The following is a 115343-nucleotide window of genomic DNA, read 5'->3' on the forward strand; positions in this document are numbered from 1 at the left end:
TACTCTTTACATCAAGAAGAGTTTTCAAAAGACTTAAAGGCGATTGCAAGAGCTGGCGCTGGTGTAAATAATATTCCTGTCGAGAGATGTACAGAAAAAGGAATTGTAGTATTTAACACGCCGGGGGCAAATGCAAACGCTGTAAAGGAACTCATTATTGCCAGTCTTATTATGTCTTCACGTAACATTATTAATGGTGTAAGTTGGACGAAAAACTTAGAGGGTGAAGAAGTACCACAGCTTGTTGAATCAGGAAAAAAACAATTTGTTGGATCAGAAATTGCAGGGAAACGTCTAGGTGTTATCGGACTTGGCGCAATCGGTGCTTTAGTTGCGAACGATGCGTTAGCGTTAGGGATGGACGTTATTGGATATGATCCTTATATTTCAGTTGAAACAGCTTGGCGTCTTTCTACACATGTGCAAAGAGCATTTAGCCTTGATGAAATTTTTGCAACGTGTGATTATATTACCCTTCATATTCCTCTTACAAATCAAACGAGGGGAATTATTGGGGAACACGCTATAGAGAAGATGAAAAAAGGTATGCGTTTATTCAATTTCTCAAGAGGAGAACTTGTAGATGAAAAGGTTCTTCAAAAAGCGTTAGAAGAAGATGTTATTACGCATTACGTAACAGACTTCCCGAATGAAAATGTGATAAAGATGAAAAATGTAACAGCGACGCCTCACCTTGGTGCATCTACGTCCGAATCAGAAGAAAACTGTGCATTCATGGCAGCGCGCCAATTACGTGAATATTTAGAGACAGGAAATATTCGTAATTCAGTAAATTATCCAAACGTAGAATTGCCGTATATCGGAAAGAAACGAATTACAATTATGCATCAAAACGTCCCGAATATGGTAGGGCAAATTACAGGATGCTTAGCGGAACATCATATTAATATTGCCGATATGATTAATCGTAGTAAACATTCTTGGGCGTACACAATGATTGATATCGATAACGGAATTGATGATATAATAAAAGAGAATATTGTAGAAAATATAAGCAAAATTACAGGTGTTGTAGCCGTTCGAATGATTGTGTAAAGGAGAGAGGAATGTGGCAAAAATACGACCGTTTCGGGCCATTCGTCCAGTAGAGGAAAAAGCGGCACAAGTGGCAGCTTTACCGTATGACGTATTAAATAGTGAAGAGGCAAGGGAAGTTGTAAAAGGGAATCCATATTCTTTCTTGCATGTTGATAAAGCAGAAATTGATTTAGACCCGGCACTTTCACCGTACGATGATCGTGTATATGAAAAAGCGGGTGAAAATTTAAATCGATTTATACGAGAAGAAGTGTTCATTCAAGACGAAGAGCCAGCGTTATACATTTATGAACTGACGATGCAGGGAAGAACGCAGTCAGGCCTTGTCGTTTGTACATCTATTGATGAGTATGAAGATGATACAATTAAAAAACATGAGAGAACGCGTCATGAAAAAGAGCTAGATCGTATTCGTCACGTAGATGTGTGTGATGCAAATACGGGTCCTATCTTTTTAACGTATCGTACAAAAGAAGAGATAAAGCATTTCATTGCCAGCTGGAAAGAAGAACATGCGCCAATCTATACATTTACAGCAGAAGACGGCGTTAGGCACGTTGCTTGGAAAATAGCTGATGAAGAAGTAATTGCAAGTTTAGTAAACTTATTTGAAGATATTCCTAACCTGTACATTGCAGATGGACATCACCGCTCTGCATCAGCTGCAAAAGTAGGGATCATGCGAAGAGAACAATATCCGAATTACACAGGAGAAGAAGAGTTTAATTTCTTCCTATCTGTATTATTCCCTCAGGATGAATTATCGATTTGGGACTATAACCGAGTTGTGAAAGATTTAAATGGCTTATCAGAGGAACAGTTTTTAAATCAAATTACGCAGTACTTTTATGTAGAAGAAGCACCTGTTTCTCCGTATAAACCAAATGAGCCAAAAACATTTGGTATGTATGTAAATGAGAAGTGGTATAAGCTTACTGTGAAAGAAGAAACATTTGATGCGAATGATCTTGTTAGAGGTTTAGATGTATCTATCCTGCAAGATCATTTATTAAGTCAAGTACTTGAAATACATGATCCGCGTTCTGATTCACGCATCGATTTTGTCGGAGGAATCCGCGGATTAGAAGAACTAGAACACCTTGTAAAGAGCGGTGAATATAAAGCAGCATTCGCATTATATCCGACATCAATGGAAGCTTTATTAGCAATCGCAGACGCTGGAGAAGTTATGCCGCCAAAATCAACGTGGTTTGAACCGAAACTGCGCAGCGGGTTGTTTGTACATTCATTAAAATAAATAGACTTCTTTAGATTGAAAAACCGAAATGATTTGAGTTTCGGTTTTTCTTATTTTGGCTCAGTTAACGTTTAATGTTGATTTTCATGTTAAGATTGAAATATGTAACAGCAGGTCGCTACAAAAAAATGGAGGAAATACGATGAAAATGCATCTTCAAAAAAGTTTTTATGTTGAATTGAAAAATGCAATTCGTTGTCATTATAACGAACTTTTAACTAGGTGCGGTGTTGACACAATATATGGGTACTCCATATTAACAGACGATTGTGTCAATAGCATTGGACCAGTGGCTAATGAAGAAAGACTAATCAAAGTTAATAAATCGGACCCTTTATACAATTATTATAGATACGGAGCTGTTGAGTGGAGCGAATGGGACGATTTTGGAATGTTTGATGAAGTGAAAAAAATTATTAAGAAATATCATAATATTGTCGAAGATGACTTTAACATACGAGTAAATACACTGTTGAAAGAAACATTAAATGTGTTAATGGAACTTGAATCAGAAGGATTGTTTGGAGATAGAGATGATAATCGATTTATTGTCATTTGTGTAACTGATTCTTCGAACGAAATCATGATTGAATCAGCTCGATTGCTTAATACATTAAAGACATACGAAGAATATGCTTCAGAATTTGCATAAGAATAAATATAAGTAAAACTGCTCTCTATAAGAGGCGATTTTCATTTGATCGAAAGTCACCAATTAATAGTAACTATTCGTTGTGACGTAACAATTGAACAATTAGAACCTGATGAAAAAAACGTACAAAGATAATTGCGATGTTTACATGTGTGAATCAAGTTGGAAAAGAAGTTATGAAGGGAAGTTTTTCGGGGATTATTCTTTAATAGGAGAAGTAATGAATAAGTGGGTTCTCCATGCCTCTCAGGCTTAGCGTTTTAATTCCCCCATAACGTATATTCTGTTCTTTTCTTAACTATTAGAAAATAGTTGAATAAGCTCGTCAACAAAAAGGACATTCCGAGTATTACAAGAAATGTCCTTTCTGCTAAAATGTAAGGTATTTTGCTAAAATTCAAACTCTAAAATCAGTTTACTAGTTTGACCTGTAAACTGATAATTATAGGACCCTCTCAGATTTTCTAAGTTACCGGTAGCTTTAATAATTGTTCCTGGGGAATCTAAATTTCCTTTATCAAATATTCCTTGCTCTATAGCTGTGAATGTCCCTTGTTGCCCCTTATAAATTCCTTCAAAGTGTAAAAATCCAGAAATTTTAGCCGTAGCCAAGTGACCATCATTTATATTTGAGTCTACATAATATAATAAGTATTCAACAAAAGCTTTTCCTTTTAATTCTCCATCAATATCATATTCAACATGGGCAATATTAATAGGGAAATCTTTTCTAGTATCATCAATTAGTTTTTCATCCCATTTACTTACTGTAAATGTTACTTCCATACACGTAAATCCCCCTTTATCATTAGATAAGTAATCTTCATATCATTTGAAAAGTACCAATTCACAGTCATATCTTATAGAAGTGTTTTTTATTTATTTGAGTCCTGTCATATCGTTATCTGCTCCTCCCCACGAAGGACTTACTGTCGCCACGGTATCTCCTGGCTGTAATCTCTTTGGTTTTTTTAACATGTTAACTCCGCTCCTACATAATGTAATGGACTACGATTATACAAACTGTATCATTGAAAAACATGATGTATGACATTAGTTTCTTCATCATTAATCCGTTTACCTGCTGGGATTCAAGAATTCAGTCTTAGTGTTGAATATAGGAATAACCGATTTATATTTGAAAATTACAGTATGCAACATTGCATGAGGAAAACGGTTGTTATTTTCACAACCTGTAACTATAATGATTACAGGTTGGTCGATACCAATCAAACAAATACAATCATCATGAATGGAGATGTTTCATAATGGGTATGAAAAAAATAATTTTAGCAGGTGCTTTAGGGATCGCAGCATTATCAGGAACAAATTTACCAGGACTAGAAGTAACAAAAGCGAGTGCAGCTTCTATTGAATCGAACTTCTCGACGTTAGAAGGACGAGTAGTAGAAGTAGATAACGGTGTAATTGTCGTAAAATCTAAGCAATACGAAGAACCTGTTAGTGTGTATATTGATTCATTTTCAAATGTGAAAGTAGGAGATGAAGTAAAAGCTACTGGATCTATGATGCGTAATTTTACAGAATATATGGTTGCAACTGCAGTTGAAAATACAACAAACAAGTTAGGTATGCACATGAAAGAAGATGGCTCACCTAATTATGTAATTGGAGAAGTATCAAAAGTAGGAACGATGGAAGATGAGGGAGACGGTGCTACTAAATATGTTGTAGTTGAGTATCCATCGCTAAATGGGAAGAAAGATATTATTGATGTTTTCTTAACAAAGGGACAAGTATTTAATGTGGGTGAGAAAGTGAAAATTGATATGAAGTATGTAGGCTGGGGTGGAAGTTCTATTAACTGGAACACAACGGATAACATTGAAAAAGTTCATGAGGTAAAGAGCAACGTTGAAAATAATGATGATGTTTGGGTTTGGTCTTAATAAGGCGAGTATAAGTCGTTATTTGCAATTTTCTCCAAACAATACATGTAAAAACTAAATGTATCATGCAGTACCCATCTAATTCTCATTGCGTATGACAATTAGATGGGTACTTTTTTATTTGAAATTTGTGCAAGTCAATGTTTAGCATTTCTTTTTAAGAGTAAATTACGGTTGAAATCAAAACTTTATTTGCAGTACATAATAAATAATGTTGATTTTTTATCTTATATTAAAATAAAAACAAACCACTGTTCGATTTGAATATTCCACGATATAATAGTGAGAGTTTATGGCAGAATAAATATTTACATAAGAAGTGAGGTACTGTATGAAAAAAAGAACGACAGACATTATTTTTATTATTATCGGTGCATTTCTTTTTGCGTTAGGTGTTAATTTGTTTGTTATCCCGAACGAGTTTGGTGAGGGTGGGGTAACAGGTATCACGATTATTACGTACTATTTATTTGAATGGTCACCGGGCTTAGTTAACTTAATTTTAAATGCGATTTTGTTAATAGCCGGTTATAAGTTTTTAAATAAGATTACAACAATTTATACGATTATCGCTGTAGTTACGAACTCGCTATTTCTTCATTTGACAGAAGGCTGGACGATTGCTTCGGATGAAATGCTTGTAAATGCCATTTTCGGAGGAATATTTATTGGGTGCGGGATTGGTCTTATTATTCGCGTTGGTGGAACAACTGCAGGTACTACGATTTTAGCAAGGATGACGCATAAATATTTAGGCTGGAGCATTAGCTACGGTCTACTGTTCTTCGATTTAATTGTTGCGTTTTCATCTTATTTCATCATTGGTGCAGAAAAACTGATGATAACAATTATTATGCTATATGTAGCAACGAAAGTGATGGAGTTTGTAATTGAAGGTTTAAATCCGAAGAAAGCCATTACGATTATTTCTGATAACCCGAATGAAATAGCTGGGAAGGTAACTACCTTAATGGGCAGAGGGGTTACTGTGTACTCAGGTCATGGCTATTACACGAAAACTCCAAAGGAAATTCTTTATGTTGTTATTAATAAGCAAGAAGTAGTGAAGCTAAAGCGGATTGTTCAAACTACGGATCCGGCGGCGTTCATCGCTATACACGATGTTCGTGATGTGTTCGGAGAAGGATTTGTTGATATTTCGAAGGCTTAGAAATTATTTTTGATTAAAATAATCTTAATACTAAAACGTAAGAATCTATTTTGAATAATCTTTTTTCAAAATAGATTCTTTTCTAATGGATCTATATTTATAATTAACCCCCATGCACTTTAAGCTCAATCTTTTACGTTCTAAAGAAAACTGCCGATAAAGCCCTCCAGTCTTTTCTTTAATTTTGAAATGTGAGAGTTGAATTACAATGAACTATATGTGATTGTTTAATCTATTCCCCATGAGTTTTGCCATTTGTTTCGCATCTGGATTTCCTTCATCGTACAATTTATCAATAATATTACTATAATCCCTCTCATTCCGATTTTGACTTAATTTATATGCAGCCTGGATGTCTCCTACTTTAATTTTAAACCCAACTATCCCTTTCAGTTCATTTTCTAAGAGAGTTGGGGAAAGTTTATCCCATAATATTGGATTTTCACGATGTTCTTCATATTTTTTCAACATTGTTGTTAATTCATCTATTAATTCCTGTTTATCTAAAATACTTGCTTTACCATATATATGAACGGCTTGATAATTCCATGTTGGAACTTCTTCATTTTCATACCAAGAAGAAGAGATGTAAGAGTGCGGTCCCTGAAACATTACAAGAACATCTTCGCAGGTTTCAAATGTTCTCCACTGGGGGTTCCCATAAGCCATATGTCCAGTAATAAAATAGTCATCACCTTGTTTAGTTAATCCAAAGGGCAAATGAGTTGCGATTGATTTCTCTTTTTTAGTTGTGACGATTGTTCCAAAAGAGTTTTTTTGAACAAAATCCCAAATTTCATCAACATTTGTGACTTTAAAATACTTTGGAATATACATAATAGCCCACCTTTCAAAAAAAGTTATATGAGTGTTTTGATCATTATAAGGTCAACTTGTTCGTCATCGCCCATATAAAAGGAATGAGAGCCAGCTTGTACAAAACCTAATTTCTTATAAAAAGCAATAGCATTTTCATTTTTCTCCCATACGCCTAGCCAAATATTCTTTTTATTATGTTCTATTGCAATTTCAATAGCATTATTTAGTAGATATTTACCAAGACCATGTTTTTGAAAGGAGCTCTTTATATAAATTCTCTCTACTTCAAGTGATTCATTTCCCATTTCTTCAGACTGAGCATCATCAATATTGACCTTTAAATATCCAGCAATTTCATCGTTAAAGTAGACAAAAAAGAATTGAGAAGAGATATTGGATAATTCTTTTTCTAATTGTTTTAAGTTAAATGCCTTTTCCAAATAGTGATTCATACTTTCGGGTGAATTCTGATGTTTAAAAGTCTCATTAAATGTTTCATAACTAATATCTTGAAGTCTGTGTATATCTTCAAGGGTGCACTTTTCTATATGTGTAGTCATTTGAATAGTTCGCTCCTTTATATAATCAATAATTTCTCTTATTTCCCTTTTTTACAAAATCCCAATCTTTTTCTATATTTTTTCTTACTCTTTGAAGAAGATTAGAAATAGTTTCCGCTTCTGTTTCCGAAAATCCCTCTAATGCAACAGTATTTGAATAATCGTTTTCTCTTTTAATAAAAGGATAGACATTTTTCCCTTTTTCTGTTGGGAAAAGTTTTTTGATTTTCTTGTTAGATTCATCTTCTTTCTTTTCGATAAATCCATTGATTTCAAGCTTTTTGATAGCACGGGCTGCAGTTGTACGATCTACTTTTATCATCTCAGATAGCTTTTCTTGAATGATTCCTGGGTTTTCACATATTCGCACAAGGTACAAATACTGACCTTTTGTAAGCTCATATTCTTTAAATTCTATATTACTAATAGAATCTAATGCTCTTGCAATCATGCCAATTTCACGAAGAATTTCTTTCATAATGAACTCCTTATCTTTTGTTTTTATTGCAAATGCAACAATTTGAAGTTACATTTAATATAAAATATTTTTATTGTAAATGCAACAAAAATGACGATGAAGAGGTTGATTAAAATGAAGTATGTTTTTTATGTATTAGGAATTTTAATATTAACCCTTGGTATTTCTGTCACAATACAATCAGATTTTGGCACTTCACCTTTTGATGCACTTTTAGTAGGACTTTCTTTAAATGTGGGGCTTACTGTGGGAAGCTGGGAAATAATAATAGCTTTATTATTAATATGTTGTAATTCGAAATTAAAAAGACAAAGACCAGAGGTACTAGGGTTGTTAACAGCATTCATAACGGGTATTGGTATTGATGTGTGGCTATTTTTATTACGCGATTTAATTACACCTGAAATATGGTACAGTAAAATGATTTATTTTGGAATCGGATTAGTTATTACAGGATTAGGAACTGCAATATATTTACAAACAAATTTTGCTCCCATTCCAATTGACCGATTAACTTTAATCATACAAGAATTAACTAGAACGAATATTTTTATAGCACGAACATTTATTTACCTTATATTCTTAATAATGGCAACGATTTTACATGGACCAATTGGTGTTGGAACTATATTAACTGTTTGTTTAGGTGGGTTATTACTGAATTTCTTTATACCACTTACTAAAAAAGTAATAGATCACTTATTCGTACACCAGAGTACGTCATCAAGTTATAAGAAAAATAAAGCAGCTGACCATAATGATAACAAAAGTATCTTCTAAGGAATCCTTTTCTTTAAATTACTTATACATTTGAAGACTGACTGTTTTTGAAACCTTCTTCAATCCACCAAGAACTTATAAATTCTGTTTTTCTTTTTCTTGCAAAAAATCCAATTGTTTCTTAAGGTAAGGATGTAGAAGGATGAACGAGAGAGGGTTTAATGAAGATGATACATATTTTATTAGCTGATGATGATAAACATATTAGAGAGTTATTGCATTATCATTTACAAAAAGAGGGGTTTAAAGTTTTTGAGGCTGAAGATGGAAAGATAGCGCAAGAAGTATTAGAGAAGGAAAATATTCATCTTGCGATTGTAGACATTATGATGCCGTTTGTTGATGGTTATACGTTATGTGAAGAAATTCGTAAGTATCATGATATTCCTGTTATTTTATTAACTGCGAAAGACCAGTTAGTGGATAAAGAAAAAGGATTCATTTCTGGTACAGACGATTATATCGTAAAACCATTTGAGCCAGCTGAAGTCATTTTCCGTATGAAAGCATTACTTCGTCGTTATCAAATGCTGAGTGCTGATATTATTACGTTGCACGGTACAACAATTGACCGAAAAGGCTTTGAAGTGAAGTGTAACGGACAAACGATTTTGCTTCCACTGAAGGAATTTGAATTGTTATCGCAACTGGCTAGTTATCCTGGAAGAACATTTTCAAGGGAAGAATTAATTGAATTAGTATGGGGAATGGATTTTGAAGGGGATGAACGAACGGTTGACGTTCATGTAAAGCGATTAAGAGATCGTTTTTCAAAACGAACGGATGATTTTCAAATTACAACGGTGCGCGGCCTCGGGTATAAGTTGGAGCTGAAATAAGATGAAATCACTATATTCTAGATTTGTATTTATGACGGTCGGCATTATGCTACTTAGTAGTATTATAGGCTTTTTATTAACGAACGTATATTATCAAGTGAAGTTAAAACCGTATAATAGTGAAAAGATTTTAAAGTATGCTGAAGAAGTAAAATCGTTATATGAAAAGCAAAGTGAAGAAAATCAAGAGGCATACTTACGGTCTATTGCGAAGCTAGGATATGAAATTTATATTGTCGATGATCAAAAGAATGGAAAGCGTATCGGAAATGCATTTCGTAAGACGACAATAAGTGATGATACCGTTCATAAAGTATTGCAGGGGGAGACATTTAATGGTGTTTCTACTTATCCAACGCGCCTTTTCATTACAGGATTTTTCGATAATGAATTAATTAATAGCGTCGGTGTCCCGGTAAAACACGGTGATAAACAGTACGCTTTATTCATTCGCCCTGACATTCAGCAACAATTTGGCGAGATGCGAATTTTCTTAGCGGTATTACTTGGGTTTATCGTTTTACTAACTATTATTTTTATAGCGATTGCAGCAGGTTACATCGTTCGTCCCATTCGTAAATTTACGAAGGCTACGCAAAAAATTGCGAGTGGGGAATATGAAATTGAATTAGACGTAAAACGAAAAGATGAAATAGGAACGTTATCTACAAGCTTCCAAAAGATGACGAAGAGTATTAAAGAACTAGATGAAATGAGACAAGAATTCGTTTCGAACGTTTCACATGAATTTCAGTCGCCACTTTCTTCCATACAAGGTTTTTCAAAGACGTTGCAAACAGAAAAGATGAGTGAGGAAGAAAGAAATCATTACTTACAAATTATTGAGGGTGAAAGTAAGCGAATGTCTAGTTTATGTAAACAGTTACTTACGCTCGCTTCATTAGATAAAGAGGAAAAGGTTCTACAAATAAGAGAATTCAATCTACAGAAGCAAATTAAAGACGTCATTTTTATGCTTGAGTGGAAATGGCGGGAAAAAGATATCGCCGTTGAATTTGATGTGCCAGATATCACTATAAAAGGTGATGAAAACTTACTTCATCAAGTATGGAGTAACATTTTCACGAATAGCATTAAGTTTTCAAACGATGGTGGGACGATTGAGTTTTTCGTCGAAGAGTTAGAGTCTAGTGTCATTATCTCTATATCTGATAACGGAATTGGTATGGAAAAAGAAGAGATGGACCGTATATTTGATCGTTTTTACAAAGTAGATACGGCAAGAGCGAGAAACGTAGAAGGTAGTGGTTTAGGATTATCGATTGTGCAGAAGATTGTGGAACTGCATAACGGAGACGTTTCAGTGTATAGCACGAAAGGGGAAGGGACTACTGTTCGGGTGGAGCTTCCGAAATAGATGGAAGAGGCTGTTTGGAAACGGCCTCTTCTTTTTTTGGGCGCTAGTATACGTGTAAAGTGAAAGAATGGGAGTCATTTTAATTACATAATTGGACCGATTTGTGGCATAAGATTAGCAGGAAGTTTATTTAAAAATGTAGAATCTCTACAGAGTTATAAGGATTGTATTAAAACTTGAACCGTGTAGGGAGGAAATTAATTTGAAACGAACTGACTTGTTATTAAACGCACTAGATTCAACATTCGATAAAGAGAGTTGGTATGCACCGTTTAAACATGCTATAGAAGGACTTACAGCCGAACAGGCTATGTGGAAACCATCTGGTGAGGAAACGAATACCATTTGGGAGAACGTTAATCATCTCATTTATTACAAAGAGAGGCTTGCTGCAAACTTGGAAGGTCATGGATGGGCACATAACCTTGACGGTAATGACACTTTTTATCTTACTAAGCAATCTAATGATGACACGGAATGGAAGGAAGTCGTTGAACGTTCTGAAAATGCTCAGCGTAATTTAAGACAGGTATTGAGCGTGATTTCTGAAAAAGAGCTTGAACAAAATTCACTTGAAGAGAAATTACTGGACATCATGCTTCATGATGCTTACCATACAGGCCAAATTATTCAATTAAGGAAAATGCAGGGGGCATGGCCAGCAAAGCGTTAACGGAACGTATTAGTTATTCCATTAAAGGGTGCTATTTTGCATCAAAAAGTAAACAAGCATAACTTCGTTCGAAATTTCGAATAGGGTTATGCTTGTTTGAGCTTTGTAACAGAAAGAAAATATTTTCTTTCTGTTACAAAGCAGTACCTTTCACCTGTTCTTCCTTAAACCGAAGCTCAAAAGTATCCGCCGTAATTTCATCAGCTTTCGGCAAAGCCCGTAATTTTGGATGAAGCAGCCATACGAGGGAGATGAATAAAATCCCGATGCTAGCGAGCGCAAAAATGATTTGGCTACTATATACATTCGCAGTGTATCCGCCAATTAAAGAACCGAACGGCATAGCAATTGTGCCCATACTCCGTGTGACTGAATTGATACGCCCAAGATATTGGTTTGGAATTACAATTTGACCAATAGTCGCAAATAATATGTTGGTCGCACCAATTGGTATCCAAGCTAAGCCGAATAAAAAAATAGATAACCATTGAAACGGTACAACCGTAGAGAGAAACCAAAAGAAAGCACCAGTGGCAAAGCTAATAATGGAGACACGGCCAACATTATATTTACCAACCGATGAACTGAATAGTGCTCCAATTAAACAACCGGCGGATATAGCGGCTAAAAAGAAACCATATAATTTCACACCGCCTAAAGAATCAGCGAAAGAAGGGAGTATTGCCATCGTCATACCGATTGAAAAATTAGTGACAACGGAACCGATTAAGAAGACACCCATCAATGAACGAAAGACGATTGAAAAGCCTTCTTTTAAATCAGAGAAATATTGCTTTGTTGAAAGTGTTGTGTCTGCTTCAGTTTGTTTTGGCATTTTTAATGAAAAGAACAAAAGGGCAGTAATCGCGAATGTAAAGGAGTCGATCACATATAAAGTAATTGCGCCAAATAGTGCTACTAATATTCCAGAAAGAGTCGTACAAATTAAATCAATGCCTTGATATGCAAATGAAAAGAGTGAGTTTCCTTTTAATAATTGTGTTTTATGCAGTAGAAGTGGTAAAGCTTTCGATTGTGCGGGATAGGCGAATTGTTCGATAAAAGCTACGATGGGCATGATGATGAGTAGTAGGTGGACTGTTAGTAGATCGAAGTAGTGTGTAATTGGAATGATTAAAATAAGAATGCATTGCAAAACTTGTGTGATGACGAGGGTGTTTTTTATTGACCATCTATCGACGAATGGACCAGTAAGAAATTGTAATGCAGAAGGTAATAACGTAAGGGAACCAGCCAATCCAGAATAAAAAGGATTACCACTTAATTTGTATACGAGCCACATTGCTGCTACATAATACAAGCTATCTCCTATGTTTGTAAAAATTCTCCCTAAAAATAATAAGAGGAAATTCCGGTTTTTTAATATGTCCACTTTATCTACTCCTTTATAATAATTTTATTCGGTAAAATAAAATTGACCGTCTCGGTAAAAAAAATCGTATTACGATTTTTCTTCTTTTTTAATAAATTGCTGCATTGTTCTCTCGGCGATTTGAAGTGCAGTAGTAGAAATATAATAAGGTTTGCTATTCGGATCTTTATCTGCACCTTTTGTGATTTCGTTTAATTCAGCCATTAATTCATAAAACTTTTTCACCCACACTTGAAATTGTTCTGGCGTAGCATCAAATTCCCAGCAGGATGAAACGTAATTCCACTTAGCTGGATCTTCACTTGCATTTTGTAATGTAAAAGCTTCTTCTGGTGCAGCAAGAATTTGGCTTTTCGTTCTTTCTATCATTTGTAAAAAGATTTGGCGACCTGATTCGCTTAATATTTCTAAATGAGGTAATAGATCTGCGGCAGGGGTGAAGCCTTTAGCGACAGATTGATAAAACTTTTGAACAATGCCATTCTTTTCTTCTGTATAAACAATCTCTATAAGACCATTCTTTTCTAATTCTTTTAAATGATAATGAATTTTCGCCCTTGAAATGCCGAATTTCTCAGATAGTAATTGTCCAGTATAAGGACGTTCGCATAGACGTATCATCATTTCGGCACGTAGTGGATCGCTTAATGCTTTTAGTTGGCTATAAGTGGTTAGTGTTAATACGGGCTTCAACATGATCAACTCCTTTAATAAAATTACTCGGTCAATATTATTTGACTGAATTGTATCAAGGATTCTATTTATTTTCAATACTTTCAGAAAATTTATTTTTTACTCTGTAATCTTCTGTTCATATTCCGTTCATATTTCTTTTTTATGATAAGTGCATAGAAAGAAAGAGGAAGGAGCGAGCATAATGTTTTTAGCTCTGCGTGAATTGAAACAATCAAAATTAAGATACGGATTAATTGGACTTATCATGGTTTTATTATCATTTTTAGTTCTTGTTATTTCAGGATTAGCAAATGGATTATCATATGATAATGCTTCATCGATTCAAAATATGGAGGCAAATAAGTTCGTTTTAGCAGATGATGCGGAAAATAAATTACTTCGTTCACAAATTAAGAAAGACGATGTAGATAACGTAGTAAATCAAGTGGACGAGAAAGAGGCAGTTCCATTTCGGGTGAAAGTTTCAACGTATGAAAAGAAAGATAGTTCGAAAAAGGTTGATATCGCTATTTTTTCAAGTGAACGTGATTCATTTTTAGAACCGAACATTGTAAAAGGTGAGAAATTAGGTACAGCAAATAATGAAATGGTTGCTGATGAATCAATTAAAGAAAAAGGAATCGATATTGGGGATACAATTATCGATCCTGTTTCAAAGAAAGAATTTACAATCGTTGGATTTACGAAAGATCAAATGTTTAGCCATACACCAGTCGTTTATGTAAATGAAGACGTATGGGGCGCTATTTCACAACCAAACCAAAAAGATTATAGTGCAATCGCACTTAATACAGATAAAGAAGTAAAAAATGCACACGTAATTGACAAAAAAGAAGTGCTGCAAAGTATTCCAGGGTTTAAAGAAGAGCAAGGAACATTAACAATGATCATTGCATTCTTACTTGTTATCGCTGCATTACTAATTGGTGTATTCTTCTACGTCATTACACTGCAAAAAACACAGCAATTAGGTGTATTAAAAGCAATCGGTACAAAGAACTCGTATTTAGCAAATAGCTTAGTCGTGCAGGCGTTATTCTTATCAGTCGTTGCGATGGTAATCAGTATCGTTCTTGTACAAGGGTTAGAACAAATTTTACCAGCAGGTATGCCGTTCTTATTAACAACACCGATGATTGCACAATATGCAGCAATCTTTATCGTAATTAGTATTTTAGGAACACTTATTTCGTTATACCAAGTATTAAAAGTTGATGCGCTAGAGGCAATTGGAGGCGGGATGTAATGACTTCATTATTAAAATTAGACAAAGTAAGTAAAGTGTACGGAGAAGGGAATACGGAAGTAACAGCCCTTCATCCGATATCGCTTGATGTGAAAGCCGGAGAATTTATCGGAATCGTCGGTCCTTCTGGATCAGGGAAAAGTACGTTATTATCAATCGCGGGTGCATTATTATCACCATCAAAAGGGGATATTTACATTCGTGAGCAAAATATTACACAGTTATCAGAAAAGGAAATGACAGACATTCGTTTGAAAAAAATCGGCTTCATTTTCCAGTTTGCAAATCTTGTTCCATATTTAAATGTGAAAGAACAATTGCTTTACATTGCAAAGCTGAAAAAAGAAAGTAAACAAGAATCGGAAAAGCGTGCAGATCATTTATTAGCGGCATTTGGATTAGGAGAAAGAAAGAATCATTATCCAAATCAACTATCTGGCGGGGAAAAACAAAGGGTAGCAATCGCTCGTGCGTTCATGAACAACCCAGATTTAATATTAGCGGATGAGCCAACGGCAAGCTTAGACTCAAAACGTGCACGTGAAGTTGTAGAAATGATGAAACGTGAAGTGAAAGAGAGCCAAAAAGCAGCAATTATGATTACACATGATGAAAGAATGCTTGATGTATGTGATCGTATATTGATGCTTCGAGATGGACAGTTAATATAAAAAAAGGAAACCCGTACATGTATGTGCGGGTTTCCTTTTTTTTAATGGATTTATTTAGAGAATAACGTTTTAATTTTATTACGAGTAAGTAATAAAACACCGCCTAATACAGATAGCATTCCTAGAGCCATATTGTTTGATTGCTCGCTACCAGCGTTAGGAAGTTCTTTAGCGTTATTGTTTTTAGTACCATTAGTTTGTTTAGCCTGTGATACTTCATTAATCTTATTATCAACATTTTGCTTCGTTGTATGTATCTCAGCTAATTTGTCATCAATTTTTTTCTCAGTGTGTTTAAAGTCGTTGATTTTAATATCTAAGTCTTGTTTTTTCTTTGATAAATCGTCTGAAACAGTTTGTTTTGATTGTTTAATTTCGTTAATTTTATTGATTAAATCTTGTCTAGCTTCTTGTAATGCAGCTAGTTTGTTTTTCACATCTTGTTTAGCTAGTTCTAAGTTAGCGGAAAGACTGTCTAAATTGCCTTTAATTTTCTTAAGTTCCTCTAACGTGTTACCAGTATTCGGCTTGTTTTCTTTTAACTCAGCAAGTTTGTCCTCAGCAGTTTGTTTCGCTTTCTTTAACTCAGCTAATTTTTCATCTACTTGTTTTTTTACTTCCTTAAGTTCATTAACCTTTTGATCGATGTTCTCTTTATGTTGCTTCATTTCATTCACTTTTTCATCGACAGTTTGTTTATGTTCTTTAATCTCATTCACTTTGTTATCGATATTTTGCTTATGCTCTTTTACTTCAGCAACTTTATCTTCTACTTGTTTTTTATGCTCTTTAATTTCAGCGATTTTATCTTCGGCGATTTGTTTGTCTTGCTGAAGTTTTGCATCTAACTCTTGTTTATGTTGTTTAATCTCGTTAATTTTTTCATCAGCAACTTGTTTACGTTCATGTAGTTCATTCACCTTCGTATCAACATTTTCCTTAACCTTGTTAAGTTCATTCAATGTTTGATCCACGTTTTCTTTGTGTTGCTGCAATTTCGCATCTAACTCTTGTTTATGTTGCTTAATTTCAGCTAATCGATCTCCCGTACTTTGCTGAGGAGTAGCATCATTTACTTCCGCATGAGCAGGGTTCGCGCCAGCAATCATTGCTAAAGCTAGTGTAGACGCAGCGATTGTTTGTTTTGTTTTCATATTTTTGTACCTCTTTTCTTTCATATGCATGAACTGTTTTGTGTAAAAATGAGCATATAGAAGTAGATTATCTTATTATTATATACTATGTTAGGCGCTTAGAGGAAGGATTTGCATAATAATCTATGATTATGTAATTTTTATAATCTCTTATTTGGGGGTAGGGGATAAACCTTTAGCTAGATGAACAATTTCTTCTATAGTAAAGCTTACATCTTTATTATTGCGAATAACAAACAAATAATCAGCCTCGTTTTCTACAGGATCTACCACATCATCGTGAAGTGATTCAGTTTGTTGTCGATCAAGTACTTCTTTGAAACTAGAATATCCACCTCTAAAAATATTCGTACTTCGCGTGCTTCGAGCCACTCTTTCGTAAAGTACATCATCTGGAATGTCAAAATGAACTAATATGCGTACATATTCATTCTGTGGAAATAATTCGTTTAGTAAATAGAATCTTCCGCTTTTACTGCGATTGGAATTACAAATAATAAGGTGTAAATTTGTATGTTCTTTCGCATAATCAACAATGAATTTTGAAAGACCGTGCTTTAGTATATTTGAACCTTCTGTCGGCTGTAATTTTTCATAATGTGTGTTAATAAATTCAGCTTGGTTGTCCTGGTCCATAATAAAAGAATTAGGTAACTCTTTTTCTAGCTCTTTTGCAAATGTAGTTTTTCCACTGTGTGTTTTTCCAACTGTAATGATGACTAATCTTTTCATGACGCCCTCCATTTGTATTGTTATGAACTGGAATATTCGGTGTAGATCGAAATCTTCCTGCTAGAGATTACACAAATTATTGGAGCGTTAGTAGGCTGAAAACTTGACAAAAAAACTTATTTATTCTATAATTTACCAATATAAAAATAAGGTGTATAATAGGGTTCTCCTGGCCAGGGGAACCCTATTTTTGTTGTGAAAATGAAGGAGAGTGTATGTGTGTGAAACAAGGTGAAGCAAGTGTAACGTCGTTAGTATCAGCTTTCGGAAGGGCGTATCATAGTGAATTTGATAATCCTAAAATCTTTGATGATTATGTAGCTAAAGATTTCATTTCACAAAAAGAACGTAACAATATTGAAACGAACATGGTTCAAGGGATTCACTTTTTCAATAAAGAAATTGCAGAGCAGTTTCAAGACAATCCAAAAGAAATATTAAAATGGATTACGCAAGTTCAGTTATCACCAACACCTTTAGCACGTGCCGCATATTGTGAAAGAGTATTACTACATGAAATTACATTAGGAGCGAAACAATACGTCATACTCGGTGCAGGCTTAGATACGTTCAGTTTTAGACACCGAGAATTAGAAAATAAAATAGAAATATTTGAAGTGGATCATCCTTCTACGCAGGCGTTTAAGAAGGAAAGAATAAAAGAAGTAGAACTTGAAGTTCCAAATAACCTTCATTTTGTTTCGATGGATTTCACGAAAGGATTTTCCTATGAACAGTTACGCAATGAAGGATTTGAAAATAAAAAGACGTTCTTTAGTCTATTAGGTGTAACATACTATTTAACGAAAGAGGAACTTGCTAGTTTAATAGAGTGCTTGTTTGAGATAGTTCCAGTAGGGAGTTCTATCGTTTTCGATTATCCCGATGAAAACTTATTTAAGAAAAAAGGACTGTCCAATCGAGTTGAAAATATGGTGAAAATGGCTGCGGTAGGCGGAGAACCGATGAAATCATGTTATTCTTATGCTGAAATGGAAGAACTGTTAGAGAAGGCGGGCTTACTCATTTATGAGCATTTATCACCAGAGGATATTGATGTATTATATTTTGAAGGACGAAACGATTATTTAGAAGCTTTTGAGACAGTACATTATGTACATGCGGTAAAAAGGTAGGAAATTAGTAGGCATGGGGAGGAATCTCTGTGCTTTTTTGTGGAAAACAAGAGGATAGGGTTTATTGGGAAAGATAATGATAAATATATTGCTATATAAGTTATTATATCTAAATGAACATCAGGAAGAGTTTCGGGTATATTTGTCGGAAAACATAGAATATTCAACAAAAATCCATGATTATATTATATAATGATTTTAATAAACCATATTTTAGAAATTACCCCCGATTGTGTAGAAGGTATATTTTGTTTTGATAAGCTAAAATGTTTAGCTAAAAGAACTTGTAGTGGGGCTTGCTACAAGTTTTTTATTTGTAAAATTTTTATTGGCTAAAATATGGAAAAAAGGAGGATGCAAGTTTGATAAGAAATTTAAAGAAAGCAGCACTTAATTCGTTAGATGGGAAATGGGGAGTAAGTATAGGGATATCGGCGTTATACTATTTTGTACCAACTTTAAGTGCATCAGCAATCGCTAGTTTTATATATTTAATATTTGGCTTGTTTATTGGGATAATTGGTTTGGATGTTTTCTTTATTTATTCAATGGGTGGGCAACTACAAGTAGATCTAACAGCACTAGTTTTACTTATTCTAAGTTATTTTTTTATAGGACTGATTTGTTTCTTAATTTACAGTGTCATACAAGGTATCTTTAATTATGGGTATTCTGTTTTCACCTTACGCTTAGGTAAAAATGAAGATGCTAAGGTGGACGATGTATTTGTGGGGTTTAGGAAAAATAATTTGTGTAAATCAATGAAATTAGGAGTGTTGCAGGCTGTTTTTCTATTTTTATGGAGTCTGTTATTAATTGTTCCAGGTATTATTAAATATTTTTCTTATTCAATGGCATATTATATTTTAATAGAGAATCCGGATTATACAGCAAGTGAAGCATTAAGGGAGAGTAAAAGAATAATGAAAGGACATAAGTTCAAGTTATTTGTTCTTTGGTTATCTTTTATTGGTTGGTTTTTATTAACTGCATTTATAGGCATGTTTACATTTAATCTGTCATTCATATTCATTTCCCCTTATTACAACACAACTGTCTCGCATTTTTACTTAGACTTAATTAAGAAACAAGATGCTAGAGAAGCGAAGGTAAGTATATAAAGAATATAATTAGTAAGAAAATATGTATAATGTATATTTTCTCGATTGTGGACATGCAATTAAGCATATCCCTTTTTAATGTGATATTGAAAGAAATAAAGAAGCTGCAATTGGATATGTTTTACTTATAATAATTTGGACAAGGATGTTATAACATTGGAGGAATTTAAAATGAGGAAGAGTAAAATGTTTCAGGATTTTAATTTTAAGTTAGTGGTAATTGAAGCTTTATTAGATAAAGAGCCACTATTTCTAAAAGAATTGAAAGACTTAATAGAAAAGCATACGAATTATTTTGAATGGTATTCAGGAGCTGGGCCAATTGTTGAAATCAAAGCTTTTTTAGAAGCGTTAACTTTGGAAATAAGTGATTTGGAAAAGATTGAGTCCCTTTGCTTTGATGGTGGGAATGAAATTTATCATATTTTAAAGCCTGATTGGGACGGTGAAGACAGTTTATTTGATGTTATATCTGTTGAAGGATTTCAAAATCTAAAAAATTTAAAAACAGTGGAATATATTTCAATGTGTTACCCGAAAGTATTAGAACCATTAAAACAGGCTGGAATAGAAGTTGAGGATTAATGAAGAGAATTTAAAATGGTAAAGTACTTTATTGAAATTGTGTAAAGGAAATTAAAACACAACATATTAAACGAAGTGATTTATCGTATAAATTTACATTCAGTTAATATTAGTAGGTTAATAGAAAAATTAGTGTTAATTGTTAAATGGGGCGTGTAAAAAAGACAAAATCTCTTAAAAAACACTTAAATTTTTACTCCATTAATCTTTACAATCGCCCCCTATAATGTGAATTGGACAAGCACCTAAGAGAAAGCAGAACATGTCAGTTTGTACATTCTATTATTAGGGGGAGAATTTGTATGAAAAAGACAGTTGCTTCGTTAGCAGTTATGGCGGCATTATTACCGACGTTTTCAGCACATGCGGAAGGGAAAGAGCAAGTCCGGAAATCAGCTACAACTTTTAACGTTATTAGTGATATTCAAGGGGATTTAGGGGATTTTGATCATGTGCTAAAAGATATGAACAAAGTGACGCCACTTTCTAGAGCGCTTATTATGAATGGGGATATAACGCCAACTGGACAACAGTCACAATATGATGATGTAAAGCGTGTGTTAAATAAAAATAAGCATCCAGAAAATGTATGGTCTACTGTTGGGAATCATGAGTTTTATGCTGGGAAATGGACAGCAGATGGGAAACTCTCTCAAAGTACATGGCCAAATGGTGTAACTGAGGAAACTTTATTTAACCGCTATCTGAAATTTAGTGGACAAGAAAAGGTATATCATAAAAAAGAATTAGATGGGTATCCGCTTCTATTTTTAGGAACTGAAAAATATATGAAATACCACGATTCAAAAATGTGGGACGAAGTATATATGAGTGATGAGCAATTAGGTTGGTTAAAACAAAATTTAGAAGAGTATAGTCAAAAAGATAAAAATAAGCCAATCTTTATTTTCTCTCATCACGTTTTACCTGATACGGTATCTGGATCAAGACAATCGCCGTATTTACAAGATTATTTAAACGTGGATAAATTGTACGATATATTAAAAGACTATCCGCAAGTTGTTTTCTTCACGAGTCATACGCATTGGGATTTAAACTTACCTGACTGGGCTGGTAAAAAGAAAATTAAAGGCGGAGATGAAAAAGGTTTCACTGTTGTAAATACGGGCGGGATTGAAACAGGCTGGATGTCAGCGGGACCAAATGGAGGAGAGAAAACTGCTCCAGATGGCTATTCATTTAAACAAGGGTTACAAGTGAAAGCATATGGTAACGATGTAATTGTGACAGCTTACGATTACAAACGTGATAAGGATATAAAGAAGTTATTAATTAGTGATTCAAAAATTGCGCAGATGGCACCAAATGTAGCGGCAGATGATAGTAAAAATATAATTGTCGGTGCAACTGAATATATGGAGTATTCTATAGAAGGAACGAATGAGTGGCATACGTATAGTAAAGCAAACCCTCCGAAATTTGATGGGGATAAAGTGGTATATGTACGCCATAAAGGTGAAATGAATTTAGAGCCGGGATTAACACAGTTACTTCGTTTTTCGATAAATAAGTGATTGGAGGGAGTCTGCATTTGAATGTGTGGGCTCTTTTTGTTGATGAGAAATGGCTGCCTGTCTGTCGTTTTTTGTCGATAGATTGATATATTGCAAGTTACGATAGATATATTTGAAAAATCGTTGATATATTGTAAGGAATGAACGATATATTTAAAAAATCGTTGATATAAATTTCATGTACCGTAATTAAGTTAAAATCATTAATACGGTTTTACTTATCAAAACGAAATTCTAATACATTTTTAACCCAGAAAGATGACTTCACCATTTTTACGTGTAATAATAGTAACGTTACATATATTGTGAAAGAAGTACAAAAGGAGCGTTACAATGAATTTAGCTAAATTCCCGAGAAAAAAATATACAGAATCATATACACCAATTGAAAAGTTAAACAACTTTTCTGAAGCACTTGGTGGGCCGACTATTTATTTTAAACGAGATGATTTACTTGGTTTAACAGCTGGTGGTAATAAGACGAGAAAGTTAGAGTTTCTAGTTGCGGATGCAGAGGCAAAAGGTGCAGATACGTTAATTACAGCTGGTGGTATTCAGTCAAACCATTGCCGTCTAACACTGGCAGCTGCGGTAAAAGAAAAAATGAAATGTATCCTTGTATTAGAAGAAGGGCTTGAACCAGAAGAGAAGCCAGACTTTAACGGAAACTATTTCTTATATCATTTACTAGGTGCTGAAAATGTAATTGTTGTACCAAACGGGGCAGATCTTATGGAAGAGATGCATAAAGTAGCGAAAGAAGTTAGTGAAAAAGGTAATACACCATATGTCATACCAGTTGGTGGATCAAATCCTACTGGTGCAATGGGATACGTTGCTTGTGCGCAAGAAATTATGGCACAATCATTTGACCAAGGAATTGATTTCAGTACAGTCGTTTGCGTAAGCGGTAGCGCTGGTATGCACGCTGGTTTAATTACTGGTTTTGCTGGAACACAAAGCCACATTCCTGTAATTGGAATCAACGTAAGTAGAGGAAAAGCTGAGCAAGAAGAGAAAGTAGCAAAACTTGTAGATGAAACTTCAGCACACGTTGGTATTCCAAACTTTATCCCGCGTGACGCTGTTACGTGCTTTGATGAATATGTAGGGCCAGGATATGCGTTACCAACGCCGGAAATGGTAGAGGCAGTTCAGTTACTTGCGAAAACAGAAGGTATTTTACTTGATCCAGTGTATACAGGTAAAGCGGTAGCGGGATTAATCGACTTAATTAAAAAAGGTACATTTAATAAAGAAGACAACATTTTATTCGTACATTCAGGTGGTTCACCAGCTTTATATGCGAATACGTCTTTATTTGCGTAAGTGTAAAAGCATTGGGTATCCAATGCTTTTTTGTTATATACTGGAATTATTGAGAGGTAGGAGGATGATATGAATTCAAATTTAAAATGGATTATATACAGTACTCGGCATTTCTATTCTATTAATCTTATTTGCGGCTTATGGGGTGTATTCTTATTTTGCATTTTAAAAGCGTAATGGAAGTGAACCATAATGTAATGTATGTTATAGTTTGATATGTTAATTACTTACAATAATTTCTATAAGGAGAATACATAATGAGAGCAAAGAAACTAGTAACGTTAGCAGTTCCATTTATGCTGTTAGTCGGATGCGAGGCAGGAGATAAAGATTCTACTCATAAGACTGAGCAAACTAGTAAAGCAATAACGAAAACAGTACTTTCCGAACAACAGTATCCGTACTACATATGTGAGCAAGTGGTAGAGTTCCAATTTAAGAAGGATGAACTATTACTAAACTTAGGAGAATCCTTAAAGGACAAAGAAAAAGCAAAAGCTGTTTTAAAAACATCAAACGAGATAGATAAAATTTTAGACAATATGGAACACATAAAAGTACCTGATACATACAAAGACATTCACAAATCCATACAAGAAGGGGTAACAGAGGCAAGAAAAGCAACGAAGTTAATTAAGGATGCTGGTAAAGAAGATAAACAGAAGGTTCAAGAAGCTACAATGAAAGGTACTGAATTTTTATCAGGTGTAGACGGAGAGCATTGGAAAAAAGCAATTTATGAGTTATCGCAGGAAAACAAAGATGCTTATAGTAAGGCACTTGATAAGAAAGTAAAGGAGCACTCAAAGTAAAACAGTAACTTGTAACAATACATATCCACCTAAAATTTCCGCGAATGCTATGCTAGGAAGTTAGGTGGGAGATTACTGTCCTTAAATGTGGTTGATTAAAGCTACAGCCACATTCTCCTGTTCTAATTAACTAAAAGAAGAACTTCCCCATCCCGATTAGACTACTAATCATTCCTATTCCACTCATGGTGCCTTTTCCTGCTGTAAATAAGTTTCCAAGCATTCCTAGCTGACCGTTACCTCCGTTATTTCCCCATCCCATTGGGGCCCACGGACTACCCCATCCTGGAGGGTTTCCAAAAACACCCGAGTTATTGGTATTGATATGAAAAGGCTTAGCTGGCGGCGATAATAAAGCGGCAAGATGACCTTGTGCGAACATCCCTGTATGATTGAATGGTTGGGCCCAGGGGAAGGGAGGTTTTTGAAAATTAAAACCTGCATGACCTGGTAATGGAGGCCAATTAGTAGGGTGACCTTGTGGCATTATCCCTGCATAATTGATTGGTTCCCCCCAAGAGAAGGGAGGGGGTTGGGGAGTGAATCCCGTATAATTGGCTGATGAATCCCAACTAACTGGATAGACTCGGTAACTCCAATTCTCAGGAATCTTCAAATCATTCATTACCTCAGATTTAGTTATTTCGGGCTGTGAATATAATGAAATTTGGTTAGTATATTGTTCCCCGTTTCCCTTTGAATTCAAATACCAATATTGGTGCATACGCTTATTCTCCTCACTTTAAAAATGTAATGTTAGACTTAGCCTATGTAATATTCCTTTTTATGGATGGTTACATAACTAGATCTACAAGCCTGTATTTAAAGGAATGGGTGTGTGGCCTTGTTGATTTAAAGTTTCACTTTATTTTAGAAGGGTATTTTCAGTCGCTTCTTTTATATATTTCAGCCTAATTTAAATTCCGTTAACAAACGTTTTTATAAAGGTTTAATCAAAAAAAGATTTTAAAATGTTATGTTGGGCAAGTGGAATTGCTAAAAAGAGAATATCCATTCTAAGAGTTTGGCAAAATACTGCAAGGGTAATGTTTTCTTGTGCAAATATGTAAACGATTTAAACGAATCAATGAAATTTATAATGAAGGGGCAATTAAATATATGAGTGAAACATTACATAAAAGAAAACCACCATATTTAATGCTTGTAATCCTTTTTATTGGGGCATTTGTTTCATTTCTAAATAACTCGCTTTTAAATGTAGCCTTGCCATCAATAATGAAAGATTTAGACATTCAAGATTATTCAACGATCCAGTGGCTTTCTACAGGGTATATGCTTGTAAGTGGTATATTAATTCCGGCATCAGCATTTTTAATAACGCGTTTCTCGAATAGAAGCCTATTCATTACATCTATGGTGATTTTTATTCTTGGTACTGCCTTAGCAGCTGTAGCGCCGAATTTTGGTTTATTACTTACTGGTCGGATGGTTCAAGCGGCAGGCTCTTCAGTTATGGGGCCTTTGTTAATGAATATTATGCTAGTAAGCTTTCCAAGAGAAAAAAGGGGAACAGCAATGGGGATTTTTGGACTAGTTATGATTACAGCTCCAGCAATTGGACCGACACTATCAGGTTATATTGTAGAGTATTATGACTGGCGTTTGCTTTTTGAAATGATTTTACCGTTAGCAATCATTAGCTTACTGTTAGGGATTTGGAAATCTGAGAATGTCATGAAACAAAACAAAAATGCAAAACTTGATTATCTCTCATTACTATTATCTTCTGTCGGTTTTGGCGGTTTGTTATATGGATTCAGTTCTGCAAGCTCCGATGGTTGGACAAATAAAGTTGTCTTAACAACCTTAATCATAGGCGCTATTGCCCTAATTGCTTTTATTATCCGCCAATTAAAAATGGATGAGCCGTTATTGGATTTACGTGTTTACAAGTACCCAATGTTTGCACTTGCGTCTGTAATTGCAATTGTCAACGCAGTGGCCATGTTTTCGGGGATGATTTTAACACCAGCTTATGTACAAAACGTCCGCGGTATTTCACCGCTGAGCTCTGGGCTGATGATGCTTCCAGGTGCGGTAATAATGGGGGTTATGTCACCAATTACAGGTAAACTATTTGATAAATATGGCCCTCGGATTCTTGGTATAGTAGGACTTTCCATTACAGCCGTTTCAACTTATATGCTGGCAAATCTGCAACTCGATTCTAGTCACACACATATTATTCTTATTTACACATTGCGGATGTTTGGGATGGCGATGGTGATGATGCCACTTATGACAAATGGCCTCAATCAATTGCCAACGCGCTTAAATCCGCACGGTACAGCTGTTAATAATACAGCTCAACAAGTGTCCGGTTCGATTGGTACTGCTATTCTTGTTACGATTATGAATTCTGTAACAAAAACAAAAGCTGAAAGTCTAATGGCTGATGTAGATCCAACAACCTTCACAGAGGCTACGAAGGCAATGTTAACTCAGAAGGCTTTATTATCCGGAATTCAATATTCATTCTATGTAGCGCTTGGCATGAATGTTGTTGCACTACTATTAGTTTTTTTCGTTAAACGTGTAGATACAAGTGCGGAAGCTGTCGAGAAGTTAAATCGGTAGAGAAGAATAAAACGCTAGATAATGATTCCTACAAGTTTTTTTGCTGCTAAGGCGCCGATATTTAAAGCTGGAAAAGAGCTGAAAGAAGCAGTGAAATAATTATATATAGTGAAAGAGGACCTGACGTTCATATCAGGTCCTCTTTCATTAGTAACACGGTATACTTGCTTATCGTATTGGTTTAACTAAACTACTGATTTTTCGAATACTACAATCTTAAGCTCGTCAACTTCTCTATTTTGGGGTGTTTTAGAAGAAAATAAATCAAAATGATCGTTTTATAAACAAATGCAAGAGATGAGATCCGTTTGCAAATTCTCATAAACATTATAATTTTAGCTTATCTTTTAACGCCAATATTAAAAGGATCCAATTATATTTATTCGCTTCATTTTAATTTAGTATTTTTCTACAATTTATAAATCTAATTGCCAAGCTTATACTCAATATCATAATCATGAATAGTTAGGGAAAAGATAAAATAAGGTAATCAATTACATATCTGTATCCCAGGCAATTAGTTGCTATTTCCTCTTTATTAAATGGGATATGCTATTTCATGCTTTTTTGAAAGGGTGTTTTAAATGGAAAAAAAAGTATCTGCCATTCCCCAGCCGAAAACATATGGACCGCTGGGTAATCTCCCATTAATCGATAAAGATAAACCGACTCTATCGTTTATTAAGCTGGCGGAAGAGTATGGTCCCATTTTTCGAATTCAAACTTTAAGTGATGCCATAATTGTCGTTTCTGGACATGAACTGGTAGCAGAAGTTTGTGACGAAACGCGGTTCGATAAAAGCATAGAGGGTGCTTTGGCAAAGGTTCGTGCCTTTGCTGGAGACGGATTATTTACTAGCGAGACTCACGAGCCTAACTGGAAAAAAGCTCATAATATTTTGATGCCTACATTTAGCCAACGGGCAATGAAAGATTACCATGCCATGATGGTCGATCTTGCTGTACAACTCGTTCAAAAATGGGCACGGCTTAATCCGAATGAAGACGTAGATGTTCCGGAGGATATGACTCGCCTTACGTTAGATACAATTGGTCTATGTGGTTTTAATTACCGATTTAATAGCTTTTATCGTGAGACCCCTCATCCTTTTATCACTAGCATGAGCCGTGCTCTAGATGAGGCAATGCACCAATTGCAGCGGCTGGATATAGAAGACAAACTCATGTGGAGAACGAAACGTCAATTTCAGCATGATATCCAATCTATGTTTTCTTTAGTAGATAATATTATTGCTGAACGTAAAAGTAGTGGAGATCAGGAAGAAAATGATTTACTTTCCCGTATGTTAAATGTACAGGATCCGGAAACTGGTGAAAAATTAGATGATGAAAACATTCGTTTCCAAATTATCACTTTTTTAATAGCTGGGCATGAGACAACAAGTGGATTGTTATCTTTTGCAATTTACTTTTTATTAAAGAATCCGGATAAGTTAAAAAAAGCCTATGAAGAAGTAGACCGTATTTTGACAGATCCTACTCCAACATACCAACAAGTTATGAAACTGAAGTATATACGGATGATTTTAAATGAATCGCTACGTCTATGGCCTACCGCTCCAGCATTCAGTCTCTATGCAAAAGAAGATACAGTGATTGGCGGGAAATACCCAATTAAGAAAGGAGAAGATCGTATTTCTGTTCTTATTCCACAGCTGCATAGGGATAAAGATGCATGGGGAGACAATGTGGAAGAATTCCAACCTGAACGATTTGAAGAGCTGGATAAGGTTCCTCATCATGCTTATAAGCCATTTGGAAATGGCCAGAGAGCATGTATCGGTATGCAATTTGCACTTCATGAAGCCACTCTTGTAATGGGAATGCTTCTTCAACATTTTGAATTAATCGATTATCAAAACTATCAGCTGGACGTAAAACAAACATTAACGCTAAAGCCCGGTGATTTTAAGATTAGGATTCTACCCCGAAAACAAACTATTAGTCATCCTACTGTTCTTGCACCTACAGAGGACAAGCTGAAAAACCATGAAATTAAGCAGCACGTTCAGAAGACACCTTCTATTATTGGGGCTGATAATCTTTCACTTCTTGTTCTGTACGGCTCGGATACAGGTGTAGCAGAAGGTATTGCAAGAGAATTAGCAGATACAGCTAGTTTAGAAGGGGTTCAAACGGAAGTGGTAGCTCTTAACGATCGAATTGGAAGTCTACCGAAAGAAGGAGCGGTTCTTATTGTAACTTCTTCTTATAATGGAAAACCGCCAAGTAATGCAGGACAGTTTGTGCAATGGTTGGAGGAACTAAAACCAGATGAGCTAAAAGGTGTTCAATACGCAGTTTTTGGTTGTGGAGATCATAATTGGGCTAGTACCTATCAACGGATTCCAAGATACATTGATGAGCAGATGGCTCAAAAAGGAGCAACAAGGTTTTCTAAACGCGGAGAAGCAGATGCAAGTGGTGATTTTGAGGAACAGCTCGAGCAATGGAAACAAGGCATGTGGTCTGATGCGATGAAGGCATTTGGATTGGAATTTAACAAAAATATGGAGAAAGAGCGTAGTACTTTGAGTCTGCAATTTGTCAGTCGTCTTGGAGGATCTCCTCTTGCACGAACATATGAAGCAGTTTATGCAACTATACTAGAAAATCGTGAACTCCAATCATCCAGCAGCGATAGAAGTACACGACATATCGAGGTATCCTTGCCAGAAGGCGCTACATATCAAGAAGGAGACCACCTTGGAGTGCTGCCAATTAATAGCGAGAAGAATGTTAATCGAATTTTAAAACGCTTTGGATTAAACGGAAAGGATCAAGTCATACTGAGTGCAAGTGGACGAAGTATAAATCACATACCTTTAGACAGTCCTGTTAGTTTATTGGACCTTCTTAGTTATAGTGTCGAAGTTCAAGAAGCAGCCACTCGTGCACAAATACGAGAAATGGTAACATTCACAGCATGCCCTCCTCATAAAAAAGAATTGGAAGCATTATTAGAAGAAGGGGTCTATCATGAACAAATACTAAAGAAACGTATTTCAATGTTGGATCTTCTTGAAAAGTATGAGGCTTGTGAAATCCGATTTGAACGCTTTTTAGAACTGCTTCCTGCGCTCAAACCGCGTTACTATTCTATTTCAAGCTCTCCACTTGTTGCACAGAATCGTCTGAGCATTACGGTCGGTGTTGTTAATGCGCCTGCATGGAGTGGAGAAGGGACATATGAAGGAGTCGCTTCTAATTATTTAGCTCAGCGTCATAATAAAGATGAGATTATTTGTTTCATTCGAACGCCACAATCAAACTTTGAATTACCTAAAGATCCAGAAACACCAATTATTATGGTTGGGCCAGGTACTGGAGTTGCACCATTCCGTGGATTCTTGCAAGCGCGTCGTGTTCAAAAGCAAAAAGGTATTAATTTAGGACAAGCGCATCTATATTTTGGTTGTCGTCATCCTGAAAAAGATTATCTCTATCGTACAGAGCTAGAAAATGATGAAAGAGATGGATTAATCTCTTTACACACAGCTTTTTCTCGTCTAGAGGGACATCCCAAAACATATGTACAGCATTTAATAAAACAAGATAGTATCAATTTAATTTCGTTATTAGATAATGGAGCTCATCTTTATATATGTGGTGATGGCAGTAAAATGGCTCCGGATGTAGAAGATACCCTTTGTCAAGCATATCAAGAAATTCATGAAGTCAGTGAACAAGAAGCAAGGAATTGGTTGGATCGTGTGCAAGATGAAGGGCGATATGGAAAAGATGTTTGGGCTGGTATATGAATGTTTCTTAATTAGATACGTATTAACTAATGAACTTCTTTCGAATAAATTTCACTTTATTAGTATCGTGTATTTAGCTGAATAATGATTAACCGGACTATTTAGTATCTACTAAATAAAAAACAGGACCTGATATGCATCTATCAGGTCCTGTTTCACATAGACATTATACATGGATATTTTCCACACATTATCAATGTTTGTAATGTAGTTAGCCTTGTGGGTCAGCTATAAAATCAGATATTATTTTTTCAATATCGAAAGGAGTAATCCCTTTATCCAAAGAGAAAATAGTTTCTGCTTCTTCGATGTCTTGAACGAGTTCACCTCTAGCTTCAATATGTAATCGGAACAAGTCATATAAATTCGGTTTAACTAAATTAGTTAAAGCCTTTCCAACTAGTATCATACCTTTTTGATTCGCCTCGATGGTATTATCATAAGTTAGATCTCTTGTAAGAGATAAATCTGTCCAAATCAATTTTCGTTCCTTTAAGTCTAAGATAACTGGAATAGAGATTTGGGTGTCGGCAGTAATATCCACTTTATCTTGAACAGTAGAAGGTTCAAATATTTCACCTGAACCAGGATATTGACGAACCATCCAACCAGTAAAGCATTCTGGTAAATCTTTATATGGTTGGTCTGTGTAAGAAAGCAAAGTCATGACTACATAGCGTCCACCATATTTCAGCACAGACGGAATATCGAAATCAATGAATTCAGATGCCCCCTTTGGTGCAGAAGTAATGTCTCCGCTATGGTAGGCTTTGAAATTTTTTGAACGTAAGTTCGTGAAGGATACATGTTCTTTGTATTGCCAATCTTCGTCGTACATTGCAGCAGACAAATCAATGTCAACGCGTCCTGTATGTTGTCCATTCACATAGCCTTCTTTCCACCATAGGAAAAAACGAATCGTATCTCCTTCTGGCAAATCTACTTTACTTCCTCGAGATAATGTGCGAAGCGCTTTGCTGGCTGAACGTTGAGAGAAGGGAACTAAGTGATTTTTTAACTGTTCATCCAAAAATACTTTTCCGAGACTTGGAAGTTTTGCGAAGCGATTTTTTAAAGTATCTTCACACATTTTTACAATCATTAAACAAATATCCTCTGAGATAAATGGAAGTGTATTTTCAATACCTATAGCTTTTGCTACATTTCCCTTTGGAAAAAAGGTACGAAATTCATTTTTATCATTTCGATGCTTAAAATGAGCTGTGAGTTGAAGTAATACAGGAGTAGAAACGTCTCCTATTATACTTAGAAACTCTTCGAGAATATGGAAAACATCTGTTGACTTATCACTACATAAACGGATTAAATGATCCAAGCGTCTGGCAAATTCCCCAGGGCGAGTTTTTAAAAGATTTTTCGCTGTCATGATATCACGATTCAACAAAGCTGCTTCTATTTTTCCATTAAATGTTTCAACTTTAATGTTGTTGCGAAGAATCTCAAATGCTCGGTGGGTTTTTGGGAAACGAGTATGATATTCTGCTGGATGAAGAATTTCACCTAGACGAATCCAACGTTTTTTGTATCGAAGCATATCTTCGGTAATGTTTCCGCATTGCTCTAACAATCCTAAAAGGAAGCGTCTTTCTGCTCGGTTAAACTTCTTGAATCGAACGGAAGATGCTAAACTCACATCGCCTTCAGATAAAGCAACTGCAAGGCGAAGAACATCAGTTGCTGTTTTAAAATACTTTGCAGCAGCATCGGCTGATATTTTTCTGTTTATTAATAAAACTCCAATTATAAAAGACATATTTTCCTTATGAGGAATTACATTAGGTAGAAAACAGGAAACATCTTCAGTGTGTGTAATAGCCCATTCTACATCTGTCTTATCAGTTGAGGAAATAGAGCTGTTTGCACTAATCAATTGAGAAATCATTTGATTGAAATCTTCTTCACTTCCTAAGTTAATAACTTTCAAATCAACGCTATCTAAAAGAGGAAGTCGTTCTTCTACTTTTGATACAGGTAGGCGCAACGTCACATAATGAATAATAGCATTAATGTATAAATCAGCGTCACTTAAATCCATCATTTGTTGCGGAAAGTTTGGATACATAGGAGCAAACTGAATATGTGCACCAACCATTTCTTTTAAATGTTTTACCAACTCTTTGTAAAACGATGTGAATGTATCAACCGAAAGTGTTTGCAACTCTTCTATTAAAGGCTCGGAAAAAGTAAATCCTAAACTTTCCAAGTTTTTTAAAACAGTGGCTAAATAAATGTTCGGTAGTTTATTTTCTTCTCTTTTTATAATTACTTTCAAACTTCTTCTTATGTAAATAGAATTTTTCATGAGAACGCCAGCTATTCACTCCTTATAAAAGAGGGGAATAGTCTGACTGTCCTCCTTTCAGTGGTAGATTTTTATTTTTACATGCATAAACACACTAATTGTAGAAAAATACACAGAGGTTACATAGCTATTTTTTAGTGAAAAATTAGGGGTATAACATTTAGTTGTTAAGTGGTAATTTGTTAATTAAGAAAAGAAAACCTCTACATCAATGGTTGATAAACTAAAGTTTATTCAATCCCAAAGAAGAAAGAGGTTTTATAGTCTAATTATTTTTCATAGGGAATTGACAACTCTAAAACTATTTGAAATTTCTGGAAAAGAAGGAAGAATTGTCATAGCCTATGTGTTTAGCAGGAAAGTAACATCCCTATTTCGCCAAAGAAGTTAGAAGGAAGGAACGTCATAGCCTGCTTTATTAGTATATTCTCTTGCGAAGAGCAATTCAAGTATACTGTCTGATTTTTTATATTTTTCTTAAAGGGGAATTTTCATGTTTATCCCGCATTAACGGGTAGCCCGATTGGTGAGTGGGATTAAAGTTTCACTTTATAAATAGGGAGACCATCACATGCCCTTTTTATAATACTATTACGGGAGGATTTTTATTTTTGATATATTATACCATTTATTTAATGGTATAATATGGTATTAGTTCTATGAAATGGAGTTGAATGAGTATTATAAATACAAAAGGTGAAATTAAAAAAACAAAAAGAAAAGTATTACTAACTATAATTACTATGTTAGTAATTATAATTGGGTTTGGATATTGGAAATTTTTTAGTTTGCAAGGTGTTCCAAAAGGGGAATTAATTCGAACAGTGAAATCTCCAGATGGAAAATATCTCATCAAGACTTATTTTCATAATGCAGGATCATTAAGTGCGGATGCTGTTAGGGGTGAATTAGTTAACCTTGATACAGATTCAGAGAAAAATATATATTGGAATTATCCAGATACCGATCCATATATTGAATGGGTAAATAAGAATATTGTTAGAATTGGAGATCAAACTTTAGATATTTCACAGAAAGAAACCTATGATTGGCGTGATGATGATAAGCACGTTAAAGAAATGCCTAAACAGTTTAGTAGATAAAGCAAGAAAATTTAAATTTATTTAATCTTATTCGTTTAACTATAGATAGGATTATATGAGTAAAAAAGTCCATTTAGATCTTCTAAATGGACTTTTTTAGGTTTCTAGATACGACTACTGATAAAAATGGAACAAACTTGTTACTTAAGTTGTCTATTAAGTATACGTATAAAACAGGTGTTCATGATAATTCGCTCATTTTATCCCGCTATTTACCCGTAAAAGCCCGATTGGTGAGGGCTTCTTGCATTTCACTTTATGAAAAGTGAGATGCAAGAAGAGTGATATCCGATAGACTTTTTCATTGTGTCGGTATGTATAACACCTAGAAAAACTATATATTCTTGAAAGAGGTTGAAAATGTATGATAGTCTTAAACAAGTTTTTTAACATTTTACATTACAAAAAGATGGTACCTGTAGTATTTCTTTCATGTGCAACGCTTATAGGCTGTTCCGATGGTAATACTCAATCTGAATCACTTAAACAAACGAAACAAACAAATCAAATCAAACAAGAAACTACTGGTAATGATTCTTTTGCTAAACTTGAAAAAGAATTTGATGCTAAACTTGGTATTTATGCATTGGACACTGATACGAATCAAACCGTTACGTATCAATCAGATAAACGGTTTGCATACGCATCTACCCACAAAGCTTTAGCTGTGGGAGTACTTTTACAAAAGAAATCAATAGAAGATCTAAATCAAAGAGTTTTGTATACTCGTGAAGATCTTGTTAATTACAATCCAATTACAGAAAAGTATGTTGATAGGGGGATGACTCTGAAAGAGCTTGCAGATGCTTCCCTTCGATATAGTGATAATACTGCACAAAATCTTATTCTTAAACAATTAGGTGGACCTAGCGAATTCAAAAAATCACTGAGAGAAATAGGAGATACCGTTACAAATCCTGAACGTTTTGAACCAGAGTTAAACGAAGTGCATCCAGGAGACGTACATGATACTAGTACCCCAAAGGCATTAGCTACTAGTCTTCAGGCTTTTGCGTTAGGAGATGTACTTTCAACTGAGAAACGGGATTTATTAATAGATTGGATGAAAAGGAATACTACCGGAGACAACTTAATTCGTGCTGGAGTTCCAGGAGGATGGGAAGTAGCTGATAAGACGGGCTCGGGATCTTATGGAACCAGAAATGATATCGCAATTATTTGGCCACCAAATAAAAAGCCAATTGTTCTTGCGATACTTTCTAATCATGATAAAGAGGATGCTAAATACGATGATAAGCTTATTGCAGAAGCAACCAAAATAGCGCTGGGTGTCTTAAATGCTAAAAATAAATAATAATAGTATTAGTTATTGAAATTTTCCTGTTTTTCCGTCACAATACTGTGACGGTCTTTTTGTGTATTTTACAAAGAATCGTCTTAATTAAAGAAAAAAAGATAGAAACTATCTCTAGTAAGTTTATTAATTAAGTAACAACAAATATATGCTTTATTGTATACTTATTGCATTTAATGTGGAGGAATAATATGGAGTCAAAAATTCTTATTGTTGATGATGATAAAGAGATTAGAAATCTTATCTCTGTATATCTAGAAAATGAAGGCCTAAAAACTCAAAAGGCAGAAGATGCTATACAAGCTTTACAACTGTTAGAAGAAAAGGAATTTGATTTGGTTATTTTAGATATTATGATGCCGAATATGGATGGCATTGAAGCATGTATGAAAATTAGGGAAGATCGCAATATGCCTATCATTATGCTATCTGCAAAATCTGAGGATATAGACAAAATTCAGGGCCTAGCCTCTGGTGCAGATGATTATTTATCAAAACCGTTTAACCCATTAGAATTAATCGCTAGAGTGAAATCCCAATTAAGAAGATTTAAAAAATACAATACGTCCGTAGAACATAATAAAAGCATTCTAGAAATTGGTGACTTAACCGTAAATACAGATACACGTCAAGTATGGGTAAGAGGAAAAGAAACAAGGTTAACTCCAAAAGAGTTTGCTATTCTCGAACTACTTGCCCGCAATAAAGGGATTGTCCTGAGTGTAGCAAAAATATATGAAGCAGTTTGGAAAGAGGTTTTTTATAAATCAGACAATACCGTCATGGTGCATATTACAAAAATAAGAGACAAAATTGAAGAGGATTCTAAACATCCCATTTACATTAAAACTGTTTGGGGAATTGGGTATAAAATATGAAGAATGTTAGTTTCAGAAATAAGATCATTATAAAACTTCTTGGTGCTGTTGCAATTAGTTTTTTTATTTCATTTGGTTTAACAATCCTCATTTTGGCATACGTCATAGATCCATTATTTATAAAACACGAAGAATTTGGTATGTTTGAATTCAATGTCGCAATGTTGTTCTTATTCGCGTTCGCAATCTTTACCTTTATTATACTTTTTTTGATATTGGTTCGAAAGAAAATAGTATATTTGAAGCTTATTTCTGATAACGTGAATGATATTGCCAATGGAAAACTAGGTCTAACAATTGGGATTAAGGGGAAGGACGAATTGACCCAACTTGCTAAAAATATCAACTATATGTCTAAGGAATTGGAAAATACATTTGAACAAGAAAGACGATTAGAACGTACAAAAAATGAGCTCATAACTAACGTATCTCATGACTTACGCACACCGTTGACATCTATTATTGGTTATTTAGATTTATTAAAAAGAGGGCAATACAACAATAACACACAATTACAGGAATACCTTGAAACCACTTATTCAAAGTCACAGAGACTGAAATATTTAATTGATGAGCTGTTTGAATATACTCGTTTATCAGGCATAGATGCTAAGTTAAATCTTAATGAAGTTGATTTATCAGGTCTGTTGGAGCAAATAGTTGGAGAATACATTCCTATATTTGAAAAGGAAAGTTTAATCGTTCAAAAATCAATTACACAAGAAATAATACCTATCTTCATAGATGCAGAAAAAATGGTACGTGTATATGAAAATCTGTTTATGAATGCGATAAAGTACAGCATGAAACCATCCCAATTATTCATATGTCTTGAATTAATGGATAACAAAGCAATTTTAAAAGTATCAAATAAAGTCGAGAGATCGCCTGTTAGCGATCCAAATAAATTGTTTGAAAGGTTTTTCAGGGGTGATAAGGCAAGAAAAAATAATCAAGGAAATGGACTGGGACTTGCTATCTCAAAAAGAATTGTTGAACTTCATGATGGTAATATACATGCAGAATATAAAGATGGCTGGATGTCCTTTATTGTTGAACATCCAATCAAATAGAACGGCTTATGGAATTACAGGTTCCATAAGCTTTTTTTATAAAACTTAAGAATTCTTAAGGATTTTACAGGGTGTTTCCTAATTTTTATAGTTTATCATGGGTGTATTCAAAGTGATGAGATAATATGAAGTGACCTCCTAGATTATCAAGTCAGGGATTTTAACCCATAATAATGAATGAAAACATTATGAATGGGGTTATACCCTATGATAATAGGAGGCCACTATGGAAAATATAATATATATTGGGATGGATGTCCACAAGGAAAGTTTTAGCTTATGTGCACTACACGGAACAACTGGGGAAATTGTAAGAGAAGCACGATGTGCTTCAAATGTATCTCTCGTAAAAAAATTCGTTGAGAAACTGAAAACAAAATATGGTGAAGATATAAAAATTAAAGCTGGATATGAGGCTGGTTGTTTAGGGTATTCACTTCATAATCTTCTTGAACAAAATGGAATTGATTGTGATATTTTAGCTCCCACAACAATGTACAGTTCATCAAAAAACAAAATGGTGAAAAATGATAAATTCGATGCCAAAATGATTGCTCTTAATTTAGCAAATGGCACCTATAAAGAAGTATATGTTCCAGAAGAAGAGGATGTTGCCGTGAAAGAGTATATCCGCATGTTAGGTGATTTTAAAACATCTTTGAAAAAAATAAAACAACAGATAAAAGCATTCCTTTTAAGACATGGCTATGTGTATGAAGGGAAATCAAGCTGGACAATCGCTTATATGAAATGGTTAAAGAATCTTGATCTACAAGGATTATTCAAAGAAACGTTAGGCGAATACCTATTACAGTATGATGTTCTAGTCGATAAAATTGAGCGGTTCAGTTTGAGATTAGAAGAATTATCTCATCGTGAAAGGTACGAAGAACCAATCGCAAAGTTAAGATGCTTAAAAGGTATAGATACAACATCGGCAATGACTGTTCATGTGGAAATTGCAGACTTCACTCGTTTTCCCACGGCTAAAGCATTTATGGCTTATGTAGGATTGACGCCAAGCGAAAGCTCAAGTGGAGAGAAAATCAGTCGACGTTCGATTACAAAACAAGGAAATTCGACCGTTAGGTCTACTCTTGTAGAATGTGCAAATGCGTTGGTAAAAGGAGCAATCGGATTAAAATCGAAGCGAGTGAAAGCAAGACAAAAAGGGCAACGAAGCGAAGTGATTGCTTATGCGGATCAGGCTGTAGAAAGGTTACAAAGAAAATATTATCGCATGATATATCAAGGGAAGCCTAGAAATGTTGCCGTTACAGCTATCGCAAGAGAACTGGGGTGTTTTATATGGGGATTAGAAACAGGTAAAATTCACCGAAAATAAAGAGGGAAGGATATGAAGTTGATTGATTCATAGTTAGAAATCAAAGGTATCAATTGATGGCATAGATGAGCTTCAGAGATAGTGAATTACAGGTCTGGCTATCTATGACTCACCTCTTCTGGCATGGCTGAAATTCTGATAAACAAGCTATTTATTAGAATTTGAAAAGGTGTGATCCACGCAGTGAGATTATAAGAGCCTAACGACGAACCATTAACCTGAGGTAACCAATCCACGAATAACAGAGTGGTTAACTGTCGATAGATCTTATTTCTGAAGCTTTTGTATGCCATCAAGAAAAATATTATGGGTGAAAAACTATTGACAAAGGTCACTTCATAACAGGTGAGCAAAGAAGAAAAAAGGAAAGACTTCATTGTAGCTTTAGGGTGAATGCAATATGACTATTTTATTAGTAGTAAACAAACGTAGTAGCTTATTGTAATGAAATAAAAAATGTAGGAGGATATAAATGATAAAGCCAGTTGTAGATGTAAAAAACATTCAAAAATTGTACGGTAAAAAAGGTGAGAATCAATCACATGCATTAAAAGGTGTATCATTCTCAATTCAAGAGGGGGAGTTTGTCGGTATTATGGGGCCTTCTGGTTCTGGTAAAACAACATTATTAAATGTAATTTCAACGTTAGATAAAGCGACAGGCGGCGTTGTTGAAATTGCAGGAACGGATATTACGAGGATGAAGCAGGGTGAACTTTCTGATTTTCGTTCACAAAAGTTAGGATTCATTTTCCAAGACTTTAACTTATTGGAGAATTTATCTATCTATGAAAATATCGCACTCCCACTTTCACTTCAAGGTGTTTCATCTCGTAATATTGGAAAGAAAGTAGAAAAAGTAGCTGATATGTTAGGCATTACAGCTATACTTCAAAAATATCCTTCTGAAGTATCTGGTGGACAAAAGCAACGTTCCGCAGCAGCACGTGCGTTAGTTCATGAACCAGCAATTATTTTGGGAGACGAGCCGACTGGAGCCCTAGATTCTAAAAATGCAACGAGTTTACTTAATGCCATGACAAGCTTAAATAAAGAGCAAGGTGTATCCATTATGATGGTTACGCATGATCCTTACAGCGCAAGTTACTGTCAACGTATTTTATTCATTCAAGATGGTGAGTTATATAAAGAAATTCATCGCGGTAGTACCCGTGAAGAATTCTATAAAGAAATTTTAGATGTGCTTGCAAACTTAGGCACAGAAAAAGCGTAAGGAAGGAAGTTCAATCATGTTATTTAAGCTTTCTATGTCAGGCCTAAAAAGTAAGTTGCAAGATTACATTGTTTTACTTGTTGGTCTTATTGTCTCTATTTCAACTTTTTATATGTTTCAAACGCTAGCATCCAATAAAACGTTCCTTGAATCTAACTCTTCTATTAGGGATATTGTGGCTGTCTTTAAAATTGGTTCCGTTTTGTTAGCGATTATCACATTTTTCTATATTTTATATGCAAACTCTTTCTTATCAGCTCTTCGTCAAAAAGAATTTGGTATGTATATGATGTTAGGAGCAAAAAAGCATAAAGTTACCTTACTTATGTTCATTGAAACAATCATATTAGGTGCCACCTCTCTTTTGATTGGAATTACAATTGGTGTAGGACTTGCAGAAGGTATCGGTCAGCTATTAATGAAACAACTCGAGTTTGCTGGTAAAGGTTATAAAGCATTTTATCTGCCATCAATAGCTATTACTTGCGTCTTCTTCTTTGCACTATTTGTATTATCTGCAATTATGAATAGTATTAAATTATCGCGTATTTCTGTACTGCAACTTGTACATGCAGATGCACAAACAGAACGTGTTGCCATAAAAGGAAAAATGACAGTTGTAATTGCATTCCTTGGTATTCTTTTATTAGGTATTGGTTATGCATCACTGATCTATATGTCATATGCAAATCCGCTAATTGCTTTGGGATTAATGGCCGTCGGATTAATCTCAGCAACCGTTGGTACTTACCTTATATTTGGATCCCTTCTTCCAGTTATGATTAACAAGCTAAAGAGTAATAAAAAACGTAGTGAAAAAGGCCTCAATGCTTTTACTTTTGCACAATTAAATTTCCGCATTAATAGTCTAACAAATGTGCTTGCAACAGTAGCAATTTTAGTGGCTCTTGGTGCTGGTGGAATTGCTTGTGGTATGGCATTTAAAAACAACATTATAAACATGACAGATCAAATGCGAATTTACGATTCAGTCATTCATAATCCAACTGCGGAAGAAAAGACAATTTTGGGTGGTATCTTATTTCAAGAAAAATTTGAATACCATTACAAAGTTGATGATAGGTATGTTTATTATCTTAAAGAAGATGTAGAAAAAAATCGTCCTTTCTTGCAAGGTATGAAAATAGAGAAAGTTTCAGAGGAAGTACCAATTGGTGCATTTTCAATAAAATGGGTTAAAGGAGAGATCGACACAAAACAATGGATTCAGGCTTTCAGAACGATCCAGCCAAATTATATGTATCCTGATTATGAAATCAAAATTGTAGAACAAAACATATACGATGGGTTGAAGGGGAAAGAAAGTACTGTATTTATAGGGAAAACAGATGATTTTGGATCATACATAAAAGAATGGAAAAAACTTGATGAATTACAGATAGCAAAATATAAAAATGTGAAAGCGGAAGAATTGGATAGTAAGTATCAAAAATATATTACGAGTCATGATTTTTCCAGCGGACTAATGTTTATGGGCTTTTTCGTTGGAGTTGCATTTTTAGCAATGATGGCAAGTTGCTTAATGTTTAAAGTTCTGTCGGGAGCATCAAAAGATGTAGCACGTTATCAAATGCTTCGTAAAATTGGTGTTCGCCGAGAATTATTAACAAAATCAATCTATAAAGAGTTATTCTTCATATTCTTATTCCCAGCAATTGTGGGGATTACTCACATATTAGTTGGTATGAACATGTTTGGATCGCTTTTAATCGATCCGTACTTTCGTATTTGGTTACCACTTGTTATTTTTGTAGTAATTTACTCGATTTATTACTTGATTACAGTTCAATTATATAAAGGGATTGTACTCCCGAAAAAAGATTAATGTAATGATGTTATTTATACGAAGTATAGACATAATCGGACCTCGTTTTATTGATTATTTTGAATGGGTACAAGAAATTTAGAAATAATAGGTGGACTAGCACTACAGTCCATAAACTATTTATTTTAGATTTTAAATTAAAAATTTATCTTTTATCTAAGAAGGGGCGCGGCAACGATTACTACTTTTAGGGGCCATTGGCAAGTTTTATTTAATAGGATTAATTTGTATGAGTTTTCTTTAAAGCTTGTAATGCTATAATCTCATAAGTTAAAGTTTCACCCTGAAAATCTATTATTTATAATGAGTAGCCCGAAAGAGAAAGGATTGTTGCCGTGTCCTATCACCATCAAGCAAGGTTGATAGGTATGTATGCGTCACTACGCCATATAGTAAAAATAAAGGCTCAAAAACGGCTTTTGTCGATTTAAAAGCTGCAAGGATTTGTTTAATTTTATGAAAAAAAGTAAGAATCACCAATATAATTGGCGGTTCTTACTTTTTTTACATACATATTATTAGCATGATAGCATTAAAAATTTTTGTACGGAGAGAGAGGTTTCTATATGCTCTATGATGAAAATATAAGTTTAACAGGACGTATTGTATCGCCTGGTGAAGCGCAATATGATTCAGCACGTCAGGCGTTCAACACATTTTTTAATAGATTCCCTTTTGTTATTGTCTTTGCACAAAATACTCAAGACATTGTGAATGCAGTACGATGGTCGTTACATAATAACGTACCTATCCGAGTACGTTCAGGAGGGCACAATTATGAAGGCTTGTCAGTTTTAGATGGTGGTATTGTAATTGATGTCAGTGAGATAAATCAAATAAAAATAGATCCAACATCAAAAACTGTTACAGTAGGAGCTGGTTGTAAAAATCTCCATCTAGCTGAGCTTCTTGGGAAAGAGGGATTAGCTATTCCTAATGGGGTCTGTCCTAAACCAGCTATCGCAGGAATAGCGCTAGGTGGTGGGCAAGGTATTCTTTCTCGACCATTAGGACTACTACTTGATCATGTCGTAGAAATAGAAATGGTTGATGCTAACGGCTGTGTATTGCAGGTTAATGATCAGGAGCATCCTGATCTATTTTGGGCTTTACGTGGTGGAGGCGGAAGTTTCGGTATTTGTACATCTTTTCGCTTTCGTACTCAGGAAATTAAGACTGTTGGTTTTGTTGAAGTTAGTTGGAGGCATCAAGATTTAAAAGCCGTTATACAGGAATGGCAAAAGTATACTCTACCTACTTCTGATAAACGCTTTACTCCTACATTATTATTGTCTTCAGAAAAGACAGCTCCTGTGTTGATGCATGGGATTTTTCATGGATCAGTTACAGACTTACAGAAATTGATACAACCACTTCTCAAAATTGGATCACCTATAAAGGTAGACATAAAAGAACTCTCTTATTTAGAAGCTATAACGTTAATATCCAATCATCAGCCTACAACTCCTTTTCCATTTAAAAGCGTAGCACCTTTTATGGATTCTTTATTACCTGAAGAAGGTATTGCTACAATTCAACATTTTATGAGTCAATCTCCACCTAATTCTACTGTTTCTATATTTTTTCAGGGCTTAGGGGGGACTGTTTCTGCAGTACCCGAGGAAGCAACTGCTTATTTTTATCGAAAAGCTCTAATGGATATGGTGTTATTTTCCACTTGGGACAAACCTGAGGGAGCTGCACAAGGGATTCGTTGGGTAGAAGCTTTTCGTCACGCGTTAATTCCTTTTACGAAAGGTGTCTATGTTAACACACCTGACCTCTCAATGAAAGATTGGTCGGATTTATATTATGGTGAAAACTTTAAACGATTGACTCAAGTGAAAGCTAAATACGATCCAGAAGATATTTTCAATTTTCCACAAAGCATTCCACCTGTTTATAAAAAATAGAAATCCTTTTCTGACCTTAAATTTTGCAATTTATAAAGAATGATAGATAATCCTTTTTGGAAATAACAATTAAAAGAGAGAGATAACATTGATTATTGACTGTATCAAAAGTTAAATCACTTCTTTACAGAAGGAGAAGGAGAATTAAGTCAATCGGATGAATAGTATAGTCCTGCTAATATCCCAGAGTATGTTATAAATGATATTGCCACTTGGGTGCAAGGAAGAGTGAAATGAAATTAGCAACTATATTTTTAAATGACTATTTTCAGAGACAACAAGTGAATTAGGGGGACTGGTTTAGAGGAATCCCCACATGAAAAGACCTGAAACTGTCTTCCGTATAGCGATAATAAAGATGTTTAATTTCTAATATAGAAAACAATAGCGTTGCTACATTCAATATGTAGTAACGCTATTTAAATTTTTTAAAACAGGGTTAAATTTTTCAAAAAAATTACCTATCAAAAATGATATTCAATTAAATTCATAAGTTTATCCCGCATTAACGGACAGTGAGACCCCCACCTCAAAATTCAGCGAGAGCAAAGAAGTGAGGTGGGGCGGGCTGCCCGTAAAAGCCCGATTGGTGAGGGCTGATAATCAGTGGGGGATGAACAAAATTCCCACTGATTAAAGTTTCACTTTATCCTTTACTGTATCTTGTAACTACATTTTACCTTGCTGTAGAGAAACAAAAAACATTTTTCTTATTCAATAATTCCAATTTCTAGAGCCTTTTGAACAGCTTCTTCTTTGTTGCGGACTCCTAGCTTTGTATAAGCTGTGGAAGCATAATTTCTGACCGTACCATTCGATAAATATAACCTTGATGCTATGGTAGTGTATCGAAGTCCCTTTGCCACTAGCTGCAATATTTCTATCTCCCTAGCTGTTAGCTCATAAGCGGTTGCTTTTGATTGTGGTGTCTCTTTTTGCTCATCAAACTTCTCAAATATTTTGTGAGACATTCCCTGATCAATCAGTGTCCCACCTTTGTGAATAAGTCGGATCGTATTAGCTAGCTCCAATGTTTCAATAGATTTGAGTAAAAAACCATCCGCACCGTTGCGAAGGGATTCCAACGCCTGTTCGGTATCCTGAAAAGTTGTGAAAATCAATACGCGGATATGTGGCCATTGTTGCTTGATTTTTTTGGTTGCTTCGACTCCATCCATGTGCTGCATATCTAAATCCATAAGTATAACATGGGGTTGAAGGCGCCCACACAAATCGATGGCTTCATTGCCATCCTCAGCTAAACCGACTACATTTAAATCTTCATATCTATCGAGTAGTGTCCTCAAACTTTCCCGAACAAATGGTTGATCGTCTACAATTAACAAACGAATAAGTCCATCTTTTATTTCAGTTTGTCGCGGTATGGTACATGTAACAAGCATTCCTTCCTCTGGCTTTGTATATACAGACAATTGACCTTGCAAGTTCATTGCCCGTTCTTTCATCGCATTCATACCAAAGCCTTCCTGCCATTCTACATTTCCTTTTCCATTATCTTGAACTTCTAACCTCGTATATTGTTCGTCAAACTGCAATGAAACTATAATTTCAGTCCCCTGACCATGACGTACTGCATTCGTAAGGGACTCTTGTAAGCAACGAATGAATGCGATCTTCGCTTGCCGAGACAGCCGATATTCCTCTCCGAATGTCCTAAAACTTACATTTACCTGAGCGTGCTCCTGAAATTCGGCTCCAAGATTTTGTAGAGATTGAATTAAGGAAGGCGATTGACATGAAGAATCCATTTGATGTAGGTAACCTCTCACGTCCTCGATACTTTTCCGTCCCATTTCAAGCAGAGAGTCTAGCCTCTGTATACCCATTTCAGTAGAAAGTTCGGTACGCAACGTTTCCATCCCCATAATAATAGAAGTATAAGCATGACCAACTGTATCATGAAGCTCATTCGACAGTCTGTTCCGTTCTTCCGCCAGTGTGATGCGTTCAATCTGAGACATATATTGCTCAAGTACCGCGTTTTGTTTACGAATTGATTCATTTTGTTTATGATTGACGATTAATAAATGAAAAGCGAAGCCCATTACATAAGCAAGTCCATAGTAGGTAACCAAAATCCAATAGCTATTACTTGGCGCAACCGCATAGAGAATTCCAGTTGTTATAAAAACTGTTGTTGGAGCTGTCCAATAATAGGACAAATGCTTACTATTCGCAGCAATTAGAAAAGCCGATATCAGAAATGTAACGTTAGCTTCCGGAAATAAAGAGGTTAAATATATACACAGTCCACCATATAGCAGTATTTCTGTGAACAAGTAATATTTGTAATTGAACAGTAAGGCTACCCATGGAATCGAGAAGGCAACAACCTCCCAAAAAATAACAATCCAAAGTGGCAATGTTAAACTATCCTGAAAATCTAATGTGGTTATGGCGATAGAGACACTAACAAGTATACGGACTCCTAACATAATCCAATCGTACCAAAACCAATACTTAACCATATCTAACAAGTCATTTACCCCCTAAATAGCCTACCTTTTTACTTCCTATAGTATAAATTAATCCTTCATGCCTTATTATACTTTTTAATTTAAAACTGCGATACTACTCACAGACTGCAAACTTCTATTGATTTAGTTGCTGAATCATACTACGTGTATAGCCCCCAATTTTCTGTGTCAAACCTTCTACTATTCTAATACTTATGGCGGTAAATACTATACCCATAAACATTACAAAGAGTGACTTGGCAAACGTATCTATCTGTATGAATATAATATTCATATCGATGTATCGATACAGTAGTGGTGCCAACAGGAACATAAGTGGCATTACATAAAAAATGATTGCACTAATAAGACTGAAAATGCCAATCACAAATTTCTGCATTAACCAATAGACAGCAGACCAAGTACAACGATCTGTAAGCACTAATTTCACCTGAGCCCAGTTCGATGTATCCATTGTTATATTTCTATCGTAAGAGTCTGTTGAAATATCTGTATAAATTTTCGTCTGTATGCGCTCGAATTGGATAAAGTGTGTGGTAGTCTGTAGTACGCGCATAATTAATGGAATCCCAACAACAGTAAATGAAAGGGTGAAACTAAATAGCAGAGCTATTAGATAAAAACAAAAATAAAACAATCCTGTAACGAAAGTTAGCAATAAAAAATAACCATTCTGGATGAATTTTGATTTCATAAAGTTCATCGCTCCTATCTATGTAATAACCGAATCATACTGCTTTTTTTGTCATTCTCACTAGTGTAAAAGTGTCATATGACATTTCTAAATGATGCTAAAAAGGGGAGAGCAGCCTACTGCTGGTTAAAAAGATGCTTATATCCCGCTATTTGCCGGGCAGTAAGACCCCCACCTCAAAATTCAGGTGGAAGCAAAGAAGTTAGGTGGGGGTCGGGCTGTCCGTAAAAGCCCGATTGGTGAGGGCTGATAATCAGTTGGGATGAACAAAACCCCTACTGAATAAAGTTTCATTTTATTAATCCTCCACAAAACAATCCCGTTTTTGCATTTGCAAGAACGGGATTGTTTTGTGCTTTTATTTAATATGAGATGGACTTGTTTTTCGAATGTGAAAAATAATATCAAATTGCTCAAGCAATGATTTATCAAAGTATGTCGATTCGTTTGGGAATATTTGTCCCCCTATACTTAGTAATGGTCTTTTGGCTTTAACCCATTTCTCTGCTTGTCCTTTAAGGTGACGGTTATCCAATAAAAACATGTTATATGGTACTTTTCCGAGGGTATAGTTAAAACTATTTACATTTTGTGGAATCGCACGCGTTGTAATCTTACCTCCAGTAGAAGGATCATATTCGCTGTATAAGGTGAAATTCCCCTTCGTAGTTGTACTACCAATTGTGACATAATTATTGTCTAAACGTTCCTTCAAAAATTGCCCCGCAACATAAGGGTATAATTTCTCATCGATAATTCCTTTAGCAATATGAATATTGTGTCCCCATACCATCGTTTTACCACCAAATGTTTCTTGTGCCCACATTGCATGATCGGCCAAGTATTGCTCATGTAGCTTTAACATACTTGGATAGTCGTTAGGAATTAGCATTGTGGTAAATTTCTCTATTGCACTTGCCGTTGCTTTCGCCCAGATGTACTCGGGTGAAACTATTTCTGTGTTGGCTTGTTTATTCTCATCTTTTAGTAATCGAGCTACTCTCTCAGCGTTTGCTTTGAACTTTTCTTTTATTTCAGGAGCAAGGTCCATATATTCCTGTGTACTTCCATTAAAAGCCGACAATTCTTTATAATTTTCTTCTACTTCTGCCAGCAAATTTGGTCGATGCAGCTTTACATAATCAATTACTTTATTAAAGCAACCTTGGTCCAATTCCTTTAAGTCGAGCCCGATAAATTGGATCTTGTTTTTATTGGATGAATCGGCATTATAATCTTTCATCCACTCAATCATGGCTATAATTTCATCAGTAGGATATAACAAGTTTAAAAACTCCCTAGGGTTTCCTTTTCCTGTTTGGATATATTCATTTAGCTTTAAGCCGTTTCCCCAATCTTCTTCCATTGCGAAATTTGTAAAACCCATCTCAGTAACCAAATATTTCACAAGGCGAAATTTCATAGTGAAAATTTCAGAGCTTCCATGAGTATTCTCTCCTAATCCCACATATTGCGCGCTCCCAATCATTTTCTTAAGTGGTTTTAAATCCTCAAATGATTTTGACGGCTCTATCGTTTTTAATGGGTAAGCCTGTGATTGTATGGATTTAACTATATTTTTTTGTATTGATTGACCTGAATTTTCGACTGCTACTGTTTGAGCCTTTCCTACTTCTACACATCCTGTGACTAATAAAGCTGTACTAACCATTGCAATTATGCTTTTCTTATTCATTTTTTCCACCTCAATTGAATTATTTGTAAAGCAAGATTGATTCATTGTACTTGAACGAATCAATTGCCTTAATTCAATTGTTATCTATTCCATATCATATTTTCTAGTTACATATTGTCATAAGGTTAATTGACACAGGTCATAGACTAATCATTACACTTTTGTACTATCGGTTATGACAACTTATAAATAATAATTACATTGATGAGTCGTAAGTAAGACTAGACTATAAATTGGGGAGGGATTTTAAAGATGAATGAATCTGTATACAAAAACATTTTTATTCTAAGTTGTGTCTGTGGAAATGACAAGAAGTAAATTCGATAAACAAGTGAATGAAAGGGGAAGGGCGGATTAAAATGATATTACACGCAAAATCGTTCCACAATAAAGATAAAATCCAACGTGCTAAAATAGGACTTCAACTCTTTTTGAGTATCTTAATCATTACTTCTATTATCCTAAATGTAGTAGTAATAATTACGAAAAGTATGCCGCTTATTGTGGTATATATGTTTACCCCAGCATTATCTTCTATTTTGACTCGCATAATACTGAAAGAAGGGTTTAAAGATGTATCTTTTAGTCTCGGTAACTTAAAGATATGGAAAGGGATTGGTTTTGCTCTGCTAATCCCTATGATTATTTGTGGAATTACTTATTCTATCGCCTGGTTGAGCGGAATTGCGGGGTTTCAGTATCCCGAAGTTGGTATGTTTATTTTAGAACCGATCTACAATATGCTTGGGCTTCAGTATGTAACGGCACCATTCAACTTCATTTATCTAGTAGTATTGAGCGGCATTTTCGGAAGTTTGCTTGGCTTAATCCCGGCTTTGGGAGAAGAAATGGGTTGGCGAGGTTATATGCTCACAAGGCTAGTCGATGCAGAGTTTTCACGGCCCATCCTTATTAGTGGATTGATTTGGGCAACGTGGCATGTTCCAATAGTTATTGCTGGTCTATATGTAGCGGGACCATCTGTCGTTCTTTCAGTACTTGGTATCTATCTTTGTATTGTACCATTCGGTTATATTATAGCTTATTTACGACTTATCACAGGTAGCATTTGGCCTTCGGTTATCATCCATGCTACTTGGAATGCCATTATTCAAGGACCTTTCACACGTGCAAGTACAGGGTATCAAACTGAGATTTGGATTGGAGAATCTGGCTTGATAACCGCTATTATTATCTTGATTACTGCAATAATTACGTCTCGAATCGTAAATTTTACTAAATAGCATACGGATGTGTTTTAAATTCAATTAGTGAAATATGACGAGGCGAAATAAGATGCACCTAAAAATATTAGAAAAAATCTAGTTGAATGGACTCTTACTTAATCTTAGGCTGCTGGATATATGGGAGGCATCAAGCTAAGGGTTTAATTTATAAAAATAAACTTGATTGTCATAAAAAACATAATGTTTTTCATTTAAAGGCTATGAGATGAAATTTCATCATCTTCATCACGTTAGACCTTCAGGAAATAAAAAGTTAAACGATTATACAAATACTCTAACTGAAAAAACGATAGTCCTTTTATCAAAAATGTAGAAGGACTATCGTTTATTTTTTTGACAAAATTAGGGGTTGATGTTCATAAAATGGAGAATATAATTCGTATTTTACGTAAAGAGAAAAATTTCCCCCTAGAATATTAAGCTAAATCTCTTGGTGTGACGGTTGATTTAAGTTTCACTTTATGACTTGTAAAGGGCTGTTCAATGCATCGTACTATTAAAAAATCTAAATTTAATTATTAAATTGCGATAAAATGTGGTCGGAAATAATGAAATTTTAGGAAAAATAAGGTACACTAGTCTATGATTTTAGTTGAAAATCGTTTGACGTTAATGCATACGGGGGAAAGATTGATGAACAACAATACAACAAATGAATCAGTTGAAGAAATTGATCAAAAACGAGTAAGATCAAAAAAACGTTATACAAATTGGAAGTTTATCGCAGTGGGTATTGGTGTAATTGCACTTCTTATTGGGGGAATGAGTTATTATCAGGCAACTCACTTCAATTCGAATGTTACAATTAATGACACAAAAGTTGGTGGTCTGAGCGCTGATCAGGCAATACAGAAATTAAAGACATCTGGACTAGCAAACAAAGTCTATGTTGATCAACAACAAATTTTAGATGAAAAAGATACAAAAACGGAACTTACGGAAAAAGATTTGCCTCAAGTTAAGAAACTATTAAAAAGTCAGTGGACATTTTTCCCTTCCTCAAAGGGAGAAAATTATTCATTACTACCAGAGAAGGCAGATCAGTATCGTAGTGAAACGATGAAAAAACTTGTAGAAGAAACGCTCATCTCTATGAATGAAAAATTAAAAGCGCCTCAAGATGCTATGGCGAAGCTAGAACAAGGAAAAATAGTTATTTCGAAAAGTGTTGAAGGAAAACAGTATGACGTTACTAGTCTACTAAAAGATTACGATAAGCAAAAATATAAAAGCGAAATTCACCTGAAGTCTGCATACATAAAACCTATTAAAGAAGACGATCCAATTGTCAAAAAAGAGGAGAAAGCACTACAGAATCTTCTTGGGCAGTCTGTTGAGTATAAAGTGCAGGATGAAGTTTATCCTTTAAAAGCGAAAGATTTAATTCAAAATGCCTCTATGTCAAAGGATATGAAAGTTACAATTGATGCGAGTGACATTAAGAAGAAAATTACTGAAATTAATAATGCCAAATCAACATTAAATAAAGATTTCTCATTTAAAACGCATTCCGGTTCAGTTATATCAGTAAAAGGGCAAGGCTACGGCTGGGCATTAGATGTTGAAAAAGAAACTAAACAAGTTCAACAAGCCTTTGAGAAAGGCGAAAAGTCGCTTTCTGCTTCTAATATTCACGGAAATGGTTGGGAGAAGGAAGGTATCGGTTATAAAACAACAGCGAATAATGGCATCGGAGACACGTATGCGGAAGTTTCAATTGCAGAGCAACAAATTTGGATTTATAAAGATGGAAAATTAGTCGTTACAACAAATGTAGTAACGGGTAAACATAGCACGGGTGAAGATACATCACCAGGTGTGTGGTACGTCCTATACAAACGAACACCATACACGCTAAGAGGTAGCGCAGTAGGGAAAGCTGATTATGCGGTTAAAGTAGATTACTGGGTTCCATTCACAAATAGCGGTCAAGGATTCCACGATGCCGGCTGGCGAAAAGACTGGGCAAATAATGCTTATTTAACAGGTGGATCAGGTGGGTGTGTGAACCTTCTTCCTAATGTTGCAAAAACTGTATATGATAGTTTGAACACGTATGATCCAGTAATTGTGTACTAAAAAATAGCTACGTATCTAGAAATAAACAAAGCAGGAAATCTTACCTGATGGTATATGAAAAAACACCTCTTGCATTCGCATACTAAGTGTGCAAATGTAATGGAGGTGTTTTTGTTTGAATATAAAAGTGTATTGCTTATAAGAAACAAAGTAGAAAGAGATTGAGAATAAGTATTCAAATAATCAATAAAATTGACAATGAATATCATTTTCACTTAATATAGAATCGTCGCATTTAATTAGACATGAATTTTTTGTTAATATAATAGATTTCTATTAAGTTGTCATATTTACGAACTATCATTAAATATTTTAAGAATTTAAACGTAGGAAAGGGTAATATAAAATGAACTGGAAAAAAGGCGGGTTATGGGTTATTATTTTTTTCGTTGTAAAAGGCACGATTTCTACACTTTTAATCGTTACAGGTGCTAAATATTTTGATTTATCATTTATGCAACTTATCTTATTAATTCTGACCTTATTAGTGATTTCTCTAATAAGTCGAAAATTGCTCTATAGACATAAACAAAACAAAAAGCAAAAAGAGCTAAATATATAATGAAGCCCCAGAGACCATTGGATTTCTGGGGTTTTATTTTGATAGTTTTTTCGCATGTATATTAATTTAACAGAATAGGTTGTCCAAAATGATAAAATCGATGATGTTTAAAATGCGTCAGTTATTTTTACATAAGGATTGTAGAGAGCCTTTGAATCAATCTTTATTCTGAAGCGACAGACACGTATAAATTATGCTCTTTTTTCAATTGGTAGTTTAAATGTAAAAGTACTGCCTTCTCCTAATTTACTTTCAACCGTAATTTCTCCTCCGTGTAGTTCGACAATCCATTTTACCATCGACAATCCTAAACCTGTGTTTCCGATGTTTGAAGATGTGCGTGCTGCATCAACTCGATAGAAGCGGTCCCATATTTTAGTAATATGTTGCTCGCTGATGCCGATGCCATTATCGGAGACTTTACCTATTATGTTGGTTTCATCACGGAATAGTTGCATATTCACAGTTCCACTCGCTTTGCTATAAGCAATCGCATTCGTTAGTAAATTCATTAATAAACGCATCATCAATGTTTGATCGGCTTTAATAAATAGGTCTTTCTCTATATTAATTGTTATATCAATCGAAGCCTCTTGTACCATTAATGAGAGCTCTTCTACGACGATTTCCGTTAATTCACTCATATTGATACATTCAAATTGGAAAGTATTATGTTTTCCTTGGTCAGCTCTTGCTAATAATAAAAGTTGTGAGATTAGAGTGGATATTTTACGTGATTGCTTTAAAATTACTTCTAACGATTCTTCCATTTCTTTCGGATTATTCTTCTGCGATAAAGCGTATTCGCATTGTGAAATAATAACAGATGTTGGTGTTCTTAATTCATGAGATGCGTCAGATGTAAATTGTTTTTCACTTTCAAATGATGTCTCCAATCGCTCAAACATTTTGTCAAAGGTTTGTGCTAAATGATACATTTCGTCTTTCGGTGAACCTTGTAAATTAATTCTCTTCGAAAGGTCTTTACCATCACCAATTTTACTAGCTGAATCACTCATTTGTTGCACAGGTCGAAATGCCCTTTGCGTGATAAAATATCCTCCGAATGCCGCAATAAGAATAAGTAATGGGAATGAGATGATTGTTACCACGATAAGCGTATTCATCGTTGAGGATAATTGGTTCATAGTCATTATTCCACGAACCCAGACTTGCTCATCGCCGCCTGCATTATGGAGAAAATCATATACTATCCATTCTTTATTGCCGTCTTTAATGGTTTGTATTTCATCGGATTTAAGCGATATCTTTTTATTAAAGCTTGTTGGACTATGTCCTACTAACAGCTCACCTTGTTTACTATAAATACTAATATTTACTCCATCTTCTAAGGTTTCAAAATCATCGTCAATCTTTAACTGCCCATGCTTATATTTGATATCTTCCATGCTTTCTTTTACTGTGCTCTTTAATTGATCTTTCATATTAAAAAGCAAAACTTTATCTGAAGAAGTTAAAATAAAAGCTAACACGAGTGCCATAATAATTACAATTAGCCCCGTATACCACAGGGTTACTCTCATTTTTATTGATAGTCTTTTCATGATTCTACTCGCAATACGTAACCAGTTCCTCGTACTGTATGAATTAACTTCGTTTCAAACTGGCTATCAATTTTTTTGCGAAGATAGCGGACGTAAACATCAATAATATTTGAGCCACCTTCATAGTCGTAATTCCACACATGTTGCTCAATTTTATCTCGTGTCAGCACAACTTCTTTATTACGAATCATATATTCTAAAATAGCAAATTCCTTACTGGAAAGAGTGATAACTTGGTCTCCTCGTGTTACTTTATGCATATTGCAATCTACCACTAGGTCAGCGATTTCAAACACATTAGATGTATTTCCTGTTTTTCTTCGCATTAACACTCGAATTCTTGCTAACAGTTCGTCAAAAGCAAACGGCTTTACTAAATAATCATCCGCACCTAAGTCGAGTCCTGTTACACGATCATCAATTGTATCTTTAGCTGTAAGAAGCAAGACAGGAGTTGTATTATTGTCCGCGCGTAATCTTTGTAATACTTGTAAACCATCTATTCCTGGAATCATAATGTCAAGCACAATCAAATCGTAGGTAGCCATGTTTATATAATCCAAGGCATCTTCTCCATTCCCACATGCATCGACACTATAATGTTCTGCATTTAATCGTTTTACCAATATATTTTGTAAGTCTTGTTCATCTTCGACAATAAGAACTCGCATTAACATTCTCCTTTTCTTCTTATTAATATGTATCACTATAATTCAAAAACATTAAAGCAAGATTAGAAACGATTTAATTATATCATTTTATCCAGCATTAACGGGCAGTAAGACTCCTCCTTCAAAATTCGGCGAATGCGAGGGAGTTAGGGGAAGTCGGGCTACCCGTAAAAGTCTTCACTTTATTTTTTTATACATTAATCTTCCTTTAATGTTTGTTCAGTAATATAAAGGCAAGGATAAGGTGCACATGTAAAGGGAGGAAAACAGAATGCGAAAATGGATGCTGATTGGAGCGATATCTTGTGTATTGTTAACAGCTTGTTCTACTCAAGCTGTTAACAATACAGAAGTGCAACAACTGAAAGTGGAAAATGATAAATTACAAAAAGAAGTTGCTCAACTACAACAAGAACCAAACAAAACAGAGCCTGCTACGAATGATACGAAGCAAACACAAGATTTCAAAAACGAAGTTACATCTATTGTAGAAAAGGCAAATAACACGAAACCAGTTGGAGCAAAAGAAGATAACTTAAATATGTACTTGGCAACAAAAAAAGAAATTGACCAATTGGATGACAAGATAGATCTATCTGATAATCAGCTAGAAGCAGATTATCACGCTGGAACGATAACTGTTGAACAATATCAAACGCAAGAAAAAGAACACGATATACTGGAAGATCAATTAGAGCAAGCAGAAAATGCGCTTGAAGCAAGATTTGGAATAGAGGAGTAATCATTAAGGAGTGGATGAAAATGTTAAAGCATAAAAAGAAAATAATTATAAGTGTAATTGCTATTTTAGTAAGTGGTATTGCTATTGTTGGTGGATATTATGGTATGGGCTACAATTATGCAAAAAAGAATGAAAACTACACAGAGAAACAAGTTCGTGAAATTTCTTTAGCTCATACAAATGGAGAAATTATTAATGTGAAAAAAGAATTCGAATTAGAAGATGACAACTTAGCACAATCAAAATTTGAATATGAAGTGGAAATTAAGACACCTGATAATCTGTTAAATATTTTAAAGGTTAGTGCTAGAACGGGTACAATAGAAATCGATAATGAAGATTGAAAAAATATCGACAAATAAAATATTACGTACTTGATTTTTGTTATCGATAGCGAAGAAAAAGACGGTTCTCTAATTTTACAAGGGAATCGTCTTTTTTTTGTTCTATGGATCTATGCATTTTTTATACTTTCCTATCCTGGTGCGGTTTTAGGGTTCTTGTCTCTTATTGGATTAACTGAAAAACTGTATAAAACCTTGTATACCCTTAGTGTGGTTTTTTCCGAAATACTGGCGGTACCCCGTCGCTATCAATCAAAGCTCATACAACGTCAATTATATTAGGGGGTGTTTCAGTTCTCGTTTTATCTTTTTACAATGATGAATATGAAATAATGACTTCCACTTATAAGAATGTGAAGAAGTGTTGATGCCAGTTGGAACTGTGGTAAAGGTTGAGGGTGAAATCTAAGGGAATATTAGAGATGTGCATGAAAGGTTATTAATCCATCTTCTATAAAATCGTGGGATTATATATGCACTTATTATCCTGGAGATTTTAAAATAAAACCTATCTAATTATAGAAGTGATTTGAACGTAAGGAAATTGTAAGAAATGGATAAGAAAAAAGAAATTTTTATTGTGTAGGATACAAATATAGAGAAGCGTAAAAGAGGGAGGGTAAATAGGATACATTTATACGAAAAACAAACTAGTAATAAGAGCATTCTATTGGTGGCAATTACTGAAAGAACAGAATACTCACTACAGTTCCTACAGGAAAGGGAAGAATCAATGGATATGGTCTAGGAATCTATGAAATTATATTTCCTAACGGTGTCCCGATATGGGAACATACAGATGTTATTCTAGGATTTGATACTTTTGCTGGAGGGGCATATGTTGACGGCAATTTGAACAGTATGGGTAGAGCCGAGAATACTGGTCTTTTTAAAAGCATTTTACTTGTTGAATATAGACAGTAGGGATAAAGCCAGAATAGTAGTTTATGTGATGTTTGTAATTGAACAAATAAAAGATGAAATCGATCATTTATCTAAGGAGGAATTTTTCTTATGGAAAATAAATTATCTGGAGTGTTAGCCGCTACCTTAGCTCTAACGATGAGTCTACCAACAGGAGCGATAGCGTCTTCTAGCAGTAAGACTCCGGTTGTATCTAGCCAAGAAGTTGCTAGCAAAGATTTGGAGAAGATTGCTGCAGAGAACGCTGCACTGCTCACGAAGTCCTATGAGACGACTAGTGTACAGTATGCGCTGATTGATAATGGTAAACTTATTTTGTCGGGGCAGACAGGTAAGAACGACATAGAAGGGAAAGAGCCACTAACCAAAGATACTCTATACGGAATTGGTTCAACCAGTAAAGTATATACAGCTGCGGCTGTTATGAAACTGGTAGACGAAGGAAAAGTTGATTTGGATGCTCCTGTTGCCCGCTATATTCCTGATTTTAAAATGAAAGATAAACGATATAAGCGTATTACACCGCGTATGCTGTTGAATCACTCCTCGGGTTTGCAAGGTTCGACGTTCAATAATGCATTTTTATTTAAAGATAATGATGCTTATGCCCATGATATATTATTGCAACAATTGTCCAACCAAAACTTGAAGGCAGACCCTGGTGCGTTCTCAGTATACTGTAATGACGGTTTTACACTGGCTGAGATCTTGGTAGAAAGAGTCAGCGGTATGAGTTTTACTGAATTTCTACATCAAAAGTTTACAGAGCCATTAAAACTGAATCATACGATAACATCGCAAGACAAATGGGAAGACGAAAAGCGGGCTGGACTGTATTCTCCGACATACCAGGGACAGCTACCAAGTGAAATGGTGAATCTAATTGGTACGGGAGGAATCTCTTCTACTGCAGAAGATGTGGTGCGATTCTCACAAATATTTATGGGACAGGGAAAAGAAATTCTCTCTAATAAAGCAGTCAAGGCGATGGAACAAGAAGAATATAAAAAAGGAATGTGGCCGGGAGATAGCGGAAATGTGTTCAACTATGGACTTGGCTGGGATAGTGTAAAACTATACCCATTCAGTGAATATGGGATAAAAGCGTTGACTAAGGGTGGGGATACGATACTGCAACATGCTACATTGGTCGTGCTTCCAGAACAGAAGATGGCAGCAGCTGTATTGTCCTCCGGCGGCAGCAGCATGACAAATCAACTGTTGGCAAATAAATTACTGCTAGCTAGGCTTAAAGAGAAAGGGACAATTAAGGATATAAAGCCAGATAAATCCTTCGGAAAGCCCGTCAAGGCTAAAGTGCCTCAAGACGTGGTAAAAAAAGCAGGATTTTATGGAAATAGCTATAGCCATTTCAAAATAGAAATTACGAAGAAGGGAGAACTGGTTTTACCAACTAAACCGGAAGAAAAATATGTATATACGGCGGATGGAAGCTTTATAAATGAGAAGGGTACTTCCAAGCTTAACTTCGTCACAGAGAAGAATGGAAAAGTTTATTTGAGAGAGAGCACATATGAATTATCACCGGGATTGGGGCAAAATGTGCTGACTCACTATTTAGCCCAGAAATTAGAAAACAATGTGTTACCGAAGAAAACAGCTGCTGCATGGGCGAAGCGCGAGGGTGGCAAGTTCTATCTCGTTAACGAAAAATTTAATTCTATGAACTATCTAGGACAACTAATGCCTCTTAACACACAAATTACGATCAAGGATGGATATTGGGACGGCAAAAAAATTACAGGTCCGAATACGGCGACGCATCAAATTCAAATTCCTGTGATGAATGGGCGGGATACAAAGGAAGCCCATTTCTATACAGAGGATGGTACTGAATATATGGAGATGTCCAGCTTTTTATACGTCAGTGAATCTAACGTAAAACCCCTTGATACAGGTCGATTATCAAAAGTTACATTGCAAAAAAATGGGCATGCGAAATGGTTTACGGTCCCGCAAGAGGCAGCAGGGAAAACGATGAATGTGGAGTTGCCATCAGGAAGTTCATTCGCGGTGTATGATGAGAATGGAGTATGCGTCAATTTTACCGTCGTTAGTGATAATAACAAAGTGAAACTACCAGAGAATGGAACGGTTGTATTTGCTGGCGCACCGAACTCCGAATTTACAGTCGCATTGAACTAGCTACAACTCGGGATAGACTTCAATAAAACAGTGCGACATGGAAAAGATATTTTATTTGTATCTTAAGTATTACCTTATTACAATTAAATTCTTAGCTTAATAGCAATGGGATAGCACCACATGCCTATCAGCCTAAGAAAATAAATCAACCCCATGTCCATCAAGCTAGTAAAAATAAATACCCAAAATATAGTAAAATTGACATCTCCAGAGTAAAAATGTAAAAAATTATTGTTTAGGGGCAACATAAAACCTTAGTTTGATAACGATATGGCGCTACTCATAAAAAAGAAATAGGAGAGAATATCCTATTTCTTTTTATTGATATAATAAAATGTAATGAATAGATCCAAAGTAATGATAATAATTAGAAGTAACAAGTGTATAAGTGCATCAGTTTTTCCGTTTAGTAAAGACTTTACAAAGAAATCCCATTCTGTTTCATAGGGAGGTTCTACCCAATTTCGTTGCAGACCTAATACCATTCCATTTATAAAATAGACAATACTTAATAGAATCCTTCCAACAAATAAGGCAGCTGTTTTTATATTCCAATCCTTTATCTTGATTACATAAAGGATTGGAAATAGTATCAGTATCCAAAAAACAATAATAAAGACTGTATTTCCCATTCTCTCCTCCTAACAAAATGATTGTATTTTTAATCTTGGCAAATTCTTAGGTTGGAGGTATGTTTCATTGTTACTGGTTAAAAACAAGGACCGTAATTCCGGCTCCTTTTCTATCCCGCAAAATAAAGGTTTGTTTTATCTCTCTGTCTCAAAAAACTCAATCCACTCTCCATCAGGACCAGCGAAGAATATGTAACGTGTTCCATCTGGTAATGTTTCGACTTCTTCTCCTAGTAAAAAGGTTACTGTGTGTTTCTTTAGTCTTGTGATTTCTTCTTCTAATGAATCTACCTTAAAGCAAATGTGATGTACTTTTCCTTCTGCCGGAAGAGAAGAATTGTAGCCTTCAATTAATTCAAGTATCGTTTCCTTCGATTCTTCTACACCTAAAAAAGCGAGTTTTAAGTCTGGGTTTGGGTGTCCCATTCGCTTAATGAGCTGTAAGCCAACTACTTTTTCATAAAAAGTAATAGATGTTTCTAAGTTTGCAACCATAAGTCCTACGTGTTCAATTCTTCTAACTGGCATGTAGATTCCTTCTTTCTGAAAATTATATACAATATATTATTGAAAATTAAGAAAATAAGCAAGATAAAAACCTTACAAATTTAAGCGTGTTGTATGGTATAGTGAGAAAGTATGTTTGGGGAGAAGGAAGGAGATTATACGATGAATATACCTACTCAAACTCCTTCATTATCGGAAACGATGAAAGAGTGGCATTATGCATTAGCATATGAAATTAAACATTGGAAAACGATAGGTGGTAGTAAAATTTCTATCATGAACGGTCGTTTTTTATATACAGATTATGAGAATACAGTGTATGTATTTCAGCTTATTTCGGAAGTAAGTTTACCTGAAGGTTCACCAATTCGAATTGAGTTCGATGGTGAGGAAGCGACAGGAGAAGTATTATCTGTACATGGATTAGAAATAGAATTGAAATTAAATGATTATATACAAGGTGAAATAAGAGAAGCGGTTTTATACAGTGAACCGTGGCAACTTTTAGAGCAACTGCAAGAGCGATTGAAAGAAGCACGTAAAGATAAGCTAAAACGTAATCGTATAAAGCGTCTCGTTGATGGGACGAGCAGTCCGAAGCATATTGAGAAGATGAAAAATCCGAAAAATGAACTAGCATATCGTTCGTTTTACAATCCGACAACGTACGTATGGGGACCGCCTGGAACAGGGAAGTCGTACAATTTATCACGTATTATTTCGGCTCATTACCAAAAAGGAAAATCGGTACTTGTGTTAGCTCATAGTAATGCGGCAGTGGACGTATTAATGAGCGAAGTAACGAAACAAATTGAGAAGAAAAAGAAATGGACACCTGGCGAAATTGTTCGTTACGGTTATAGTCAACATGAACATATACGAAATCATGAAACATTACTTACGTCGAAGCTAGTTGAAACGACGAACGGATCTTGGGGAGAAGAAAGACTCTATTTAGAAGAAACACGACAAGATCTTCGTGAAAAGATTTTATCATATAAAGCGACTTCTGCTGATAAGAAGCGTATACAAGAGATTGAAAGTGATCTTCGAAAGCAAAAAGCGAAAATTAAAGAAGTAGAAAAAGAATATATTGAAAATGCGAAAGTAATTGGTGCAACTCTATCAAAATGTGCAATTGATGCGCTAATTTATGAGCGTACATTTGATTTAGTTGTCGTAGATGAAGTGAGTATGGCGTTCGTTCCGCAAATCGCATTAGCTGCTTCACTTGGAAAACGTATCGTTGTTTGTGGCGACTTTTTACAATTACCTCCAATTGCGATGGCGAACCATGAACTTGTTCGCAAATGGCTTGGGGAAGATATGTTTTACCATGCTGGGATTGTTGAGTCTGTTAATAAATCAGAAGCACATCCGAACCTATTTATGTTGCAGGAACAAAGACGTATGCATGCGGATATATCGAAGTTTACGAATTCGTTTATTTATAAAAATAGAGTATACGATCATCCGTCTGTTTCAGAGCGTAAAGAACTTGCGCAATTGCAGCCGTTCGCAAATGAAGCGAGTGTTTTATTTGATACGAGCCAAATGGGAGCTTTTTCGTTAAAAGATGCGGCTTCTGGTTCACGTTTTAACATTATGTCTGGTTTAGTAGCGATGCAAATGATGTTAATCGGATTATTAGACGGTGTTCAGTCGATTGGTGTTGTGACACCTTACAGGGCGCAGTCACGCTTTTTATCAACGTGTATTAGAGAAATGTTGCAGAGAACGAAATATCAAAACATACCAGTTTTAGCGGCGACAGTTCATAAGTTCCAAGGTTCTGAAAGAGATATGATGATCTTTGATACGGTTGACAGTTATCCGCAAGAACGACCTGGCGTATTATTCTTTGATCACAAAAACCATCGCCTCGTCAATGTAGCAGTGACAAGAGCGAGAGGGAAGTTCATTCAATTATCAGATTGCCATTATATGCGTAAAAACCTTTCGAGAAAACAAGCGTTATCACAATTAACAGCTCATATAGAACGTCATGGAGATGTGTATGATCGCACGACATCAAGACAATTGTGGGAACGGAAAATTTCGAAACGTTTACGCTGGTTTATGGAAATGAATCTTGAAGAGCCGAAAGGGTTATTAAAAGATATTTTAGCCGCAAAACGAAAAATTATTATTTCACTTCCAAGTACAAAACAAGTGGATAAGCGAGTATGGCAAGCGTTAATGCGTACAAATGCACAGATAACAGTTTATAGTGATGGACCAGTTCCACTGAAAAATGTAAAGTTACAAAGACAAAATAAAGCATTCCCGTTTATCGTAATTGATGATGAAATCTTCTGGGCAGGCGCACCGCTTACATCTCAAATGATGTTTGAAGGTAGTACAGAATTTCCGTACGTATGTGCCAGACTGCAAGCGCCAGAAACAATTGGTGTATTAAAAGGATTTTTAGATATTCGGTAAATTCGGATAGGAATTCCTTGACTTTTATTTGGAATGAACTTAGAATGAATGTAATTTAATATAATTTTATGAAAATTCTTATCACGAGAGGTGGAGGGACTGGCCCTATGATACCTCGGCAGCGGATTCGTTATGAATACTGTGCCAATTCCAGCAAGGTAACTTGAAAGATAAGAAAGAAGCTCATTTTGATTGTATATACAGAAGCCTCTTTCTATCTTTTAGAAAGAGGCTTTTTTACGTGAAAATAAAAGGAGGAAGAACAATGGGAGCGACAGGAGTAACGTCACAAAGAAAAACAATTGAAGAGAGTATCGAAAGAAATAAGGAAAAGTACATAGAAACAAGTCATGATATTCATGCGAATCCGGAGATTGGAAACCAAGAGTTTTACGCATCCAGAACGTTAAGCTTATTACTAGGTAGTGCAGGATTTCAGCTGCAACACAATATAGCTGGACATGAAACAGGTTTTATCGCGCGAAAAAGTTCAGGAAAACAAGGACCAGTCATTGCATTTTTAGCGGAGTATGACGCTTTACCAGGACTAGGTCATGCGTGTGGTCACAATTTAATTGGCACAATTAGCGTTGCAGCAGCAATCGCATTATCAGAAACGCTTGAAGAAATTGGCGGGGAAGTTGTCGTGTTTGGTACACCAGCAGAAGAAGGCGGGCCAAATGGTAGCGCGAAATCAAGTTATGTAAAGGCAGGTTTATTTAAAGACATTGATGCGGCGCTTATGATTCATCCGAGCGCAAAGACAGCGACAACGAGTCCTTCATTAGCAGTCGATCCACTTGATTTTCATTTTTACGGAAAAACAGCTCACGCTGCAGCCTCACCAGAAGAAGGGATTAATGCATTAGATGCGGTTATTCAGCTCTATAACAGTATTAACGCACTTCGCCAACAACTGCCGTCAGACGTGAAAATTCATGGCGTTATTACAGAAGGCGGAAAAGCACCTAACATTATTCCTGACTACGCCGCGGCAAGGTTCTTCATCCGCGCAGCAACGCGAAAAAGATGTGCAGAAGTAACAGAAAAAGTAAGAAACATTGCTGAGGGAGCAGCGTTAGCAACAGGTGCAAAAGTAAAAATTCATCAATTCCAAAATGAAATCGATGAATTACTCGTAACAAAAACATATAACGATATCGTAGCGGAAGAATTAGAACTATTAGGTGAAGAGGTAAATCGTAAAGAAAGAGTAGGGATCGGTTCAACCGACGCAGGAAACGTAAGTCAAGTCGTACCGACAATTCATCCGTACATTAAAATCGGACCAGATGACTTAATTGCACATACGAATGAATTTAGAGAAGCAGCACGTTCAGAACTTGGAGATAAAGCATTAATTACATCGGCAAAAGCATTAGCAAATACGGCGTATCGATTAATTACGGAAGAAGGGTTGTTAGAGAAGGTGAAGGAGGAGTTTAGAGAGGTGCAGAGGAATCAAGGGTAAGGGATTAAGGTGCTTTTTTCGAATAGCAATCGAATTAATAAGTAGAGATATAAAAAGAACATTGAAAAATCAATGTTCTTTTTTGTTTGCTAGTCATTGATTTTGTTGGTTTTTCTCAAGAAAGAGAAAATTTTACTGTTAGTGAGGATAATAATACGTATCCCTTTATTAGAATGACAATTTCTCCTCGAACTCACTCTTTAAAACAATTAAAGGAGATGATAATCCGAATTGCATTAACGAGTCTAAAAACGCAGCGAGGGAATCCATCGAATCGCTCATGACCTTCATCATATAATTAAATTCCCCGCTAATTCGATATAAATCAGTTACTTCAGGAGCGGCATTACAATATTGGATGAAATCAGAGCATTGGCTCGTTTTAAACATGATGAATGCTTGAATGTTTTTATTAATTTTGGAAGGCTCAAATTTCGTTCGGTAAGCCGCTATAACTCCTTGATCTTCAAGTTTATTAATACGCTCTTTTACAGCAGGTTGCGTCATGGATATAATTCGTCCTATTTCTGAAACAGAAATTCTCGCATTTTCATACAACAAGTTCATAATCTTATGATCGATTTCATCCAGTTTTACTGTGTTTTGCATTGTGTAGTCTCCTTATTTTATTTTCTAAAGTAAAACGTAAGTTATAACTATAATATCATAAGTGAACGAACTGAATTACTTATAAATCTATATTTAAAATTATCGGTGTTTGCATGAAAATATAAGTGTTGGATTTTTTAAACGGAAATTTAGAAAGGATGGAAAAAATGAAGAATCTTGATGGGAAAGTAGCGTTAGTAACAGGGGCGAGTCGCGGTATTGGTCGTGCGATTGCGATGAGATTGGCAAACGACGGTGCATTAGTTGTGATTCACTACGGACGAAATAAGGCAGCTGCAGATGAAACAATTAGTGAGATTGAATCTAATGGAGGAAAAGCATTCTTAATTGAAGCAGAACTCAATTCAATTGATGGTGTCAAGAAGCTAGTAGAACAATTGAAGAATGAATTACAAGTAAGGGTTGGTACATCAGAGATTGATATTTTAGTAAACAATGCAGGGATAGGTACACAAGGAACGATTGAAAATACGACAGAAGAAGTTTTTGATGAAATTATGTCTGTAAATATTAAGGCACCGTTCTTCTTAATTCAGCAAACATTGCCGTTACTACGAGCAGAGGGGCGTATTATTAACATTTCATCAGCTGAAGTACGACTTGGTTTTACAGGCTCAATTGCATACGGCTTAAGTAAAGGTGCATTAAATACGATGACACTTCCTCTAGCTAAACATCTCGGAGAAAGAGGTATAACAGTGAATACAATTATGCCTGGATATACGAAGACAGATATTAATGCAAAATTGCTAGATGATCCGGAAATACGAAGTTTTGCTACGAATTCATCTGTGTTCGAACGAATAGGGCAAGTTGAAGATATTGCAGATGCAGTAGCATTCCTTGCTTCTGCTGATAGCCGCTGGATAACAGGGCAGATTTTAGATGTTTCTGGAGGGTTTTGTTTATAGGGGCACTACTCCATACCCATCAAGCTAATCAAGTAAATTACTAGATATGAAACGATCCTTGTTTCATATCTGGTAATTTATAGAAAGATAGGCATGCTAAAGAAGTCTATTAAAACGTGATTTTTTGGCTAGGCAACTTGAATAAGGGGGCATTTCTTTTTCTTAAGTTGATGGGTATGTATGGTGACCTCTATTAGACGATAGTGAATTAACAATTTCGGGGTTCAGTTCAACTTTATTCAAAATAAGATTTTTTTTGCAGTAAAATCAATGTTAGTGGAACTTTTTTAAACAAACTTTTTTCTAAATTAACATAAATACTTGTAATATTTAAATTAGTACTATATAGTTCTAGTTATGACAAAGGTAAAATTAATGAATCAAAAACGTGTGATTGAAGTAGCTGCAACATTATTTTTAGAAAAAGGGTTTGCTTATACAAGTATGGATGAATTAGTACGTGTAAGCAAAGTTTCAAAGTCTAATGTGTATTATCACTTTTCTAATAAGGAAGTATTATTAGAAGGGGTCGTTGATTATTGGATTGAAATGTATCAATCTGCAATTGATGACGTACTTTCTCAGAACCAATTTTTAGTTGAAGATCGTATCCAACTGTTTTTAAAGCAATTATCACAAGGAGTTCAGTCGAGAGAGTATAAGGGGAGCTGTCCATTTATTACTCTTTATATTCAAAGTCCTAAACAGGCCACGCAAATAAAAGAAAAAATAGGTCTTTTTTTTACAGGATTACAAAAGAAAGTTTCTCTATTACTTAAACAAGGGGTAGAGAATGGAGAATTTAGAAATACGATTCATATTGATGAGGTTGCATCACTTTTTATTACAAATCTTGAAGGAGCGTTATTTATTTCAGAAACATTGAAGGATGCAACTGTAATCACGAAAACAGCAGATCATTTTTTAAAATTGCTTCGATAAAAGAAGCATTTTTTTTAAATTAAATTAGTACTGATTAGTACTAAAAGGGGGATTTTATATGAGAACAGTATTTTTAACTGGTGGAACAGGCTTTATTGGAAAGCAATTAGTGAAAGAATTAGCCAAAGAGGATGTTAAAATTCTTCTTTTAGTAAGGTCGAAAAGTAAAGCAATACGCCTTTTTCAAGAAAGAGGAAACTTAAAAAAGGAAGTTATGGACTTTATTGAAGGTGATTTGACGAAAAAAGATTTAGGTCTAAGTGCTGAAGATAAGGAGAGGGTATTGAAAACGGATGTGATTATTCACGCAGGAGGCCCCATGGATATTCAAGCGACAAGTAAAGAGGCAGCTTCCGTATTTTTAAATGGCGCAAAACATATTAGTGAATTAGCTAAAAGTATTCATCAATTGAAGGGCTTGCAACAATTTATTCATGTTGTAGGTTATATGAGTCCCTTTGATGATAAAAATAGCAAGATTGCAATTGATGTGTTTCAAGAAGGAAATAATTATTTGAAAATAAAAAATCCATATGAGAGAACAAAATTTTTAGCAGATCTTTATATCCGTCAGCAGGCATCAGCAGTAGGTTATCCGCTTTCTGTAATTAATCCGCCAACTGTAGTCGGTAGTAGTAAAACAGGGAGTACAGAGCAGATAGCAGGATTAGGTTTGCTTGTGATGAGTATGCGAAGAGGGCTCATGCCAATGATTCCTGGAGGTAAGGGATATAGGTTACCACTTATTTCAAACGATGAGCTTGCGAAGTTTATTGTGCAGGTTTTCAGATTAGAGCAACCGACTATTCAAACATATACACTTGTTGAAGACAAACAGCACGATCAGAACATTGCTGAGTTATTAAGTATTATGTCAGAAAGTATGAATATGAGGGCACCAAAAATCTCTGTCCCAATGCCACTTATGAAAGCAATTATGAATAGTGGAGTAAGTAAAATAACAAAAATTCCTTCTGATGGACTGAATTTTATTACAAAACGAAAATTTTCAAATGTTTCAGCGAAAAAAATTATGGGAGGAGATTGGTTTAAGGAGACGAGTGTAATGAAATTTTTCCCTGCCGTAGTAGCTGATCTGGATTATCGAATGATGTATCAATATGGCCAGCATAATCATGTATTTAAACGAACATTATGCGATAACAATACCCTTTACCAATTACAAGGAGAGGGTAAACCGTTTATTTTATTACATGGTTTATTGAGTGATGGAGAGGATTTATTTCCTTTAGCACAAGAGCTTCATGAAAAAACTGGTCAACCTGTATGGATTTTGGATCTTCCAGGTTTGGGACGTTCTCCTTTTAAACAAGAGAAAAATCTTCTAGCTATCTATTTGAATGTAGTGAAAAAGTTATTGGAGAAAGCTACGAATGGTGCACATCTAATTGGCCATTCATTCGGTGCATTTATTCTTCTGGAAGCATTGGTACAAGAGTACATAGATAAGAAGTATTCAATTACGTTACTTCAGCCACCTGTTGCTAAAAAAAATGCTAAATTGCTAAATGTTCCCCAATTTATAAACAAATGGACATTAAAATTGGCAACTCCTAATTTGATAGGGCGTTATTTATTAAATAATGGTTTGTTTGAAAGTATGGAGAGCATCCCTGAACATTATATCGAAAAAGTAAGTAACAGTTTTACTTCTCCTAGAATTTTAAATACTACGGTTCAGCTTAACAGTTTACTACTGAAAAAAGATCAAGGTGATTTCAAGGAAGTAACAAAGTATAATCTTCACATTATTTTGGGGGATTATGACAGAGGTTATTCTGCTCCATCGTATCTTGGTAAGGTTGATTTTGTTCCATATGGCCATCATTTTCCTCTTAGCCATCCGAGTGAAACGGCAAGATTAGTAATGAAAAATAGTAATACTAGCAGATGAGAGTTTGGGATAAATAAAAAGTGTGTAGTAAAATCGTTGTGTTTTTGAAATAAAATCGTACTGTGTGGGGGCCCACCCCATCACTATCAGACTAAGAAACGCAAATACCTCAAAACGAAAAAATGAGCATTTTATTACAAGATAGTACAAAATTTCGTTCTGGGGGTGCTATAAAATTTTAGCTTGATGGCGATGTGGTGCTACCCCATGCCCATCAACTTAAGAATGTAGAACTCCCCAAAAAAATTATGAGTTTTTTGTTACAAGTTATCACAAAATTTCGTTTTTGGGTAGTTTTATTTTCTTAGCTTGATGGCGATGAGCGGTACCCCATAAAGGCCCCTGATACATAATTGATGTTCTGCCATTTGTAGAAAACAATCCACTTATACCATTTTAACAAGAAGAAATATCTCGTCCATGTTGTAATATTGGCTTACGTTAAGCTTGTGAAAAAAACATATTCATGTATAATACAATTGATGTATGATACATTAGTTGTAGGAGGGTGACCTATTTGAAAAGAGAAGATGCCTTAAAACTAAGAACGGATATTAAGAAAATGATTATAATAACTGGGGTTTTTGAATCTCAAAATTTGCCCAATGGACCATTTGAAAAACCTTTACCAACTTCTCAAATGATGGCGTTAGAGGAACTAGAGGTGGAAAAATTAACTGTTTGGCAACTATCCAATAAACTTAGATTAGAGACTTCAACTGTAAGTAGATTGGTAGATAAGTTAGTAAAAAAGGGGCTTGTTTATCGTGAAGTAAATGAAAAAAATAGAAGAGAACTTTTTCTGCACCTCACAGAAAAAGGTCACATAACTGTTAATTGCTTAAGAGAGCAATCCATTACATTTTATCAAAGTATTCTCAATAATTTATCAGAATCAGAACAAAAAATAGTTGTGGATGGTTTTGAATTATTTATTGATTCTATTTCTAAGTCTTTTGATTAGAGTGAGGTAAGTCATAACATTTGGAGGATAAAATGAGTTTGCATTTTGAACGTCCTATTATTGAATTAAAAGAGAAATTTGATGAATTAAAGAAAATTATGAAAGAAAATAATGTAGATTTATCGTCAGAAATTCATGAATTAGAAAAACGTTTAAATAAAATGCAAGATAAAATTTATTCTAATATTACACCTTTTCAACGAGTTCAAATTGCAAGGCTACGTAACCGACCCACGACATTGGACTATATACCTTTATTGTTTACAAACTTTCTCGAACTTCATGGTGATCGATTATATGGTGATGATAAAGCAATGATAGGTGGTATTGCAAAATTTAAAGGAATGCCCGTTACGGTTATTGGTCATCAAAGAGGTAGAAATACAAAGGAAAGTATAGAAAGAAATTTTGGAATGGCACATCCAGAAGGTTATAGAAAAGCGCTAAGACTTATGAAACAAGCTGATAAATTTAATCGCCCTATTATTACATTTATTGATACAATAGGCGCCTATCCAGGGATAGGGTCTGAAGAACGTGGAATTTCTGAAGCGATAGCTCGAAATCTATTTGAAATGACTACACTTAAAGTGCCAATTGTTTGTATTGTAATTGGAGAGGCATCAAGTGGTGGAGCTCTTGGCATTAGTGTCGGTAACCATATCCATATGTTAGAGTATTCATGGTACTCGGTGATTTCGCCAGAAGGAGCAGCATCTATCCTATGGAAGGACGCTAAGTATGCTCCAGAAGCTGCTGAACATATGAAAATTTCAGCAAAAGATTTAAAACATTTAGGAATTATTGATGAAATCATTCCTGAAATTAAAGGTGGAGCACAAAATGATATAAAATCACAGGCAAAAATGATTGAATCTGTAATCGAATCATCTCTAAAAAAATTGATACTATTATCCTCAGAAGAGCTTATACAACAGCGGTATGAAAAGTATAGACAAATAAAGAATTATAAATGAAAATATTTAAAGTCCGTATTACATTTCGGAGGATTCTCGCGGAAAAATTTTAAATATTTTGTAAGTAACCTCTTAAACTGGGATATGCTGATACTATTACTCTACAAAAGATGTGTGATTGGTATGGAAAAGGAAAATTTGTTCAAATGGAAGCATTATCACATACCCATCAACTTAAGAAATTGATTGTTCCCCAAAACGAAAAAATGAGCTGAATTCTCATAAATAATTGTAAAAAGGTGAAAATTTCGTTATGGGGGGTATCACAAAAGCTTAGGTTGATGGCAATGGGGTACCGCCACATCGCTATCAAGCTAAGACCATAAAACGTTAATTATAATAGAGGTTGTTTCTTTTTTTTAAAAGCTACGTGTAGGGAATTTAAAGATTTGCATACGAAATAAACCCTAATGGGTTTCAATTTTTTGATTTAAGCCGCTTGATTATCAAACATGGTACAATTGTAAATGACACCTAATATATCAAAGACTGTTTTCTTCTCATATCGATGAGATTTTCTCCCGTTTTGCTGTAGGAGGTTGAACAGGCGAATTAAAATCTTTGATAGCTCTTGGGTGTCTTTCTGTATAGCTTGGAAAATAAGAAGAAAGTAATCTTTAATCATATATATGGCCTTATATTCACTCAGTTCTCGTTTCTTTTTCATAAGAAGCAATTGTCGCATTTGAAACATGGTAGAAGAACAAAGTAAAATGGCAATCAGTTGCCCATACAAATGGCATTCTAATCGTTCTCGTTTTATCTTTTTACAATGATGAATATGAAAGAATGATTTCCACGTTTTAAATAAAAGCTCGATTTGCCAACGTAAAGAATACCAATCATGTACTTGTCCCATCGGGACAATATCTATAGAGGTATTTGTCATATATACATTGATACCGCTAAGTCGTTTACTACGAGCAGAATACTTCATTCCTTTCTTTTTTTCTCTTACAGTTTGATCGTGTAATCGTTTTTGTTGTTGTTCTTTTGTTAGTCGATGAACAATCACACGAGTCGGCACTTTATCAGTCATTCCTACATAAGCGTCAGCTATTTCACATGTTTGTCCTGGTTGAAGAGAGCTCATTAAACCCTCCATATCTATTTGAATATACTCTGTACCTTTCTTAATTCTTCCATCTTGAAAATAATCAGGATTGGGATTTTTTTGATAAATACGTGTATTCGACTTGATACGAGAGATATAGTAAGCCTTTTGGTCTTGTATATGTTTAAGATCTTTCAAATGAAAATACCCTAAATCTCGGATACATAAATCATTCGCTGTCACAGTTGGAACACGCAGGGAACCGTAGGTTCGATCATGTTGTTTACCTGGACCTGTATGGATATGCAGGAACTGGCCACTTAATAGATCATACTCTAGCTGAATCTTCACCCCCGCTGTATGGCTGTATCCTCCTGCACCTGGATAAACAAATGAAAAGGGATCTGGAAGTTGAAATGCAGTTGAATCTAAAATACGAATACGCTTGAAAACAGAAATATATGGAGAAGGAATAGGTATAGATGAGGCCAATTTTTGGTTTAGTAGTTTAGATAATATGTGTTGTAAAAATTGGACAGCCGCTTTATTAAATCGTTGATTCAGTCCCTCAGGACTGATGAGCACTTCTGTCGATGCTTCTAAACAGCTAGATAACTGGGTTGAAGAAGTTGTAGCGACATTTTGACTCATCCATACACATAAAGCGACTAAATCTTTTGCTTGGTATTTACTAGTTCTTTGTACAAAATCAACATCTCTAGCAAGATCTCGTAAGATATTTGGAGATAAGAATTTTTGAATTTCTTGAGCAAATAGTTGTAATTCATCAGATACAGAAATAGACATACAAAAACGCCATCCTTTCCTATGATTCTACAGAAAGAATAGCGTATTTTTTCATTTTATGGGGTATTTTGTTTTGGTATCTTGATAGCGATGGGGTGGACTCCCTTTTTAACATAAGGGTAATTTATGTCGTGTTTAGCAATTATTCATTACATAATGCAAATGATTGTTTACATTTTGTTAGTAATCATTTACAATTACAGTAATTGTAAATGAGGAAAGGGGAATTATGATACTAGAAAACAGAGTTAGAGAATTACGAGCACGATTTAGATGGACTCAGCAAGACTTGGCCGATGCAATTGGGGTCACAAGGCAGACAATTGGATTAATAGAAAAAGGTGATTATTCTCCATCTGTCACTATGGCGTTAAAATTAGCTGCTGTATTTCAAGTTACCGTAGAAGAGGTTTTTTATTTAAAGGGAGAGGAACGATTATGATAAAACAGGTTTTAAGATCTCCACTTATAGGGGCCAGTATATTTGTGTTGATTATTGCATTTTTACTATTTTCTCTTATGAATACACAAGTCATTTTAGCTAAGTTATGTTTCGGGATTTTAGTGACGGTTACTTTTTTATGGCTCATTCTCACAAGGATTTATAACCGAAAGAATCCTCATGATAAGATTAGGCTATTTGGTTTTATACCATCCGAATTTCGTGAAATAGATGAAGGGCAGCAGTGGGTAACCTATAAGGCTTGCCGAAATGTGTATATTTACTATAGCATTGCGCTTCCAGTAACGGCAGGGATTTGCTTTCTCTTTTCTCAACATAATTTTGTTCCATTATTGTGCATTGGTTTACTAGGTGCAGGTCAATATATTGTCTATTGGTTAACCACTATTTTTATTTTAAATCGTATTTAACAAAGGGGATGAAACAATATGGTGGAGTGGGCTCAAAATGCGGGGGCATTATGGCAATATGTAGTGTTATTTCTTTTAGCATTTGCCCCATGGATGGATGTATCAATTGTTGTACCACTTGGTATCGCATGGGGATTACAACCATTTGCAGTAGGAGTAACAGCATTTGCAGGAAATCTTATCTTGGTTCTATTACTCGGTTTTTTCTTTAAACAGTATGCAAAATGGCAAGCAGCAAGAAAACAAAAAAAAGGTATAACAACACCTTCTAAAAAAGAAACCCGATCAAGAAAAATATGGGATCGATATGGTATTCCAGGTTTGGCTCTTCTAGCTCCAATTCTCGTAGGAACTGATATTGCAGCCGTATTAGCTTTAACATTTGGATCTAACCGGACACACGTCATAAGTTGGATGACGGTCAGTCTAGCAGTATGGACAGTCATTTTTACAGTTGCTGCGATGTATGGACTTAGCTTTTTAAATATTATTTAGGATATCATAGTGATTTTAGGTAATCTAAAATCGTTCACTACCTAAAAATTATGGAGTGATGAAGTGAGTTCATATGATATTAGGAGAAAAGCTTTGACCAAAAACATTTGAACACTCAACTAGCTGTACGATATGGTCATAGTACCGTAATTCACGAACCTATATGGATAGAGACACATTGCTATCAAACTAATATTTTGAAGCATCCTCAAAATAAAAAATGAGCATTTTGTTACAAGTTAGTACAAAATTTCGTTCTGGGGGGTACTATAAAATTTTAGCTTGATGGGCATGGGGTCCCGCCCCACAACCATCAACTTAAGGATTTAGACTATTTTTGAGATTAAAAGCACGTTACTATTCTCTTATGTTAATGAGAAAGGGTGACGTGCTTTTTATGAATATGCACCAAAAACAAGAGTTATCTTTATTTGCCGAAGAGTTATATCGATTTTTCTCATTTGGGGGTATTTGTTTTTCTTAGATTGATGGTAATGGGGCACTACTCTATAATAATCAAATTAAAAGTTAAATAGTTATAGAGACTCCATTACTAGGAAATATTGTAACTATTAAGTTGTAAAAAGAACCGTAGTTTTTCATTTTTGAAAAGGCGATGGTCCTTTTTACTTGTAGCAAAGATATAATGGGAGAAATTTTTTCTAAATCAAAAAACTTGATTAATAAGTTGCATAATAAACTCACTAGCGTATATACTATAAACATCAAAAAAAGTTGATGAAGGGAAGTGAACTACAGTGGCACAAGATTTTCAGCTCTATGAGAAAAAATTTAAAGCGTTGGCGGATCAGAAACGTCTAGAAATCATGTATGAACTTTGTCAGCGAGGACAGACGTGTGTATGTGATTTAACCGAAGTTTTTGAAATGACGCAATCTAAGTTGTCCTATCATTTAAAGATTTTATTAGATGCAGGTTTAATTGTAAAAGAAACAACAGGTACGTGGAGTTATTATGATTTGAATGATGCGGAAGTGAATAATTTATTATCAGAAGAATTGTGTTGTATCTTTAGAAAAACAGGAAAAGGTAGTTGTTGTTAAAATTTTGTACTATTAATCAAAAAAAATTGATTAATGACATATAAAGAGGAGGAATAAGGTATGAGATATGTTCACGTCGGTATAAACGTTACGAATTTAGAGAAATCTATTGAATTTTATGAAAAGGTATTTGGTGTATTACCAGTTAAAGTGAAATCAGATTATGCAAAATTTCTATTAGAGACGCCAGGACTTAATTTCACGCTAAACGTACGAGATGAAGTGAATGGAAATCAAGTAAATCACTTTGGTTTCCAAGTGGATACAGCTGAAGAAATTACATTACATAAAGAGCGATTAGAAAAAGAAGGTTTCTTTGCGCGTGATGAGATGGATACGACTTGTTGTTATGCAGTGCAAGATAAGTTTTGGGTAACGGATCCCGATGGTAATGAGTGGGAGTTCTTTTATACAAAAGCTGATAGTGATGTTCACAAAATAGAAGATTCATCTTGTTGCATGACTTCAAATGAGGTAGCTAAAAATTCTTGTTGTTAATAGGAGATGGAAAATAAAATGAAACGTTTATCTTTTCTAGATCGATATTTAACACTATGGATTTTTCTAGCTATGGCAGTTGGAATTGGTTTAGGGTTTGTGTTTCCTAGTGTAGTAGATGGACTGAATACATTACAAGTTGGAACGACGTCTATTCCGCTTGCTGCTGGTTTAATTGTCATGATGTATCCACCATTAGCAAAGGTTCGTTACGAGGAAATGGGCCGAGTATTTAAAGACGTAAAAGTATTGGTTTTATCTTTAGTACAAAACTGGATTATTGGACCTGTACTTATGTTTGTTTTAGCAATTATTTTTCTTCCTGATAAGCCAGAATACATGGTCGGGCTCATTATGATTGGTTTAGCACGTTGTATTGCAATGGTAATTGTTTGGAACGACCTTGCTGATGGGGATAAAGAGTATGCGGCAGGTTTAGTGGCTTTTAACTCAGTATTCCAAATGTTATTCTTCTCCGTTTATGCATACGTGTTTGTAACAGTCATTCCAGAATGGTTAGGAATTGAAGGTGCTATTGTCGATATTACAATGATAGAAGTAGCGAAATCCGTATTTATCTATTTGGGAATTCCTTTTATAGCAGGTATGTTGACGCGATTTGTACTCGTTAAGTTAAAAGGTAGACAGTGGTATGAAAAGGTGTTTATACCGAAGATTAGTCCACTTACATTACTTGCATTACTATTTACAATCATCGTTATGTTCTCTTTAAAAGGGGAAATGATTGTTAGCGTACCATTAGATGTAGTAAGAATAGCGATTCCGTTATTAATCTATTTTATTGTAATGTTTTTTGTTTCTTTCTTTATGGGAAGAAAAATTGGTGCAAACTATCCGGTGACGACAACGTTAGCATTTACAGCAGGTAGTAATAACTTTGAGTTAGCGATTGCTGTAGCAGTTGGTGTGTTTGGTATTCATTCGGGCGCAGCATTGGCAGCTGTTATCGGGCCGTTAGTGGAAGTACCTGTAATGATTGCACTTGTAAACGTCGCTTTTTGGTTTAAGCGTAAATATTTTAATGATCAACCAGTATAATTTAAAAACAAAGGTGGAAAACAACATGGAAAACAAAAAGACAATCTATTTCTTATGCACAGGAAATTCATGCCGAAGCCAAATGGCAGAAGCGTGGGGCAAACAATTTTTAGAAGATAAGTGGAATGTGTATTCTGCAGGAATCGAAGCACATGGAGTAAATCCGAACGCAATTAAAGCAATGAACGAAGTAAATATCGACATAACAAATCAAACATCAGATATAATTGATGCAACCATTTTAAATAGTGCTGATTTAGTCGTTACGCTTTGTAGTCATGCAGATGCTGTCTGTCCATCTACTCCGCCGCATGTGAATCGTGTTCACTGGGGATTTGATGATCCAGCAGGAAAAGAGTGGTCTGAATTTCAACGTGTTCGCGATGAAATTGGTGAACGTATAAAGCGATTTTCTGAAACAGGGGAGTAAAGTAAAGAGTCAATCTTCTATTTTATAGGGATTGGCTCTTTTTATTATCTACTTCTTTGGTTTAAAACAACTATTAAAACGAATAGAGAATATTCTGTCATGGTGGTAAAGTTAGAATAGAGCAGTTTCAGGGGGGATAACATATGATTTCTGAATTAAACAAGGATGATTTTTATAAATGTAACCGTTTAGTAAATGAAAAAGGGCAATTGGAGGTAAAGGCTGTAATTGCAAGAGTGAATCCTGGTCGTATATTTGTAGATAACATTTATTGTCCTAATTTACGATTCAAAAAAGAAACAATATGGGGTGTCCGAAAATGAAAATACAAATTGTATTGTTTGATGGCTTCGGAGAACTTGTCTCTTTCGCGCCGTTTGAAGTACTGAAAAGAGCAATAGAAGAAGGGGCTCCGTTTACAGTTGAACTCGTATCAAGTGAACGAAAACAAGAAGTTACTACCTCGTTTGGAGTTACGGTTACACTACATGATTTTTTACGAATGGATAATCGCCCAGATTTGTTAATTGTACCTGGTGGTGGCTGGAATCATAAAGCTGAACATGGGGCACGAAAGCAAGCAGAGCTTGGAACACTGACAGAAACGATTAGAGAGATGCATAATGAAGGAACGATTGTTGCGGGAGTTTGTACAGGAGGTATGCTACTAGCAGCCTCAGGTATATTGAATGGTAAAAAGGCGACGATGCACCATTTGGCACAGGGTGAAATGAGTAAATATGGGGCAGAACTTCTTCATTACCGAATTGTAGATCAAGGCGATATTATTACTGCAAGAGGAGTTACTTCAGGAACTGATTTAGCTCTTTGGATTACGGAAAAGTTCGCAAGTTCTAAAATTGCAGCTGCTGTTGAATATAGAATGGAATATGAGAGGCGAGGTGTTGTTTGGAAGTAATTTAATTATATTTTTTGCTGCAGAGCGTATCAAATATTGTAAAAGAGAAAGAGCCAACTCATACGAGTAGGTTCTTTCATTTATATACTATATTGCTTATTTTTTCACAGTAATATCTTTTTCAAAAAATCATAAAATAGATAATATATTTTGTTCCACATTGATAATTATTTTCATTATATATTTATAAATTAGTAAAATTTAGTTTACAAATTTTTATATAGCTTATATAATTTGACTCATATAAAAAAGTTTCCTTAAGGAAACTTAAGCGCGGGTTTACATTCGCTTTATATTTTTTTGCTTAAAAGTTGCCTTTGCGCAAAATAATTATATACACGAAAAAAAGAAAGGGGAATGCATAAAAAATGGGTGAGGCTATAATTGTTAAAGATTTGTTTGTATCGTATCAAGGGAATCAAGTAGTTCAAAATGTCTCCTTCGATATTGAAAAAGGGAAGCTCGTTGGAATTATTGGTCCAAATGGAGCGGGGAAATCTACTTTAATGAAAGCTGTATTAGATTTAATCCCAAATGATAAGGGATATGTCCAAATTCTTGGAGAGGATATTCGAAGCGTTAGAAAGAGTGTTGCATATGTACCGCAAAGAAGTGATATAGATTGGGACTTTCCGATTACAGTTTTAGATGTCGTGCTAATTGGAACGTATCCATCTTTAGGTATGATGAAAAGACCGAAGAAAGAGCATCGGGATTGGGCGTTTGATTGCTTAAAAAAAGTCGGAATGGAAGAGTTTAAAAATCGCCAAATCGGTGAGTTGTCAGGTGGACAACAACAACGTGTCTTTTTGGCGAGAGCTTTAGCGCAAAAGGCGGAAATATTCTTCTTAGATGAGCCGTTTGTCGGAATTGATGTAACAAGTGAAGAGACAATCATTAAAATTCTTAGGGAACTACGTAAAGAAGGAAAAACGATTGTCGTTGTCCATCATGATTTAAGTAAAGCAGAATCGTATTTTGATAAATTACTATTAATGAATAAAAGCTTAATTCATTACGGAGAAGTACGCCAAGTATTAGAACCAACTGTTATGTCAAAAGCGTATGTGAATCAAGGAATATTGTTTAATAATGCAGCGGAGGTACATTCATCATGAAGATTGTAGAATTTATAGATGCATTAACGCAGTATAGTTTTCTGCAGAAGGCGTTATTAACTTCCGTTATGGTAGGAATTATCTGTGGTGTCATTGGATGTTTTATTATTTTACGAGGTATGGCATTAATGGGTGATGCCATTTCACATGCTGTTCTTCCAGGAGTAGCGCTTTCTTATATGATTGGAATGAACTATTTTATAGGAGCGGTTTTAACAGGTGTTATTACTGCAGTAGGAATCGGATTTGTAAGTCAAAATAGTCGTATTAAACATGATATGGCGATAGGAATTATGTTTACATCTGTTTTCGCTGTAGGGATTATTTTAATTACCTTTATGAAGAGTAGTTCTGATTTGTATCATATTTTATTCGGGAATGTCTTATCGGTTCGTTCTTCTGATATGTGGATGACACTGATTATTGGAGTGGTCATTATTGGTCTTGTAATGTTGTTTTACAAAGAATTACTCGTATCCACGTTTGATCCAACGATGGCGCAAAGCTATGGATTACCGAATAAATGGATTCATTATGGCTTAATGATTCTCCTTACAATGGTTACAGTAGCTTCACTTCAAACTGTTGGAATTATTCTAGTCGTTGCGATGCTTATTACACCAGCGGCTACAGCGTATTTATTAACAAACCGTTTATGGGTCATGATTTATTTAGCAGCAGGCATTGGTGCGCTTTCATCTGTAGTAGGGTTATATTTTAGTTTCTCTTATAATCTTGCTTCAGGTGCAACAATTGTTCTTGTCGCAACATTCTTGTTCGGATTGGCATTCTTTTTCTCACCGTCACAAGGTTTGTTTTGGAGAGCTATCAAAATTAGAAAAAATAGAGCAGAGTTGTCATAATTGATTGGAGGATAATGATGAAATTTAAAAATGTTGTATTATCGGTAATTTGTATTTTTGTATTTGCATTAACAGCGTGTTCGAGTAACACAAATGGAAAAGAAGAGGGTAATGGAAAATTAAAAGTTGTAACTACATACTCCATTATATATGATATGGTGAAGCAAATTGGTGGAGATAAAGTTGAGATTCATAGTCTTGTTCCAATCGGAGCTAACCCGCATGAATATGATCCACTACCAAAAGATGTTATGAAAATGACAGATGCAGATATGGTATTTTACAATGGGCTAAACCTAGAAGAAGGTGGAGCGTGGTTTAAAAAGCTATTAAAAACGGCAAATAAATCAGCGAAAGATGCACCGGTTTATAAAGTAAGTGAAGGTGTAGAAGCTATTTACTTAGAAACAAAAGGATTAGAAAAAGAACCAGACCCACATGCTTGGATGAATATTAAAAATGGTATTTTATACGCTGAAAATGTGAAGCAGGCATTAATTAAAGAAGATCCTAAAAATAAAGAGTTCTATACTAAAAATGCTGATGAGTATGTAGCAGAACTTCAAAAGTTACACGATGAGACAGTAAACAGAATTCATCAAATTCCTGAAGAAAAACGTTTCTTAATCTCTAGCGAAGGTGCTTTTAAATACTTTGGAAAAGCATATGACATTAAGACGGGATACATTTGGGAAATTAACTCAGAGAATCAAGGTACGCCAGATCAAATTAGAGATGTTGTAAGTTTAATTCAAACAAACAAAGTGCCAGCTTTATTTGTTGAAACAAGTGTAGATCGACGTAGTATGGAAACTGTTTCAAAAGAAACAAACGTGCCAATTGCAGGGACAATTTTTACAGACTCACTAGGTAAATCAGGTGAGGATGGAGATACTTACTTAAAAATGATGAAATGGAATATAGATACCATTATTAATGGGCTACAAAAGTAGGATTTATCTGTTTTTCAATGTAGCGTAACTATTGAATTTTTATAAAATAAGAGATGAAAGAGCTAGCTCATATGAGTTGGCTCTTTTATTTATCCCAATATTTGCGGGCGGATAAGATTTCCTCCTTAAAAATTCAGCGAATGGGAGGGCTGCCCGTAAAATCCCACTGAATATGTACTAATAATCAGTGGGGGTGACAAAACTTCTACTAATTAAAGTTTCATTTTATAATTTTTACTTTATTAAAAGTAGATTTGTTAGAAAGGATAATCATTTATTGATATAATGAATGGATGCGAAGCAGGAAATAGATAGAAAGATACTGCTAGTAATTTATACTTAAAATGTAGGGAGATTGAACAGAGTTATGGGGACAGAAAAAGAAATTAGTTCCGCTAAATTAATATGGAAGATGACGCGCCCACATACATTAACGGCGACGTTTTCTCCTGTAATTTTAGGGACAGTGGCATCACTTTATGTTGCCAAAATTGATTGGCTGTTATTTATTGCGATGATGGTTGCATGTTTAGCATTGCAAATAGCAACTAACTTATTTAATGAGTACTATGATTTTAAACGTGGATTAGATACCGCTGAATCCGTTGGCATCGGTGGCGGAATTGTCCGTCATGGATTGAAGCCAAAAAATGTGTTAACAGTTGCACTTTTATTATATGTCGTAGCAGCTTTTATTGGCATTTATATTTGTATGAATAGTAGTTGGTGGTTAGTGGTTATTGGTTTAATTGGAATGGCGGTTGGCTATTTATATACAGGTGGTCCATTACCAATTGCGTACACTCCGTTTGGAGAATTAGTTTCTGGATTGTTAATGGGGACATGTTTTGTACTTATTGCTTTCTTTATTCAAACAAATACGATAACGATTGAAAGTGTATTGATTTCCATTCCAATTGGGATTTTAGTCGGTGCAATCAATATGTCAAATAACATCCGAGATATAGAAGAAGATATTAAAGGTGGAAGAAAGACATTAGTAATCCTCCTTGGGAGAGAAAAAGCCATAGTAACACTAGCGGTAGCCTTTTTCATTGCGTATTTATGGATTGCCGTAATTGTATTAATGGGTTATATAAGCCCTTGGGCATTAGTTATGTTCCTAGGTTTGAGAAAGCCAATCTCTGCTATTCAAAGTTTCCAAAAAGGAGCAAAGGACCCTGGGTATATGCGCATCGCAATGAAATCAACAGCAATGACAAATACGATTTTTGGCTTCTTATTATCGGCAGGATTATTAATTAGTTATCTGTTTTAGATAAAAAATCTTGTTAAATAACTTAACCCCAATTTCTCAATTTTAATATGGAGAAATTGGGGTTTTTATTTTGACTTTGTTTAATGCTAAAAACAGTTTCATTTGAAATATAAATACCAATAAATTGCAACTTCATCATTTTCAATATCTAAACCTTTATAAACAAGAAAATCAAACCCACCAATTACAAATCCACATTTTTCATAAAATTTACATGCTGCGACATTATTATTTTGCGTTTCAAGCATGATCCCGGGCATGTTGCCTTCTTTTGCCCATCGCTTTGCCTGATCAACCAATCTTTTACCAACTCCGAGTGTACGATATTTTTTATCCACCGTTATATCTTCTATGTAAGCATAGTGATTCCAATTCTTTTTCAATACCATTAATCCAATGATTTGGTTATGTAACAGTGCTATGTAAATGACTTGATTAGGTTTATTTATATATTCATTGTAAGCCAGTTCTTCATTATCATCTTGATTTTGTAAATAACTTTTTTCATAACTTGGAACGTCTTCTACTGTATATTCTATGCGTCTATTTACTTTGGAAAGAGAAAGAATTAACCGAGCATTCACTATAAAACTGTCATCGATCTTCGGGAAATTGTCTAAATCATTTTTTTCTAACTCTCTAATTAAAAGATTCATCGGAGCACCTCCACATAATAATATTTCTTCTAGTTCTTTATTTGATTCAAATGAATTCCAATTACAAAATTATAATAGAATTTCAATAGTATGGCTAACTCAGTATTTTATCTTTATAACAGCATACTATTATCTTGATATAAAAATTTTGTTTAGAAAGAGTAGTATTTTTTATTTTGGATGTATATCCAGTTTTCAAATTTAACTGTATTAGAGAAAACAATATTTTTCTAAAGAGTGGATGCAGTACGCTATTCTTTAACTAATTTCGACATTATCTGCATTTTATCTTCACCTTCCTCTATTAATCTATTTATTGTAAATATCAACTGGAGTTAATGCTTAGCTGTATAAATAATGAATATGAAAATTAGTAGGGAAAGGATCGAAACATAATGAAAGAATCACAAAATAAGAAAAAAACAAATGTAGGAACTAAGGCAATACTATCTCTAGGAGTTGTTTTAGCAACGACCTTTTTCACATTCTTTTTAATTGGGAAATGGAACTCTATCCCAGCGAAGGGAGTAGCTAATGAAAGTAGTAATCAAGTTAATACGCAACAACAAGAAAAGAAAAAGGAAACACCACCAGCAAAACAGAAAAGACCTGATGGAAAACCGGTAGGAAAGGTTGTTTATTTAACATTCGATGACGGTCCTAGCGAATTAACTGGGAAATTTTTAGATGTACTAAAAGAGCAACATGTTGCTTCGACATTTTTTATGCAAGGTAGCAATTTACAGAATACCGCTTTTCAGGAAAACGTAAAGCGAGCAGTAAAAGAAGGACATTATATTGGTGCTCATAGTATGACACATAATAGTGATAAGTTATACAAAAAAGGACAATTTGTACCGGAGATGAAAGAAACGTTAGCTCTTATCCATAATATTACGGGTACAACGCCTAAACTAGTTCGTCCGCCATATGGATCTGCACCAGGATTAAAGGGCGAGGAAATTCGTAACCAAATTGTAGAAGCGGGAATAAAAGTTTGGGATTGGACGATAGATTCAAATGATTGGAAATTAAAAGGTAATCCACAGCAAATTATAGAGAATGTAAAGCGTACAACAACAGAAGATGTGGAAGTAGTTCTAATGCATGAAAAACCACAAACATTACAAGCGCTTCCTGAAATTATTAAATTTTATAAGGAAAAAGGATATGAATTCGGGGTATACAATGAAGCGGATCATTTTCAACTAAACTTCCAGAAAGATCAACGTCTATAGTATCAAATAAATAAATTAAGAGCATGTTCTGATTCATCTTTCTTCAGGACATGCTTTTTTTGCTTGTTTCTATAAGCTCATTAGTACCAATTTAACAAAGCATCAGTTACAAGTTACTTTATGGATACCTCATTTTAGAATAACTAACTTATAGAAAAAATTGAATAATTTTCATGTGTAAGGAGATTTTAAGAAGGATATAGAGGGGATATTTTCCTTTTGTTTTCTAGATAAATGATTACTTACCCAAAACATTATAGTGGAACGGTTTCTAAAGCTTGTCTGTCAAGAAATCCTAACACTAAAGTTCAAGTATAAAAACATAAACCACTCGATAAATGGGGTAGTATGATGAAAAAACTTAGTAGAAAGCGTTTGAGAAAAGATATTCAGGAACTTGAGAGTGCAAGTATGCTGCTCCATAATAATCAAGAGTGTGAACTCAAGCAGAATGTATCTGCGAATGAAGAAGTTTTGAGACAAGTTTTTGAAAATTGTTCCGATATTGTTTTTCGTCCAATAATCATAGATAGTCAAAATAAAATTCTTTTTATTTATATAGATGGATTAGTCGACACTAAAGCTGTGGAACAAGTTGTTTTGAAACCAATGATGTTCGAAGGTCTGCCTAGTGGAGTAAAGAGTGTGGATTCGGTAGGAGAAATTATACAAAATCAGCTAATTGCGGTTTCTCAAGTAAAGACAATCTCTAAAGTTCGTGAGGTTATAGAAGCAGTATTGAAAGCGAATATCGTCATTTTAACAGAAGGAGAGAGTCAAGCTCTAGTCGCTGATTTAAAAGGTTTTGAAAAACGAGGTATTGAAGAGCCGGCTGCCGAGATTTCTGTTCGTGGCCCTCGGGACGGATTTACGGAAACAATAAGGGTCAATACGAGCCTGATTCGCCGAAGAATTCGAAGCCAAAAACTAAAAATGGAACCTTATTCGATTGGGGAATTGTCACAGACAGATGTGGTAATTGCCTATATTGAGGGAATTGCACCTGATTCGGTTTTGGATGAAGTTCGCCAAAGGGTAAAGCGAATTCAAATTGATGGAGTGTTGGAGTCAGCTTTCATTGAAGAGTTTATTGAGGACCAACCCTTTTCTCCCTTTCCACAAATTCAAAATACTGAGCGGCCAGATGCGGTTTGTGCAAGTTTATTAGAGGGGAAAGTCGCCATTTTAGTAGATAACACACCTTTCGTTTTGATCGTTCCTATGACATTTTGGACAGGTCTGCAAGCAGCGGAGGATTATTATGAACGCTCCATCTACACAACTTTTGTTCGATGGATTCGTTTAATATTAATTAATATTTCATTATTTCTTCCTTCTCTCTATGTTGCTATTACAACCTTTCATCCTAAATTAATTCCGACAAATTTGCTTATTAGTATTGCAGCTGCGCGAGAAGGCATTCCTTTCCCGGCTGTCATAGAAGCGCTAATGATGGAGTTTTTATTTGAAGGTTTGAGGGAAGCGGGGGTTCGGTTACCAAAACCTGTTGGATCCGCAGTTAGTATTGTCGGAGCACTTGTTATCGGGCAAGCTGCTGTGCAAGCAGGTATTATTTCGGCACCTTTGGTCATTGTTGTGGCGACGACCGGTATTGCGTCATTTGCGTTCCCGCGCTACAACTTAGGAACAGCTTACCGGATGTTACGCTTTCCTATGCTGTTATTGGCAGGAATGCTCGGGCTATACGGTGTTGCAATAAGTACCCTTGCGATTTTGATTCATTTAACTAACATTCGTTCTTTTGGCATTCCGTATTTAAGTCCAGTTGCACCTCAGACTCCTCGTGATTTAAAGGATGTTTTTCTCCGAACACCTCGTTGGAATATGACCCACCGCCCAATAATGGTATCTGGTGAAGAGAAAGTCCGTTTTCCAGGTGGACAAAAGCCAGATGAGAAACGGGGAGGGGAAACAGAATGAGCCTGCACAAGGCACTCTGTATGATACTGGTCATTTCTTTATGCTTCTTGACGGGATGTTGGGATCGGACAGAATTAAATGATTTGGCAATAGAATTAGGATGGGGACTTGATCAAGCGAAGAATAATAAGATTGAAATTAGTGCTCAGTTTATTATTCCATCAAAAATGGGAATGGGACAGAGCGGAAGAAGTAATGCAGGAAAAGCGTTTTTTACAGAATCGGGAACGGGAAGGGATACACATGAAGCTATACAAATGATGCAAACAAAAATGTCGAGAGAAATTTTTCGAGGGCACCAGCGTGTAATATTGATTGGAGAAAAAATGGCTAAAAGTGGTCTTGCTCCAGTTTTAGATGCATATAGCCGCGATCCTGATATTCGATTACGAGTAGGTGTGTTCGTCATAAAAGGGAATACTGCAAAAGATTTTCTGAAAGCGTCCATCCCTTTAGAGTCTATCCCGGCACTTGGGGCACTTAAAGAGCATATGCAAATAGAGGCAGCGGGAGATATGTCTTTATTAAATTTTCTTATTGCTGGTACGAGTGATGGAATCACCCCGATTTTGCCCGTTATTAAACTAAATGTGTCTCATGAAAAAGGTAAAACCGTGGTCAAAGGATTTCAAATTGTAGGCGGTGCTATATTTAACAACGATTTCAAATTGGTAGGATACTTGAACATGCAGGAATGGTTAACTACTCTTTGGATAGTGAATCGTTTAAGTAAACAGACAGTTACAGCAACGGCCTCTAAAGGAAATGGTAGTGCAAGTTTATATATGACAAAGATCAATAGAAAAATCATACCTACTATACAAGGGGACACAATTAAGTGTGACATTGTTTTTTCTGGTGAAGGAACAATTCAGGAGAACAATACGAATTTAGATCTTTCGCAGCCAAAAAATCTTACTCTTTTAGAACATGTATTGGAAAAACAGTCCGAAAAGGAAGCTCTCCAAACTATTAAAAAGGTTCAAAAACAATACGGAACCGATATCTTTGGATTTGGAGAAGCCATTCATCAAAAATATCCATCCGAATGGAAAGGGTTAAAAAAGAATTGGAGTAAACAATTTCGAAAAGTGGAGGTTTCTGTTCATACAAAGCTTACTATTCGGCGAATAGGACTGACTGGACCACCGTTGCAGTTGAAGAAAAATGAAATGAAAAAATAAGGAGGAATATAGAGTGTGAGAAATTCGATGAAAATCTCTGGCAGGCAAATCTTTTGGATGATGTTCACATTTGAAGTGGGACAATCACTCCTTCTAGTTATTCCAGCGACGATTCGTACTGTCAAACAAGATGCGTGGATCTCGATTTTGATTGCAGGAGTGATAGGGGTTGCTCTTACTTTTTTGGCAACTACACTTGGTTCGCTTTATCCGAAACAAACTCTCATTGAATTTAGTCAAACTATTCTTGGTAAATGGCTAGGAAAGCTACTGATGATTCCTTACTTCTTTGGGTGGTACATGATAATTTGGATAACCGTCCGTGAATTTGGTGAATTCATTATTATCGCTTTGTTTCATAATACACCTTTGTGGGTCATTGTCTTTACTGCGATGTTATTGCTCATTTTTATCATTTACCAAGGAGGGGTGGAAGGTATTGGACGTTTAAGTGAAATCATAGGGCCAATTGTACTTTTAATGATAACGTTTATAATCATTTTGAATGTTGGCAATATGAATTGGGATTATATGCGGCCTATTTATCACGATTCTGGCTGGCTTCCCATCCTTAAAGGTTCCTATACCCCTGTAGCCGCATTTTTTGGAGAGGCTGTTATGATGATGATGTTCGTTTTCTTTATGGATAAACCAGAGCAAGCGTCATCAAGGGCGATGTTGGGGGTAGGATTAGCCGTTTTCATGGTAACAATCGGAACATTAGCGGTCATTTTAACATTCGGTCCGAATTTATCTTCAAGTTTTTTGTATCCGGTTTACGATTTGAGCCGATACATATCTGTCATGGAGTTCATTCAAAATGTGGATATTTTGATAGTTATTATTTGGTTTTTTAGTATTTTTGTGAAATTGGCGTTATACATGTTTATCGCTTGTTATGGAACAGCACAAATATTTCATTTGAAGGATTGGCGAAAAGTAGCGTTAGTTCTTGCTCCTATTTCGTTCATCATAGCTGTGTCAGTTAAAAATATCCAAACATTTACCCATTATTACTACATATTTTTCGTAATTCCAATTGCATTTCCCGTTTATGAGCTAGGGATTCCTTTACTGTTATTGGTGGTTGGCAAAATTCGAAGGAAATATGCATAAGCCCAATCGGTAATATATTTGGAGGGCAGGTATACTTTTAGTTTTTTGACTAATATAAAAAGAGAAAAATCCTACTTATAAGTGTAGGATTTTTCGTTTGTATATTACGTTACAAGAGTTTCCTTATTTTCTCCGGAATGTCCTTTTTAGAAATGTATGCAACAGAGCCTTTATAGTAAGAGTATTTTGTTGGGGATAATCAAAAAACATATATTGCAATATAAAAATTCACTTTAATACTAAAGGATACATGACAACGATTCCTATAAATTCTTCTCAATAATTGAAAATAAAATCAATCCAGATTATTATATTGTTAATGTAATTATAAATATAATTACATTTTATTGAAGGAGGATACAAAGATGAAAAACTCAAAAGGCTCTATTGAATCAGAGATAAGCAAAGCAATTACTCACTGGGAAAAGGACTACCTAGGACGCGGGTCTATATCCGTTAAGACAGATATATTACGGGATATGATTATCGTAAATTTACAAGGGATTTTAACGCCGGCTGAATATACGGTTTGCGAAACAAAAGACGGTATGTTAACGATAAAGAAAAATCGTTCGGAGTTAGTTGAATCTGGAATTGAAGATCTAAAAGAGATTATACTAGAATTAACTGGAGAGAAAGTGAAAAGCTTTCATACGGATATAAGCTCCCGTACAGGTGAACGAGTAATGATTTTTAAATTGCTTCATAATCTTGAGGAGAAATTTTAAAAATACCTTAAGGTTAGTGGAAGGATTAAGAAACCTACAAGTTTTGCAATTTGTTTAACTTTATTAACATGCTAATAATTAAAAATTTGAAGTTATTAAGGTATAATAAATTCTGATTGAAATAACGTTCAAAAAACGGATAAATAAATTGACAAACTGCTTAATATGGTTTATCTTATAATTGTTTTAAAAAATTGATAGATGCTCATTTTAACAGTTTGCTATAATTAAGGCTTTAGCATTTTTTTAATATGTAATATTGACTAAATGAAAAAGTTTCTTAATTAAAAGATAGCTTATAACATAAATTGATATATTGATTGCATAGTCTAGGAGATCAGAAATATACATTTCTTTTTAACAGGAGTAATACATACATTATTATCCTCTATAAAATGGGAGCTCTTCAAAAAACTTTATTGAAGTTAGTTGAAGGGAAACCGACAATCTCCATAATTCAATGATGATATAAAATCATTGAATTATGGAAGTTGTCGGTTTTTTTTATGGGAAAAAACGATGTACTAAAAAGAGTGAATGAAAATTGAAATTAAAGAACTATCTTACTTAAAAGGAATTTTTATAGGTTATTTTCGCTTAGAAGGGAGTATTTAACATGTTAATTTCGCTGAGTTCATCAACACTGTTAACATTATTTTTTATGGCGCTTAGTGCTTCTTGGCTAAGTGGATTATTGTTTTTACATGCAAGGATACCTTTACGTTTTGTTCATATCCATATTGGTATCGCTGCTTTGCCTTCATTGATTTCTTTACTCGCACTTGTTAATAACAATGGAGATAGAGTTGTGGGGCCTTGGCATCTAGATACTTTAGCTTGGTTAATGGCTTTCTTTGTTCTTACAATTGGTTTAATCATTCAGCGTTTTTCTGTACGTTACTTAATGGGAGACCGCTCATATCGAAAATACTTTTTACTTTTTACATTTACTACAGGTGTATCTTCGGTTGCATGGTTAAGTGATGATCTTCGTTTAATGATCATTTGTTGGGGAGCAACGCTTATAGGATTGGTTCTACTCATAGGGCTAAATAAAGGTTGGAAAGTAGTTAGTGAAGCAACTAAAATCTCTGGCTATTTATTTACAATAAGTTGGATTGCGTTGCTATCAGCTATCATTTGGTTGTTTCAAGGCACTGGACAGTGGCAGTTAACGTCAGTTTTAACGAATGAAAATGTAGCGCTACATGGAACATTGGAGAGAACAGGAATTAACTTATTGGTTATAGTAGCGGTGATGATTCCAGCAGCACAATGGCCTTTTCAAAGATGGTTAATTGAGTCTGCTGTTGCTCCAACTCCTGTTTCTGCTATTATGCATGCTGGTTTAGTAAATGCTGGCGGTATCATGTTAACTAGATTTTCACCTCTTTTTCATGATGATATTGCACAAATCATTTTACTAATTTTCTCAAGTATTTCTGTCTTAATCGGAACAGGAATTAGCCTAGTTCAAGTTGATTATAAACGTCAGTTAGTGGGATCAACTATTGCACAAATGGGATTTATGCTTATTCAATGTGCATTAGGAGCCTATTTAGCGGCTGTTATACATTTAATTTTACATGGTTTGTTTAAAGCTACGCTGTTTTTACAAGCTGGTTCTTCAGTAGAACGTTTTGGGGTAGTGAAGCAGTCTAATGAAAAGATGTCCAATTTATGGATTATGGTCGGACGTGTTTTAGGATTATTTATAGCAATTACTTTCTGGTTTATGACTTCTGGAGAGGGGTATCAACTAGTTAGTGCGTTAATCTTAGGCTGGTCACTATACTTTTCATGGAAACAGCTTGTTGTTTTTGGAGAGGGAAGAATGGGACGAATTGCTGGCGTAATTGTTTTGATTGGATTTTCTCTCATTTACTTTACCGTTCATAATTCTCTTTACAAATGGTTGCATACTGACATGTATCAAAGTGTTCAACCTTCAGCTTCAGCTGTTATTTTTGTTATATGTCTCTTATTGTTTGGTAGTGCTATTAGTACTCTCGTTACTCGTAATCAATCCTCTACAATATTTGCTGTAATGTATCTTTGGTTCGTTCGAGTAGGTGAGGCGAGACAAAAGTCAGTAGAAAGTCATCCAAGCTATCTTAAACATTATGTATCAAAGGGAGGTAATCGGTGATGAGTATACCGTCAATCGTAACGAAAGAAACTTTAAAAAAGAAAGATACAAACATTGAAATACAAGAAAAGAATATGAATGATTTAGTTGAATCTGCTAGCCGAGTGATTGCACCACTTTGGCCGATTGCTACATTTGCAGCTCATCACCCTTGGATGGGACTTGAAAAGCAATCATTTGAACAAGTTGCAGATTGGTTAAAAGAAATTCGTAATGTGGATATATATCCGAGTGCTGCTATGATTCATTCGGCAAAGGCAAAAGGGGAGATTGAGGAATCATTTTTACAAAGTGGCTTGTCTCGTTGGCTTGATTCACAATCTTTTCATATCCCGCGAAAGAAAGTGGAGCAGTTTTGCCAAGTAGCTTTAAAATTAGAGGAATTACCTTCTAGTCTATTATCATTGCCAGAAGTAAATAAACTGGCAGAAGAAATGAGTTATATAAATACAGAGAGTATGAAAGACTCTTCTTTGCAACCTGTAAGTTCACTTATAGAGAACCAAAAGGGTGAAAACCTATCTGATATTCTTAATTATCATATCATTAAATGGTGTAAATTATATCTTGATGACTCCGGATCAAGTTGGACGATGCCAAATCGAGAGAAAGGTTTTTATCGTGCATGGCAACACCTTATTACATTTGATCCAGCGCTCAGTAAAAATGAGCGTAAAGTTTTAAAAGATTGGCCACAAGATGCCCAAGTAGCTTTAGCGAGAGCATTATCTGAACTAGGAATTTCTGAATCTAACATACAAGCTTACCTTGAAGGGCACTTACTTTCTTTGCCTGGGTGGGCAGGAATGATACGATGGCGCTCACAACAATCAATTCAGGAACAGGAACTCCTAATAGAATATTTAGCAGTTCGAATTTCTATGGAGCTGGCTATTACAAAGCTTTATTTACCTTTAAAAAATCAAAAGGTTGAGAAAAAAGTTGCAATCGTCCCGCTTATAGCTTCTTGGATCTATTGGGGGAATATTTCAACACGGGAATGGTTACAAATGCCTGCTGCTGAACAAAGTGAATTATTAGTATTCGCTTATCGTTTTGATGAAAATATTCGTAGGAAACTTTGGCTGGAAGCTTGGGAACAGACGCATGCAGAGCAATTAAGGAAGAAGATTGCTTCTAAACAACGTGCAACTAATGATAAAAAGCGTGTATTAGCTCAATTAGCATTCTGTATTGATGTACGTTCAGAACCGTTTCGTCGCCACCTTGAAAAATTAGGTCCGTTTGAAACATTTGGAATAGCTGGTTTCTTTGGATTACCAATTGCAACTAGTGAACTAGGTAGTAATAACAACCATCCTTCTTTGCCAGTTATACTCAAACCGAAACATCAAATAAAAGAGCTCACAAATGAAAATGAACTTAAATCTTATGAGCAACGTAAGAGGGTAGGCAGTTCGGTACGTTATACATTTAAAACGATGAAACAGAACGTACTGACGAGTATGGCGCTACCTGAGTTAAGTGGTCCTTTATTTGGTCTACAAATGGTGACAAGAAGCTTTGTCCCAAGAGGAGTTGGTGCTTTCATTCGTAACCTTCGTAAAACTATGTTACAAAAACCTGATACAACATTCTCACTTAATCATGTTCATGACACAAAGGGCGAGATACCTATCGGTTTTACGAAAGAAGAAAAAGTGAACTATGTGCGTCAAGCTTTAAAAATGGTGGGACTGACAGAAAAATTTGCTCCTTTAGTTGTAATGTGCGGACATAGTAGTCAAAGTACGAACAATCCTTATGCTGCAGCACTTGAGTGTGGTGCTTGTGGCGGAGCAGCAGGGGGATTCAATGCAAGAGTTTTTGCTACTTTATGTAATCTTCCAGAAGTAAGAGAGGCATTGGCTGCTGAAGGTATTAAAATTCCTGAGGACACCATTTTTGCAGCAGCTGAACATAAAACAACAGTGGACGAATTGGAATGGATTTACGTCCCGGAACTTTCGGAAGCTGCGCAAGAAGCATTTGATTGTATCGAGTCGATTATGCCAAATGTGAGCCAACATGCAAATAGAGAGCGTTTAACGCAATTACCAAATTTTAAAACGAAAATAAAAAATGCGAGTAAAGAGGCACATCGATTTGCAGAAGATTGGAGTGAAATACGTCCAGAATGGGGATTAGCTCGTAATGCATCTTTTATTATCGGGCAACGAGAATTAACTCAAGATTGTGACTTAGAAGGTAGGGCGTTCCTCCATAATTATGATTGGAAACAGGATGAAAGTGGCGATATATTAGCTAACATTATTGCAGGACCAGGAACAGTAGCTCAGTGGATAAATTTACAATATTACGCTTCAACTGTAGCACCTCATTATTATGGTAGTGGAAACAAAACAACCCAAACTGTAACGGCAGGTCTCGGTGTTATGCAAGGGAATGCAAGTGACCTGTTGCCAGGCTTACCTTGGCAATCGGTTATGCAGTCAGATAGTGAGACGTATCATTCACCACTTCGTTTACTAATTGTCATTCAAGCACCTATTGAATATATAGAACGTTTGTTAAATAATGATTTCACATTTCGAGAAAAAGTTCAAAATGGATGGGTTAGACTTGCAAGTGTTGACCCAGAGGGACGCTGGAAAAACTGGTAACAATTATTATTGTTACTAGCTTAAAAGTTTCATAAATACAATAATGAAGAAGGAGTGCTCCATATGAATTCAAAGAATAAAAAAGTTTTATTATTAACAGACATTGAACACGGAATAGAGCCTAGTATCCAACAAGTAACTAACATTCACCAAGAAAACATGTTGACTATACACAGCTATGATTCTGTAATTGTACATCCTTATGGAGATATAATGAGATCTATTATTATTGCTATTTATCAAGAAAATGTTAAAGAAATTTTTGTTGTCGGAATAGAGGATAAAGAAACGTCTTCAGTTAATCTACAAACTCAACGTGATTTCATAAAAGATAATATAGAATTAGACTATCTCTTTAAAAATTGCATGCCTGAATTTTCAAGTGGTAGCCTCGATGAATGGCTAAGTGGAAAAGAAAATGTTAGTGAAAATATTGAGAAGAGTATAGATATGATTTGTCATCATCCACTAGTACCGTCTGATGTTAAAGTTCATGGTTTCAAGATTGATAGAATAGGGGAAAAAGAAACGGTTGTTAAAATTCCTACTAATAAAATAGTTGAAAAAGTTAACTAATTTATTAAAGACAAATAAATTCTTATGTATAAATTGCTGTTGTATAATAAATTTTATTATGTTTTAAGAATCAGAAGAGGTAGCCATGCAAAACAAAATTATCGTTATGTTTCAAAAAGATTTTCGTTTATATGATAACCCAGCTCTATTTGAGGCTGTTCAGTCCGGGGAGGTTCTTCCGGTATATGTACAAGATGAAACTTTTTCAATAGGAAGTGCGGCAAAGTGGTGGTTACACCATGCTGTAATAGATGTAAAGAAGCAACTTGAGGCATTGGGCTCTACTTTAATAATTCGTAAAGGACGTACGGAGGAAGAAATACTTTCTCTCATAGAACAATTAGATATAACGGCTGTATATTGGAATATTTGCTATGATCCGGACAGATTACAATCTAATCAAAAAATGAAAATGATGTTAGAAGATAAAGGTATTATTTGTAAGGAATTTAATTCGCATTTATTATTAGAACCGTGGATTATAAAAAAGAAGGACAACACTGAATATAAGGTGTTTACGCCTTTTTACAATGCATTTCAAAAGCAGGTAATACCTAAACCTATTAGCAAAGTGCAGAGTATAAAATGGGGAAGCTCTTTACCAGCAAGCTTATCTGTTTCAGAATTACACTTGCTGCCAACTATACCGTGGACATCTCATATTGAATCAATATGGGAGCCTACAGAGGAAGGGGCATACAAAACATTCAAGAAATTTTTCTCTAGCAAATTAGCCTCTTATAGTGAAGGAAGAGATTTTCCAAATCAAAATGCTCATTCGATGTTGGCGCCATATCTTTCATTTGGCCAAATATCAGTGAAGTTAATGTATCATTACTTAATAAATAAAAGTACCGAAAGACAATGTAGTCTTTTTGAAAAACAAGTGAATAGTTTTATACGCCAATTAATTTGGCGAGAGTTTTCTTATTATTTGCTATATCACTATCCGTTTACAGTATATAAACCTCTTAATAAAAACTTTGAACATTTTCCGTGGAATAAGGAAGAGGAGTTATTAAGAGTATGGCAAAAAGGTGAAACTGGTTATCCGTTTATTGACGCGGGAATGCGGGAGCTTTGGAAAACAGGTTTTATGCATAATCGGACAAGAATGGCTGTAGCCTCTTTTCTTGTAAAGCATTTGTTAATTCCGTGGCAAGAAGGAGCAAAATGGTTTATGGATACACTACTAGATGCTGATATTGCAAATAATACAATGGGATGGCAATGGGTTGCTGGAAGTGGAGCAGATGCATCACCGTACTTTCGTATTTTTAATCCTATCACACAAGGAGAAAAGTTTGATAAAAATGGAGAGTATATAAGAAAATGGGTACCAGAATTAAGAGATATACCGAATAAGTATATACATAAACCTTGGGAAGCACCTGAGCATATTTTACAAAAGGCCAATATAAAGCTTGGTAATACATATCCTTTGCCAGTCGTTGATCATAAGGCAGCAAGAGAGAGAGCACTGTGTGCATATAAAAGTATGAAAGAGTTCGTATAAAATAGATTAAACGATATGTATTTGAAATTTAAATATTAGAAATTTATCCATTACAAGGGCATACTAATCATATAAAGTTTCTATAATCTTCTAGTAAAAAGGAGAATGTTTATGAAAAAATCTAGTATTATAGTATTTTTACTAACATATGGTTTGTTTTATGTTTCTAGTGTTTTATTCCCTATTGATCGTACTTGGTATGATGCGTTAGAAAAGCCGTCTTGGACACCTCCTGGTATGACAATCGGAATGATATGGGCTGTATTATTTGGACTTATTGCATTATCAGTTGCAATTATTTACAACAACTATGGATTCAAGCCAAAAACATTTTGGTTTGTATTCCTTTTAAATTATATGTGCAATCAAGCGTTCAGCTACTTTCAATTCAGTCAAAAAAATTTGTTTTTAGCAACAGTAGACTGTTTACTAGTCGCTATTACTACGTTACTTCTCATTATGTTTTCTTCCAATTTATCTAAAGTATCGACATGGTTGCTAATTCCATATTTTTTATGGTCTGCATTTGCTACATATTTATCTTGGACAATTTATAGTATAAATTAAAGACGTAAATGAAAACTTGAGCACAATAAAAATGCTCGAGTTTTTATGTTTATTAATGATAATCTAAAGTATAGAATATATACATCTTAGGGAGGTCATACATATGAAGAAATGGATGAAAATTGTTCTGTACTCTTTACTTGGTATTTTACTTATAGGGAGTATTACTTTTTTTACTTGGTCCCAGTTTACTTACAAACCAACGAAAGAGGCTTTGTCGTTAGTGAATGATAAAAAAGATGAAGATAATATAGTTTTTGGACAGAAAGATGCTAAAATAGGGGTTGTTTTTTATCAAGGTGCTAAAGTAGAAGCTGAAGCTTATAGTTACTTAGGAGAAGCTCTTGCAAAAGATGGGCATTTTGTAGTAATGCCTAAGTTACCATTAAACTTAGCGATACTTGGAATCAATGCGGTAGATAGTGTAATTGAACAGTACCCTGAAGTTCAAAAATGGTACGTTGCTGGACATTCAATGGGCGGAGCTATGATTTCTAAGTATGCCTTTCAGAATGAAGACAAGGTAGATGGGATCATTTTCTTAGGCTCTTATCCTGCAGATGATTTCTCTACAAAATCGATTCCAATGTTATCTATTTATGGAGAAGTAGATGCTTTAGCAACTGTAGAAAAAATAGAGAACAATAAAAAGTTAATGTCAAAGAATACAACTATGCACATGATAAAAGGCGGAAACCATGCTCATTTTGGCATGTATGGTGAGCAAAAAGGTGATAATGCAAGCTTAATTACGTCAAAAGCACAACGGGATGAAACAGTTAAAGTAATTGAAGAATGGTTGTTAAAACAATGATAACGAACTTAATAAATCGATCGAAAAAATTCTCCAAACGGTAGATGGGAGCGATAATAAAGAGCCAACTCGTACGAATTGGCTCTTTTATTTCTTTGCTATCTCCAATTGTCCCCTTATTTTCTCTGGAATGTCCTTTTCAGAAATAATATCGTAGGAATAGACATACTTACCTTTCACATGAATTTTTAAGTAAATTTTTCTTGTAAAATCATTAGGCGTGTTCGTTCCAACTTTATATTCTTTTTCATTGCTTAATTCATCAACACCTTTTAGTGAGTACATAGCTCTTCCTTTATGATGATAATCTGGAACACCATATCCTTTCGCAACGGCATATACATTCTTTTCTTCAGCAATCGGATTAAATCTGTCTAAATCTCCGCGTAATATGAAAGGTAGTAAGTATATAGGGAGGCCTATTCCTAGTATGCAAATTACAAATTTCTTCATGATCGTTTCTCCTCTTGTTCATTTACATGATTCAGTATAGAAAAAAATTCTTATAAATATAGAGGGAAATTCCTTAAGGTTTTCTTAATAAAGTTTAACCGTGTGAAAAAAGACTAACTTGAGCAGTAAGCTTACGGAATGAATAGCCAAATAACCTGTTTTCTTTATTTTTTGAGGATAGGTTATTAGGTTTTATATTGGTATGAGTGAATTAAGAAATAAGTGAGATTTAGGAAATAGAATAAATTTATTTTACAGTAATAAGAGAATTAACTAAATAAATGAGAGTGAGAACAATTAAAGAAAGCATCTAGTGGGGTGCTTTTTTCTTTTGAAACAGAGAATCTCATGGGTCATTTACATGTAAATTAGTGCTGTGCTTCTAAGTCCTTGGAAAATCCAACAATAAAAAAAGAGGGGGAGGGCATTTTTTATTGAAGTTTGTTAATGATAGATTTTTAATTAGTTAGGGGGGATCGTAAAATAGATTATTAATCTCTTTGATAATTTTTATTTTCCTTATAGTTGGCATACTGTATTAGAAATTTTAAATTTTGAAAGGAGAATCAATAAGTATGGGTAAGAAAAGAAGAACAAGTAATAAGTTATTACTTGTTAGTGCGATTTTTTCAATAACAATTCCCTCAGTCTCATATGCGGAGGAAGTAATTTTACCTGAAAATTTTACGAGTTCTTCAAGTTTGTATGAGGGACGGAATACGGAAGTATTGAAAACAAGCTTATATCCTGATACATATAATTATCCGTTTAACCATCAATTTATTTCGAAATTAAAGGAAGCAAACACACCTATAAAAAAAGTAGACAATAGTGATGATGAAAATCCTATTATATCTACTACTCTTTCATTTATTCGTCATATGAATAGTGAAGATTATAAATCTGCATTTGATTTAACCTCAAGGTCATTACAGAAAATAATATCCGAAGAATGGCTGAAGAGCTATTGGGAGGGACTCCCAGTACAATTACAAGCAGGTTCTTTTATAGAAATTGGAGAGGTTACACAAAAAGAGACAAATCCTGTTCATACAAATGTGGAGATTCAATTAGTTTTTGAAAAAATGACTGTACCTTTACTAATTAAACTAGATCCATCTGGAAAAATAGACGATTTTCAACTAAGCATGTCGTTTAGTCCTGTTGCAGAGCGTCCATCATATAGTAAGCCTGAATCATTTGTTGATAAAGAAGTAGTAGTTGGAAGTGGTGCATTTCCATTACCAGGAACATTGTCGGTTCCAAAAGGAAAGGGTCCTTTTCCAGCGGTTATTCTTGTTCAAGGATCAGGAGCAACCGATCAGGATGAAACAGCGTTTGCTTTAAAACCATTTCGCGATTTAGCTGAAGGTCTTGCATCGAAGGGAATTGCTGTTCTTCGCTATAATAAAAGAACTTATGAACATGGGTTGAAAACACAATTTAGTCCCTTTTATACAGTTGATAAAGAGACAACAGATGATGCTCTTTTTGTAACTCAATTTCTTAAAAATGAGCCTCTAATAAATAAGAATCAAATATATATTCTTGGTCATAGTCAAGGTGGAATGATGCTTCCGAAAATGATTGAAAAAGACCAAAATAATAATATTGCTGGGGCAATTGTAATGGGTGGGCCAGCTCGTACGATCCAAGACGTTGTTTTAGATCAATTTGAGTACCTTTTTTCTATTGGAGCAATGAATCTAGATGAATATAAATTCTACAAAGCACAATTTGAATTATTAAATGATCCAAATTTCTCTAGTCAGAATCCCCCAAAAGATTTTTACTTAGGATCAGCAATATTTTGGGATTCTATCCGAAAAATTAAAGCAGCCGAAATGTCAAAAGAACAAAAGACACCGCTTCTTATTATTCAAGGGGAAAGAGACTATCAAGTTCAATCAAAAATCGAAATGCCTCTTTGGAAAGAACAATTAAAAGAACGAGATAACGTCGATTATCGACTATATCCGAAGTTAAATCATTTCTTTACAGAAGGTGATGGAGAAATAAGTAAACCGGATGAATATTATAGTCCTGCTAATATCCCTGAGTATGTTATAAATGACATTGCTGCTTGGGTGCAAGGAAGATCGCAATTAAATTAGCAACTATATGTTTTAATAAAGACTTTCTTTCTGTAATCAAACTAGAAACATTATTAGGTTATATGTTTTTTAGCACTCTTTTAAAAAGAGTGCTTTTTTATTTTCCTAGGATTTAATTAACGAAAAAAATATCTTGTACTCCTTTTGTAACTTTTTCTAAATAGAAATTTTCTATAAAACAATGGGCTTGCCTTCCAAACAAATCGTTATTTGTAGCACTTTTATCAAAGCAAACTTCTCGTGACATCGCTGTGATATTCAAAAACATTTATAACTTATTTTATGAAATTTTTTGAAAATTTAGGTTTAACATCTTTAAAATAGGTGTATTACATATTACATAACAACTAAATAAAAAAATAAAAAATTTAAAGGAGGAAAAATACAATGCACAAGAATGAAAGAAAACCGGTGGTTCATGAATATGAAAATGAACAGGAAGTAGTTATGAAAGTAAAAGAGCTAGAATTGCAAGGGATTCACCAAGATGACATGTATGTCTTAACACATGAAAAACATCTAACAAAAAAGATTGCGGATGATACAAACACAAATACGATTGGAGTAAAAGAACAAGGATTGGGAACAAGTATTATCAACTTTTTCTCCAAAAAAGGGGACGAACTTCGAAATCAAATGGAAGAAATGGGATTGTCGAAGGAGGAAGCTAACTTATATGAAGAAAAGCTAGATCAAGGGAGGATTTTACTCCTAGTAACAGCTGAAACACCAATGGCGAGTGATAGGAAGTCGCAAACCTATCATTCTCTCTAATAGATTGCAATAGGTAAGGTAATTATTTTAAGTTGTAGCATTGAAGAAAATAAAAGTAGAGAAGGGTGAGAAAAATGAAACATACAATATTTAAATATGCTGTGATTGGGATTACGACCGGAGTCATCGTCTCCCTATTAAAAAAAGAAAATCGGAAAGCTATACAAACAAAAGGAAAAAGCGTAAAAGAAAAACTACAAGAAGGAAACATAAAGGAAACATTGGAGAAGGTAACTGAGACAAGTAAACAATTCTCTGCAACTGCAGCTAATGTTGCAAAACAAACATTACCACAATTGCTTACAGCCACACCAGTTGTCATTTCTACCATTAAAGACTTAACAGAAAACGAAAGTAACAAAAAGAAAAAAGATGAAAAGGATTACGAAATAAATGAAAATAGTAGGAACCTAGACGGAGAAAAAACGGAAAATGAAAAGAAATATGTGAAAGAAGGGAAAGAAGAGAAAGAAGAGAGTGCCTAGATTTAATTCTTAAAAGAGAAAGTGAGGAAAAAAGTATGAAATCTCTGTATGCAATTGATGTAGGAATTGGCTTTACCAAGCGGGCATATCGACAGGATGTAGATTCTGAGATGACGATTAAGAGTGAAGCTTCCACACTAGCCCCTGTACCTAATCATACTGACAGTGAAGATTTAACAAAGGTGAGTTTTATAGACTTAGACTTTGCATACTACATGGGAAATGAAGCACATCAATCTGACGCTTCATTGCTTCCTCCATTTAATGAAGAAATAGAAAATTATTATGAAAGCGAACGTTTTAAACAACAAATATTTGGTTGCATTGCAAAGGATTATAAAGAAAATGTCGTGTTACCTTTAGTTGTTACCGGGCTTCCAGTCACTTGTTTTGGTAGTCAGCACGAGCAATTACAACATGCACTAAAAAAAGAAACTTCCGTGCAAATTGATGGGAAATTTATTAATATTACGGTGGAAAATGCTTTGATTCTTCAGCAACCAGTCGCTTTACATGCCTATTTCTTAAAAGAGGGAATTATTCAGGAACAAGATCGCATCTTAATTATTGATGGTGGATTTCGTACATTAGAAATGGCAGATATGAAACAGAATCTCATTTTAAATCATTATGAGACGGAACTAGGATGTAGCAAGCCTTTGAAAAATATTAAGAATATCCTGCAGAATCATGCGGGTGAAAGTAATCAATTGCATATTAACGACATGCCAAAAATATTAGAAAAAGGATATGGAGATCGAGACGAAAATTATGAGACAAGTCAGGTGGATATTTTAATTCAAAAAGAGTTGGATGCACACTTCCAAGACGTCATGCGTGTATTACAAGAACAATTTAAGTTAGACCAGTATGATACTATTATTTGGACCGGAGGAATAGTAGATATCCACAAAAAACGAATTGAAAAAATGCAAGGTGAAATTGCTTCTTTCCGTATGGTAGACGCTTCAAAAGAGGCCGCGCTTCATGGATACTATATTATTGGAAGTCAAGTATTTGAGGACATCACCAATCAATCTGCACAAAAATCCCAATTATAATAACGATCGAAATGAATTTTGTTGAATAGAACTGCTAAATTATAGGGCTTGATTTCCATATATAATAAATTATTTATAAGAAAAGATAAAAAGTGCTTGTATAGAGGAAATGTTTAAAATTGAGAATAAAAATAACTAATATATAGGGGGTCTTTCTTTTAAAAGAATAAGACCTCCTATGCCATTTATTTTGTAATTTAGATGATTTAAAAACTTTTCCTCCAAGATATGAATACCTACATACAAATTTCATATTACGGATATGATTCGATCAAACATAAAACTATTTAGAAAGGAAGAATAATATGGAATGCATAAAAATGACGAAATGGAGTTGGTATCATGTGAAAACTAGTGAGCTTGAAAAACTTTCTTCTATAATCCCTCGTGATGTAACATCTTATTTCTCTCAATTTGTAAAGAAAATAAGTTCTCCTTGTGAAAATGGATTATATGTTTATACGTTATCACCAAGTCAAACTTGTGTATATGGTTCGTTTTTATATGATCAAGATAAAAAGGATGCCAAAATTCAAAAATTTATTCATTATTTCGTAGCTCATGGAATACTGATAACAGTCCAGGAAAAAGAGGAAGAGGATTTCCAAAAATTAATACATAATTTCCCTATGGGTATAAAAAATTGTAATAGTTCCGCTGAAGGAGTATGTGCTATCTTATCAATATTTATATCTCACTATTTACGAAAGGTTGACTATTTTGAAAACAATTTCAGAAATGTATTATGGGATTTTTATCATCATAATAACATAGCAGTTTTAGAAAGAATTTATCATATTCGTCATGAATTATTTATGAACACACATGTGTTTCGCTTAATACAGGAAGTGTTACAAGGCTTGGAGGAAGCTTGGTTAGAAAACTTAACAAACACCCTTTGTTATAAACAAACACACGTAAAATTAGAGCGTGGATTACAACTTGTTAAAGAGTACCAAGAAGAATTAGACACGATGATTCATTTACAAGAAGTTGTTTCTTCTCATCGTGGGAATGAAATTATGAAAGCTCTTACTGTATTAACTGCTGTGAGTACGCCTTTGACAGCTTTAGGAGCATTATGGGGAATGAATTTTAAATACATGCCTGAACTAGAATGGAAATATAGCTATTTAATCGCTCTCTTATTTATTTTTTTCACAACAGGGGGTATGTATTTATATATGCGAGTCAAAGGATGGACAGGTGATTTATTACGAGTAAAGAAAAAGAAATCTTTTTTTAAATCTAATTAATCCTGTTTATAAAAAATATGATAGATATATAGTTAATAATATTTATTAATTGGGGTAGTGCCATATCCCTATCAAGTTAAAGTTTTGATGTCCCCGCAATGATAAAAATTGTGAATATTTATATGAAAGATTAGAGCTCTCCTTCTTGTAGGAGGGCTCTAATCTTTGTTTAAAAACTATAGCATATACATGGGCAGACTCAATATGTGAACTTTGTCCGGATTCAATTTAGAATATAAAAAAGGAGAACTTGCGTTAGAATACAAGCTCTCTTTAAAAGAAATAACGTAATTGAGATACTTATATATTAACAATTTTTTCTTCTAATTCCATATTTCTTATGTTGAGAAATAAATGATAAGGGGCTTAATAAAACTAAAATGAATTATTGACATAATATTTCGACGATAATATAATAAATCTCGAATTCAAGATAACTTGTAAAGGATTGGTAATTATGAGTGTGATTAATGATGAGAGCTTATCTTTAAAGTTATTTGTTACATTATCAAGGGCAGCACAGGCAATTACTAAGCGTATTGAAGAGGATATAAAAAGTTATGGACTTAATCCAACTGAATTTGCAGTGCTTGAGCTACTATATAGTAAAGGCGATCAGCCTATACAAAAAATTGGAGGGAAAATATTACTTGCAAGTAGTAGTATCACGTATGTAGTGGATAAGTTGGAAAAGAAGAGGTTCTTAATACGAAAACCATGTCCAAAAGACCGCCGTGTCACGTATGCGTCAATTACTTCAGATGGTATTCAGTTAATGGATAGTATTTTTCCTCAGCATAAAGAGGCGATTCGGCATATATTTGGTGGTTTGGACTATATTGAGAAAAAAATGATAATCGAAAAGTTGAAAAAATTAGGGTATTATGCACTCGAACTATAAATTTTTAGAAATATATCTCGAATTAGTAATGTCCTAATTAAATCTAATTTAAATAAATAGGAGGAAAAATTAATAAATGGTAGTAAATTTATTATAATACAAAATGAATAAACCATGTAATTTCAATTGGTATAGCATGAAATAAAGTTGTTATGTTAACGTATACATATCGTCCTTTAAATTATAAATCTTTCATAAAGCGGAGAGTGGGTATCAAGAATGGAATTACGTCATTTAGAGTATTTTATTCAAGTTTGTAATAATAATAGTTTCACTAAAGCTGCGGAAGTTCTAGGTATTTCACAGCCGACTTTAAGTCAACAAATCCGTGTTTTAGAAGGGGAACTTGATACACCCTTGTTTCATCGAGTTGGAAGAGGTATCAAAATGACAGAAGCGGGTAAGCTGCTATTTGATAAAGGAAAATTTATCATGCAACAATTTGATGACGTGTATAATGAAATTTTTGAATTAAAGGGTGTAAAAAGAGGTGTGATTACTATAGGAGGTTTATTAGAGGATCTCACTTATTTAACACCTTATATTATGAAGTTTCAACAACATTATCCCAACATTGTAGTAAAGATTATAGAATCCGAAGTTGCTGTAAATCAAATCGTTGACAAAAATATTGATTTCGGGATTACACGTAGTGCTCAAATTCCAGACATATTAACAAGCACCCTTTTGTATAGTGAAGAGCTCGTCCTTGTAATTCCAAAAAATCATCCTTTGAATGAAAAATCATTTGTTTCTTTTCGAGAATTAGTAGGGCTGAGTAGAATAATGGTTTCATGTAGTTGTCGTGAATCTATTAAGATATATTGTGAGAGTTTAGGGTTATCTTTATCTGAAGCAAATATAGAAACAAAATCTTCTATTTCTCTATTGAGCCTTGTATACAATGGACATGGGGTTGCCATAATACCTCTTTCACTGGTTAACTTTGTTAATAATGATACTTTGAGCATAGTTCGTATTACTGATCCAACACCAAGCCAAGATATTAATCTTATTCACTTTGATGATAAATTTTTAAGTTTTGCAGCACGTATCTTTATGCAGAAGTTAAATGATTCGCAAAAAGTATCAGTGTAATAGAAATAATAATGATTCTAGTGTAACAATTGAAAAATTAAGATCTATATTAAAGTCAAAGGGCAGTGGATTTATATGTGTGGTGTAGTCGATCAAGAGGGGGATACCATTGACTTTTAATTAAGGAAAAAAGGACAGACTTTGCAAGGAGAGAAGGCTATCAAAAACAAGTTAAGTTAATCAATCAATTCTTCGGTCTTATCGCATAGTAACACATTCCATGTAGGGATATACAATGCTATTTCGAATCTACATACCCTTATTGCAGAAAGAAAACCACCGGCATTATACCGGTGGTTTTGACTTAGAAAGCAAAGCAAGTACAACCGATACCCCATGTAGTTCCATCTTTTCCTATTACGGTATGAGTGTGTTGATGGAGAGGGTTACTGCAACTATGTAACTTGTTATCATGGGAATCGTGGGAAAGTATAGTGTTGGCTAGGTTAGCACCACCATAACCATAAACGCCCGTCGGTGACCAATCAGGTGATGCTGGCGGCAATTCAGGTGATAAATTTTTAAATTCATCATTTCCATAAACAACCTGCCCACCCATAATGGTGAGTAATGATTCAAGGTTTTTGATTTCTTCTTCTGGCACAGTAAAGTAGTCAGCAGACAATACAGCAAGATCAGCAAACTGACCTACTGCCAGGGTTCCCTTTTTACCTTCATCATCAGAGAACCACGCACTTCCTTTTGAATATAATTCCAGGGCTACTTTTCTATCAAGTTTATTTTTTTCATCGTATATGGAAAGCCCACCAATGGTTTTTCCGGCAACCATCCAGTAAAGGGCAACCCAAGGGTTATAGCTGGAAACCCTAGTTGCATCACTACCGGCGCCAACAGGTATACCAAGGTCTAACATACGATAAATCGGAGGAGTACGCTTTGCAGCTTCCTTTCCGTATAAATCAACAAAGTATTCACCTTGAAAAGCCATGCGGTCTTGGATGGCAATACCGCCATTTAAAGCCTTAACACGTTCCATACTACGATCTGAGATTGTTTCTGCATGGTCAAACCACCATCGTAGACCATTAAAAGGAATTTCACTGTTAACTTCCTCAAATACATTTAAGAAACGTGTGATTGACTCATCATAAGTTGCATGTAAACGGAAGGGCCAACGGTTTTCCACCAATAGAGAAATTACTTTCTTTAAGTCAGCTTCCATCATCGTAGCTAGTTCAGGCCGTGGCATTTGAAATTTTTCAAAATCGGCTGCTGAGAATACTAACATCTCTCCGGCACCATTCATTTTATACTTATCACTTCCTTGACCTGGAGAAACAATTTTTGCCCATGAAGCAAAGTCTTCATATTCATGATTTGGATTTTGCGTAAATAGATTATAAGCAATACGCAAAGTTAATTGTTCCTTCTCGGCTAAATGTTCAACAACTTTGTAATCATCCGGATAATTTTGGAATCCACCACCTGCGTCAATAGCACTTGTAATACCTAATCTATTTAATTCGCGCATAAAATGGCGAGTTGAGTTAATCTGGTCGTCAAAATTAAGTACTGGTGCTTTACCCAAACTTGAATAAAGAATAGAAGCGTTAGGATTCGCAATTAAAAGGCCTGTTGGATTACCTCGTTTATCCCGCTCAATTAAGCAGCCTGGAGGGTCTGGTGTATCTTTCGTATATCCCAGTGCATGCAGCCCTGCACGATTTACAAGTGCTCTATCGTAAAGATGTAGCACAAAGACAGGAGTGTGTTCAGAAACGGCATTAATTTCTTCCAAAGTTGGCAACCGTCTCTCTTTAAATTGAAATTCAGACCAACCTCCAACTACTCTTACCCACTGAGGAGCAGGTGTACGCCTTGCCTGTTCTTTGAGCATTTCTAGAGCAATAAAAAGTGATGGCACGCCTTCCCAACGTAATTCCATATTATAATGTAGACCACCACGAATAACGTGTATATGAGAGTCATTCAGGCCTGGAATAGCTCTCTTTCTTTTAAGGTCTATTTTCTTTGTTTTTTCCGTGGCACTATTAAGAAGCTCATCTCCACCTACTGCAGTGACTAAACCATCAGTTATGGCGATAGCAGATACCTCAGGTTGAGAAGGGTCAAGGGTAGTAATTTTTCCGTTATATAAGATCATATCCGGTAAAGTCATGTTCACACCTCGTCTACTTTCTATTATTTTGTAACCATGGATGAAATAATTTACCGAAAATCGGCATGACTACCCATGATAGCAAGGACACTATACATACAGAAACAAAAAAAGCTGACATAATAGGATTCATATGTTTTATAATAGGTCCTATCAATTTAGGAACTAACATGCTAAGAGGCCATACACCCAAAAGGGTAACGATAGACATTTTCCATTTTGGCGGTGGAACTGGCGTTTTCGGAGTAACAAACCAATAAGCCAAACTGCTTTCAGTTTTGTAAGTTGGATTAGTGGCTTGAAATTGCTCGGCCGTTTTTAACAAATCCCGGCGAACATCTGATTCTTGCCAAGCACGTAGATGCTCATACGTATCAAAGCGAAAAATAACAGTATACTCTCTGGATTCGTTACTTGGGACTATTAGATTTACACCTAAATGTCCTGGGAATTTAGTAGCCGCAGCCTCAATTTCATGTCTCCATGTTTCAAACTGTTTTTCTTTACCCTGTTGAATTTCCCATGTAACAATCGTTGTTACTGGATTAGCAGCATCCATTGTGTTCTCTGTATGAGTCTCTTCGACAGCTACTCCTTCTAGTTTCATATTTTTCTGCTTGGAAGCGCGCCGTGAACCATAGTATATGCGTATTCTACACCTTGACCATAAGCGCCAGTGTGTTCTTTTACAATCTCCATTACAGCATCATAAGTGTCTTTGTGTGCCCAATCACGTTGGTATTCAAGTAAAACTTGAATTGCTGTCACTGGAATTGCACCAGCTTGTTCTACACGACGCATAGCAGCGTTATGTGCTGTCAAACTAGTACCACCTGAAGCATCATCAACTGCATACACCTCATAGCCAGCTTTAATTGCTTCAAGCACAGGGAATGCAAGGCAAACTTCAGTCCAAAGTGCTGCAAATATTAATTTCTTTCTACCTGTTGCTTTAACTGCTTCAACAAATTTTGGATCTTCCCAAGAATTCATTGAACTGCGTTCTATAATTTCATGGTTTGGGAATATGTCAAGAATTTGCGGCCAAAAATAACCAGAAAAGCTGCGTGTTTCAACTGTAGTAAGAATAGTAGGTACGTTAAAAGTTTTTGCTGATTTAGCAAGCAGCATAACGTTATTAATCAATGTTTGTCTATCAATACTTGCAACTCCAAAAGTCATTTGAGGCTGAAAGTCAATCAAAATTAAGGCACTGTTCTCCGGATTTAACAATTCTAAATTACTCATAATAAAACGCTCCTTTTTTAATTGTTTAAAATCAATATTATTGAAAATAATGTTTTTTCTGTTAATTAAAAAGAGAGTGCTGATTTAATCAGCACTAAATGTATACTATCCATTTTTTAAAAAGTGATTTAAAGCTATTTCCTTGAAATACATTTATGCATTTTGTTTACTAAGATCTCGCTGTGCGCCCATATAGCTTCCAATTATATTTTGATAGCCTGGAAGATTGCTAGCAAGCAAATTGCCAAAACCTTCGACATCGTTGCGCCAATCGCGTTGTAATTCGCAAGCTACGCTAAACCAGTTCATAAGTTGCACACCACTATGTGCCATACGAGTATTTGCAGCATCTGCAACTTGTTTATTGAAAGTACCTGAAGCATCAGTAACAGCAAATACTTCATATCCAGCTTTTATAGCGGAAAGTGCAGGGAAAGCAACACAAACGTCCGTAACTACGCCGGCGATGATAATTTGCTTTTTTCCAGTTTCTTCGATTGCTTTTACAAAATCATCATTATCCCATGCGTTAATTTGTCCAGGTCGAGCTATTTTTGGTGCATGAGGAAAGAGATCAACCAATTCTTGCATTAAAGGTCCGTTAGGTCCGTTTTCAAAACTTGTTGTTAAAATAACTGGTAAATCAAAAAACTTAGCAGTATGAGCAAGAGCTAAAACATTGTTCTTGAATTCATCAACACCATAGTCACGTACTAGTCCGGACATAAGACCAGTTTGATGATCTACTAAAAGCACGACAGCATCATCTTTGTTAATACGAGAATAGAGATCAGTCATTATGTATTCCTCCTAAAAATTAAGTAATCGAAGAAAGTTTAAATAGTCGAATACTATCATAAGTTTCTTCGTTTATAACTAAGCTGACCAATAATATTGGTTATAGCAGCATTCACAGAACATGAAGTGCTATACAAATTTATAGTATTTGAAAACTGATTCATTAATCAATTCTAAATTATCTATAATTTGTATAGGTCGTAACTATAGTTGTTTTCACTATAAAATAGATTGGTTTTACCTATACATCCTATAGATAGAACAATATTGATAGTCACCTATTTTTGTTATTACAATTGAATATGAGTAATGTTCAGTAATTATTTTATGATGAAAAAGGTATTAGAGGGGGGATTGTTCCAAACGGAGAAAAAATGCATTGGAACAATAGAGTTTCATACTTAGAGTTCACAACATAAACGTGCATGAATAGCTTATGAGATTCATCCGAATTATTGAAGAAAAGGATACATATTAAAGGAGGTAGGAGAATGGCAAAAATTACTGTAGGAACCGAAAATCAAGCACCAATTGAGATATATTATGAGGATCATGGTATAGGAAAACCAGTTGTACTCATTCATGGTTGGCCGTTAAGTGGTCGATCTTGGGAATATCAAGTTCCCGCTCTTGTTGAGGCTGGATACAGAGTTATAACATATGATCGTCGAGGCTTTGGAAAATCATCTCAGCCGTGGGAAGGGTATGAATATGATACCTTTACTTCTGATTTACATCAACTATTAGAACATTTAGAGCTTCAAAATGTCACACTTGTTGGTTTTTCTATGGGGGGAGGCGAAGTAGCCCGGTATATTGGGAAATATGGAACCCATAGAATAGAGAAGGCTGTATTTGCCGGAGCTGTACCACCATTCCTTTACAAGTCAGCAGATCATCCTGAGGGTGTATTACATGATGTAGCAATTCAAGGATTTGAAAATGGAGTGAAAAGTGATCGCATAGCATTCCTTGATGAGTTTACGAAAGGTTTTTTTGCTGCTGGAGATCGAACTGACTTAGTTAGTGAACCATTTCGACTTTACAATAGGGATATCGCTGCGGGTGCATCACCTAAAGGAACATTAGATTGTATCGCTGCTTTCAGCAAAACAGACTTCAGAAGCGATTTAGCCAAGATTAATATACCTACCCTTGTCATTCATGGTGATTCAGATGCAACTGTACCATATGAATATAGTGGGAAATTAACACATGAAGCAATTCCTAATTCTAAAGTAGCATTAATAAAGGGTGGTCCACATGGGCTCAATGCAACGCATGCTAAAGAATTTAATGAAGCACTCCTATCATTTTTAAAGGACTGATTACAACTATATAATTGTTAATTGAGACATTATAAATAAGTTAAAATAAAGCTTTATAAAAGATGCTCTTGGATAAATCCAGGAGCATCTTTTTAAATATTGATATTGAGATGTTAGGTTAATAAATCGCCATTAGTTTTGGATTGAATATTCTTCTTAACAGCTAAAATGTATTGATTAGAGTTTTTTAGATTTCTTAGAAGTATTGTTATATTACTATCAAGATAATATTTCTTCCTCAAAACAAAGAAATATACATTTTTTTGAGGAAAAAATATCTTGTCAGAAAACAATAAAATCTTATTAATTTTTATAATTGGTAGAATTTTTATGGAAATAATTTTTTTAATATATTAAAATAACATCGTATTATGTCAGATTTTAATTAGGGGAGAGAAATTTTATGTTGAAAAAAATCATTCCAGTTGCTTTAGCATTAAGTACAGTTACTTTTACTAGTGTATTTGCTGCGCCTTCAATCCAAGCAAGTACAGAACAAAACCGCTACATAGATGTACAAATGCTCGGTATTAACGATTTTCATGGGCAACTAGACACAGTAAAAAAAATTAACAATAAAGATGCAGGGGGAATTGAGTACTTAGGGGCTTATTTACGTGATCGTGAAAAACAAAATCCAAATACATTAAAGGTACATGCCGGCGATGTTGTTGGAGCAAGTACTCCTGTTTCAGCATTATTACAAGACGAACCTACAATTGAATTTCTAAATGATTTGAAATTCGATGTTGGAACTATAGGGAATCATGAATTTGATGAAGGTGTTGCGGAAATGAACCGCCTTATTTATGGTGGGTACCATGAGAAAACAGGGAATTTTAAAGGAGCAAAATTCCCATATGTTGCTGCGAATTTCTATAATAAATCCACCGGGCGTCTATTTTTACCACCATTCACTATAAAAAAGGTACAAGGAGTGCCTGTTGGCTTTATCGGAGTCGTAACAACGGATGTTCCTAACCTTGTTATGCCTACTATGCTAAAGAATGTAGAAATTACAGATGAAGTTGAAGCTATTAACAAATCCGTAAAGCAATTAAAAAAACTAGGCGTTAAATCTATCGTTGTTCTTGCACATAACGGAGGTACAACAGATGGGAACGGCGTAACAAATGGTGATATTGTCCGATTAGCAAATGAGACTGATCCAGAAGTCGATGTTATTTTTGGTGGCCATAGCCATACTTATGTAAATGGAACTGTTAATAATAAACTTGTCGTACAAGCAAATTCATATGGTATGGCTTTTGCTGATGTTGATGTAAAGATTGATCGTAAGACACAAGATATTGTTGAGAAAAAAGCAGAAATTGTTACAACTTACCATGAAGGCATGGAGCCTGATAAAAAAATAAAGAAGAAGATGGAGAAATATCAAGCAAAAATCGCACCTCTTGTTAATGAAGTTGTAGGTAAGTCTATTGCTCCACTAGATCGTAAACTCAATACGGCTGGTGAATCTACTCTCGGAAATTTAGTTGCTGATGCCCAGCGTGCAACAATGCAATCCAAAATTGCACTTATGAATCCTGGTGGTATTCGTAATGACTTAGATGCTGGTGATATTACATGGGGAGAGATATATGGTATTCAACCATTCGGAAATCAATTAATAAAAGTAAATTTAACAGGTCAAGACATTCGTGATATTTTAAATCAACAATGGCAAAAAGATATAACAAGAATGCTTCAAATTTCAGGTATCCAATACACTTGGGATGCGAACAAGCCTAATGGAGAAAAAGTAACAAGTATTCGCTTAACAAATGGAGAAGAAATTATTCCTTCTAAAACTTACAGCGTCGTTGCTAACGCATTTCTAGCTTCAGGTGGAGATGGATTTGTATCTTTTAAAAACGGTAAAGATGCTGAAACAGGACCAACTGATTTTGAAGCATTAGTAGATTATATAAAAAAATCAAAAGAACCAATTCAGTCTATTATTGATGGAAGAATTCAAAAAATAAATTAGGTTTTTATTAATCTCAAAAAAAAATAGATTACCTATACTTTTTATTGTACAGGTAATCTATTTTTTGTGGGTTTGAAATAAAGTCTTACTGTGGCCAATTAATAGTGACGGTGAATTTGGCCCCTATGGAACATTAAAATTGGATGATCCAAACAGTTATAACTACATTTTTGGACAGGTCAAAAAAGATCAATTTTTTATTGATTTACGTAAGGCGAACGGCGTGACAAAAACTTGGTTACACGAACAACATCCAATTTTCGCTGGAATAACTACCGAAGGGCCTGATATACCAAAAACTGTTGATATATCATTAGGTAAGCGTTTGATATACTTGTTCAAATTCAAAAAGTGAGTCCATCTCAAGTACATCAATAAATTTAGAATAATATGCCTTAATGACAAATTTCATAGTGTTTCATATAACACAATGAAATTTGTTTTATATAGCAAGAAGAATAATCGCATTAGAAAAAATTAGCAGTTTAACCTGTTAAGAGTAAAACGAATCTTCAATATGTAAAGCGCAAAAACACTGAAGCGAAAAGCATCGGTGTTTTTTGCGCTTTCGGGCACAGATGCTACTTCAACCCTAGTGTACAAGTGATTTTGTATGTAAGGAATTTGTAAGGAATAGGTAAGAAAAAAGAGATTTTCATTGTGTAGGATAAAAATATAAGGAGTCGTGAAGGGGGGATAAGTACGGCCTATATATAACAATCAGTAACAAGAGTGTTTTGTGAAAATAATGAGTACAATGATTGCAAATGCATTGTTGCCTTTTCATCATTGGGAGAATGGATAGCTGTGTGGTTCGTATATGACACTGCTATCAACTATCTATACAATTTTAATAGAAGAGACCTGCGGTAGTATGTCAACTGAAAAATAATATATTTTGAAGTTATCAAAGGACAAATTGCTTAAAAAAGACATCACGAAACTAGACCAGCACCGCATGTAAAATACTGGAATTGATTGAAAGGTAGCGATGACAAGTTTTATGTCACACTTTCACACACCTTTCAGGCGTAAAGAGTTGGTGATTACGTAGTAGCGCATCCACCAATCGCACAAATTTTCTTGCGGTTAGAACGAGTGCACGTTTGTGTTGATGTTTTGGTACTTCATTATACTTTTTTGCGTAATATTCTTGGTATTCCAATACATGCTTTCTTACAGAGTTGGCGGCTTCAACTAAGTAATACCGCAAGTAATGATTCCCATTACGAGATAATGAAGTATTTTCAGCGGTGAACCGGCCAGACTGGTATGTACGCCAATATAACCCGGCATATTTTGCGATTTTGGTTTCATCGTCAAATCTTTCGATTTGGCCAATTTCAGCGATAATACCAGCGGCATATATAGGCCCGATTCCAGGAATGGATTCTAATGTTTGCGTTAATCCAGCCATGATCCGCTTAATAGATTTTTCTAGTTCTTTAATTTGTCTTTGATAGGTACGAATGATTTCGATTGATGTTCCTAAAAGAATATCGATTGAGTCTTCTACCACCTTATCTAAACGGTACGACGTGCGAACAGCCTTTTGAATGGTTGATGCGACACATTTCGGGTCACCAAATCGATTTTTACTCTTTTCCTGTAGGAACTCAGCGAGTTCCTCTAAAGGCATGTCAGCTAGCTCTTCTAGACTGAATTTTTCAAGGAACAATTCCATCATGGCGTTACCAAATATAGAAGAATCGACTTCTTGTGAGAACGTATTACATTTATAACTTAGGTGTTGTAGAAAATGTTGTTTCTCCTTTGTCAACATTCTAACGAGTTGATAACGAGCTCTTGTTAATTGCTGTAATGCCACGTATTGACTTTCTTTCACGATGGACATTTGATTTCGCCCAAATCGTAAATAATCAGCGATGACAAAGGCATCAATTTCGTCAGTCTTATTCATGTCTGAATAACTTTTCTTGAAGTTTGCGACTTGTTTTGGATTTAGAAGAAATACCTTTGTGCCAAATCTTTTTAAGTCTTCGTCATGATGGAGAAACATGGATGGGTGAAAACTGTAAACAGATGTAGATTCTAAGCCGATTTTTAAAGTTTCAACCTCTTGATTGGTTGTGCACTGTAATAATCGTTCTTTAAGTACCTGTGCACCTGGTAAGTCATTACTGACTGAAAAAGAATCTAGCTTTTCTCCTTCACCATTTAAAAAGCAAACTTTCATATCAAACGAACTTACATCTAGACCAACAAATAATCTCACGTAAGAGACCTCCTTTCGATTTAGAATCATTGCTTGGACGTCTCGAGATATCTCTAGTGTGTACGCCGACCAACAACCTCGTGTATAAGAGCTAGTCCTGAATCGAAAGCCGCCCTAGAGCTACTAACATCTAGGTTCGAGGATCAGGCTGCTCAGCCTGCGAGTAGGGAGCCCCGCGCGTTCACTGAGAAACACTCTTTTCGTGTGGTAAATCCACAGGGGAATACAGAATTGTCCCAAATGATCCTAAGACCATTATCTAGAAATATCTTGAGACGTCCAAGTATTTTCTTTATTACTGGACTCTTATTAGAGAGAAAAACTAAGCCTGAGATAGGGCTTAAATATTAATATACGAGAGGAATTCTTTATGAAAACACGCAGTAAAATTACATGTGCAAGTCTAGCACTTTTAATAGCTGGAAGTTCCCTGTTATACATAACACCAACATCAATTGTAAAAGCAGAACCTACGAAAAATGTATCTAGTTCGTTACAAACAAGTACGAAAAGCGATCGTACTTCCGTTAAGAAAGCAATGCGAGATGAACTGCAACTTGGATACCCGGGAATACTCGCTCAAATTTCTAAGGGGGGTAAAACTTGGAGTTATAGTGCTGGGATAGCGGATTTGAGAACTAAGAAACCAATGAAAGCAGATTTTCGCTTTCGCATTGGCAGTGTGACGAAAACGTTCATTGCAACAGTTCTACTTCAATTATCTGGAGAGAACCGTTTGAATCTAGACGACTCAATTGAAAAATGGTTACCTGGTGTGATTCAAGGAAACGGATATGATGGTAACCAGATTACTATCCGGCAAATATTGAATCATACAAGTGGTATTGCTGACTATATAAATTCAAAAGACTTTGATATTACGGATATAAAAAAATCGTATACGGCTGAAGAATTTGTAAAGATGGGGATTTCACTTCCCCCAGACTTTGCCCCAGGAAAG

Annotated in this window: 100 protein-coding genes, 3 pseudogenes and 1 riboswitch (2 of these 104 running past the window's edge); of the genes and pseudogenes, 76 read left to right on the forward strand and 27 right to left on the reverse strand. The window is 34.9% G+C overall.

What is annotated here, in order from left to right; all coding sequences use genetic code 11:
* From MHI28_RS00635 to MHI28_RS00645, 3 genes are all read left to right on the forward strand, one after another.
* Positions 1 to 1056, forward strand: partial view of a 3-phosphoglycerate dehydrogenase family protein gene (locus MHI28_RS00635; protein WP_000490231.1) — the 3' portion only. Its footprint begins 117 nt before the window's first position; only the last 1056 of its 1173 coding nucleotides appear in the window; its start codon lies off the left edge, out of view; its stop codon occupies positions 1054 to 1056.
* Between the two features lie 13 nt (positions 1057 to 1069).
* Complete coding sequence (locus tag MHI28_RS00640; protein WP_001063062.1) at positions 1070 to 2317, forward strand: DUF1015 domain-containing protein; 1248 nt, start codon at positions 1070 to 1072, stop codon at positions 2315 to 2317.
* Positions 2318 to 2459: 142 nt separating this feature from the next.
* Entirely contained in the window at positions 2460 to 2969 is a 510-nt protein-coding gene (locus tag MHI28_RS00645) for a DUF4303 domain-containing protein (RefSeq protein WP_000781769.1), read from the forward strand.
* A gap of 390 nt (positions 2970 to 3359) precedes the next feature.
* Here the strand turns inward: MHI28_RS00645 and MHI28_RS00650 are convergent, their stop codons facing one another.
* Positions 3360 to 3755, reverse strand: a complete 396-nt coding sequence (locus MHI28_RS00650; RefSeq protein WP_000454083.1) for a DUF3224 domain-containing protein — start codon at positions 3753 to 3755, stop codon at positions 3360 to 3362.
* 482 nt (positions 3756 to 4237) lie between these two features.
* Between MHI28_RS00650 and MHI28_RS00655 the strand changes: the two genes are divergently transcribed.
* Together MHI28_RS00655 and MHI28_RS00660 are read left to right on the forward strand one after the other, a co-directional pair.
* On the forward strand, positions 4238 to 4879 hold the full coding sequence (locus MHI28_RS00655) for a F0F1 ATP synthase subunit alpha (RefSeq protein ID WP_000525476.1): 642 nt from the start codon (positions 4238 to 4240) through the stop codon (positions 4877 to 4879).
* Positions 4880 to 5210: 331 nt separating this feature from the next.
* On the forward strand, positions 5211 to 6050 hold the full coding sequence (locus MHI28_RS00660) for a YitT family protein (protein WP_000747488.1): 840 nt from the start codon (positions 5211 to 5213) through the stop codon (positions 6048 to 6050).
* A gap of 213 nt (positions 6051 to 6263) precedes the next feature.
* Here MHI28_RS00660 and MHI28_RS00665 read toward each other — a convergent pair whose 3' ends face one another.
* The 3 genes from MHI28_RS00665 to MHI28_RS00675 are packed head-to-tail and all read right to left on the reverse strand — an operon-like array spanning position 6264 to position 7907.
* Entirely contained in the window at positions 6264 to 6887 is a 624-nt protein-coding gene (locus MHI28_RS00665) for an FMN-binding negative transcriptional regulator (protein ID WP_340827550.1), read from the reverse strand.
* 23 nt (positions 6888 to 6910) lie between these two features.
* On the reverse strand, positions 6911 to 7429 hold the full coding sequence (locus tag MHI28_RS00670; protein ID WP_000207056.1) for a GNAT family N-acetyltransferase: 519 nt from the start codon (positions 7427 to 7429) through the stop codon (positions 6911 to 6913).
* Positions 7430 to 7454: 25 nt separating this feature from the next.
* Positions 7455 to 7907 carry a MarR family winged helix-turn-helix transcriptional regulator gene (locus tag MHI28_RS00675; protein WP_000658983.1) on the reverse strand — a complete coding sequence of 151 codons (453 nt, stop codon included), beginning with the start codon at positions 7905 to 7907 and terminating at the stop codon, positions 7455 to 7457.
* Between the two features lie 114 nt (positions 7908 to 8021).
* On the opposite strand from MHI28_RS00675, the gene MHI28_RS00680 reads away from it, so the two are divergent.
* From MHI28_RS00680 to MHI28_RS00695, 4 genes are all read left to right on the forward strand, one after another.
* A complete protein-coding gene (locus MHI28_RS00680) occupies positions 8022 to 8687 on the forward strand; it encodes a YczE/YyaS/YitT family protein (protein WP_000878285.1) in 666 nt (221 codons plus the stop codon).
* A gap of 161 nt (positions 8688 to 8848) precedes the next feature.
* Complete coding sequence (locus tag MHI28_RS00685; RefSeq protein WP_000781960.1) at positions 8849 to 9526, forward strand: response regulator transcription factor; 678 nt, start codon at positions 8849 to 8851, stop codon at positions 9524 to 9526.
* A gap of 1 nt (position 9527) precedes the next feature.
* Positions 9528 to 10904: a sensor histidine kinase gene (locus MHI28_RS00690; RefSeq protein WP_000839511.1), complete on the forward strand. Its 1377-nt coding sequence runs from the start codon at positions 9528 to 9530 to the stop codon at positions 10902 to 10904.
* A 202-nt stretch (positions 10905 to 11106) separates the two neighbouring features.
* Positions 11107 to 11577, forward strand: a complete 471-nt coding sequence (locus tag MHI28_RS00695; RefSeq protein ID WP_000831311.1) for a DinB family protein — start codon at positions 11107 to 11109, stop codon at positions 11575 to 11577.
* A 133-nt stretch (positions 11578 to 11710) separates the two neighbouring features.
* Here the strand turns inward: MHI28_RS00695 and MHI28_RS00700 are convergent, their stop codons facing one another.
* Positions 11711 to 12970 carry an MFS transporter gene (locus tag MHI28_RS00700; protein WP_000353374.1) on the reverse strand — a complete coding sequence of 420 codons (1260 nt, stop codon included), beginning with the start codon at positions 12968 to 12970 and terminating at the stop codon, positions 11711 to 11713.
* Positions 12971 to 13039: 69 nt separating this feature from the next.
* Entirely contained in the window at positions 13040 to 13663 is a 624-nt protein-coding gene (locus tag MHI28_RS00705; protein WP_014895296.1) for an ArsR/SmtB family transcription factor, read from the reverse strand.
* Positions 13664 to 13847: 184 nt separating this feature from the next.
* Here MHI28_RS00705 and MHI28_RS00710 point away from each other — a divergent pair, with 184 nt between their 5' ends.
* A complete protein-coding gene (locus MHI28_RS00710; protein WP_000477741.1) occupies positions 13848 to 14912 on the forward strand; it encodes an ABC transporter permease in 1065 nt (354 codons plus the stop codon).
* Positions 14912 to 15583: an ABC transporter ATP-binding protein gene (locus tag MHI28_RS00715; RefSeq protein WP_000202594.1), complete on the forward strand. Its 672-nt coding sequence runs from the start codon at positions 14912 to 14914 to the stop codon at positions 15581 to 15583. The genes MHI28_RS00710 and MHI28_RS00715 overlap by 1 nt, the downstream gene beginning before the upstream one ends.
* 50 nt (positions 15584 to 15633) lie before the next feature.
* Here the strand turns inward: MHI28_RS00715 and MHI28_RS00720 are convergent, their stop codons facing one another.
* On the reverse strand, positions 15634 to 16737 hold the full coding sequence (locus tag MHI28_RS00720) for an LPXTG cell wall anchor domain-containing protein (protein ID WP_000850999.1): 1104 nt from the start codon (positions 16735 to 16737) through the stop codon (positions 15634 to 15636).
* 150 nt (positions 16738 to 16887) lie between these two features.
* On the reverse strand, positions 16888 to 17469 hold the full coding sequence (locus MHI28_RS00725) for an ATP-binding protein (protein WP_000826975.1): 582 nt from the start codon (positions 17467 to 17469) through the stop codon (positions 16888 to 16890).
* Positions 17470 to 17684: 215 nt separating this feature from the next.
* Between MHI28_RS00725 and MHI28_RS00730 the strand changes: the two genes are divergently transcribed.
* The 6 genes from MHI28_RS00730 (at position 17685) to MHI28_RS00755 (ending at position 23987) form a co-directional block, all read left to right on the forward strand.
* The gene (locus tag MHI28_RS00730) at positions 17685 to 18605 is read left to right on the forward strand and encodes a class I SAM-dependent methyltransferase (protein ID WP_000337839.1); all 921 of its coding nucleotides are present in this window, start codon (positions 17685 to 17687) and stop codon (positions 18603 to 18605) included.
* A gap of 362 nt (positions 18606 to 18967) precedes the next feature.
* Positions 18968 to 19726: a DUF975 family protein gene (locus MHI28_RS00735; RefSeq protein WP_000620770.1), complete on the forward strand. Its 759-nt coding sequence runs from the start codon at positions 18968 to 18970 to the stop codon at positions 19724 to 19726.
* A 171-nt stretch (positions 19727 to 19897) separates the two neighbouring features.
* On the forward strand, positions 19898 to 20311 hold the full coding sequence (locus MHI28_RS00740; protein ID WP_001232168.1) for a DUF6892 domain-containing protein: 414 nt from the start codon (positions 19898 to 19900) through the stop codon (positions 20309 to 20311).
* Between the two features lie 302 nt (positions 20312 to 20613).
* On the forward strand, positions 20614 to 21846 hold the full coding sequence (locus MHI28_RS00745) for a DUF4073 domain-containing protein (RefSeq protein ID WP_000754274.1): 1233 nt from the start codon (positions 20614 to 20616) through the stop codon (positions 21844 to 21846).
* A 333-nt stretch (positions 21847 to 22179) separates the two neighbouring features.
* Positions 22180 to 23175, forward strand: coding sequence for a D-cysteine desulfhydrase (locus MHI28_RS00750; protein WP_001046576.1), 996 nt, complete (start codon positions 22180 to 22182; stop codon positions 23173 to 23175).
* Between the two features lie 257 nt (positions 23176 to 23432).
* Positions 23433 to 23987 (forward strand): hypothetical protein, encoded by a 555-nt coding sequence (locus MHI28_RS00755; RefSeq protein ID WP_001201794.1) that lies wholly within the window; start codon positions 23433 to 23435, stop codon positions 23985 to 23987.
* 130 nt (positions 23988 to 24117) lie between these two features.
* Here the strand turns inward: MHI28_RS00755 and MHI28_RS00760 are convergent, their stop codons facing one another.
* Complete coding sequence (locus MHI28_RS00760; protein WP_000554429.1) at positions 24118 to 24711, reverse strand: hypothetical protein; 594 nt, start codon at positions 24709 to 24711, stop codon at positions 24118 to 24120.
* A gap of 395 nt (positions 24712 to 25106) precedes the next feature.
* On the opposite strand from MHI28_RS00760, the gene MHI28_RS00765 reads away from it, so the two are divergent.
* Together MHI28_RS00765 and cypD are read left to right on the forward strand one after the other, a co-directional pair.
* The gene (locus MHI28_RS00765) at positions 25107 to 26585 is read left to right on the forward strand and encodes a DHA2 family efflux MFS transporter permease subunit (RefSeq protein WP_000005102.1); all 1479 of its coding nucleotides are present in this window, start codon (positions 25107 to 25109) and stop codon (positions 26583 to 26585) included.
* A 584-nt stretch (positions 26586 to 27169) separates the two neighbouring features.
* Positions 27170 to 30367 (forward strand): bifunctional P-450/NADPH--P450 reductase, encoded by a 3198-nt coding sequence (gene cypD / locus MHI28_RS00770; protein WP_000412781.1) that lies wholly within the window; start codon positions 27170 to 27172, stop codon positions 30365 to 30367.
* Positions 30368 to 30578: 211 nt separating this feature from the next.
* Here cypD and MHI28_RS00775 read toward each other — a convergent pair whose 3' ends face one another.
* Positions 30579 to 32690, reverse strand: a complete 2112-nt coding sequence (locus MHI28_RS00775) for a TerD family protein (protein ID WP_000798032.1) — start codon at positions 32688 to 32690, stop codon at positions 30579 to 30581.
* Between the two features lie 674 nt (positions 32691 to 33364).
* On the opposite strand from MHI28_RS00775, the gene MHI28_RS00780 reads away from it, so the two are divergent.
* The 9 genes and pseudogenes from MHI28_RS00780 to MHI28_RS00820 form a co-directional block, all read left to right on the forward strand.
* Positions 33365 to 33793 (forward strand): DUF5412 domain-containing protein, encoded by a 429-nt coding sequence (locus MHI28_RS00780; protein ID WP_000022536.1) that lies wholly within the window; start codon positions 33365 to 33367, stop codon positions 33791 to 33793.
* A 364-nt stretch (positions 33794 to 34157) separates the two neighbouring features.
* Positions 34158 to 35108: a class A beta-lactamase gene (bla, locus tag MHI28_RS00785; RefSeq protein ID WP_000636468.1), complete on the forward strand. Its 951-nt coding sequence runs from the start codon at positions 34158 to 34160 to the stop codon at positions 35106 to 35108.
* 191 nt (positions 35109 to 35299) lie between these two features.
* Complete coding sequence (locus tag MHI28_RS00790; RefSeq protein WP_000444082.1) at positions 35300 to 35986, forward strand: response regulator transcription factor; 687 nt, start codon at positions 35300 to 35302, stop codon at positions 35984 to 35986.
* Complete coding sequence (locus MHI28_RS00795; RefSeq protein ID WP_000800283.1) at positions 35983 to 37059, forward strand: sensor histidine kinase; 1077 nt, start codon at positions 35983 to 35985, stop codon at positions 37057 to 37059. The genes MHI28_RS00790 and MHI28_RS00795 overlap by 4 nt, the downstream gene beginning before the upstream one ends.
* Before the next feature lie 226 nt (positions 37060 to 37285).
* Positions 37286 to 38404 (forward strand): IS110 family transposase, encoded by a 1119-nt coding sequence (locus MHI28_RS00800; protein WP_277548338.1) that lies wholly within the window; start codon positions 37286 to 37288, stop codon positions 38402 to 38404.
* 472 nt (positions 38405 to 38876) lie between these two features.
* Positions 38877 to 39638, forward strand: coding sequence for an ABC transporter ATP-binding protein (locus tag MHI28_RS00805; protein WP_000595169.1), 762 nt, complete (start codon positions 38877 to 38879; stop codon positions 39636 to 39638).
* Between the two features lie 16 nt (positions 39639 to 39654).
* On the forward strand, positions 39655 to 41484 hold the full coding sequence (locus MHI28_RS00810) for an FtsX-like permease family protein (RefSeq protein WP_000897823.1): 1830 nt from the start codon (positions 39655 to 39657) through the stop codon (positions 41482 to 41484).
* Positions 41485 to 42050: 566 nt separating this feature from the next.
* A complete protein-coding gene (locus MHI28_RS00815; RefSeq protein WP_340827552.1) occupies positions 42051 to 43397 on the forward strand; it encodes an FAD-binding oxidoreductase in 1347 nt (448 codons plus the stop codon).
* 42 nt (positions 43398 to 43439) lie between these two features.
* A pseudogene (locus MHI28_RS00820) lies at positions 43440 to 43634 on the forward strand (alpha/beta hydrolase); the annotation flags it as partial.
* A gap of 473 nt (positions 43635 to 44107) precedes the next feature.
* Here the strand turns inward: MHI28_RS00820 and MHI28_RS00825 are convergent.
* The 3 genes from MHI28_RS00825 to MHI28_RS00835 all read right to left on the reverse strand — a co-directional run bounded on the left by MHI28_RS00825 (position 44108) and on the right by MHI28_RS00835 (position 48285).
* Positions 44108 to 45895: a hybrid sensor histidine kinase/response regulator transcription factor gene (locus tag MHI28_RS00825; RefSeq protein WP_340827553.1), complete on the reverse strand. Its 1788-nt coding sequence runs from the start codon at positions 45893 to 45895 to the stop codon at positions 44108 to 44110.
* Positions 45896 to 46010: 115 nt separating this feature from the next.
* Complete coding sequence (locus tag MHI28_RS00830; protein WP_000836848.1) at positions 46011 to 46589, reverse strand: sensor domain-containing protein; 579 nt, start codon at positions 46587 to 46589, stop codon at positions 46011 to 46013.
* A 358-nt stretch (positions 46590 to 46947) separates the two neighbouring features.
* Positions 46948 to 48285, reverse strand: coding sequence for an erythromycin esterase family protein (locus MHI28_RS00835; protein WP_079245739.1), 1338 nt, complete (start codon positions 48283 to 48285; stop codon positions 46948 to 46950).
* 359 nt (positions 48286 to 48644) lie between these two features.
* On the opposite strand from MHI28_RS00835, the gene MHI28_RS00840 reads away from it, so the two are divergent.
* From MHI28_RS00840 to MHI28_RS00850, 3 genes are all read left to right on the forward strand, one after another.
* Positions 48645 to 49529, forward strand: a complete 885-nt coding sequence (locus tag MHI28_RS00840) for a CPBP family intramembrane glutamic endopeptidase (RefSeq protein WP_000600467.1) — start codon at positions 48645 to 48647, stop codon at positions 49527 to 49529.
* A 636-nt stretch (positions 49530 to 50165) separates the two neighbouring features.
* The gene (locus tag MHI28_RS00845; RefSeq protein WP_001064072.1) at positions 50166 to 51611 is read left to right on the forward strand and encodes a L,D-transpeptidase family protein; all 1446 of its coding nucleotides are present in this window, start codon (positions 50166 to 50168) and stop codon (positions 51609 to 51611) included.
* Positions 51612 to 51957: 346 nt separating this feature from the next.
* The gene (locus tag MHI28_RS00850; protein ID WP_001104104.1) at positions 51958 to 52173 is read left to right on the forward strand and encodes a hypothetical protein; all 216 of its coding nucleotides are present in this window, start codon (positions 51958 to 51960) and stop codon (positions 52171 to 52173) included.
* 191 nt (positions 52174 to 52364) lie between these two features.
* On the opposite strand, the gene MHI28_RS00855 is transcribed toward MHI28_RS00850, so the two are convergent.
* Complete coding sequence (locus MHI28_RS00855) at positions 52365 to 53738, reverse strand: sensor histidine kinase (protein ID WP_002162747.1); 1374 nt, start codon at positions 53736 to 53738, stop codon at positions 52365 to 52367.
* Positions 53735 to 54409 (reverse strand): response regulator transcription factor, encoded by a 675-nt coding sequence (locus MHI28_RS00860; RefSeq protein WP_001264526.1) that lies wholly within the window; start codon positions 54407 to 54409, stop codon positions 53735 to 53737. The genes MHI28_RS00855 and MHI28_RS00860 overlap by 4 nt, the downstream gene beginning before the upstream one ends.
* Before the next feature lie 271 nt (positions 54410 to 54680).
* Between MHI28_RS00860 and MHI28_RS00865 the strand changes: the two genes are divergently transcribed.
* The 3 genes from MHI28_RS00865 (at position 54681) to MHI28_RS00875 (ending at position 58585) form a co-directional block, all read left to right on the forward strand.
* The gene (locus tag MHI28_RS00865) at positions 54681 to 55151 is read left to right on the forward strand and encodes a hypothetical protein (RefSeq protein WP_001233663.1); all 471 of its coding nucleotides are present in this window, start codon (positions 54681 to 54683) and stop codon (positions 55149 to 55151) included.
* A 20-nt stretch (positions 55152 to 55171) separates the two neighbouring features.
* Entirely contained in the window at positions 55172 to 55495 is a 324-nt protein-coding gene (locus tag MHI28_RS00870) for a PepSY domain-containing protein (RefSeq protein WP_000912129.1), read from the forward strand.
* Positions 55496 to 56509: 1014 nt separating this feature from the next.
* Positions 56510 to 58585 (forward strand): serine hydrolase domain-containing protein, encoded by a 2076-nt coding sequence (locus MHI28_RS00875; RefSeq protein WP_000428443.1) that lies wholly within the window; start codon positions 56510 to 56512, stop codon positions 58583 to 58585.
* A 308-nt stretch (positions 58586 to 58893) separates the two neighbouring features.
* On the opposite strand, the gene MHI28_RS00880 is transcribed toward MHI28_RS00875, so the two are convergent.
* Together MHI28_RS00880 and MHI28_RS00885 are read right to left on the reverse strand one after the other, a co-directional pair.
* The gene (locus MHI28_RS00880) at positions 58894 to 59217 is read right to left on the reverse strand and encodes a hypothetical protein (RefSeq protein WP_000528636.1); all 324 of its coding nucleotides are present in this window, start codon (positions 59215 to 59217) and stop codon (positions 58894 to 58896) included.
* A gap of 135 nt (positions 59218 to 59352) precedes the next feature.
* Positions 59353 to 59745: a VOC family protein gene (locus tag MHI28_RS00885; RefSeq protein WP_001145295.1), complete on the reverse strand. Its 393-nt coding sequence runs from the start codon at positions 59743 to 59745 to the stop codon at positions 59353 to 59355.
* A gap of 111 nt (positions 59746 to 59856) precedes the next feature.
* Between MHI28_RS00885 and MHI28_RS00890 the strand changes: the two genes are divergently transcribed.
* Complete coding sequence (locus MHI28_RS00890; protein ID WP_002162750.1) at positions 59857 to 62166, forward strand: AAA domain-containing protein; 2310 nt, start codon at positions 59857 to 59859, stop codon at positions 62164 to 62166.
* 75 nt (positions 62167 to 62241) lie between these two features.
* A riboswitch (SAM riboswitch) is annotated at positions 62242 to 62343 on the forward strand.
* 88 nt (positions 62344 to 62431) lie between these two features.
* On the forward strand, positions 62432 to 63637 hold the full coding sequence (locus tag MHI28_RS00895; RefSeq protein ID WP_000501376.1) for a M20 family metallopeptidase: 1206 nt from the start codon (positions 62432 to 62434) through the stop codon (positions 63635 to 63637).
* A 168-nt stretch (positions 63638 to 63805) separates the two neighbouring features.
* Here the strand turns inward: MHI28_RS00895 and MHI28_RS00900 are convergent, their stop codons facing one another.
* Entirely contained in the window at positions 63806 to 64246 is a 441-nt protein-coding gene (locus MHI28_RS00900; RefSeq protein WP_001181721.1) for an Lrp/AsnC family transcriptional regulator, read from the reverse strand.
* Positions 64247 to 64413: 167 nt separating this feature from the next.
* Here MHI28_RS00900 and MHI28_RS00905 point away from each other — a divergent pair, with 167 nt between their 5' ends.
* From MHI28_RS00905 to MHI28_RS00925, 5 genes are all read left to right on the forward strand, one after another.
* A complete protein-coding gene (locus MHI28_RS00905; RefSeq protein ID WP_000792677.1) occupies positions 64414 to 65178 on the forward strand; it encodes an SDR family oxidoreductase in 765 nt (254 codons plus the stop codon).
* A 375-nt stretch (positions 65179 to 65553) separates the two neighbouring features.
* Entirely contained in the window at positions 65554 to 66120 is a 567-nt protein-coding gene (locus MHI28_RS00910; protein ID WP_001072318.1) for a TetR/AcrR family transcriptional regulator, read from the forward strand.
* 58 nt (positions 66121 to 66178) lie between these two features.
* On the forward strand, positions 66179 to 68035 hold the full coding sequence (locus MHI28_RS00915) for an alpha/beta fold hydrolase (RefSeq protein WP_001261152.1): 1857 nt from the start codon (positions 66179 to 66181) through the stop codon (positions 68033 to 68035).
* Between the two features lie 517 nt (positions 68036 to 68552).
* On the forward strand, positions 68553 to 68999 hold the full coding sequence (locus MHI28_RS00920) for a MarR family winged helix-turn-helix transcriptional regulator (protein WP_002094076.1): 447 nt from the start codon (positions 68553 to 68555) through the stop codon (positions 68997 to 68999).
* Between the two features lie 32 nt (positions 69000 to 69031).
* The gene (locus MHI28_RS00925; protein WP_000052086.1) at positions 69032 to 69976 is read left to right on the forward strand and encodes an acetyl-CoA carboxylase carboxyltransferase subunit alpha; all 945 of its coding nucleotides are present in this window, start codon (positions 69032 to 69034) and stop codon (positions 69974 to 69976) included.
* 430 nt (positions 69977 to 70406) lie between these two features.
* On the opposite strand, the gene MHI28_RS00930 is transcribed toward MHI28_RS00925, so the two are convergent.
* Positions 70407 to 71837 (reverse strand): IS4 family transposase, encoded by a 1431-nt coding sequence (locus tag MHI28_RS00930; protein WP_079245733.1) that lies wholly within the window; start codon positions 71835 to 71837, stop codon positions 70407 to 70409.
* 229 nt (positions 71838 to 72066) lie between these two features.
* On the opposite strand from MHI28_RS00930, the gene MHI28_RS00935 reads away from it, so the two are divergent.
* From MHI28_RS00935 to menA, 13 genes and pseudogenes are all read left to right on the forward strand, one after another.
* On the forward strand, positions 72067 to 72279 hold the full coding sequence (locus tag MHI28_RS00935) for a helix-turn-helix transcriptional regulator (protein ID WP_000599740.1): 213 nt from the start codon (positions 72067 to 72069) through the stop codon (positions 72277 to 72279).
* A complete protein-coding gene (locus MHI28_RS00940; RefSeq protein WP_000595642.1) occupies positions 72276 to 72710 on the forward strand; it encodes a hypothetical protein in 435 nt (144 codons plus the stop codon). The genes MHI28_RS00935 and MHI28_RS00940 overlap by 4 nt, the downstream gene beginning before the upstream one ends.
* A gap of 18 nt (positions 72711 to 72728) precedes the next feature.
* Positions 72729 to 73205, forward strand: coding sequence for a small multi-drug export protein (locus MHI28_RS00945; protein WP_000230643.1), 477 nt, complete (start codon positions 72729 to 72731; stop codon positions 73203 to 73205).
* Positions 73206 to 73963: 758 nt separating this feature from the next.
* Positions 73964 to 74269, forward strand: coding sequence for an arsenical resistance operon transcriptional regulator ArsR (gene arsR, locus MHI28_RS00950; protein ID WP_002162753.1), 306 nt, complete (start codon positions 73964 to 73966; stop codon positions 74267 to 74269).
* 60 nt (positions 74270 to 74329) lie between these two features.
* Positions 74330 to 74767 carry an ArsI/CadI family heavy metal resistance metalloenzyme gene (locus tag MHI28_RS00955; protein ID WP_001271002.1) on the forward strand — a complete coding sequence of 146 codons (438 nt, stop codon included), beginning with the start codon at positions 74330 to 74332 and terminating at the stop codon, positions 74765 to 74767.
* A gap of 18 nt (positions 74768 to 74785) precedes the next feature.
* Positions 74786 to 75826, forward strand: coding sequence for an ACR3 family arsenite efflux transporter (gene arsB / locus MHI28_RS00960; RefSeq protein WP_000826538.1), 1041 nt, complete (start codon positions 74786 to 74788; stop codon positions 75824 to 75826).
* 25 nt (positions 75827 to 75851) lie between these two features.
* Positions 75852 to 76256 carry an arsenate reductase (thioredoxin) gene (arsC, locus tag MHI28_RS00965; protein WP_000428340.1) on the forward strand — a complete coding sequence of 135 codons (405 nt, stop codon included), beginning with the start codon at positions 75852 to 75854 and terminating at the stop codon, positions 76254 to 76256.
* A 143-nt stretch (positions 76257 to 76399) separates the two neighbouring features.
* Positions 76400 to 76537: pseudogene (locus MHI28_RS00970) on the forward strand (GNAT family acetyltransferase); the annotation flags it as partial.
* Between the two features lie 38 nt (positions 76538 to 76575).
* Positions 76576 to 77175, forward strand: coding sequence for a DJ-1/PfpI family protein (locus MHI28_RS00975; RefSeq protein ID WP_000701570.1), 600 nt, complete (start codon positions 76576 to 76578; stop codon positions 77173 to 77175).
* A 368-nt stretch (positions 77176 to 77543) separates the two neighbouring features.
* Entirely contained in the window at positions 77544 to 78293 is a 750-nt protein-coding gene (locus tag MHI28_RS00980; RefSeq protein ID WP_000503231.1) for a metal ABC transporter ATP-binding protein, read from the forward strand.
* Positions 78290 to 79156, forward strand: coding sequence for a metal ABC transporter permease (locus MHI28_RS00985; protein WP_000706183.1), 867 nt, complete (start codon positions 78290 to 78292; stop codon positions 79154 to 79156). The genes MHI28_RS00980 and MHI28_RS00985 overlap by 4 nt, the downstream gene beginning before the upstream one ends.
* Before the next feature lie 17 nt (positions 79157 to 79173).
* Positions 79174 to 80109, forward strand: coding sequence for a manganese ABC transporter substrate-binding protein/adhesin MntA (gene mntA, locus MHI28_RS00990; RefSeq protein WP_000669597.1), 936 nt, complete (start codon positions 79174 to 79176; stop codon positions 80107 to 80109).
* 367 nt (positions 80110 to 80476) lie between these two features.
* Positions 80477 to 81388: a 1,4-dihydroxy-2-naphthoate polyprenyltransferase gene (menA, locus tag MHI28_RS00995; protein ID WP_000536383.1), complete on the forward strand. Its 912-nt coding sequence runs from the start codon at positions 80477 to 80479 to the stop codon at positions 81386 to 81388.
* Positions 81389 to 81486: 98 nt separating this feature from the next.
* Here the strand turns inward: menA and satA are convergent, their stop codons facing one another.
* Positions 81487 to 82044, reverse strand: a complete 558-nt coding sequence (gene satA, locus MHI28_RS01000; protein ID WP_001050464.1) for a streptothricin N-acetyltransferase SatA — start codon at positions 82042 to 82044, stop codon at positions 81487 to 81489.
* A gap of 395 nt (positions 82045 to 82439) precedes the next feature.
* Here satA and MHI28_RS01005 point away from each other — a divergent pair, with 395 nt between their 5' ends.
* From MHI28_RS01005 to MHI28_RS01055, 11 genes are all read left to right on the forward strand, one after another.
* Positions 82440 to 83282, forward strand: a complete 843-nt coding sequence (locus tag MHI28_RS01005) for a polysaccharide deacetylase family protein (protein WP_000665156.1) — start codon at positions 82440 to 82442, stop codon at positions 83280 to 83282.
* Between the two features lie 348 nt (positions 83283 to 83630).
* Entirely contained in the window at positions 83631 to 85223 is a 1593-nt protein-coding gene (locus MHI28_RS01010) for a spore germination protein (RefSeq protein WP_081144014.1), read from the forward strand.
* Entirely contained in the window at positions 85220 to 86407 is a 1188-nt protein-coding gene (locus MHI28_RS01015; protein WP_340827559.1) for a Ger(x)C family spore germination protein, read from the forward strand. The genes MHI28_RS01010 and MHI28_RS01015 overlap by 4 nt, the downstream gene beginning before the upstream one ends.
* A 27-nt stretch (positions 86408 to 86434) precedes the next feature.
* Positions 86435 to 87523 (forward strand): GerAB/ArcD/ProY family transporter, encoded by a 1089-nt coding sequence (locus MHI28_RS01020; protein WP_033668948.1) that lies wholly within the window; start codon positions 86435 to 86437, stop codon positions 87521 to 87523.
* A 365-nt stretch (positions 87524 to 87888) separates the two neighbouring features.
* Positions 87889 to 88251 carry a DUF2294 domain-containing protein gene (locus MHI28_RS01025; protein ID WP_000798165.1) on the forward strand — a complete coding sequence of 121 codons (363 nt, stop codon included), beginning with the start codon at positions 87889 to 87891 and terminating at the stop codon, positions 88249 to 88251.
* A gap of 616 nt (positions 88252 to 88867) precedes the next feature.
* Complete coding sequence (locus tag MHI28_RS01030; protein WP_000908915.1) at positions 88868 to 90400, forward strand: NADH dehydrogenase subunit 5; 1533 nt, start codon at positions 88868 to 88870, stop codon at positions 90398 to 90400.
* A complete protein-coding gene (locus tag MHI28_RS01035; protein WP_000026992.1) occupies positions 90400 to 93024 on the forward strand; it encodes a DUF2309 domain-containing protein in 2625 nt (874 codons plus the stop codon). Before MHI28_RS01030 ends, MHI28_RS01035 begins: the two co-directional genes overlap by 1 nt.
* Before the next feature lie 63 nt (positions 93025 to 93087).
* Positions 93088 to 93600, forward strand: a complete 513-nt coding sequence (locus MHI28_RS01040; RefSeq protein WP_086390639.1) for a carbonic anhydrase — start codon at positions 93088 to 93090, stop codon at positions 93598 to 93600.
* A gap of 85 nt (positions 93601 to 93685) precedes the next feature.
* A complete protein-coding gene (locus MHI28_RS01045) occupies positions 93686 to 95116 on the forward strand; it encodes a cryptochrome/photolyase family protein (RefSeq protein ID WP_001179983.1) in 1431 nt (476 codons plus the stop codon).
* A 111-nt stretch (positions 95117 to 95227) separates the two neighbouring features.
* Positions 95228 to 95683, forward strand: a complete 456-nt coding sequence (locus tag MHI28_RS01050; RefSeq protein WP_000749748.1) for a TspO/MBR family protein — start codon at positions 95228 to 95230, stop codon at positions 95681 to 95683.
* Positions 95684 to 95786: 103 nt separating this feature from the next.
* Entirely contained in the window at positions 95787 to 96497 is a 711-nt protein-coding gene (locus tag MHI28_RS01055) for an alpha/beta hydrolase (protein ID WP_000759149.1), read from the forward strand.
* Positions 96498 to 96584: 87 nt separating this feature from the next.
* On the opposite strand, the gene MHI28_RS01060 is transcribed toward MHI28_RS01055, so the two are convergent.
* A complete protein-coding gene (locus MHI28_RS01060; RefSeq protein ID WP_000714889.1) occupies positions 96585 to 96950 on the reverse strand; it encodes a YxeA family protein in 366 nt (121 codons plus the stop codon).
* Positions 96951 to 97525: 575 nt separating this feature from the next.
* On the opposite strand from MHI28_RS01060, the gene MHI28_RS01065 reads away from it, so the two are divergent.
* Positions 97526 to 99064 carry an alpha/beta hydrolase gene (locus tag MHI28_RS01065; protein WP_340827560.1) on the forward strand — a complete coding sequence of 513 codons (1539 nt, stop codon included), beginning with the start codon at positions 97526 to 97528 and terminating at the stop codon, positions 99062 to 99064.
* Positions 99065 to 99176: 112 nt separating this feature from the next.
* Here MHI28_RS01065 and MHI28_RS01070 read toward each other — a convergent pair whose 3' ends face one another.
* Positions 99177 to 99332: an acyl dehydratase gene (locus MHI28_RS01070; RefSeq protein WP_074789697.1), complete on the reverse strand. Its 156-nt coding sequence runs from the start codon at positions 99330 to 99332 to the stop codon at positions 99177 to 99179.
* A gap of 119 nt (positions 99333 to 99451) precedes the next feature.
* Between MHI28_RS01070 and MHI28_RS01075 the strand changes: the two genes are divergently transcribed.
* From MHI28_RS01075 to MHI28_RS01100, 6 genes are all read left to right on the forward strand, one after another.
* Positions 99452 to 99838 (forward strand): general stress protein, encoded by a 387-nt coding sequence (locus tag MHI28_RS01075; protein ID WP_000549431.1) that lies wholly within the window; start codon positions 99452 to 99454, stop codon positions 99836 to 99838.
* A 74-nt stretch (positions 99839 to 99912) separates the two neighbouring features.
* Positions 99913 to 100323 (forward strand): hypothetical protein, encoded by a 411-nt coding sequence (locus MHI28_RS01080; protein ID WP_000683212.1) that lies wholly within the window; start codon positions 99913 to 99915, stop codon positions 100321 to 100323.
* A gap of 35 nt (positions 100324 to 100358) precedes the next feature.
* Positions 100359 to 101384, forward strand: a complete 1026-nt coding sequence (locus MHI28_RS01085; RefSeq protein ID WP_000839445.1) for a ParM/StbA family protein — start codon at positions 100359 to 100361, stop codon at positions 101382 to 101384.
* A gap of 305 nt (positions 101385 to 101689) precedes the next feature.
* Positions 101690 to 102640: a magnesium transporter CorA family protein gene (locus MHI28_RS01090; protein ID WP_086413304.1), complete on the forward strand. Its 951-nt coding sequence runs from the start codon at positions 101690 to 101692 to the stop codon at positions 102638 to 102640.
* 457 nt (positions 102641 to 103097) lie between these two features.
* The gene (locus MHI28_RS01095; protein WP_000111431.1) at positions 103098 to 103541 is read left to right on the forward strand and encodes a MarR family winged helix-turn-helix transcriptional regulator; all 444 of its coding nucleotides are present in this window, start codon (positions 103098 to 103100) and stop codon (positions 103539 to 103541) included.
* A gap of 219 nt (positions 103542 to 103760) precedes the next feature.
* On the forward strand, positions 103761 to 104639 hold the full coding sequence (locus MHI28_RS01100) for a LysR family transcriptional regulator (RefSeq protein WP_000423185.1): 879 nt from the start codon (positions 103761 to 103763) through the stop codon (positions 104637 to 104639).
* A gap of 304 nt (positions 104640 to 104943) precedes the next feature.
* Here MHI28_RS01100 and MHI28_RS01105 read toward each other — a convergent pair whose 3' ends face one another.
* From MHI28_RS01105 to ycaC, 4 genes are all read right to left on the reverse strand, one after another.
* A complete protein-coding gene (locus MHI28_RS01105) occupies positions 104944 to 106779 on the reverse strand; it encodes an amidohydrolase (RefSeq protein WP_000174494.1) in 1836 nt (611 codons plus the stop codon).
* Between the two features lie 13 nt (positions 106780 to 106792).
* On the reverse strand, positions 106793 to 107386 hold the full coding sequence (locus MHI28_RS01110) for an antibiotic biosynthesis monooxygenase (RefSeq protein ID WP_000763041.1): 594 nt from the start codon (positions 107384 to 107386) through the stop codon (positions 106793 to 106795).
* Positions 107383 to 108027, reverse strand: a complete 645-nt coding sequence (locus MHI28_RS01115) for a hydrolase (RefSeq protein ID WP_000067162.1) — start codon at positions 108025 to 108027, stop codon at positions 107383 to 107385. Before MHI28_RS01115 ends, MHI28_RS01110 begins: the two co-directional genes overlap by 4 nt.
* A gap of 153 nt (positions 108028 to 108180) precedes the next feature.
* A complete protein-coding gene (gene ycaC / locus MHI28_RS01120) occupies positions 108181 to 108825 on the reverse strand; it encodes an isochorismate family cysteine hydrolase YcaC (protein ID WP_000131212.1) in 645 nt (214 codons plus the stop codon).
* 491 nt (positions 108826 to 109316) lie between these two features.
* Between ycaC and MHI28_RS01125 the strand changes: the two genes are divergently transcribed.
* The 3 genes and pseudogenes from MHI28_RS01125 to MHI28_RS01135 all read left to right on the forward strand — a co-directional run.
* Positions 109317 to 110153 carry an alpha/beta fold hydrolase gene (locus tag MHI28_RS01125; RefSeq protein WP_001074305.1) on the forward strand — a complete coding sequence of 279 codons (837 nt, stop codon included), beginning with the start codon at positions 109317 to 109319 and terminating at the stop codon, positions 110151 to 110153.
* 403 nt (positions 110154 to 110556) lie between these two features.
* Entirely contained in the window at positions 110557 to 112146 is a 1590-nt protein-coding gene (locus MHI28_RS01130) for a bifunctional metallophosphatase/5'-nucleotidase (protein ID WP_086402533.1), read from the forward strand.
* A 100-nt stretch (positions 112147 to 112246) separates the two neighbouring features.
* Positions 112247 to 112524 (forward strand): annotated as a pseudogene (locus tag MHI28_RS01135) (erythromycin esterase family protein); the annotation flags it as partial.
* Between the two features lie 628 nt (positions 112525 to 113152).
* Here the strand turns inward: MHI28_RS01135 and MHI28_RS01140 are convergent.
* A complete protein-coding gene (locus tag MHI28_RS01140; RefSeq protein WP_100909797.1) occupies positions 113153 to 114382 on the reverse strand; it encodes an IS110 family transposase in 1230 nt (409 codons plus the stop codon).
* Positions 114383 to 114752: 370 nt separating this feature from the next.
* On the opposite strand from MHI28_RS01140, the gene MHI28_RS01145 reads away from it, so the two are divergent.
* Positions 114753 to 115343, forward strand: the 5' portion of a protein-coding gene (locus tag MHI28_RS01145; RefSeq protein WP_340827563.1) for a serine hydrolase domain-containing protein. It continues 567 nt past the right edge of the window; only the first 591 of its 1158 coding nucleotides appear in the window; the start codon lies at positions 114753 to 114755; its stop codon lies beyond the right edge, outside the window.

It is taken from the genome of Bacillus sp. FSL K6-0268, assembly GCF_038005425.1.
Lineage (GTDB): Bacteria > Bacillota > Bacilli > Bacillales > Bacillaceae_G > Bacillus_A > Bacillus_A thuringiensis_S.

What these genes read in the sequence shown, in the direction of transcription:
- MHI28_RS01050 (WP_000749748.1), top strand. Translation starts at nt 95,228, where the DNA reads ATGAAAAAATCTAGTATTATAGTATTTTTACTAACATATGGTTTGTTT.
- MHI28_RS00730 (WP_000337839.1), top strand. Translation starts at nt 17,685, where the DNA reads ATGTGTGTGAAACAAGGTGAAGCAAGTGTAACGTCGTTAGTATCAGCT.
- MHI28_RS01095 (WP_000111431.1), top strand. Translation starts at nt 103,098, where the DNA reads ATGAGTGTGATTAATGATGAGAGCTTATCTTTAAAGTTATTTGTTACA.
- MHI28_RS00775 (WP_000798032.1), bottom strand. Translation starts at nt 32,690, where the DNA reads ATGAAAAATTCTATTTACATAAGAAGAAGTTTGAAAGTAATTATAAAA.
- bla (WP_000636468.1), top strand. Translation starts at nt 34,158, where the DNA reads ATGATAGTCTTAAACAAGTTTTTTAACATTTTACATTACAAAAAGATG.
- MHI28_RS00815 (WP_340827552.1), top strand. Translation starts at nt 42,051, where the DNA reads ATGCTCTATGATGAAAATATAAGTTTAACAGGACGTATTGTATCGCCT.
- MHI28_RS00845 (WP_001064072.1), top strand. Translation starts at nt 50,166, where the DNA reads ATGAACAACAATACAACAAATGAATCAGTTGAAGAAATTGATCAAAAA.
- MHI28_RS01015 (WP_340827559.1), top strand. Translation starts at nt 85,220, where the DNA reads ATGAGCCTGCACAAGGCACTCTGTATGATACTGGTCATTTCTTTATGC.
- MHI28_RS00660 (WP_000747488.1), top strand. Translation starts at nt 5,211, where the DNA reads ATGAAAAAAAGAACGACAGACATTATTTTTATTATTATCGGTGCATTT.
- MHI28_RS00930 (WP_079245733.1), bottom strand. Translation starts at nt 71,837, where the DNA reads ATGTCTATTTCTGTATCTGATGAATTACAACTATTTGCTCAAGAAATT.
- MHI28_RS01090 (WP_086413304.1), top strand. Translation starts at nt 101,690, where the DNA reads ATGGAATGCATAAAAATGACGAAATGGAGTTGGTATCATGTGAAAACT.
- MHI28_RS01085 (WP_000839445.1), top strand. Translation starts at nt 100,359, where the DNA reads ATGAAATCTCTGTATGCAATTGATGTAGGAATTGGCTTTACCAAGCGG.
- MHI28_RS00835 (WP_079245739.1), bottom strand. Translation starts at nt 48,285, where the DNA reads ATGAATAAGAAAAGCATAATTGCAATGGTTAGTACAGCTTTATTAGTC.
- MHI28_RS00860 (WP_001264526.1), bottom strand. Translation starts at nt 54,409, where the DNA reads ATGCGAGTTCTTATTGTCGAAGATGAACAAGACTTACAAAATATATTG.
- MHI28_RS00975 (WP_000701570.1), top strand. Translation starts at nt 76,576, where the DNA reads ATGAAAATACAAATTGTATTGTTTGATGGCTTCGGAGAACTTGTCTCT.
- MHI28_RS00830 (WP_000836848.1), bottom strand. Translation starts at nt 46,589, where the DNA reads ATGAAATCAAAATTCATCCAGAATGGTTATTTTTTATTGCTAACTTTC.
- MHI28_RS00875 (WP_000428443.1), top strand. Translation starts at nt 56,510, where the DNA reads ATGGAAAATAAATTATCTGGAGTGTTAGCCGCTACCTTAGCTCTAACG.
- MHI28_RS00955 (WP_001271002.1), top strand. Translation starts at nt 74,330, where the DNA reads ATGAGATATGTTCACGTCGGTATAAACGTTACGAATTTAGAGAAATCT.
- MHI28_RS01075 (WP_000549431.1), top strand. Translation starts at nt 99,452, where the DNA reads ATGCACAAGAATGAAAGAAAACCGGTGGTTCATGAATATGAAAATGAA.
- MHI28_RS00905 (WP_000792677.1), top strand. Translation starts at nt 64,414, where the DNA reads ATGAAGAATCTTGATGGGAAAGTAGCGTTAGTAACAGGGGCGAGTCGC.
- MHI28_RS00685 (WP_000781960.1), top strand. Translation starts at nt 8,849, where the DNA reads ATGAAGATGATACATATTTTATTAGCTGATGATGATAAACATATTAGA.
- MHI28_RS00670 (WP_000207056.1), bottom strand. Translation starts at nt 7,429, where the DNA reads ATGACTACACATATAGAAAAGTGCACCCTTGAAGATATACACAGACTT.
- MHI28_RS00765 (WP_000005102.1), top strand. Translation starts at nt 25,107, where the DNA reads ATGAGTGAAACATTACATAAAAGAAAACCACCATATTTAATGCTTGTA.
- MHI28_RS00680 (WP_000878285.1), top strand. Translation starts at nt 8,022, where the DNA reads ATGAAGTATGTTTTTTATGTATTAGGAATTTTAATATTAACCCTTGGT.
- menA (WP_000536383.1), top strand. Translation starts at nt 80,477, where the DNA reads ATGGGGACAGAAAAAGAAATTAGTTCCGCTAAATTAATATGGAAGATG.
- MHI28_RS01070 (WP_074789697.1), bottom strand. Translation starts at nt 99,332, where the DNA reads ATGTTTTTGAATATCACAGCGATGTCACGAGAAGTTTGCTTTGATAAA.
- MHI28_RS01045 (WP_001179983.1), top strand. Translation starts at nt 93,686, where the DNA reads ATGCAAAACAAAATTATCGTTATGTTTCAAAAAGATTTTCGTTTATAT.
- arsC (WP_000428340.1), top strand. Translation starts at nt 75,852, where the DNA reads ATGGAAAACAAAAAGACAATCTATTTCTTATGCACAGGAAATTCATGC.
- MHI28_RS00720 (WP_000850999.1), bottom strand. Translation starts at nt 16,737, where the DNA reads ATGAAAACAAAACAAACAATCGCTGCGTCTACACTAGCTTTAGCAATG.
- MHI28_RS00760 (WP_000554429.1), bottom strand. Translation starts at nt 24,711, where the DNA reads ATGCACCAATATTGGTATTTGAATTCAAAGGGAAACGGGGAACAATAT.
- MHI28_RS00880 (WP_000528636.1), bottom strand. Translation starts at nt 59,217, where the DNA reads ATGGGAAATACAGTCTTTATTATTGTTTTTTGGATACTGATACTATTT.
- MHI28_RS01035 (WP_000026992.1), top strand. Translation starts at nt 90,400, where the DNA reads ATGAGTATACCGTCAATCGTAACGAAAGAAACTTTAAAAAAGAAAGAT.
- MHI28_RS00855 (WP_002162747.1), bottom strand. Translation starts at nt 53,738, where the DNA reads ATGAAAAGACTATCAATAAAAATGAGAGTAACCCTGTGGTATACGGGG.
- MHI28_RS01020 (WP_033668948.1), top strand. Translation starts at nt 86,435, where the DNA reads ATGAAAATCTCTGGCAGGCAAATCTTTTGGATGATGTTCACATTTGAA.
- MHI28_RS01055 (WP_000759149.1), top strand. Translation starts at nt 95,787, where the DNA reads ATGAAGAAATGGATGAAAATTGTTCTGTACTCTTTACTTGGTATTTTA.
- MHI28_RS00715 (WP_000202594.1), top strand. Translation starts at nt 14,912, where the DNA reads ATGACTTCATTATTAAAATTAGACAAAGTAAGTAAAGTGTACGGAGAA.
- MHI28_RS00940 (WP_000595642.1), top strand. Translation starts at nt 72,276, where the DNA reads ATGATAAAACAGGTTTTAAGATCTCCACTTATAGGGGCCAGTATATTT.
- MHI28_RS00910 (WP_001072318.1), top strand. Translation starts at nt 65,554, where the DNA reads ATGAATCAAAAACGTGTGATTGAAGTAGCTGCAACATTATTTTTAGAA.
- cypD (WP_000412781.1), top strand. Translation starts at nt 27,170, where the DNA reads ATGGAAAAAAAAGTATCTGCCATTCCCCAGCCGAAAACATATGGACCG.
- MHI28_RS00725 (WP_000826975.1), bottom strand. Translation starts at nt 17,469, where the DNA reads ATGAAAAGATTAGTCATCATTACAGTTGGAAAAACACACAGTGGAAAA.
- MHI28_RS00870 (WP_000912129.1), top strand. Translation starts at nt 55,172, where the DNA reads ATGTTAAAGCATAAAAAGAAAATAATTATAAGTGTAATTGCTATTTTA.
- MHI28_RS01060 (WP_000714889.1), bottom strand. Translation starts at nt 96,950, where the DNA reads ATGAAGAAATTTGTAATTTGCATACTAGGAATAGGCCTCCCTATATAC.
- MHI28_RS01065 (WP_340827560.1), top strand. Translation starts at nt 97,526, where the DNA reads ATGGGTAAGAAAAGAAGAACAAGTAATAAGTTATTACTTGTTAGTGCG.
- MHI28_RS01125 (WP_001074305.1), top strand. Translation starts at nt 109,317, where the DNA reads ATGGCAAAAATTACTGTAGGAACCGAAAATCAAGCACCAATTGAGATA.
- MHI28_RS00980 (WP_000503231.1), top strand. Translation starts at nt 77,544, where the DNA reads ATGGGTGAGGCTATAATTGTTAAAGATTTGTTTGTATCGTATCAAGGG.
- MHI28_RS00935 (WP_000599740.1), top strand. Translation starts at nt 72,067, where the DNA reads ATGATACTAGAAAACAGAGTTAGAGAATTACGAGCACGATTTAGATGG.
- MHI28_RS00915 (WP_001261152.1), top strand. Translation starts at nt 66,179, where the DNA reads ATGAGAACAGTATTTTTAACTGGTGGAACAGGCTTTATTGGAAAGCAA.
- ycaC (WP_000131212.1), bottom strand. Translation starts at nt 108,825, where the DNA reads ATGACTGATCTCTATTCTCGTATTAACAAAGATGATGCTGTCGTGCTT.
- MHI28_RS00655 (WP_000525476.1), top strand. Translation starts at nt 4,238, where the DNA reads ATGGGTATGAAAAAAATAATTTTAGCAGGTGCTTTAGGGATCGCAGCA.
- MHI28_RS00805 (WP_000595169.1), top strand. Translation starts at nt 38,877, where the DNA reads ATGATAAAGCCAGTTGTAGATGTAAAAAACATTCAAAAATTGTACGGT.
- satA (WP_001050464.1), bottom strand. Translation starts at nt 82,044, where the DNA reads ATGAATCTTTTAATTAGAGAGTTAGAAAAAAATGATTTAGACAATTTC.
- MHI28_RS01010 (WP_081144014.1), top strand. Translation starts at nt 83,631, where the DNA reads ATGATGAAAAAACTTAGTAGAAAGCGTTTGAGAAAAGATATTCAGGAA.
- MHI28_RS00650 (WP_000454083.1), bottom strand. Translation starts at nt 3,755, where the DNA reads ATGGAAGTAACATTTACAGTAAGTAAATGGGATGAAAAACTAATTGAT.
- MHI28_RS00895 (WP_000501376.1), top strand. Translation starts at nt 62,432, where the DNA reads ATGGGAGCGACAGGAGTAACGTCACAAAGAAAAACAATTGAAGAGAGT.
- MHI28_RS01005 (WP_000665156.1), top strand. Translation starts at nt 82,440, where the DNA reads ATGAAAGAATCACAAAATAAGAAAAAAACAAATGTAGGAACTAAGGCA.
- MHI28_RS00790 (WP_000444082.1), top strand. Translation starts at nt 35,300, where the DNA reads ATGGAGTCAAAAATTCTTATTGTTGATGATGATAAAGAGATTAGAAAT.
- MHI28_RS00740 (WP_001232168.1), top strand. Translation starts at nt 19,898, where the DNA reads ATGAGGAAGAGTAAAATGTTTCAGGATTTTAATTTTAAGTTAGTGGTA.
- arsB (WP_000826538.1), top strand. Translation starts at nt 74,786, where the DNA reads ATGAAACGTTTATCTTTTCTAGATCGATATTTAACACTATGGATTTTT.
- MHI28_RS00890 (WP_002162750.1), top strand. Translation starts at nt 59,857, where the DNA reads ATGTTTGGGGAGAAGGAAGGAGATTATACGATGAATATACCTACTCAA.
- MHI28_RS01030 (WP_000908915.1), top strand. Translation starts at nt 88,868, where the DNA reads ATGTTAATTTCGCTGAGTTCATCAACACTGTTAACATTATTTTTTATG.
- MHI28_RS00750 (WP_001046576.1), top strand. Translation starts at nt 22,180, where the DNA reads ATGAATTTAGCTAAATTCCCGAGAAAAAAATATACAGAATCATATACA.
- MHI28_RS00925 (WP_000052086.1), top strand. Translation starts at nt 69,032, where the DNA reads ATGAGTTTGCATTTTGAACGTCCTATTATTGAATTAAAAGAGAAATTT.
- MHI28_RS00945 (WP_000230643.1), top strand. Translation starts at nt 72,729, where the DNA reads ATGGTGGAGTGGGCTCAAAATGCGGGGGCATTATGGCAATATGTAGTG.
- MHI28_RS01110 (WP_000763041.1), bottom strand. Translation starts at nt 107,386, where the DNA reads ATGAAACTAGAAGGAGTAGCTGTCGAAGAGACTCATACAGAGAACACA.
- MHI28_RS00810 (WP_000897823.1), top strand. Translation starts at nt 39,655, where the DNA reads ATGTTATTTAAGCTTTCTATGTCAGGCCTAAAAAGTAAGTTGCAAGAT.
- MHI28_RS00850 (WP_001104104.1), top strand. Translation starts at nt 51,958, where the DNA reads ATGAACTGGAAAAAAGGCGGGTTATGGGTTATTATTTTTTTCGTTGTA.
- MHI28_RS00900 (WP_001181721.1), bottom strand. Translation starts at nt 64,246, where the DNA reads ATGCAAAACACAGTAAAACTGGATGAAATCGATCATAAGATTATGAAC.
- MHI28_RS00665 (WP_340827550.1), bottom strand. Translation starts at nt 6,887, where the DNA reads ATGTATATTCCAAAGTATTTTAAAGTCACAAATGTTGATGAAATTTGG.
- mntA (WP_000669597.1), top strand. Translation starts at nt 79,174, where the DNA reads ATGAAATTTAAAAATGTTGTATTATCGGTAATTTGTATTTTTGTATTT.
- MHI28_RS01105 (WP_000174494.1), bottom strand. Translation starts at nt 106,779, where the DNA reads ATGACTTTACCGGATATGATCTTATATAACGGAAAAATTACTACCCTT.
- MHI28_RS00745 (WP_000754274.1), top strand. Translation starts at nt 20,614, where the DNA reads ATGAAAAAGACAGTTGCTTCGTTAGCAGTTATGGCGGCATTATTACCG.
- MHI28_RS00885 (WP_001145295.1), bottom strand. Translation starts at nt 59,745, where the DNA reads ATGCCAGTTAGAAGAATTGAACACGTAGGACTTATGGTTGCAAACTTA.
- MHI28_RS01115 (WP_000067162.1), bottom strand. Translation starts at nt 108,027, where the DNA reads ATGAGTAATTTAGAATTGTTAAATCCGGAGAACAGTGCCTTAATTTTG.
- MHI28_RS00780 (WP_000022536.1), top strand. Translation starts at nt 33,365, where the DNA reads ATGAGTATTATAAATACAAAAGGTGAAATTAAAAAAACAAAAAGAAAA.
- MHI28_RS01130 (WP_086402533.1), top strand. Translation starts at nt 110,557, where the DNA reads ATGTTGAAAAAAATCATTCCAGTTGCTTTAGCATTAAGTACAGTTACT.
- MHI28_RS00675 (WP_000658983.1), bottom strand. Translation starts at nt 7,907, where the DNA reads ATGAAAGAAATTCTTCGTGAAATTGGCATGATTGCAAGAGCATTAGAT.
- MHI28_RS01025 (WP_000798165.1), top strand. Translation starts at nt 87,889, where the DNA reads ATGAAAAACTCAAAAGGCTCTATTGAATCAGAGATAAGCAAAGCAATT.
- MHI28_RS00800 (WP_277548338.1), top strand. Translation starts at nt 37,286, where the DNA reads ATGGAAAATATAATATATATTGGGATGGATGTCCACAAGGAAAGTTTT.
- MHI28_RS00645 (WP_000781769.1), top strand. Translation starts at nt 2,460, where the DNA reads ATGAAAATGCATCTTCAAAAAAGTTTTTATGTTGAATTGAAAAATGCA.
- MHI28_RS00840 (WP_000600467.1), top strand. Translation starts at nt 48,645, where the DNA reads ATGATATTACACGCAAAATCGTTCCACAATAAAGATAAAATCCAACGT.
- MHI28_RS01040 (WP_086390639.1), top strand. Translation starts at nt 93,088, where the DNA reads ATGAATTCAAAGAATAAAAAAGTTTTATTATTAACAGACATTGAACAC.
- MHI28_RS00865 (WP_001233663.1), top strand. Translation starts at nt 54,681, where the DNA reads ATGCGAAAATGGATGCTGATTGGAGCGATATCTTGTGTATTGTTAACA.
- MHI28_RS01080 (WP_000683212.1), top strand. Translation starts at nt 99,913, where the DNA reads ATGAAACATACAATATTTAAATATGCTGTGATTGGGATTACGACCGGA.
- MHI28_RS00690 (WP_000839511.1), top strand. Translation starts at nt 9,528, where the DNA reads ATGAAATCACTATATTCTAGATTTGTATTTATGACGGTCGGCATTATG.
- MHI28_RS01100 (WP_000423185.1), top strand. Translation starts at nt 103,761, where the DNA reads ATGGAATTACGTCATTTAGAGTATTTTATTCAAGTTTGTAATAATAAT.
- MHI28_RS00710 (WP_000477741.1), top strand. Translation starts at nt 13,848, where the DNA reads ATGTTTTTAGCTCTGCGTGAATTGAAACAATCAAAATTAAGATACGGA.
- MHI28_RS00755 (WP_001201794.1), top strand. Translation starts at nt 23,433, where the DNA reads ATGAGAGCAAAGAAACTAGTAACGTTAGCAGTTCCATTTATGCTGTTA.
- MHI28_RS00795 (WP_000800283.1), top strand. Translation starts at nt 35,983, where the DNA reads ATGAAGAATGTTAGTTTCAGAAATAAGATCATTATAAAACTTCTTGGT.
- MHI28_RS00985 (WP_000706183.1), top strand. Translation starts at nt 78,290, where the DNA reads ATGAAGATTGTAGAATTTATAGATGCATTAACGCAGTATAGTTTTCTG.